The 111,935-nt window shown below is 68.4% G+C and carries 108 protein-coding genes, 3 tRNA genes and 1 riboswitch; of the genes, 42 read left to right on the forward strand and 69 right to left on the reverse strand.

Going from position 1 to position 111,935, the window contains the following annotated elements; translation table 11 throughout:
* Positions 1–597: 597 nt before the first annotated feature.
* From AAHA49_RS12285 to AAHA49_RS12295, 3 genes are all read right to left on the reverse strand, one after another.
* A tRNA-Met gene (locus AAHA49_RS12285) sits at positions 598–671 on the reverse strand.
* A gap of 35 nt (positions 672–706) precedes the next feature.
* Positions 707–779, reverse strand: a tRNA-Thr gene (locus tag AAHA49_RS12290).
* Between the two features lie 92 nt (positions 780–871).
* Positions 872–1,672, reverse strand: coding sequence for a glycerophosphodiester phosphodiesterase family protein (locus AAHA49_RS12295; protein ID WP_131248328.1), 801 nt, complete (start codon positions 1,670–1,672; stop codon positions 872–874).
* Positions 1,673–1,862: 190 nt separating this feature from the next.
* Between AAHA49_RS12295 and AAHA49_RS12300 the strand changes: the two genes are divergently transcribed.
* Together AAHA49_RS12300 and AAHA49_RS12305 are read left to right on the forward strand one after the other, a co-directional pair.
* Entirely contained in the window at positions 1,863–3,035 is a 1,173-nt protein-coding gene (locus AAHA49_RS12300) for a hypothetical protein (RefSeq protein ID WP_095376748.1), read from the forward strand.
* Positions 3,032–4,243, forward strand: coding sequence for an amidohydrolase (locus tag AAHA49_RS12305; protein ID WP_131248329.1), 1,212 nt, complete (start codon positions 3,032–3,034; stop codon positions 4,241–4,243). The genes AAHA49_RS12300 and AAHA49_RS12305 overlap by 4 nt, the downstream gene beginning before the upstream one ends.
* Before the next feature lie 28 nt (positions 4,244–4,271).
* On the opposite strand, the gene AAHA49_RS12310 is transcribed toward AAHA49_RS12305, so the two are convergent.
* Together AAHA49_RS12310 and AAHA49_RS12315 are read right to left on the reverse strand one after the other, a co-directional pair.
* Complete coding sequence (locus AAHA49_RS12310) at positions 4,272–4,796, reverse strand: DnaJ family domain-containing protein (RefSeq protein ID WP_063249204.1); 525 nt, start codon at positions 4,794–4,796, stop codon at positions 4,272–4,274.
* A gap of 117 nt (positions 4,797–4,913) precedes the next feature.
* A tRNA-Tyr gene (locus AAHA49_RS12315) sits at positions 4,914–4,995 on the reverse strand.
* A gap of 146 nt (positions 4,996–5,141) precedes the next feature.
* Here AAHA49_RS12315 and AAHA49_RS12320 point away from each other — a divergent pair.
* The 3 genes from AAHA49_RS12320 (at position 5,142) to metE (ending at position 9,291) form a co-directional block, all read left to right on the forward strand.
* Positions 5,142–5,633, forward strand: coding sequence for a YajQ family cyclic di-GMP-binding protein (locus AAHA49_RS12320; RefSeq protein WP_101623955.1), 492 nt, complete (start codon positions 5,142–5,144; stop codon positions 5,631–5,633).
* A 212-nt stretch (positions 5,634–5,845) separates the two neighbouring features.
* Complete coding sequence (locus AAHA49_RS12325) at positions 5,846–6,928, forward strand: methylenetetrahydrofolate reductase (RefSeq protein WP_009379067.1); 1,083 nt, start codon at positions 5,846–5,848, stop codon at positions 6,926–6,928.
* Positions 6,929–6,966: 38 nt separating this feature from the next.
* A complete protein-coding gene (metE, locus tag AAHA49_RS12330; protein WP_342038525.1) occupies positions 6,967–9,291 on the forward strand; it encodes a 5-methyltetrahydropteroyltriglutamate--homocysteine S-methyltransferase in 2,325 nt (774 codons plus the stop codon).
* Here metE and AAHA49_RS12335 read toward each other — a convergent pair.
* Positions 9,273–9,881 (reverse strand): TetR/AcrR family transcriptional regulator, encoded by a 609-nt coding sequence (locus AAHA49_RS12335; RefSeq protein WP_009379063.1) that lies wholly within the window; start codon positions 9,879–9,881, stop codon positions 9,273–9,275. The genes metE and AAHA49_RS12335 overlap by 19 nt on opposite strands.
* A 45-nt stretch (positions 9,882–9,926) precedes the next feature.
* On the opposite strand from AAHA49_RS12335, the gene AAHA49_RS12340 reads away from it, so the two are divergent.
* Positions 9,927–10,721, forward strand: coding sequence for an alpha/beta fold hydrolase (locus AAHA49_RS12340; RefSeq protein ID WP_227007275.1), 795 nt, complete (start codon positions 9,927–9,929; stop codon positions 10,719–10,721).
* Between the two features lie 3 nt (positions 10,722–10,724).
* On the opposite strand, the gene AAHA49_RS12345 is transcribed toward AAHA49_RS12340, so the two are convergent.
* Positions 10,725–11,672: a GTP pyrophosphokinase gene (locus AAHA49_RS12345; protein ID WP_193338737.1), complete on the reverse strand. Its 948-nt coding sequence runs from the start codon at positions 11,670–11,672 to the stop codon at positions 10,725–10,727.
* Between the two features lie 11 nt (positions 11,673–11,683).
* On the reverse strand, positions 11,684–13,096 hold the full coding sequence (locus tag AAHA49_RS12350; protein ID WP_131248330.1) for an FAD-dependent oxidoreductase: 1,413 nt from the start codon (positions 13,094–13,096) through the stop codon (positions 11,684–11,686).
* Between the two features lie 164 nt (positions 13,097–13,260).
* Between AAHA49_RS12350 and rarD the strand changes: the two genes are divergently transcribed.
* From rarD to AAHA49_RS12370, 4 genes are all read left to right on the forward strand, one after another.
* Positions 13,261–14,184 carry an EamA family transporter RarD gene (rarD, locus tag AAHA49_RS12355; RefSeq protein ID WP_144588033.1) on the forward strand — a complete coding sequence of 308 codons (924 nt, stop codon included), beginning with the start codon at positions 13,261–13,263 and terminating at the stop codon, positions 14,182–14,184.
* 69 nt (positions 14,185–14,253) lie between these two features.
* On the forward strand, positions 14,254–14,634 hold the full coding sequence (locus tag AAHA49_RS12360) for a GntR family transcriptional regulator (protein ID WP_101623960.1): 381 nt from the start codon (positions 14,254–14,256) through the stop codon (positions 14,632–14,634).
* A gap of 39 nt (positions 14,635–14,673) precedes the next feature.
* Positions 14,674–15,591 carry an ABC transporter ATP-binding protein gene (locus AAHA49_RS12365; protein WP_144588035.1) on the forward strand — a complete coding sequence of 306 codons (918 nt, stop codon included), beginning with the start codon at positions 14,674–14,676 and terminating at the stop codon, positions 15,589–15,591.
* Positions 15,588–16,328, forward strand: coding sequence for a hypothetical protein (locus AAHA49_RS12370; protein WP_101623962.1), 741 nt, complete (start codon positions 15,588–15,590; stop codon positions 16,326–16,328). The genes AAHA49_RS12365 and AAHA49_RS12370 overlap by 4 nt, the downstream gene beginning before the upstream one ends.
* An 8-nt stretch (positions 16,329–16,336) precedes the next feature.
* Here AAHA49_RS12370 and AAHA49_RS12375 read toward each other — a convergent pair whose 3' ends face one another.
* The 3 genes from AAHA49_RS12375 to AAHA49_RS12385 are packed head-to-tail and all read right to left on the reverse strand — an operon-like array spanning position 16,337 to position 19,363.
* Positions 16,337–17,347: a polyprenyl synthetase family protein gene (locus tag AAHA49_RS12375; protein ID WP_040342007.1), complete on the reverse strand. Its 1,011-nt coding sequence runs from the start codon at positions 17,345–17,347 to the stop codon at positions 16,337–16,339.
* A gap of 25 nt (positions 17,348–17,372) precedes the next feature.
* A complete protein-coding gene (locus AAHA49_RS12380) occupies positions 17,373–18,674 on the reverse strand; it encodes a geranylgeranyl reductase family protein (protein ID WP_009379053.1) in 1,302 nt (433 codons plus the stop codon).
* Positions 18,671–19,363, reverse strand: a complete 693-nt coding sequence (locus tag AAHA49_RS12385; protein ID WP_342038526.1) for a demethylmenaquinone methyltransferase — start codon at positions 19,361–19,363, stop codon at positions 18,671–18,673. Before AAHA49_RS12385 ends, AAHA49_RS12380 begins: the two co-directional genes overlap by 4 nt.
* A gap of 103 nt (positions 19,364–19,466) precedes the next feature.
* Here AAHA49_RS12385 and AAHA49_RS12390 point away from each other — a divergent pair, with 103 nt between their 5' ends.
* Together AAHA49_RS12390 and AAHA49_RS12395 are read left to right on the forward strand one after the other, a co-directional pair.
* Positions 19,467–20,831 carry an isochorismate synthase gene (locus AAHA49_RS12390; RefSeq protein ID WP_342038527.1) on the forward strand — a complete coding sequence of 455 codons (1,365 nt, stop codon included), beginning with the start codon at positions 19,467–19,469 and terminating at the stop codon, positions 20,829–20,831.
* Between the two features lie 76 nt (positions 20,832–20,907).
* Positions 20,908–22,377 (forward strand): HNH endonuclease, encoded by a 1,470-nt coding sequence (locus tag AAHA49_RS12395; protein ID WP_342038528.1) that lies wholly within the window; start codon positions 20,908–20,910, stop codon positions 22,375–22,377.
* Positions 22,378–22,394: 17 nt separating this feature from the next.
* Here the strand turns inward: AAHA49_RS12395 and menD are convergent, their stop codons facing one another.
* A complete protein-coding gene (menD, locus tag AAHA49_RS12400; protein WP_342038529.1) occupies positions 22,395–24,119 on the reverse strand; it encodes a 2-succinyl-5-enolpyruvyl-6-hydroxy-3-cyclohexene-1-carboxylic-acid synthase in 1,725 nt (574 codons plus the stop codon).
* 59 nt (positions 24,120–24,178) lie between these two features.
* Between menD and AAHA49_RS12405 the strand changes: the two genes are divergently transcribed.
* Both AAHA49_RS12405 and AAHA49_RS12410 read left to right on the forward strand, forming a co-directional pair.
* Entirely contained in the window at positions 24,179–25,684 is a 1,506-nt protein-coding gene (locus AAHA49_RS12405; RefSeq protein ID WP_342038530.1) for an alpha/beta hydrolase, read from the forward strand.
* A 90-nt stretch (positions 25,685–25,774) separates the two neighbouring features.
* The gene (locus AAHA49_RS12410; RefSeq protein WP_342038531.1) at positions 25,775–26,485 is read left to right on the forward strand and encodes a hypothetical protein; all 711 of its coding nucleotides are present in this window, start codon (positions 25,775–25,777) and stop codon (positions 26,483–26,485) included.
* Here the strand turns inward: AAHA49_RS12410 and AAHA49_RS12415 are convergent.
* The gene (locus AAHA49_RS12415) at positions 26,439–27,515 is read right to left on the reverse strand and encodes an o-succinylbenzoate synthase (RefSeq protein ID WP_342038532.1); all 1,077 of its coding nucleotides are present in this window, start codon (positions 27,513–27,515) and stop codon (positions 26,439–26,441) included. The two genes, AAHA49_RS12410 and AAHA49_RS12415, sit on opposite strands and share 47 nt — an antisense overlap.
* Before the next feature lie 67 nt (positions 27,516–27,582).
* Between AAHA49_RS12415 and AAHA49_RS12420 the strand changes: the two genes are divergently transcribed.
* The 3 genes from AAHA49_RS12420 to AAHA49_RS12430 all read left to right on the forward strand — a co-directional run bounded on the left by AAHA49_RS12420 (position 27,583) and on the right by AAHA49_RS12430 (position 30,724).
* A complete protein-coding gene (locus tag AAHA49_RS12420) occupies positions 27,583–28,500 on the forward strand; it encodes a 1,4-dihydroxy-2-naphthoyl-CoA synthase (protein ID WP_342038533.1) in 918 nt (305 codons plus the stop codon).
* 2 nt (positions 28,501–28,502) lie between these two features.
* Entirely contained in the window at positions 28,503–29,711 is a 1,209-nt protein-coding gene (locus tag AAHA49_RS12425; protein ID WP_342038534.1) for an AMP-binding protein, read from the forward strand.
* Positions 29,712–29,791: 80 nt separating this feature from the next.
* Positions 29,792–30,724 carry a 1,4-dihydroxy-2-naphthoate polyprenyltransferase gene (locus tag AAHA49_RS12430; protein WP_342038535.1) on the forward strand — a complete coding sequence of 311 codons (933 nt, stop codon included), beginning with the start codon at positions 29,792–29,794 and terminating at the stop codon, positions 30,722–30,724.
* 171 nt (positions 30,725–30,895) lie between these two features.
* Here AAHA49_RS12430 and AAHA49_RS12435 read toward each other — a convergent pair whose 3' ends face one another.
* Positions 30,896–31,309, reverse strand: a complete 414-nt coding sequence (locus AAHA49_RS12435; protein WP_342038536.1) for a DUF4229 domain-containing protein — start codon at positions 31,307–31,309, stop codon at positions 30,896–30,898.
* A 123-nt stretch (positions 31,310–31,432) separates the two neighbouring features.
* Between AAHA49_RS12435 and AAHA49_RS12440 the strand changes: the two genes are divergently transcribed.
* On the forward strand, positions 31,433–31,858 hold the full coding sequence (locus AAHA49_RS12440) for a PLDc N-terminal domain-containing protein (protein WP_342038537.1): 426 nt from the start codon (positions 31,433–31,435) through the stop codon (positions 31,856–31,858).
* A gap of 104 nt (positions 31,859–31,962) precedes the next feature.
* Here AAHA49_RS12440 and ccsB read toward each other — a convergent pair whose 3' ends face one another.
* The 14 genes from ccsB to AAHA49_RS12510 form a co-directional block, all read right to left on the reverse strand.
* Positions 31,963–32,982, reverse strand: a complete 1,020-nt coding sequence (gene ccsB / locus AAHA49_RS12445) for a c-type cytochrome biogenesis protein CcsB (protein ID WP_342038538.1) — start codon at positions 32,980–32,982, stop codon at positions 31,963–31,965.
* Between the two features lie 106 nt (positions 32,983–33,088).
* Positions 33,089–34,702 carry a cytochrome c biogenesis protein ResB gene (resB, locus tag AAHA49_RS12450; RefSeq protein ID WP_342038539.1) on the reverse strand — a complete coding sequence of 538 codons (1,614 nt, stop codon included), beginning with the start codon at positions 34,700–34,702 and terminating at the stop codon, positions 33,089–33,091.
* Complete coding sequence (locus AAHA49_RS12455) at positions 34,702–35,457, reverse strand: cytochrome c biogenesis CcdA family protein (RefSeq protein WP_342038604.1); 756 nt, start codon at positions 35,455–35,457, stop codon at positions 34,702–34,704. The genes resB and AAHA49_RS12455 overlap by 1 nt, the downstream gene beginning before the upstream one ends.
* Positions 35,458–35,462: 5 nt before the next feature.
* Positions 35,463–36,059, reverse strand: coding sequence for a TlpA family protein disulfide reductase (locus AAHA49_RS12460; RefSeq protein ID WP_342038540.1), 597 nt, complete (start codon positions 36,057–36,059; stop codon positions 35,463–35,465).
* A complete protein-coding gene (locus tag AAHA49_RS12465) occupies positions 36,056–36,697 on the reverse strand; it encodes a histidine phosphatase family protein (RefSeq protein WP_342038541.1) in 642 nt (213 codons plus the stop codon). The genes AAHA49_RS12460 and AAHA49_RS12465 overlap by 4 nt, the downstream gene beginning before the upstream one ends.
* Complete coding sequence (gene hemL, locus AAHA49_RS12470; RefSeq protein ID WP_342038542.1) at positions 36,697–38,052, reverse strand: glutamate-1-semialdehyde 2,1-aminomutase; 1,356 nt, start codon at positions 38,050–38,052, stop codon at positions 36,697–36,699. Before hemL ends, AAHA49_RS12465 begins: the two co-directional genes overlap by 1 nt.
* Positions 38,049–38,516, reverse strand: coding sequence for a MarR family winged helix-turn-helix transcriptional regulator (locus AAHA49_RS12475; RefSeq protein WP_342038543.1), 468 nt, complete (start codon positions 38,514–38,516; stop codon positions 38,049–38,051). Before AAHA49_RS12475 ends, hemL begins: the two co-directional genes overlap by 4 nt.
* Positions 38,513–39,496 (reverse strand): porphobilinogen synthase, encoded by a 984-nt coding sequence (gene hemB, locus AAHA49_RS12480; RefSeq protein WP_342038544.1) that lies wholly within the window; start codon positions 39,494–39,496, stop codon positions 38,513–38,515. The genes AAHA49_RS12475 and hemB overlap by 4 nt, the downstream gene beginning before the upstream one ends.
* 1 nt (position 39,497) lies before the next feature.
* Complete coding sequence (locus tag AAHA49_RS12485; protein WP_342038545.1) at positions 39,498–41,108, reverse strand: bifunctional uroporphyrinogen-III C-methyltransferase/uroporphyrinogen-III synthase; 1,611 nt, start codon at positions 41,106–41,108, stop codon at positions 39,498–39,500.
* Positions 41,105–43,597 (reverse strand): glutamyl-tRNA reductase, encoded by a 2,493-nt coding sequence (gene hemA / locus AAHA49_RS12490; RefSeq protein ID WP_342038546.1) that lies wholly within the window; start codon positions 43,595–43,597, stop codon positions 41,105–41,107. The genes AAHA49_RS12485 and hemA overlap by 4 nt, the downstream gene beginning before the upstream one ends.
* The gene (locus tag AAHA49_RS12495) at positions 43,594–44,283 is read right to left on the reverse strand and encodes a redox-sensing transcriptional repressor Rex (protein WP_342038547.1); all 690 of its coding nucleotides are present in this window, start codon (positions 44,281–44,283) and stop codon (positions 43,594–43,596) included. Before AAHA49_RS12495 ends, hemA begins: the two co-directional genes overlap by 4 nt.
* A 58-nt stretch (positions 44,284–44,341) precedes the next feature.
* Positions 44,342–44,587 carry a glutaredoxin family protein gene (locus AAHA49_RS12500; RefSeq protein WP_342038548.1) on the reverse strand — a complete coding sequence of 82 codons (246 nt, stop codon included), beginning with the start codon at positions 44,585–44,587 and terminating at the stop codon, positions 44,342–44,344.
* Between the two features lie 77 nt (positions 44,588–44,664).
* The gene (locus tag AAHA49_RS12505) at positions 44,665–44,763 is read right to left on the reverse strand and encodes a 30S ribosomal protein bS22 (protein ID WP_005504750.1); all 99 of its coding nucleotides are present in this window, start codon (positions 44,761–44,763) and stop codon (positions 44,665–44,667) included.
* Positions 44,764–44,902: 139 nt separating this feature from the next.
* Entirely contained in the window at positions 44,903–46,099 is a 1,197-nt protein-coding gene (locus tag AAHA49_RS12510; RefSeq protein WP_342038549.1) for an acetoin utilization protein AcuC, read from the reverse strand.
* A 57-nt stretch (positions 46,100–46,156) separates the two neighbouring features.
* Here AAHA49_RS12510 and AAHA49_RS12515 point away from each other — a divergent pair, with 57 nt between their 5' ends.
* Entirely contained in the window at positions 46,157–47,575 is a 1,419-nt protein-coding gene (locus AAHA49_RS12515) for a TrkH family potassium uptake protein (protein ID WP_342038550.1), read from the forward strand.
* On the forward strand, positions 47,568–48,230 hold the full coding sequence (locus AAHA49_RS12520; RefSeq protein WP_342038551.1) for a potassium channel family protein: 663 nt from the start codon (positions 47,568–47,570) through the stop codon (positions 48,228–48,230). The genes AAHA49_RS12515 and AAHA49_RS12520 overlap by 8 nt, the downstream gene beginning before the upstream one ends.
* A 91-nt stretch (positions 48,231–48,321) precedes the next feature.
* Here AAHA49_RS12520 and AAHA49_RS12525 read toward each other — a convergent pair whose 3' ends face one another.
* The 3 genes from AAHA49_RS12525 to AAHA49_RS12535 all read right to left on the reverse strand — a co-directional run bounded on the left by AAHA49_RS12525 (position 48,322) and on the right by AAHA49_RS12535 (position 51,730).
* Positions 48,322–49,227 carry a hypothetical protein gene (locus tag AAHA49_RS12525; protein WP_342038552.1) on the reverse strand — a complete coding sequence of 302 codons (906 nt, stop codon included), beginning with the start codon at positions 49,225–49,227 and terminating at the stop codon, positions 48,322–48,324.
* A gap of 548 nt (positions 49,228–49,775) precedes the next feature.
* A complete protein-coding gene (locus AAHA49_RS12530; protein ID WP_342038553.1) occupies positions 49,776–51,392 on the reverse strand; it encodes a solute symporter family protein in 1,617 nt (538 codons plus the stop codon).
* Positions 51,389–51,730 carry a DUF485 domain-containing protein gene (locus AAHA49_RS12535; RefSeq protein WP_342038554.1) on the reverse strand — a complete coding sequence of 114 codons (342 nt, stop codon included), beginning with the start codon at positions 51,728–51,730 and terminating at the stop codon, positions 51,389–51,391. The genes AAHA49_RS12530 and AAHA49_RS12535 overlap by 4 nt, the downstream gene beginning before the upstream one ends.
* 110 nt (positions 51,731–51,840) lie before the next feature.
* On the opposite strand from AAHA49_RS12535, the gene AAHA49_RS12540 reads away from it, so the two are divergent.
* Positions 51,841–52,728 carry a LuxR C-terminal-related transcriptional regulator gene (locus AAHA49_RS12540; RefSeq protein ID WP_342038555.1) on the forward strand — a complete coding sequence of 296 codons (888 nt, stop codon included), beginning with the start codon at positions 51,841–51,843 and terminating at the stop codon, positions 52,726–52,728.
* A 6-nt stretch (positions 52,729–52,734) separates the two neighbouring features.
* Here the strand turns inward: AAHA49_RS12540 and proC are convergent, their stop codons facing one another.
* Together proC and AAHA49_RS12550 are read right to left on the reverse strand one after the other, a co-directional pair.
* The gene (gene proC / locus AAHA49_RS12545) at positions 52,735–53,571 is read right to left on the reverse strand and encodes a pyrroline-5-carboxylate reductase (RefSeq protein WP_342038556.1); all 837 of its coding nucleotides are present in this window, start codon (positions 53,569–53,571) and stop codon (positions 52,735–52,737) included.
* Positions 53,572–53,717: 146 nt separating this feature from the next.
* Positions 53,718–54,758, reverse strand: a complete 1,041-nt coding sequence (locus AAHA49_RS12550) for a sugar phosphate isomerase/epimerase family protein (protein WP_342038557.1) — start codon at positions 54,756–54,758, stop codon at positions 53,718–53,720.
* A 102-nt stretch (positions 54,759–54,860) separates the two neighbouring features.
* Here AAHA49_RS12550 and AAHA49_RS12555 point away from each other — a divergent pair, with 102 nt between their 5' ends.
* Complete coding sequence (locus AAHA49_RS12555) at positions 54,861–55,400, forward strand: GNAT family N-acetyltransferase (RefSeq protein WP_342038558.1); 540 nt, start codon at positions 54,861–54,863, stop codon at positions 55,398–55,400.
* Positions 55,401–55,491: 91 nt separating this feature from the next.
* On the opposite strand, the gene glpK is transcribed toward AAHA49_RS12555, so the two are convergent.
* The 8 genes from glpK to AAHA49_RS12595 form a co-directional block, all read right to left on the reverse strand.
* Positions 55,492–57,024 (reverse strand): glycerol kinase GlpK, encoded by a 1,533-nt coding sequence (glpK, locus tag AAHA49_RS12560; protein WP_342038559.1) that lies wholly within the window; start codon positions 57,022–57,024, stop codon positions 55,492–55,494.
* A 57-nt stretch (positions 57,025–57,081) separates the two neighbouring features.
* Positions 57,082–57,804, reverse strand: coding sequence for an MIP/aquaporin family protein (locus AAHA49_RS12565; protein WP_342038605.1), 723 nt, complete (start codon positions 57,802–57,804; stop codon positions 57,082–57,084).
* Positions 57,805–57,851: 47 nt separating this feature from the next.
* Entirely contained in the window at positions 57,852–59,522 is a 1,671-nt protein-coding gene (locus AAHA49_RS12570) for a glycerol-3-phosphate dehydrogenase/oxidase (protein ID WP_342038560.1), read from the reverse strand.
* A 181-nt stretch (positions 59,523–59,703) separates the two neighbouring features.
* Positions 59,704–60,669, reverse strand: coding sequence for a Ppx/GppA phosphatase family protein (locus tag AAHA49_RS12575; RefSeq protein ID WP_339393614.1), 966 nt, complete (start codon positions 60,667–60,669; stop codon positions 59,704–59,706).
* A 30-nt stretch (positions 60,670–60,699) separates the two neighbouring features.
* Complete coding sequence (locus AAHA49_RS12580; RefSeq protein ID WP_342038561.1) at positions 60,700–61,503, reverse strand: enoyl-CoA hydratase/isomerase family protein; 804 nt, start codon at positions 61,501–61,503, stop codon at positions 60,700–60,702.
* A 2-nt stretch (positions 61,504–61,505) separates the two neighbouring features.
* Positions 61,506–62,627, reverse strand: a complete 1,122-nt coding sequence (locus AAHA49_RS12585) for a bifunctional 2-methylcitrate synthase/citrate synthase (protein WP_342038562.1) — start codon at positions 62,625–62,627, stop codon at positions 61,506–61,508.
* Positions 62,624–63,529: a methylisocitrate lyase gene (gene prpB, locus AAHA49_RS12590; protein WP_342038563.1), complete on the reverse strand. Its 906-nt coding sequence runs from the start codon at positions 63,527–63,529 to the stop codon at positions 62,624–62,626. Before prpB ends, AAHA49_RS12585 begins: the two co-directional genes overlap by 4 nt.
* The gene (locus tag AAHA49_RS12595) at positions 63,529–65,025 is read right to left on the reverse strand and encodes an MmgE/PrpD family protein (RefSeq protein ID WP_342038564.1); all 1,497 of its coding nucleotides are present in this window, start codon (positions 65,023–65,025) and stop codon (positions 63,529–63,531) included. Before AAHA49_RS12595 ends, prpB begins: the two co-directional genes overlap by 1 nt.
* Positions 65,026–65,240: 215 nt before the next feature.
* Between AAHA49_RS12595 and AAHA49_RS12600 the strand changes: the two genes are divergently transcribed.
* The 5 genes from AAHA49_RS12600 to AAHA49_RS12620 all read left to right on the forward strand — a co-directional run bounded on the left by AAHA49_RS12600 (position 65,241) and on the right by AAHA49_RS12620 (position 70,148).
* Positions 65,241–65,780, forward strand: coding sequence for a DUF4916 domain-containing protein (locus tag AAHA49_RS12600; RefSeq protein WP_339393619.1), 540 nt, complete (start codon positions 65,241–65,243; stop codon positions 65,778–65,780).
* A 289-nt stretch (positions 65,781–66,069) separates the two neighbouring features.
* Positions 66,070–67,047 (forward strand): universal stress protein, encoded by a 978-nt coding sequence (locus AAHA49_RS12605; RefSeq protein ID WP_339393620.1) that lies wholly within the window; start codon positions 66,070–66,072, stop codon positions 67,045–67,047.
* A 39-nt stretch (positions 67,048–67,086) separates the two neighbouring features.
* Positions 67,087–67,195: riboswitch (TPP riboswitch) on the forward strand.
* 25 nt (positions 67,196–67,220) lie between these two features.
* The gene (locus AAHA49_RS12610; RefSeq protein WP_339393621.1) at positions 67,221–67,841 is read left to right on the forward strand and encodes an ECF transporter S component; all 621 of its coding nucleotides are present in this window, start codon (positions 67,221–67,223) and stop codon (positions 67,839–67,841) included.
* Positions 67,841–69,319 carry an ABC transporter ATP-binding protein gene (locus AAHA49_RS12615; RefSeq protein WP_339393622.1) on the forward strand — a complete coding sequence of 493 codons (1,479 nt, stop codon included), beginning with the start codon at positions 67,841–67,843 and terminating at the stop codon, positions 69,317–69,319. Before AAHA49_RS12610 ends, AAHA49_RS12615 begins: the two co-directional genes overlap by 1 nt.
* The gene (locus AAHA49_RS12620; protein ID WP_339393623.1) at positions 69,303–70,148 is read left to right on the forward strand and encodes an energy-coupling factor transporter transmembrane component T family protein; all 846 of its coding nucleotides are present in this window, start codon (positions 69,303–69,305) and stop codon (positions 70,146–70,148) included. Before AAHA49_RS12615 ends, AAHA49_RS12620 begins: the two co-directional genes overlap by 17 nt.
* A gap of 3 nt (positions 70,149–70,151) precedes the next feature.
* On the opposite strand, the gene AAHA49_RS12625 is transcribed toward AAHA49_RS12620, so the two are convergent.
* The 3 genes from AAHA49_RS12625 to AAHA49_RS12635 all read right to left on the reverse strand — a co-directional run bounded on the left by AAHA49_RS12625 (position 70,152) and on the right by AAHA49_RS12635 (position 71,527).
* Positions 70,152–70,694, reverse strand: coding sequence for a hypothetical protein (locus tag AAHA49_RS12625; RefSeq protein ID WP_339393624.1), 543 nt, complete (start codon positions 70,692–70,694; stop codon positions 70,152–70,154).
* A gap of 26 nt (positions 70,695–70,720) precedes the next feature.
* Positions 70,721–71,041 carry a putative quinol monooxygenase gene (locus tag AAHA49_RS12630; RefSeq protein WP_339393625.1) on the reverse strand — a complete coding sequence of 107 codons (321 nt, stop codon included), beginning with the start codon at positions 71,039–71,041 and terminating at the stop codon, positions 70,721–70,723.
* Between the two features lie 87 nt (positions 71,042–71,128).
* Positions 71,129–71,527, reverse strand: a complete 399-nt coding sequence (locus tag AAHA49_RS12635) for a MarR family winged helix-turn-helix transcriptional regulator (protein WP_339393626.1) — start codon at positions 71,525–71,527, stop codon at positions 71,129–71,131.
* A gap of 101 nt (positions 71,528–71,628) precedes the next feature.
* Between AAHA49_RS12635 and AAHA49_RS12640 the strand changes: the two genes are divergently transcribed.
* The 4 genes from AAHA49_RS12640 to AAHA49_RS12655 all read left to right on the forward strand — a co-directional run bounded on the left by AAHA49_RS12640 (position 71,629) and on the right by AAHA49_RS12655 (position 76,137).
* Complete coding sequence (locus tag AAHA49_RS12640; protein WP_342038565.1) at positions 71,629–72,996, forward strand: MFS transporter; 1,368 nt, start codon at positions 71,629–71,631, stop codon at positions 72,994–72,996.
* 95 nt (positions 72,997–73,091) lie between these two features.
* Entirely contained in the window at positions 73,092–73,937 is an 846-nt protein-coding gene (locus tag AAHA49_RS12645; RefSeq protein ID WP_342038566.1) for a ribose-phosphate pyrophosphokinase, read from the forward strand.
* Entirely contained in the window at positions 73,934–75,436 is a 1,503-nt protein-coding gene (locus tag AAHA49_RS12650) for a nicotinate phosphoribosyltransferase (protein WP_342038567.1), read from the forward strand. Before AAHA49_RS12645 ends, AAHA49_RS12650 begins: the two co-directional genes overlap by 4 nt.
* Positions 75,437–75,489: 53 nt before the next feature.
* Positions 75,490–76,137 (forward strand): NUDIX hydrolase, encoded by a 648-nt coding sequence (locus AAHA49_RS12655; RefSeq protein WP_342038568.1) that lies wholly within the window; start codon positions 75,490–75,492, stop codon positions 76,135–76,137.
* Between the two features lie 9 nt (positions 76,138–76,146).
* Here AAHA49_RS12655 and AAHA49_RS12660 read toward each other — a convergent pair whose 3' ends face one another.
* The 3 genes from AAHA49_RS12660 to AAHA49_RS12670 are packed head-to-tail and all read right to left on the reverse strand — an operon-like array spanning position 76,147 to position 78,286.
* The gene (locus tag AAHA49_RS12660; protein WP_342038569.1) at positions 76,147–76,749 is read right to left on the reverse strand and encodes a class I SAM-dependent methyltransferase; all 603 of its coding nucleotides are present in this window, start codon (positions 76,747–76,749) and stop codon (positions 76,147–76,149) included.
* 4 nt (positions 76,750–76,753) lie between these two features.
* On the reverse strand, positions 76,754–77,380 hold the full coding sequence (locus AAHA49_RS12665) for a helix-turn-helix domain-containing protein (RefSeq protein WP_342038570.1): 627 nt from the start codon (positions 77,378–77,380) through the stop codon (positions 76,754–76,756).
* Positions 77,381–77,410: 30 nt separating this feature from the next.
* Positions 77,411–78,286, reverse strand: coding sequence for a LysR family transcriptional regulator (locus tag AAHA49_RS12670; RefSeq protein WP_342038571.1), 876 nt, complete (start codon positions 78,284–78,286; stop codon positions 77,411–77,413).
* Between the two features lie 283 nt (positions 78,287–78,569).
* On the opposite strand from AAHA49_RS12670, the gene AAHA49_RS12675 reads away from it, so the two are divergent.
* The 4 genes from AAHA49_RS12675 (at position 78,570) to AAHA49_RS12690 (ending at position 81,859) form a co-directional block, all read left to right on the forward strand.
* Complete coding sequence (locus AAHA49_RS12675; protein ID WP_342038572.1) at positions 78,570–79,721, forward strand: NAD(P)/FAD-dependent oxidoreductase; 1,152 nt, start codon at positions 78,570–78,572, stop codon at positions 79,719–79,721.
* A gap of 117 nt (positions 79,722–79,838) precedes the next feature.
* Complete coding sequence (amaB, locus tag AAHA49_RS12680; RefSeq protein WP_342038573.1) at positions 79,839–81,395, forward strand: L-piperidine-6-carboxylate dehydrogenase; 1,557 nt, start codon at positions 79,839–79,841, stop codon at positions 81,393–81,395.
* 28 nt (positions 81,396–81,423) lie between these two features.
* Positions 81,424–81,639 carry a PLDc N-terminal domain-containing protein gene (locus tag AAHA49_RS12685; RefSeq protein ID WP_342038574.1) on the forward strand — a complete coding sequence of 72 codons (216 nt, stop codon included), beginning with the start codon at positions 81,424–81,426 and terminating at the stop codon, positions 81,637–81,639.
* Between the two features lie 16 nt (positions 81,640–81,655).
* A complete protein-coding gene (locus tag AAHA49_RS12690) occupies positions 81,656–81,859 on the forward strand; it encodes a PLD nuclease N-terminal domain-containing protein (RefSeq protein WP_342038575.1) in 204 nt (67 codons plus the stop codon).
* Here AAHA49_RS12690 and AAHA49_RS12695 read toward each other — a convergent pair whose 3' ends face one another.
* Entirely contained in the window at positions 81,860–82,078 is a 219-nt protein-coding gene (locus tag AAHA49_RS12695) for a hypothetical protein (protein WP_342038576.1), read from the reverse strand. It abuts the gene before it with no gap.
* Between the two features lie 138 nt (positions 82,079–82,216).
* Here AAHA49_RS12695 and map point away from each other — a divergent pair, with 138 nt between their 5' ends.
* Genes map through AAHA49_RS12710 form a run of 3 tightly spaced genes read left to right on the forward strand, consistent with a single transcriptional unit; the run spans position 82,217 to position 84,862 of the window.
* On the forward strand, positions 82,217–82,984 hold the full coding sequence (gene map, locus AAHA49_RS12700; RefSeq protein ID WP_342038577.1) for a type I methionyl aminopeptidase: 768 nt from the start codon (positions 82,217–82,219) through the stop codon (positions 82,982–82,984).
* A 58-nt stretch (positions 82,985–83,042) separates the two neighbouring features.
* On the forward strand, positions 83,043–84,419 hold the full coding sequence (gene radA, locus AAHA49_RS12705) for a DNA repair protein RadA (RefSeq protein ID WP_342038578.1): 1,377 nt from the start codon (positions 83,043–83,045) through the stop codon (positions 84,417–84,419).
* 50 nt (positions 84,420–84,469) lie between these two features.
* Positions 84,470–84,862 (forward strand): VOC family protein, encoded by a 393-nt coding sequence (locus AAHA49_RS12710; RefSeq protein ID WP_342038579.1) that lies wholly within the window; start codon positions 84,470–84,472, stop codon positions 84,860–84,862.
* Between the two features lie 25 nt (positions 84,863–84,887).
* Here the strand turns inward: AAHA49_RS12710 and AAHA49_RS12715 are convergent, their stop codons facing one another.
* The gene (locus AAHA49_RS12715) at positions 84,888–85,670 is read right to left on the reverse strand and encodes a hypothetical protein (protein WP_342038580.1); all 783 of its coding nucleotides are present in this window, start codon (positions 85,668–85,670) and stop codon (positions 84,888–84,890) included.
* A 36-nt stretch (positions 85,671–85,706) separates the two neighbouring features.
* Between AAHA49_RS12715 and AAHA49_RS12720 the strand changes: the two genes are divergently transcribed.
* Together AAHA49_RS12720 and AAHA49_RS12725 are read left to right on the forward strand one after the other, a co-directional pair.
* Positions 85,707–86,753, forward strand: a complete 1,047-nt coding sequence (locus tag AAHA49_RS12720) for an HhH-GPD family protein (protein WP_342038581.1) — start codon at positions 85,707–85,709, stop codon at positions 86,751–86,753.
* A 107-nt stretch (positions 86,754–86,860) separates the two neighbouring features.
* Positions 86,861–87,736 carry an alpha/beta fold hydrolase gene (locus AAHA49_RS12725; RefSeq protein WP_342038582.1) on the forward strand — a complete coding sequence of 292 codons (876 nt, stop codon included), beginning with the start codon at positions 86,861–86,863 and terminating at the stop codon, positions 87,734–87,736.
* A 34-nt stretch (positions 87,737–87,770) separates the two neighbouring features.
* Here the strand turns inward: AAHA49_RS12725 and AAHA49_RS12730 are convergent, their stop codons facing one another.
* From AAHA49_RS12730 to AAHA49_RS12800, 15 genes are all read right to left on the reverse strand, one after another.
* Positions 87,771–88,349: an amino-acid N-acetyltransferase gene (locus tag AAHA49_RS12730; RefSeq protein WP_342038583.1), complete on the reverse strand. Its 579-nt coding sequence runs from the start codon at positions 88,347–88,349 to the stop codon at positions 87,771–87,773.
* Positions 88,350–88,530: 181 nt separating this feature from the next.
* Positions 88,531–91,071 carry an ATP-dependent Clp protease ATP-binding subunit gene (locus tag AAHA49_RS12735; RefSeq protein WP_339393647.1) on the reverse strand — a complete coding sequence of 847 codons (2,541 nt, stop codon included), beginning with the start codon at positions 91,069–91,071 and terminating at the stop codon, positions 88,531–88,533.
* A gap of 507 nt (positions 91,072–91,578) precedes the next feature.
* Positions 91,579–91,902 (reverse strand): histone-like nucleoid-structuring protein Lsr2, encoded by a 324-nt coding sequence (locus AAHA49_RS12740; RefSeq protein ID WP_342038584.1) that lies wholly within the window; start codon positions 91,900–91,902, stop codon positions 91,579–91,581.
* Positions 91,880–92,140 (reverse strand): hypothetical protein, encoded by a 261-nt coding sequence (locus AAHA49_RS12745; RefSeq protein WP_342038585.1) that lies wholly within the window; start codon positions 92,138–92,140, stop codon positions 91,880–91,882. The genes AAHA49_RS12740 and AAHA49_RS12745 overlap by 23 nt, the downstream gene beginning before the upstream one ends.
* A gap of 4 nt (positions 92,141–92,144) precedes the next feature.
* On the reverse strand, positions 92,145–93,704 hold the full coding sequence (gene lysS, locus AAHA49_RS12750; protein ID WP_342038586.1) for a lysine--tRNA ligase: 1,560 nt from the start codon (positions 93,702–93,704) through the stop codon (positions 92,145–92,147).
* A gap of 135 nt (positions 93,705–93,839) precedes the next feature.
* Positions 93,840–94,730 carry a Rossmann-like and DUF2520 domain-containing protein gene (locus tag AAHA49_RS12755; RefSeq protein ID WP_342038587.1) on the reverse strand — a complete coding sequence of 297 codons (891 nt, stop codon included), beginning with the start codon at positions 94,728–94,730 and terminating at the stop codon, positions 93,840–93,842.
* Entirely contained in the window at positions 94,727–96,460 is a 1,734-nt protein-coding gene (locus tag AAHA49_RS12760; protein ID WP_342038588.1) for a PH domain-containing protein, read from the reverse strand. Before AAHA49_RS12760 ends, AAHA49_RS12755 begins: the two co-directional genes overlap by 4 nt.
* 2 nt (positions 96,461–96,462) lie before the next feature.
* Complete coding sequence (locus AAHA49_RS12765) at positions 96,463–96,933, reverse strand: PH domain-containing protein (RefSeq protein WP_342038589.1); 471 nt, start codon at positions 96,931–96,933, stop codon at positions 96,463–96,465.
* Entirely contained in the window at positions 96,930–97,391 is a 462-nt protein-coding gene (locus AAHA49_RS12770; RefSeq protein ID WP_342038590.1) for a DUF3180 domain-containing protein, read from the reverse strand. Before AAHA49_RS12770 ends, AAHA49_RS12765 begins: the two co-directional genes overlap by 4 nt.
* A gap of 36 nt (positions 97,392–97,427) precedes the next feature.
* Complete coding sequence (folK, locus tag AAHA49_RS12775; RefSeq protein WP_342038591.1) at positions 97,428–98,321, reverse strand: 2-amino-4-hydroxy-6-hydroxymethyldihydropteridine diphosphokinase; 894 nt, start codon at positions 98,319–98,321, stop codon at positions 97,428–97,430.
* Positions 98,318–99,160 (reverse strand): dihydropteroate synthase, encoded by an 843-nt coding sequence (gene folP / locus AAHA49_RS12780; RefSeq protein ID WP_342038592.1) that lies wholly within the window; start codon positions 99,158–99,160, stop codon positions 98,318–98,320. Before folP ends, folK begins: the two co-directional genes overlap by 4 nt.
* Before the next feature lie 3 nt (positions 99,161–99,163).
* Entirely contained in the window at positions 99,164–99,778 is a 615-nt protein-coding gene (gene folE, locus AAHA49_RS12785) for a GTP cyclohydrolase I FolE (protein ID WP_342038593.1), read from the reverse strand.
* Positions 99,778–101,904, reverse strand: coding sequence for an ATP-dependent zinc metalloprotease FtsH (gene ftsH, locus AAHA49_RS12790; protein WP_342038594.1), 2,127 nt, complete (start codon positions 101,902–101,904; stop codon positions 99,778–99,780). The genes folE and ftsH overlap by 1 nt, the downstream gene beginning before the upstream one ends.
* Before the next feature lie 156 nt (positions 101,905–102,060).
* Positions 102,061–102,612 carry a hypoxanthine phosphoribosyltransferase gene (hpt, locus tag AAHA49_RS12795; protein ID WP_342038595.1) on the reverse strand — a complete coding sequence of 184 codons (552 nt, stop codon included), beginning with the start codon at positions 102,610–102,612 and terminating at the stop codon, positions 102,061–102,063.
* A 98-nt stretch (positions 102,613–102,710) separates the two neighbouring features.
* Positions 102,711–103,949, reverse strand: a complete 1,239-nt coding sequence (locus tag AAHA49_RS12800) for an MFS transporter (RefSeq protein ID WP_342038596.1) — start codon at positions 103,947–103,949, stop codon at positions 102,711–102,713.
* A gap of 225 nt (positions 103,950–104,174) precedes the next feature.
* Here AAHA49_RS12800 and AAHA49_RS12805 point away from each other — a divergent pair, with 225 nt between their 5' ends.
* Positions 104,175–105,452: an amidohydrolase family protein gene (locus AAHA49_RS12805; protein ID WP_342038597.1), complete on the forward strand. Its 1,278-nt coding sequence runs from the start codon at positions 104,175–104,177 to the stop codon at positions 105,450–105,452.
* Between the two features lie 568 nt (positions 105,453–106,020).
* On the opposite strand, the gene tilS is transcribed toward AAHA49_RS12805, so the two are convergent.
* Genes tilS through AAHA49_RS12820 form a run of 3 tightly spaced genes read right to left on the reverse strand, consistent with a single transcriptional unit; the run spans position 106,021 to position 109,682 of the window.
* Positions 106,021–107,145, reverse strand: a complete 1,125-nt coding sequence (gene tilS / locus AAHA49_RS12810; protein ID WP_339393330.1) for a tRNA lysidine(34) synthetase TilS — start codon at positions 107,143–107,145, stop codon at positions 106,021–106,023.
* 3 nt (positions 107,146–107,148) lie between these two features.
* Entirely contained in the window at positions 107,149–108,165 is a 1,017-nt protein-coding gene (locus AAHA49_RS12815; protein ID WP_339393329.1) for a zinc-dependent metalloprotease, read from the reverse strand.
* Positions 108,162–109,682, reverse strand: coding sequence for a D-alanyl-D-alanine carboxypeptidase/D-alanyl-D-alanine-endopeptidase (locus tag AAHA49_RS12820; protein ID WP_339393328.1), 1,521 nt, complete (start codon positions 109,680–109,682; stop codon positions 108,162–108,164). The genes AAHA49_RS12815 and AAHA49_RS12820 overlap by 4 nt, the downstream gene beginning before the upstream one ends.
* A gap of 124 nt (positions 109,683–109,806) precedes the next feature.
* Here AAHA49_RS12820 and AAHA49_RS12825 point away from each other — a divergent pair, with 124 nt between their 5' ends.
* On the forward strand, positions 109,807–110,295 hold the full coding sequence (locus AAHA49_RS12825; RefSeq protein WP_339393327.1) for an inorganic diphosphatase: 489 nt from the start codon (positions 109,807–109,809) through the stop codon (positions 110,293–110,295).
* Positions 110,296–110,323: 28 nt separating this feature from the next.
* Here AAHA49_RS12825 and AAHA49_RS12830 read toward each other — a convergent pair whose 3' ends face one another.
* On the reverse strand, positions 110,324–111,193 hold the full coding sequence (locus AAHA49_RS12830; protein WP_339393326.1) for an alpha/beta fold hydrolase: 870 nt from the start codon (positions 111,191–111,193) through the stop codon (positions 110,324–110,326).
* Entirely contained in the window at positions 111,186–111,932 is a 747-nt protein-coding gene (locus AAHA49_RS12835) for a DUF998 domain-containing protein (protein ID WP_339393325.1), read from the reverse strand. Before AAHA49_RS12835 ends, AAHA49_RS12830 begins: the two co-directional genes overlap by 8 nt.
* Positions 111,933–111,935 lie beyond the last annotated feature (3 nt).

Here is a 111,935-nt window from a genome sequence, read left to right on the forward strand (position 1 = left end):
ATCCAACGGTGTTTCTTCCATATCCGGCAGGCCGGACACCGGCACCTGACCCGGAATCCGAGCTTGCCGGCCAACCAGGAACTGTTGCGCCTGTACCAGGCGCTGCCGCGGGTTGACTCCCGCGATCAAGCAGCAGCGTGGTTGGCGGCGTTCGCGTCGTGGGAGGCGAAGTGGTCAAGGTTCCTCAAACACCGCACCAGGGCCAAAGACGCTGGTGCGAGGCCGGCGCATGTCCGTCGTGGACAGTCGTGGTGGTACACGCATCTGCGGACCCGTCGAGCGTATTTCTTCCTCTCACGGATCATCGCGAAAGGACACTTGTTCACCTGGTTGGATGCCGCTGACGAGGGTATCGAGCTCGCGCGGACGACGAACGCGTTAGAAGGCGGGATCAATGCGGGCATCAAAGGACTGCTGCGGGCACACCGCGGGTTGAGTGAGGGGCATGCCCGGCGTGGGGTGGACTGGTTCCTCTTCGAGAGGTCTCATCAGGCCGGGACGGGGTGGTCCTTGGTCGGGCCGGAGCANCTATAACCCGTGACACGCGCACGAAAAAGGCCCCTCCCTGATGGAACACCAGGTGAGGGGCCTATCGAGTAGCGCGGGGGAGGCTCGATCTCCCGACCTCACGATTATGAGTCGTGCGCTCTAACCAGCTGAGCTACCGCGCCTCGATCGCATGCGTCGCGTTTTCACGCGGCACGAGAGCCCCGAAAGGGAATCGAACCCTTGACCTTCTCCTTACCATGGAGATGCTCTGCCGACTGAGCTATCGGGGCAACAGGTAAGAATTTACACGGCTGAGCGCGACCGGGGCAAATCCGCTCCCGGTGACCTCACTCACAGACCGTCGTCCGCCGTCGCCACCGGCCTACTTCACCGGGTCGAAGCGCCCGGCGAGGAAGCCCTGGAGCCGTCCCGGATGGTTTGTGATGATGCCGTCGACCTGGGCGTCGAGGAGTTCACGCCATTCGTTCATCTCATCGACCGTCCATACGAACACGCCGAGGCCGTTGTCCCTGATCTCGGCGACGACGGACTTCCGCAGCGAGAATCCCCGGTACGACGGGTTGATCGCCACCGCGCCGAGGTTGCGCGCCGTGGCGATGTCCTCCGGCCGGGGCACCATCCGCAACAGGAACCGGGTGACCATGGGCAGCAGGTCCCGGCAGGTGGCGAGCGTGTCGGTGTTGAAGGCCTGGACGACCATGCGATCGGCCGTTCCGGTCTCGACGACGAGTTCGGAGATCCGCGCGACGGCGCCCGGCGACCACTCCCCCTTGAGCTCGAGGAGGAGCTCGCCCCCGCGATGCTGGATGTCGCGCATGACCGCGGCCAGAGTCGGCACCCGCACACCGGTGAACCCGGGCCCCATCCACGAACCCGCATCGACGAAGGAGAGCTCCTCGGCGGTGAGGCTGACGACGGGGCCCTTGCGGTTCGTCGTCCGGTCGAGGTCGGGGTCATGGATGATCACCGGCACCCCGTCGGCACTCGTCGACGCGTCGACCTCGATGAAGTCGACGCCGAGCGCTCGCGCGGCATCGACGGCCGCGAGGCTGTTCTCAGGGGCCACTGCCGAATAGCCGCGGTGGGCGATGACGAGCGGCCGGGTTCCCGACCCGGGACGCTCGGCGATGCCCCGCGCGCGCAGGAACTGGAGAAAGCTCATGCCTCCACCCTAATTCCCTGTCCGGACGAATCCGCCCAGCCCCTCAGGCGCACCCTTCGCAGGTCTCGCATCGTGGACGACTACGTCTGATGGGGCGAAACGGCGGAGTAGCCTACGGTGCAGTGAGTTGCTTCACACGCCCTGCTGTCGCCGGCGACTCGTTCCATCGCAGCCTGTCGAAAGGTCCGTCATGGAGGCTATCTTCGCCGCCACCATCCTTCTCGCCTTCATCGCTCTCGGCGAGTTGGTCTCCATCTGGTCGAAGGCGCGCATCCCGAGCCTCCTCGTCGCGATGCTCGGCGTCTTCATCTTCGCGAAGCTCGGCATCGTCCCGGAGTCCGTCGTCGACGACTCGATGCTCGTCCAGATCTACACGATCCTCGTCGCCCCGCTGCTCTTCCACATGGGCACGCTCATCCCGCTGCGGATCATGCTCAAGCAGTGGCGCTCGGTGATCATCGCGGTCTCCGGCATGCTCGTCGCCGTCCTCCTCATCCTCGCCGTTGTCGCTCCGCTCTTCGGGTTCGAGACCTTCGTCGCCGGTTCGGGACCGCTCGCCGGCGGCATCGTCGCCACCAGCCTCACCACCGAGGGACTGACCGCGGCGGGCGCCGCCTCGTCGATCATCGTCCTCCCCGCCCTCGTCCTCATGCTCCAGTCGCTGCCGTCGATGCCGCTGACAAACTTCCTCCTGCGCCGGTACGCGACGAAGCTGCGCGACAGCGGCGAACTCCACGAACTCGCCCTCGCCCACCACGAGGAGGAGGCTCAGGCGGCGACGAAGAAGAAGCTCGTCACCCTGCCGGGCTACCTCGTCGACAATCAGCTCTTCATGCTCTTCCTCGTCCTCGTCGGCGGTACGGTCGCGACCCTGCTCGCAATCCCCACCCACATCCCGTCCTCGATCCTCGCGCTCATCCTCGGCATCCTCGCCACCGCGATCGGGCTCTCCCCCGACAAGGCGATGGAGCGCTCGAATTCCTTCGGCATCGCCATGGCCGGTGTCATCGCGATCGTCATGGCCCCACTCGTCGCCGCCTCCGTCGACGACGTCATCCGCGCGTTCCTCCCGACGATCGCGATCCTCATCGTCGGCGGCGCGGGCATCGTCATCGGCGGATTCATCGCCACGAAGCTGCTCCGATGGAAGGCCCCGCTGGGCATGTCGGTGGCCCTGACCGCGATGTACGGCTTCCCCGCCGACTACCTGCTCACCAACGAGGTCGCCCGGTCGATCGCCCGTGACGACGACGAGAAGGAAGCCCTCCTCAACGTCATGCTCCCGCCGATGCTCGTCGGCGGATTCACCTCGGTGAGCGCCGGCTCCGTCGTCATCGCCAGCATCCTCGTCTCCCTGCTGTGAGCGATCTCCTCGCCGAGGCGGCCGACCTCCTCCCCGACCTCCAGACCCTGCGCCGCGACCTCCATGCCCACCCCGAGGTCGGCCTCGACCTGCCCCGCACCCAGGCGGCTGTGCTCGACGCGATCGCCGGTCTCGACGTCGAGGTGACGACGGGTGAGGGCACCACCTCGGTGGTCGCGGTGCTGCGCGGCTCCCACCCCGAGCGTCCGGCGCAGGCGCCCGCGGTCCTGCTCCGCGGTGACATGGATGCCCTGCCCGTCGCCGAGGCCACCGACGAGCCGTTCGCGGCGACGAACGGGAACATGCACGCGTGCGGGCACGACCTCCACACCGCCGGCCTCGTCGGGGCGATGCGACTGCTCGCGGCCCGACGGGCAGAGCTGGCCGGCGACGTCGTCTTCATGTTCCAGCCAGGCGAGGAGGGGTACAACGGGGCCTCGGTGATGATCGACGAGGGCGTCCTCGACGCCGCCGGATCCCGGGCCGTCGCCGCGTTCGGAGTCCACGTCCACGTCGGCGAGCGCGGGATCGTCTCGACGAGGCCAGGAACCCTGCAGGCCGGGTCGAACGTCCTGCGCATCACCGTCCGCGGGCGCGGCGGACATGGGTCACAGCCGACGAGCGCGGTCGATCCGGTGCCCGCCCTCGCTGAGATCGTCACCGCCCTGCAGACCATGGTCAGTCGCCGGATCGACGTCTTCGACCCGATCGCGTTGAGCGTGACCCAGCTGAGTGCCGGCGAGGCCGTCAACGTCATCCCCGCCGAGGCGTCGCTCGGGGCGACCGTGCGCACCCTGTCCGAGGAGTCCCTGGCCACCGTGCGGGATCGGTCGCGGCAGCTTGCCGAAGGCATCGCCGCAGCCCATGGATGCACCGCCGAGGTGGAGTTCGAGGTCCAGTACCCGGTGACGGTCAATGACGACGCTGAGACCGCGTGGGTGCTCGACGAGCTGCGGGACCTGCTTGGGCCCGAACGGGTCGAGGTGCTCGCGCATCCGATCATGCCGAGCGAGGACTTCTCCTTCGTCCTCGACCAGGTGCCGGGCACGTACATGATGATCGGGGCGAAGCGGAGCGACGTGCCCGAGGAGCGGCAGGGCGACAACCATTCGCCGTTCGTCGTCTTCGACGACTCCGTCCTCGCCGAGCAGGCCGTCGTGCTCGCCCATCTCGCGGCCCGGCGACTCGTCGCCGCTGCTCGCTCCTGACCTCGGGCGCCCCTCCCCGAGACCGGCGTCAGCGCCGTCGACGCCAGCGGTGCCACCACCGCGGCTTGGCGGCAGAGTCGGGTGCCGGCGTCGCATCACCGGGTTGCTCACCGGCTCCTTCCGCTGCCTCACGGGCGGCGACGCGGCGCGCACGCCAGGCGATCACCTCGGCGTCGATGTCACGGGGAGGGGTGAACACGGGAGGGCCGCCGCGCAGGTCCATGATCGCCTCCCGGACGCGGGCGTTGAACCCGGCGAGGTAGGCGCGGACATCAGATTCGCGAGCGAACTCATCGAGCGTGTCCTCGAGGACGGCGTTCTCCTTGCGCAGTTGGAAGGCTGCCGGAGCGACACCGCTGATGTCCTCGGAATCGAGCTTCTGCTTGATCCACCAGTCGGGATCCTCGGAGTTGTGGAGGCCGCGCAGCGGCTTGCCCATGCCGGGCAGGTCGTCGAAGTCGCCGCGCTTGATCGCGCGGTCGAGGGCGGATTCGACGATCTCGGTGCGATCGGAGAGTGAGTTGATCCGCCGAGGCGGTTCCTTCTTCTCCATGGTCCCTCCCCCCGCAGACGGTCGTCCTTCCACGGTAGGGGCTGCACAGCGGTGTGACAACGTCACAGGGCCCGACGCTCAGCGTTTCCGCTGTGCGTCGGGCCCTGTGGTTCTGCGTGGCAGATGCAGGATTCGAACCTGCGAAGGCAATGCCGGCTGATTTACAGTCAGCTCCCTTTGGCCGCTCGGGCAATCTGCCGCAGTGCGAGCTCGAAGAGCACTCAAGAAGAATACTAGGCCCGTGACGCGATTGCCAACTCGGTTGACGCAGGTCACAGCGGGATCACTCGACTAGACTTCTGCGCTGAACAGACCGGCATCGCAATCTATGACAAAGGAGCGCCCATGGCCAGCGAATCGTCATTCGATATCGTCAGCAAGGTCGATCGACAGGAGGCCGACAACGCCCTCAACCAGGCTGCGAAGGAGGTCGGCTCCCGCTACGACTTCCGCGGCACCGACGCCTCGATCGCGTGGAGCGGTGAAGCCGTGCTCATGAAGGCCAACAGCGAGGACCGCGTCAAGGCGATCCTCGACGTCTTCCAGTCCAAGCTCGTCAAGCGCGGCATCTCGCTCAAGTCCCTCGACGACGGCGACCCCTACCCCTCGGGCAAGGAGTACCGCATCGACGCCTCCCTCAAGGAGGGCATCGACAAGGACGAGGCGAAGAAGATCTCGAAGATCATTCGCGACGAGGGCCCCAAGGGCGTCAAGGCCCAGATCCAGGGGGACGAACTGCGCGTGAGCTCGAAGAAGCGCGACGACCTCCAGGAGGTCATCGCCCTCCTCAAGGGCAAGGACCTCGACGTCGACCTCCAATTCACCAACTACCGCTGAACCACCGACACCACCGACACCCCACAGCGCCCGGCTCGCCCTCGTCGAGCCGGGCGCTGCCGTATATCCGGCCCACATCGGTCGACGCGGCAGATGACGGAATCCGTCGTCCCGTGACCTTCCGCGACCGACTGCGACCGGTGTGTGTCGGACCGTGACACCGATCATCGGCTTCCCCACCGCCTCGGCGAGGGGCTTGGCACGATGACGGCATGTCAACGACACTCACCCACGCCGACCCCACACTCGATTCGACCTTCCGGGACGTCGCCCAGCGACCCCCGATCGGTCCCTCCCTCACCGGCAGGCCACGGCTGCGCACATCCGCCTCGGCGCCGGAGAACGCCCTCGAGACCGACCTCGACGCCGAGCGCCCGCGCCGGCTCGCGCTCTCCTTCGAAGTCATCCCACCCCGCTCACAGGCCCAGGCGGCGACCCTGCCCGCGCTGCTCGCCGAACTCGACACCCTCGCACCCGACTATCTCGCGGTGACGAGCTCGGCGAAGAGCGGCTGGCTGCACGGCACCGCCGACTTCATCCGCCTCGTCACCGCCACCACGCACCTGCGCCCGCTCGCCCATCTCGCCTGCACCGCGGGCACCCGCGCCGAGCTGACCACGTGGATCCACCACCTCCTCGGCGTCGGGGTGCGCGGATTCCTCGCGATCCGCGGGGACTTCCCCGACGGTGCGACCGCGGTGCCCGACGGCCATCTCCCCCACGCCGACGCCCTCGTCCACCTGCTGCGCGAGATCGAATCCGCGAACACCGCCCGGCTCGCTGCGGGACGGCTCGGGATCGGGGTCGCCGCGTACCCGTCCGGGCATCCCGAATCCTCCGGTTCCGACGAGGACCTCGACGTGCTCGCGGCCAAGCAGCGCCTCGGCGCAGATTTCGCCATCACCCAGCTCTTCTTCGACCCGCGCGCGTACGCGGACCTGCGGCGCCGGGCGGAACTCGCGGGGATCACGATCCCCCTCATCCCCGGCGTCCTCCCCGTCACCGATCCGCGACGACTGCACACGATGAGCCGCCTCTCCGGTCTGGCCGTGCCCGATGACCTGCTCCGCCGCTTCGACGGCGCGGCGGATCCCGCGACCGCTCGCCGCATCGGCCTCGAGATGACCGCCGAGCACATCGCCGCGATCCTCGCCGGCGGCGCCGACGGACTCCACATCTACACGTTCAACGACCAGGCGACCACGCTCGACCTCCTCGAGATGCTCGACCGCCTGGGCATCCGCCTCGACTCGGCACCCGCCCCGGTGCCCGCGTCCGCCCCGCAACCGTCCTGACCGCCGCACAACCACGTCACCACCACCGAAGGAGAGACATGACCACCCCGTTCCCTGCCGCCACGATCACCGGCTACCCGCGCATCGGACGCCGCCGCGAACTCAAGACCGCACTCGAATCCCTCTGGGCCGGGCGCATCGACACCGGCGAGTTCGCACAGACGACCCGCTCCCTGCGGGTGCAGACCTACCACCGGCTGCGCGAACTCGGCCTCACCGAGGACTACGCGATCCCCGCGACCCACAGCCACTACGACCACGTCCTCGACACCGCGCTCACCGTCGGGCTCATCCCCTCGGCGACGACGGGCACGGACTTCGACCTCGGTGAGTACTTCGCCCTGGCCCGTGGCACGGCCGACCGCTCCCCGCTGGAGATGACGAAGTGGTTCGACACGAACTACCACTACCTCGTGCCCGAGCTCGAGGACGCGACGACGTTCAAGGCCCACCCCCAGCACCTGCTCACCCTCGTCTCCGAGGCGCGGACCGCCGGGCATCGCGTCCGGCCCGTCCTCGTCGGCCCTCTCACCCTCCTCACCCTGGCGAAGACGGCGCCCGGGACGGCGACCTCGCCGCTCGAGCGCCTCGACGAGCTCACCGCGGTCTACCTCGACGTCCTCAGCATCCTCTCCGCCGCCGGCGTCGAGTGGATCCAGCTCGACGAACCCGCCCTCGTCACCGACTCCGGGGAGTACTCCGATGAAGAGCTCGCCGAGGCGGCCGCCCGGACCTATGCGACGCTGACCTCGGCCCTCCCCCACTCCCGGCTCCTCGTCACCGCCCCGTACGGATCGCTGCGGGCGGGCCTGCCCGCGCTGGCGGACTCCGGGATCGGGGCGCTCGGCGTCGACCTCTCCCCGGCCGTCCGAACGCTCGATCCCGGGTACGTCGATCGCCTCGCCGAGGCGGTGCCGTCGTCCGTGCGCCTCGTCGCCGGCATCGTCGACGGCCGCAACGTGTGGGCGAACGACCTCACGGCGAGCCTGGAGACCCTGCGGTCGCTGCCGCAGCCCGAGGTGAGCGTGTCGACGTCGACGTCGCTGCTCCATGTCCCCCATACCGTCGCCGACGAACCCGCGCTTCCGGTCGATGTCGCGACCTGGCTCTCATTCGCCGAGGAGAAGGTCACCGAGGTCGAGGCGCTGGCCGCGGCGCTGTCCGAGGGAAGGCAGAGCCGTGAGAGTGCGTTCGCCCGCGCCGACCGGGCGCAGCGCACGAGGGCCGAATCGACGACGGTGCACAACCCTGCGGTGGCAGACCGCACCGCGGCGCTGCGCGACCATGATGGCAGGCGCGGCGCGTACGCCGACCGGCTCGCCGCGCAGGCGAGCCTCGACCTGCCGGTGCTGCCGACGACGACGATCGGGTCGTTCCCGCAGACGCGTGAGGTCCGGCGTGCCCGCGCCGACCATCGTGCCGGACGGATCGACGACGCCGGGTACGAGGCGATCATGCGCGCCGAGATCGACCGCGTCGTCGCCCTCCAGGAGGGCATCGGCCTCGATGTCGTCGTCCACGGCGAACCCGAGCGCAACGACATGGTCCAGTACTTCGCCGAGCACCTCGACGGCTTCGCGACGACGGAGAACGGCTGGGTCCAGTCGTACGGATCCCGGTGCGTCCGGCCGCCGATCCTCTACGGCGACGTCTCGCGTCCCACCCCGATCACCGTCGGCTGGTCGACGTATGCCGCCTCGCGCACCGAACTCCCGGTCAAGGGCATGCTCACCGGCCCGGTGACGATCCTCGCGTGGTCGTTCGCCCGGGAGGACATCAGCCTCGCCGAGTCCGCCGATCAGATCGCCCTGGCACTCGCCGACGAGGTCGCCGACCTCGAGGAGGCGGGCATCGGGATCATCCAGATCGACGAACCCGCGCTGCGCGAGCTCCTCCCGCTGCGCCGCGTCGACCGGCCCGCCTACCTCGACTGGTCCGTGCGGGCGTTCCGCCTCGTCGCGGCGAATGCGGCACTGGCGACGCAGATCCACACGCACCTGTGCTATTCGGAGTTCGGAGAGATCATCGAGGCGATCGACGCCCTCGACGCCGACGTCACGAGCATCGAGGCGGCACGGTCCCGGATGGAGGTGCTCGCCGACATCTCCGAGGCGGACTTCGACCGCGGCATCGGTCCGGGCGTCTATGACATCCACTCGCCGCGGGTGCCGAGCGTCGCGGAGCTCACCGAACTCGTCGACTCGGCCCTGCAGAGCGTCGATGCGAGCCGCCTGTGGATCAATCCCGACTGCGGGCTGAAGACCCGTGGCTACGCCGAGGTCGAGGCGGCCCTGGCGAACCTCGTCACCGCCCGGGATGCGGCGCTGGCGAGGATCGGTGCGGCTCAGCCGACTGCCGTGTAGGTCTGTTTCAGGGCGTGGGTCGCGATTCCGGCAGCTGCCAGCAGCCGGTCGCGGCCCACTCCCTGGTTCGACTGGGCTGAGAGACCGTGCCAGACGGCTTGGACGGCGTCGGCCAGCGCTGTCGGGGAGGAGCCGGCGACGAGCTCTCCGGCAGCCAGCCCCCGGGCGAATCGCTCTTCGAGCAGACGCGCGCCCTCTTCCTGCATGGCGGCGATGTGTCCGGCAGCCTCGATGGTCTCGGCCGAATCCGTCATGATCGCACTGGTGACCATGCACCCCGGATGCTCCGCGGGGTCCTGGGTGAATTCGATGACCGACTCGCGCAGCAGCTCGTCGACGACCTCGCCGATGGAATCGGCAGCGACGGCGCTGCGGTAGATCTCGGCGTACCGGTCCGCGTAGACCTCCACCGCCTCGGCGAAGAGACCCGCCTTGCTGCCGAACGCCGAGTAGAGGCTCGAGCTTGAGATCCCGATCGCCGCGGTCAGGGCGCGCGTCGACGTTCCGCTGTAGCCGCGCCGCCAGAACAGGCGAGCAGCCTCGAGCAGTGCGTGCTCTCGATCGAATTCGGGGGGCCGTCCGCGGATCATCCTTGAATTCTAGAGCAGATGCTTCATAATCAATTTATGGAGCAGATGATTCAGAAAGAGATGCGGCTGCCTGACGGCGGACGCATCGTCGTCGACGTCTACGCCGATCGGCCCCACACACGGGCGTCGGCGGGGACGCTCGTCATGCTCCCCGGGGTGATGAGCGATTCCCATGCGTGGCGGAGGTTCGCCGCGGCGCTGCGGTCGTGGCCGATCGTCGCGGTGATCAATCGTCGCGGGCGGCCGCCGTCGACGCCTCTGCCCGCGCCGCATTCGATCGGCGCCGAGGTGGCCGACCTCCACGCGGTCCTCGATGAGTTCGGGGCCCGGCAGGTCTTCGCGTGGAGCTTCGGCGGACTCGTCGCCCTCCACAGCGCGAACGAGCGCAGCCTCGACCACCTCATCGCCTACGAGCCCGTGATGGCGCCGTTCGGTGCCCCTGCCCTGCCGTCGCTCGAGCGCGCCCACGCTGCCGCCGACTGGGATGCATCCGTCGAGATCGTCAACCGCGACATCTCGGGATTCGACGATGAGCACATCGCCCGGCTGCGCGCTGATCCTCGCGCATGGGAGAGACTCCGCACCCTTGCTCGCCCCCTCTACCCCGAAGTCCTCGCAATCGGCACCGCCCCAGTGCCGGAGGAATTCGCCCAGCGGGCCGAGAGGATCGATGTCATCGTCGGCGGGGACAACCTCGGCGAGGCACCCTACGGGACGACGGTGAACGATGTGCTCGCCCGCACGCCGCGTTCTCGAGTCCATGCCCTGCCCAGTCAGGGGCACATGGCCCATCTCGAGAACCCGGACGGGCTCGCAGCCCTCGTCGACCGGCTCGCCTGAGCCTCAGCCGGCCTGGGATTCTCCCGTGTCCCCGGCGAGGGCGATGGGGATGTAGTAGAGGCCCTTGGAGTCCTCTTCGACGGTGGCGCGGAGGCGATCGTCGACGGCGACGAAGTCGCTGACCTTAATCGTGCCCTTCTCACCGCTGAGCTCCCGGACGGCGAACGCGGGGATGAGTCCCTGGCGGCCGGCGGCATCGACGGCGAGGGCGTACTTCGGTCCGGTCGCGCGGACGCGGACATCGATGGCCGCACGCTCGACGACTGCGGCGATGAGGTCCGGCTCCGGTTCGGGATTCGTCAGGGCCGAGAGTTCAACGGCCAGGGTGTCAGCCATCTCGTCGACGGTGGCGAGCATATTCGCCATCGCGCGGGCGAACTCGCCGTGGAGCTCACTGGGCTTCATCGCCGCGCCGGGCTTGTACATGTCCTCATGCGTGAGCTCGCCCCACGCGTCCTGGAGTCGGGTCTTCACCTGGATCTCGGCGAAAACCGGCTCGCCGTGATCGCCGGGGATGCGCAGCGTGACATGGCAGGCCCGGTAGCCGCTGGGCTTGGGCCGGTCGACGTAGTTCTTCTCCTCGATGAGGACGAACGACCCCAGCTGCTCAGGGTCCCGCAGGGAGTCGAACATCATCTTCTGATCACGCGGGGATTTGCAGAGGACCTTGACGCCGACGATGTCCCTGATCTGGTCCTCGACGTCTTCCGCCGAGGTGACCGTGATGTCCGGTTCGGCGGCGACCTTCTCAGCGAGCTTGGCCAGGGTCCGTGCCGGATCCTTGATCCGGTGACCGTCGACGTCGAGGCGGGAGATGTCCTTGTCCTTGAGCAGGCCCCGCTGCTGCTCCTTGAGCCAGGCCTTGATCCGCGTCGCCGTCGCCTCCCACACGTCGTACCGCTGGGCGTAGGCGGCATCGACGTGTCGACGGAGGTCGGAATCGGCGGTCATGCTGGCAGGGTTCAGTGACCGGAGACCGGCGCCGAGGCGGTTGCGGCGTGGTCGCGGGCGGCGGCGAGCATCCCCTCACGGGTGGCGATCTTCACCCGTTCACGGCCCTCGAGCGCTCCGGCGGCCCGTTCGGCGGCATCGAGGCGGTGGTAGCCCTGCCAGTCGACGAACTCGACGCCCTTGGACTCCAGCAGTTCGACGATCGAGTCCTCGGCGGGAGCGACCGGCTCGGCCAGTACACCGGCGGCGCGGTCGGCGAGGATGTGAGTGATCGTCTCGAGGGCATCACCCTTCGTGTGACCGATCAGGCCGACCGGGCCCCGCTTGATCCACCCGGTGCTGTAGACGCCGGCGACGACATCGGACTCGGCCGCCTCACTCTGATCCACGGCGTCGACGACGCGACCCTCATGGTTCGGGATCACCCCGCGGCGCGGATCGAAGGGCAGCTGCGGCAGTGCGGAGCCGGCATAGCCGACGGCGCGGTAGACCGCCTGTACCGGCCAGTCCACGAACTCGCCCGTGCCGCGGACGTTGCCCGTCCCGTCGAGCTCCTGACGCTCCGTGCGCAGACCTTCGACCTTCCCATCGCCGAGGATCTCCGCGGGGGCATGGAGGAAGTGCAGATGCAGCCGACGCTTGGCTCCGGTGGGTTCGCGCATCGTGAAATCGGTCAGCGTCTTCGCCACCTGCTTGACCTGATTCGATGACTCGATCGCCTCCATCGACCCCTCATCGAACTCGAAGTCCTCCGGGTAGACGATGACATCGACGTCGGCGACATGGCCCAGCTCCCGCAGCTCGAGCGGGGTGAACTTCGCCTGCGCGGGGCCCCTGCGCCCGAAGACATGGACGTCGGTGACCTTCGAGGACTTCAGACCCTCATACACATGATCGGGGATCTCCGTGACCTGCATGTCATCGGCCTGCTTGGCAAGCACGCGCGCGACGTCGAGTGCGACGTTGCCGTTGCCGATGACCGCAACCTGCTCAGCCTCAAGCGGCCAGTCCTGGCTCACATCGGGGTGCGCGTCGTACCAGTTGACGAAGTCCGCGGCACCGTAGGAACCGGGGAGGTCGACGCCGGGGATGTCCAGCGAGGCATCGACGAAGCAGCCGGTGGAGAAGATCACGGCGTCGTAGCGATCGGTGAGCTCGTCCAGGGTGATGTCGACTCCGTAGTCGACGTTGGAGAACATCCGGATGTCTCCCCGGTCGAGGACCTTGATCAGGGCGTTGATGATGCCCTTGATCCTGGGGTGATCCGGAGCCACCCCGTAGCGGACCAGACCGAACGGGGTTGGGAGTCGCTCGAAGAGATCGATGCTGACCTCGAAATCACGCTCAGCCTTCGTCAACAGATCAGCCGCATAGATCCCAGCGGGACCGGCACCGACAATAGCCACACGGAAAGGACGGGTCATTCTCACACCTCTCTAGACAATCGAGGTCAATTCTATCGCCGATGTAGGTATCCCTAACACAGACGTGACGAAACTCGCACCGGCCCGTCAGTCCCAATGAGCGCTCTGCGTCCCGCGTGGCAGACCACTCCCACAGTTTGCTGGGAGAACCCTAGACTCTCCTTGTGAACACTGTTGCCGCCCCTGACGAGAGCGCGTTCCGTCGCCTCGGCCTCATCTACGGAACGTCCGCCTACCTGCTCTGGGGTCTCCTCCCCCTGCTCTTCGCCGCGGCGGCACCGACCGGCGCTCTCGAACTCGTCGCGCACCGCGTGATCTGGGCGCTCGTGTTCTGCACGATCCTCCTCGTATTCGCCCGCGGCTTCGCGCGCACCTGGCAGGTCGTGCGGTCAGGTCGGACGTTCTGGCTGCTCGCCCTGGCGGCCGTGCTCATCGCAATCAACTGGACGACGTTCATCTACGGCATCGACACCGGCCACCTCGTCGAGATCTCGCTCGGCTACTACCTCAACCCGCTCATCTCGATCGGCCTCGGCGTCGTCTTCCTGGGTGAGCGGCTGCGGCCCCTGCAGTGGGCTGCCGTGGGCTTCGGTCTCGTCGCCGTCATCGTCGTCGGCCTCGGGCTCGGCCGCTTCCCCTACCTCGCGTTCTCCGTGGCGCTCTCATTCGGGTTCTACGGGCTGGTGAAGAACAAGGTCGGAGCGAAGGTCGGAGCACTCGAGGGGATGACGGTCGAGACCGCGATCCTCGCGGTGCCCAGCCTCGCCTGGCTGGCTTGGCTGGGCTCGCAGGGGGCGCAGACGTTCACCGGGTTCGGTCCGCTCCACGTCATCATCGTCCTCGCGACTGGACCGGTGACGGCCATTCCGCTCATCCTCTTCGGCGCTGCCGCCAGGCGGATTCCCCTGTCGTGGATCGGGATGCTCCAGTACATCGCCCCGACGCTCCAGTTCATCATCGGCGTCACCGTCCTCGGCGAGGCGATGTCGACGACCCGGTGGATCGGGTTCCTCATCATCTGGATCGCCGTCATCCTCCTGTGCACGGACATGGTCCGCCACAGCCGAAGGCCGCTGACGTCCAAGTGAGCCCTTGACCTGCACCTCACTTCCGTGGTTAGTTAGTTAAGTAACTAACCAGTTCACAGGGAGCGTCAGGTGATGGATGAAGGCAAGCCGCTGTTCACGCAGATCGCCGAACGGGTCGAGGATTCGATCATCAACGGCAGCCTTCCCGAGCTCTCACGAGCGCCGTCGACGAACGAACTCGCCTCGTTCTACTCCATCAACCCTGCGACAGCGGCGAAGGGTGTCAACCTCCTCGTGGCGAAGAACGTCATCGAGAAGAGACGAGGGATCGGAATGTTCGTCACCGAGGGGGCTCGCGACATCCTCATCGCCGAACGTCGAGCGGCGTTCTCCGACCGGTTCATCGCCCCGCTCATCGCAGAAGCCGCCACGCTCGGGCTCAGTCCCGACGACCTCACCCAGCTCATCGTCGAACGCGCCGGTGAGCTGACCAGTCCCCACACCGGCTGAACCGCCCCCACCTCGCCACCCCGACCGAAGGGAAGGACCATGAGCACCGTCATCGAGGTCTCCGACCTCACCAAGGCCTACAGGACGACGACCGCACTCGACGACGTGAGCCTGACGATCGAGGAGGGAACGATCACCGGGCTGCTCGGCCGCAACGGGGCCGGCAAGACCACCTTGATGTCGATCCTCACCGCCCAGAACTTCCCTACCCGCGGCACCGTACGCGTCTTCGGGGCAGATCCCTGCGAGAACTCCCGTGTGCTCTCACGGATGTGCTTCATCCGCGAGAACCAGCGCTACCCCGACGATGCCACGGCCCGGCACGCGATCTCGACTGCACGCCTCTTCTTCCCCCGCTGGGATGAGGAGCTGGCAGCCGACCTCGTCGACGAGTTCCGGCTGCCGCTGAAGACCGCGATCAAGAAGCTCTCGCGAGGACAGCAGTCAGCGATCGGAGTCATCATCGGTCTCGCTTCGAGGGCGGAGGTGACGTTCTTCGACGAGCCCTACCTCGGCTTCGACGCCGTCGCCCGCCAGCTCTTCTACGACCGGCTCATCGCCGACTACGCGGAGGTTCCGCGCACCATCGTGCTCTCCAGCCACCTCATCGCCGAAGTCGCCGACCTCCTCGAGAACGTCATCGTCCTCGACCAGGGACGGATCATCATGGACGAGCCGACGGAGACCGCGCGGGCGCGAGCGTTCACCATCGTGGGACCCGCCGAGGCAGCCGACTTCCTCACCGTCGGCCGTGAGGTCATCCACCGCGAAACTCTGGGGCGGGTGGCCTCGGTGACCGTCCTCGGCACTCTCAGCCCCGAGGATCGGGAGTTCATCGTCCGTGAGGGCCTCGATCTCACCCCGGTCTCGCTGCAGCAGCTCATCGTCCGCCGTACCGCCGGCGAGGATGCCGTCCAGCCACCCCTCGACCAAGAGATCAGGAGCCGATTGCCATGACCGCCACCCTCGACAGCGCACCGAGCACCGCGTCCTCACGGGGCAGCAGACTCATCAACGCCGTCCGCCTCCAGTTCGTCAACCCCCAGACATTCGTCTGGGTGCCCCTCGTCGTCCTCGCCGGCGCGTGGGCACTGACCTTGGTCATCCACCTCATCATCGCCGGCGGCGGAGGTGAGGCCACGATGTACAGTGGGGGCTCGCAGGCGCCGCTGTGGTACTTCGCCGTCGTCGGCGTCCAGGCGATGACTCTGACCTTTTACTTCTCACAGGCGATGACGCTGACCCGCCGTGAGTTCTACCTCGGTGCGCTCATCGCCGCCGCGATGAGCGCCCTGGGCATCGCGATCGTCTTCGTCCTGCTCGGGCTCGTCGAGCAGGCGACGAACGGCTACGGACTGGGCGGCCACTTCGCTTACCTGCCGTGGCTGTGGGAAGAAGGACCCATGGCTGCGGGGCTGTCGTTCTTCGTCCTCACGATGCTCGCGTTCATCCTGGGATTCTGGTTCGCGATCGTCTTCAAACGCTTCGGGACGATGGCGCTCACCCTCATCCTCTTCGCCCTCGGCTTCGCCATCCTCGGCATCATCGCCATCATCACCGTCAATCGGGCGTGGCTGCAGGTGTGGGCGTGGTTCGCCGAGACCGGCAGCGTGGAACTCACCATGTGGGTCGCCCTATGCGGAGCTGTCTTCGCTCTCGGCTCCTACCTCACCCTTCGCCGGATGACGATCTAGGGCGCAGATCAGCGCGAGCGCGAGACCACGGAATCGGCGAACTCGAACAGGGACTCCTTGACGATGCCCTCCGGCAGCGGCGCGAGAGCCTCCTTCGCCGATTCCGCCCAGCGCACCGCCTCGGCGCGGGCGGCCTCGGTGACCGGATGCGCGGCCAGCGCGGCCCGTGCCTCTTCGAGGGCGGCATCCGAGCTGAGATCGGCGTCGAGGAGTTCGGCGACCCGAGCCGCCTCGGCGTCCCCATCGGCAGCTGCGGCACGGACGTAGAGCACGGGCAGAGTGGGCACGCGTTCGCGCAGGTCGGTGCCCGGGGTCTTCCCGGACTGGCTGCCCGTCGTCGTGAGGTCGATGATGTCATCGGCGAGCTGGAAGGCCACACCGACGCGCTCACCGAAGATCCGCACGGGATCGACGAGCGCCGGATCGGCGCCGGAGAACATCGCCCCGAACTGCGCAGAGGCGGCGATGAGCGACCCCGTCTTGTCGGCAAGGACGTCGATGTAGTGCCCGATCGGATCCTCATCGGGAGTGGGCCCGGCGAACTCGGCGAGCTGGCCGAGGACGAGGCGCTCGAACGTCTCCGACTCGATCTTCACAGCCTCCGGACCGAGGCCCGCGGTGACGAGCGAGGCCTTCGAGAAGAGGAGGTCCCCGGTGAGGATGGCCACGGAGTTGCCCCACACCTCATGAGCGGCGGGTGCGCCCCGGCGCACGGGAGCGTCGTCCATGACGTCGTCGTGGTAGAGGGAGGCGAGGTGGATGAGCTCGACGGCGACCGCTGCCTCGATGACCTCGTCGCAGTGAGGTTCGCCGAGGCGGGCGGTGAGCAGCACGAGGTTCGGACGGGCCCGTTTCCCGCCGGCGGCGAGCAGGTGCTTCGACGCGGTGTCGGGAAGCTTCCTGGTCTGATCCGTGACCTCGTAGAGGCGGCGTTCGACGGTTTCGAGCTGAGTCGAGATGTCGGCCGCGAGCTGGGCGTCGGCGCCGATGAACGTCACCGGGGAGGCTAGGTGGCTCATGTCCTCGTCATTCATAGTCACTGGGTCAGGCATTGCTCGTGGCCGGGACGATCCGGGTGAGTCCTGCGATCACCCGATCGATGAGATCGGCCTCGGACATCGTGGGGTCGCGGTAGAGGTTCGCCAGCAGTCGGACGACGAACTCCATCACAACATCAACACCCATACCGTACTTGATTCCGAAGTGCATCAGTGACGGGTGGCCGATGATCGCAGAGAATACTCGGCCCAGGGTGAAGTAACGCCCGAGCGAATCCCCGACGAGCGCAGGGTATTCGGCGAGCCTCTCCCGCATGATCGACTCCGGATACCGGGCGTAGGTGGAGATCACCTCGGCGGCCAGGCGAGCGGACTCGAGGGCGTAGTCGATGCCCTCACCGTTGAACGGGTTGACCATGCCCCCGGAGTCGCCGATGAGGAGGAGGCCGCGATGGAAGTGCGGGGTGCGGTTGAACGCCATCGGCAGTGCCGCGGACTTGATCGGACCGATCTCCGTCGACGCGTCGATCCCCCACTCCTCGCCCATGTCGGCGATCCACTCCCGCATCACGGCCCGCAGGTCGACGGAGCCGAACTGGGGTGAGGAGTCGAGGAGGCCGGCGCCGATGTTGATCGTCCCGTCGCCCATGGGGAAGAGCCAGCCGTAGCCGGGCAGGACCTCGGACTCGCCTGCCGGGTTCGTCGAGCGCATCTCGACCCAGCTCTCGATGTACTCGTCGGCATGCCTCGGCGAGGAATGGTAGGCGCGCACGGCCACCCCCATCGGGCGGTCGTCGCGCTTCTCCAGACCCATGGCCACGGCGAGACGGGAGGAGACGCCATCGGCGGCGACGACGATTGGGGCGCGGAAGTGCGCGTCGGGGCCGACCCGGCGGCCCCGGTGGTCGGTGCCGGTGGCGTGGACTCCGCGGACCCAGCCGTCCTCGCCGATGTCGGGACTCAGCGCTTTGACCTGTTCGAAGAGTCTGGCCCCGCTGCGCTGCGCATGCCGGGCGAAGGCTTCGTCCATGCCCATCCGGGGTCGGGTCAGACCATAGTTCGGGGTGCCGTCGATGTCGGGCCAGTCGATCTCGAGGCGGTGGCCGCCGCCGATGAGGCGCAGTCCCCGATTGCGATGCCAGCCCTCGGATTCGGGAGTCTCGAGACCGAGGTACCCGACCTCCTTGACCGCGCGCGGGGTGAGGGCGTCGCCGCAGATCTTGTCGCGCGGGAAACCGGACTTCTCGAGGATGACGACGTCATGGCCGGCCTGGGCGAGGTACGCTCCGAGCGCCGATCCGGCGGGACCGGCCCCGACGATGACGACGTCGGCGTCGAACTCGTTCACGGCTTGAGCGCGTGGTGGACCGCGACGATGCCGCCGGAGAGGTTCCGGTACTTCACCTGGTCGAATCCGGCGTCGAGGATCTGGTGGGCGAAGGCGTCCTGGTCGGGCCACTCACGGATCGACTCGGCGAGGTAGACGTAGGCCTCGGGATTCGAGGACACCGCGGTGGCCACGGCGGGCAGGGCCCGCATGAGGTACTCCTTGTACACGACGCTGAAGGGGCGCAGCGTCGGCGTGGAGAACTCGCAGACGATGAGGCGGCCGCCCGGCTTGAGGACGCGCAGCATCTCCGCCAGCGCCCGGTCGACATCGTGGACGTTGCGGATGCCGAACGAGATCGTCACGACGTCGAAGGTCCCGTCCTCGAAGGGCAGGTCGAGGGCATCGGCGTAGACGAAGTCGATCTTCGGGTGCCGCCGGCGGCCTTCGGCGAGCATGCCCTCGGAGATGTCGCCTGCGACCACCTCGGCGCCGTGATGGGTGAACGACATCGACGAGGTGCCGGTGCCCGCGGCGAGGTCGAGGACCTTCTCGCCGGGGCCGGCGGCCACGGCGTAGGAGACGGTGCGCCGCCACGACCGCGCCTGCCCGAGCGAAAGGATGTCGTTGGTGAGGTCGTATCGGGAGGCGACATCGTCGAACATCGAGGCGACGTCAGCGGGCTGCTTGTCCAGCTGGGCACGGTTCATGGCCTCATTGTCTCAATCGCGGCCCCCGCTCGCGAATCCGCGCGTGTGGGTCTCGACACAGCTGAAGTCCGGTCGGATGCTCCTCGGCTAGAGTGGCCGTGCCATGACTACGACGCTCACCGCCTCCGACATCGCCACCGCAGCTCCCCAGCTTCTCGTCCGCTCCCGTTTCGTCGACGACGTCGACCCCGGCCCCGGCTTCCCCTTCGCCTCCGGCCTGCCCACGACCGTCGAGCAGACCCTGGCACTGCTGCCCACCTCGGCGTTCTCCTGCTGGGTCCGCGACACCTCGGGACTCATCGGCTTCGGTCGCACCCTGCGCATCCGCGCCCGCGGACCGCAGCGCTTTCAGGAGCTCTCCCAGGCGTGGAAGGCGATCACGGCGGCCGCGCACATCGAGGACGAGGTCGACCACCTCGGATCCGGGCTCATGTGCTTCGCGACCGTCACCTATTCGCAGGACTCCGCGGTCGACTCCCTCATCCACATCCCCGAATTCGTCCTCGGCCGCCGCGGCGGTCGCGTGTGGATGACGACGATCACCGCCGCCGGCACCACCCCCGCGCCCCCGGTGCTCAGGGAGGAGGCGCTGCGACCGGTCACCTCGGCGAAGGCCTCCCCCGGCGACCTCGACGAGGGCACGTGGTCCGAGCTCGTGCGCACCGTCTCGGCCATGCTCACCCCCGTCGACGGCCCCGCCGAGGTGGATGCGGCCTCCGACGACCCGACCCTGCGCAAGATCGTCCTCGCCCGCGACGAGGTCGTCACCACCGAGGACGAGATCGACGTCCGTTCGGTCCTCGGTGCCCTCAACCGCAGCTACCCGAGCTGCTGGACCTTCGACATCGCCGGTCTCATCGGCTCGACCCCCGAACTGCTCATCGGCGTCGACAACGGCCGCGTGACCTCCCGGGTGCTCGCGGGAACCTACCGGGTCGAGGAGGACCCGACGGCGGAGATGGCGGCGGCCCGGAAGCTGCTGAGCGCACACAAGGACAGCACCGAGCACGCGTTCGCGATCGCCTCCCTCCAGCGCAGCCTCGGGTCCGTCGCCTCCGACGTCTCTGTCGACGACCGACCCCATCTGCTGCCCTTGGCCAACGTCATCCACTCCGCCTCCGATGCCACCGGGCACCTGCCCGCCAATTCGGGCCTCAACGCCCTCGACGTCGCCGCGGCTGTCCACCCGACGGCGGCGGTCGGCGGGTACCCGCAGGCGAGCGCCGTGGCCCGCGTCGACGAACTCGAACCCCTCGACCGGGGCCGGTACTCCGGTCCCGTCGGGTGGATGGACGATCGGGGCAACGGGCAGTTCGGGATCGCGCTGCGCTGCGGTCAGCTCGAGGATCGCAACCGGATCCGGCTCTACGCCGGTGCCGGGATCATGCCCGATTCCGATCCCGCCGCCGAGGTGGCCGAGACCGAGGCGAAGTTCGCTCCGATGCGTAAGGCGCTCGGGTTGGAGTAGGGGTTTCGAGCTCGGGTCAGGGCAGTGATCGGGTCGGGTCTGAGCTCGTGTCAGGGCCGGTCTGTAGCGTTGTCGTATGGACGCGAAGGAACCTTCGGACACGGCGACAGGCGACGACACCGACCTGACCGCGGCCGCGCCGCACTTCGCCGGTGACGTCCGTGATTTCTCGTCGATGCTCTTCGACCTGGCTCCCTCCGCGAACGCCGATGAAGCCCAGCAGCGCATCACCCTCCTCGAGCGCCTCACCGCGACGATCGCCGCCGTCCAAGCCAGCGAGGCCGTCGCGCTGCACGCCCATCGGGTCGCCGAGGACACCGCGAATCAGGTGCCGGCGCACAAACGCGGCACGTATGCCGGTCACGAAGTCGCCTATGCGAAGAACACGGCACCGGCCTCGGGACGGAGATTCCTCTCGACCGCCCATGCGCTCGTGGACGACCTGCCGCACACCTTCGCCGCTCTCGCCCGTGGCGACATCCCGCAGAGTCGCGCCCGCACCGTCGCCGAGCGCACCGCCGGACTCACCCACGAGCAGCGGGTGCGCATCGATGACGAACTGAAGGACCGACTCACCCACACCGGCAACCGACGTCTGAGCCGTGAGGTGCGGGCACTCGCCTACCAGGCCCGCGCCGACGACGATCCCGCCTTCGAATGGGAGAGCTCCACCGTCGCCGTGGACGACCGGCACGTGTCCTTCGCCGACCTCGAGGACGGCATGGCCCGCATCAGTGCTGTGCTGCCATTGGTCGAAGGCGTCGCCGTCGTCGATCATCTCCAGCGGTCTGCGTTGAGTCGTCTCGCCGACGGCGCGGCCGCGGGGCGCACCGAGAAGCAGCTCATGGCAGACCTGTTCGTCGAACGGCTGACCGGCCAGGGCACAGCCGACGACGTGCCGGTCGAAGTCGCCGTGGTCATCGAGGCCGAAAGTCTGTTCTCCGACGGTCGAGTGCCCGCCTGGCTGCCGGGCTTCGGTCCCCTTCCGGCGAAGACGGCGCGGGAGTTCCTCGTGGCCTCCGATGCGCAGACCTTCCTCCGGCGGGTATTCACGTCCCCGAGGACCGGGCAGCTGGTCGGCATGGACTCGAAGTCGCGGAAGTTCACCGGTCAGCTGCGGAAGATGGTGATCTTCCGGGACGACGTGTGCCGGTCGCCGGGATGCGACGCTCCGATCAAGCACGTCGACCATGCGCAACCAGTGGCCGCCGGAGGCACCACGGAGTGGGAGAACGCGTCCGGACTGTGCGCGGCCTGCAACTACGCGAAGGAGAAGGCCGGTTGGAGGCATGAGGCCACTCCGGAAACGCTCATCGTCACCACCCCGACCGGGGAGAGTTACCGGGCGGACACTCCGCCGCTCGTGACGAAGCTGCGCGCTCAAGGCAAGAGCACGCCGAGCAGGCGAGATGGCCCGCCGAGACGGCCAGGTGGTGAGGTCGTCACTTTCGAAGTGGTGCCCATCAGACCGGACAGCGACGACGCCCAGTCGCCGAGCACCGTCGAGTCGATCTATCGAGAAAGGGTGCTCCGGGACACCGGGTGAGTGCTCTGCGCGTTGCGTCAGGCGTCGTGATCGGTCGGCGGTGAGGTGAGATCGACTTCGATGATCGTCCGTCGGACGCTGTGTTCGCCGTGTCCGCCGGCAGACTGCGAGCCGGCTTGGGTGTCGGCGAAGACGGCGGAGAAATCCTCGAGCGTGGACACCTGCGCGTGGTCCCATCCGTACGCGGCGGCGAGTTCGCCGAAGCCGCGCCCGTGCGGCACGGTGAAGTAGCGCTCGAGGTAGGGCGCGACATGCGGCTGTGAATGCTCGAGTCCGGAGAAGATCGCCCCGCCGTCGTCGTTGAGGACGACGATGGTCACCGAGCCGGTCTCCTCGGACGTGGGCGTGAGCAGGCCGCCGACGTCGTGGAGCATCGCGATATCCCCGATGAGGAGCACAACGGGCTCGGCGAGTCCGAGCGAGAGTCCGGTCGCGGTCGAGACGAGGCCGTCGATGCCGGCGAGTCCCCTGGAGGCGTGGATGCGGGCGCGGACATCGACGGCCCCGCTGAGGTAGCGGATGGTGTTCGAGCTCGCGGCGAAGAGGGTGATGTCCTGGGCGGCGAGGTGTTCGGTGATCGCGCGTGCGGTCTGCGCGGACTGCTCGTCCCGGACGGCCCCGACGGCGGCGTTGCCCGCCTCGACCCAGTCGCGCGCCCACGCTCCGCCGTCGCGCTGCTCGCCGGTGACCGTGAGGACGTGCGCATCGATGTCGTCGGGGACGCGCCGCACGGACACCGAGGTGTCGGCGAGAAGCGCCGCCACGGGCCGCGTCAGGGTCGGTTTGCCGTGGACGATGACCGTGCGAATCGCGCCTGCCAGCTCCGGGTGGTCGGTGAGCACCCGGGCGTGGGCGGGGACGAAGGTCGACGAGTCCCCGGCACGGAACGTCAGCGGGCTCGAGGGTTCGGCGAGCACCGGCAGCGATCGCTCCTCGGCGAGCTCCCGCAGCGAGTCGGCAGAGTGGCCGCCGGCGTCACCGGCGACGATGACGGTGCCTTCGGTGAGGGTCACATCCACGGTCGGGCCCCCAGCCGACGAGCCCGACGGAGACAGGGCGTCCGAAGGCGCTGCGGCTGACGCCTCGCGTACGGGATCAGCATCGGCGGACTCTGCGAACTCGGCAGTCCACGCCTCGAGTTCGTCGGTGGTCGGCACGAGCGGGGTGTCGAACTGGACGTTGAGCTGGACGGGCCCCGGCAGGGACGGAGAGGACGCACCGTCGACTGCGGCGCCCATCGACCGGGCAACCGCCTCGGCGACGGTCCCCTTGACACCGTCGGTGGTGACCGCGTCACCGGCGGGAACATCGAACCGGGCACGGACATCGCTGAGCACGTGCGCCTGATCGTCGATCGTCTGATTCGCCCCGGTCCCCCGCAGTCGCGCGGGACGGTCGGCGGTGATCGCAATGAGCGGCAGGTGCCCGTACGAGGCTTCGAGCACGCCCGGGTGGAGGTTCGCGACCGCCGACCCCGAGGTCGTCACGAGCGCCACCGGTGACCCCCGCTCACCCGACTCAGCCGCCCGCACCCGCAGGCCCCGGGCCAGACCGAGGGCGAGGAAACCGGCATCACGCTCATCGAGGCGCACATGCGTGCGGATGACCCCCGCCTCGGCGAGGGGGGCGAACGCATAGACCAAGGGCGCCGACCGGGACCCGGGCGACAGGACGACCTCCCTGACTCCGGCGGACACCAGGCTTCGGGCGATCTGCTGCGCCACTGCGGAAGAATTCGACATCACCCGATATTCAACCACCTGCCCACCTCCGGTTCACGTTGACCCACTACTGTCGACCCATGCGCCGATCGATCCTCTTAGCGGTTGGAGCACGCGCCGTCCGATCGCTGACCGCCGCCCGCTCGCTGCGCGGACGCTTCCCCGCCCGTGACCAGAACAGCGCATTCCTCGGCCCCGAACCCCGCGGCAAGGACGCCCGCAAGTGGCACATCCGCGACAAACGCAAACTCTCGCCGAGGCTGAGGGAGTTCTTCCTCTACTCCCCCGCCCTCGGCCGCACCGTCGGCGTCCGCGTGCTCCTGCCCGGAATCCCCGCCGAGGTCAGCCCCGTCATCCACCTCTACCACGGCGGCGGCGACGACTTCCGCTCGTGGACCGACTTCGGCGCCGCCGAGGAGCTCACCGCCGACTCCCCCTACCTCGTCGTCATGCCCGACGGCGGAGCCGGCACCTACTCCCGCGTCGCCGTCGGCAGCGACGTCCACGACTGGCCGAGCTTCCACACCAAGGAGATCCCCGACTTCCTCGCCAAGACCTACTCGGTCGAGACCGACCGGGGCAGCCAGCTGCTCGCCGGCCTGTCCATGGGCGGCTACGGCGCCATGAAGTACGCCGCGTGGCATCCCGACCGCTTCGGCGCCGCCGCAGCCTTCTCCTCCCCGCTCGACCCGCTCTCGGCCGTCCCCGCCTTCGACATCATCGCGATGCGCGAAGGCGCCCGTTCGATGACCCTCTTCGGCGACCGCGACGCCGACCGCAGCGAATGGATCGCGAACTCCCCCTACGGCCTCGCCGAGAACCTGCGCGACATGGACCTGTGGTTCTCCGCCGGCTCCGGCAGCCTCGAGGAGACCAAGGACCGCGACCTCCTCGAGACCCTCGTCAACCAGCAGGGCGAGCGCTTCTCCGCGCGGCTGAACTCCCTCGGCATCCGCCACTCATGGTTCCCGCGCACCACCGGCCTGCACAACTGGGTGAGCTGGCAGCGCGAACTCGGCGCGTGGCTGACGACCCTGCAGCGCCACCGCGACTACTCGAGCTCCCAGGACTCGAGGCGCCGGCGCACCCACAAACACATCGCCGACGGCGGCGAATTCTCCTACCTCACCGGCCACGCGCTCTTCGACATCCACGGCTGGCGGGTCGAGATCTCCCGCCGCCGCGCCCAGATCGTGCGCTTCGGCTCCGTTTCCGCCGCCGGATTCTCCCTCACCGGCACCGGCAGCTTCCGCGTGCGCACCCCCGACCTGTTCCAACCGGGAAAGAAGTACGACATCACCGTCACCGGCCCCACCGGAACCAACGACTACCCGCAGCGTGCGGACAAGAAGGGCCGCCTGACCTTCACCGGCCGACTCGCCGCGGCCATGCACGACCCCATCATCCCCGGTCGCCGCACCCAGCACTTCACCACCCTCGGCCAGGAGGAGGTCACGACCGTGCGCATCGCCTCCGCCGAGGAGCCGGCAGGGTCCCCTGCGACCGATGTGGCGAAGACGGACGACCATGTGCCGAATCCGGCACACCCGCACGGATCCGACACCTCGGCGCTCGATTATAGTTGAGCCCAGCTTCCGCACAGCGGTCGCACAGGCAACCGCCTCCCCTCGCTCCAGCCGCACGTGCTGGCCGAACCCTGAACTGAGAGGTCGACCATGAAACGTCTCCTGCCCGTCATCGCCGTCACTGCCACCCTCGCCCTGGCCGGCTGCTCCGGCGGCGGCTCCTCCGAGTCCGCCGGATCCTCCGACTCCGGTTCGAAGCCGGCCGCCGAGGACACCCAGGCATCCACGCAGCTCGACGAGGCTGCGCTGAAGAAGATCATCGAAACCACGGACTTCGACGGCAAGACCTTCAAGCCCGTCGACACCGGAGCCATCGACTCCGGTGAGGCCGCCAAGGCCCTCGAGCAGGCCGAATTCCAGCCCGCCGAGTGCAAGGACCTCGCCATGGCCGGCCTCAACGCCGCCAAGGCTTCCAGCGGCACGATGGTCGTCGGCATCGCCTCGGACAACACCATGAGCGTGGGACTCTCGAGCTTCGCCGACGAACAGGCCACCTCCTCGCAGTTCTCGAACTCGAGCAAGATGGCCGAGACCTGCGCCGACGTGACCATGAAGATGCAGGGCATGGAGATGAAGATGTCGTCGAAGGCCTTCGACGCCACCGTCGCCGGGGCCGACGAGACCGTGGGCACGACGACCTCGATGGAGGCCGGCGGTGCCACCGCGATGTCGACCCAGACCGTCACCGCTCGCGTCGGCAACAACGTCGTCACCGCGGCGAACCTGTCGCCCAACGGCACCGAGCAGGACGCCGTCAAGGTCGCCGAGGCGGCTGTGGCAGCCGTGAAGAACGCAGGCTGACCCAGCACTCCTCGACCCGGTCGGTCCACCACCGATATCGCCCCGGATCCGCAGCCAACGCCGACAGGCGCTGCGGGTCCGGGGCGATTCGCGTCACCGGGATCCGCCCGCCCACGGGGACGAGCCCCGGGTCGACGACATCCTCGGCGAATAGCCTTGCCGTGCCGAGTCCGCACGCGGGTGCCTCCCCGAGGATCTCCCGGCTCGCCGCGGTCACCGGCAGACTCGCCGCCAGCTGCGCCCCAGCGGCCAGGCCCACCGAGGATTCGAGTGCCGAGGACACGACGGCAGGCAGACCGCTGTCCGCGATGATCCGGCGTGCCGCCGCCCCTCCCCCGAGCGGCTGCACCTTGACGATGACGACCTCGGCGGCCCCGAGCGCCGCGACCCGCAGCGGGTCCTCGGCCTTCCGGATCGACTCGTCGGCGGCCAGACGCACCGGCAGGCCACGGGCGGCAAGCTCCTCCCGCAGCCGTGCGAGATCCTCGACACCCGGCACCGGCTGTTCGAAGTACTGGAGACCGAAGCCGGCGAAGGCCTCTGAAGCCTCGAGTGCCTCGGTAAAGGTGTACTTCGCATTCGCGTCGAGGCGGAGATCGACGTCGGGGAGGAGACGGCGCAGCTCGCGCAGACGGGCGAGGTCCTCGGGCAGGGACGCGATGCCGTTCTCCGCGACCTTCGCCTTGACCGTGCTCACCGATCCGAAGCGGTCGAGGATGGACTCGACCTCGGCGACAGGACGGGCGGGAAGGGTCGCGTTGACCTCGACCGACCCTCGCGCAGCGGCGTGCCCCTCGGGCGGCTCAGCCGCCGGAAGCACGCCCGCGAACTCGAGCGCCGCCTGCAGCCACCTCGCCGACTCCGCGGGGCCGTATTCGAGGAACGGGGAGAACTCCGCCCACCCGTCAGGTCCCTCGAAGAGCATGACCTCGCGCTCGGTCACGCCACGGAACCGGGTGACCATGGGCAGGCGGAGGACATGGAAGCGGGGAACCGCCTCGGCGAAGGTGGCGGGAAGATCAACGGTCATGGCCTCACCCTATCCGCAGGGGGAACCCTGACATCAGCGACCGCGACCGAGCGTTAGGGTGGAGTCCATGAGCGTCTCCGACATCTTCGATCCGACCCGCTGGCGCGAGGTCGCAGGCTTCGACTTCACCGACATCACCTACCACCGAGCCATCGACGAGGACGGGAACGACATCGGTGCCGTGCGCATCGCCTTCGACCGCCCCGAGGTCCGCAACGCCTTCCGCCCGCACACCGTCGACGAGCTCTACCGCGCCCTCGACCACGCCCGCCAGACCTCCGACGTCGGCGCGGTCCTCCTCACCGGCAACGGCCCGAGCGCCAAGGACGGCGGCTGGGCGTTCTGCTCCGGCGGCGACCAGCGCATCCGCGGCCGCTCCGGCTACCAGTACGCGACCGGTGAGACCCGGGAGAGCGTCGACCCGGCCCGCGCCGGGCGCCTCCACATCCTCGAAGTCCAGCGCCTCATCCGCACGATGCCCAAGGTCGTCATCGCCGTCGTTCCCGGCTGGGCGGCGGGCGGCGGTCACAGCCTCCATGTCGTGGCCGATATGACGATCGCCTCCCGTGAGCACGCGAAGTTCAAGCAGACCGACGCCGATGTCGGCTCGTACGACGCCGGCTACGGTTCGGCCTACCTCGCGAAGATGGTCGGGCAGAAGAAGGCGCGGGAGATCTTCTTCCTCGGCCGGACCTACTCCGCCCAGGAGATGGCGGACATGGGCGCCGTCAACGAGGTCGTCGATCACGCCGACCTCGAGAACGCCGCCCTGCGGATGGCGCACGAGATCCTCGGCAAGTCCCCGAACGCCCAGCGCATGCTCAAGTTCGCCTTCAACTTGGTCGACGACGGTCTCATGGGCCAGCAGGTCTTCGCCGGTGAGGCGACCCGCCTGGGCTACATGACCGACGAAGCCGTCGAGGGCCGCGACGCGTTCCTCGAGAAACGCGACCCCGACTGGTCCCCCTACCCCTGGTACTACTGACCGTGCCGATCCCGCACGACCTGCCCGCCGCGATCGACCGGACCCTGATCGGGGAGTCGATCCTCCTTCTCCCTCAGGATCGGTCCGGTTCGATCGCCGAGGCGGACCCCGCCCTCTGGCTCGGCAGCGGGCCTGCCCCGGCGCTCATCCTCCACACCTCCGGGTCGACGGGGGCCGCGAAGGCGGTGGCGCTGTCCGCTGATGCCCTGACCACCTCGGCGCGGGCGACGGAGCGCTTCCTCGCCGGTCCCGGCCGCTGGTACCTCACCCTGCCCGTCAACCACATCGCCGGATTCCAGGTGGAACTGCGCGCCCGCCTCGCCGGGGCCGACCCCGTGCGCTCGAGCGCCCCGTCCTTCACCGCCGCAGCCTTCGCCGAGGAGGTCGCGCCCCTGCTCGCCCGAACCGACGGGGCCCCGACGTACACGTCCCTCGTCCCCACGCAGCTCCACCGGATCCTCGCCGACCCCGCCGCCACTAAGGCTGCGGCCGGGTTCACGGCGATCCTCCTCGGCGGGGCGGCGATCTCCCCGGCCCTGCTCACAGCTGCCGAGGCGGCAGGCCTGAGCATCGTGCGCACGTACGGGATGTCGGAGACCGCCGGCGGCTGCGTCTACGACGGCCGCCCCTTCGACGGGGTGAGCGTGACGATCACCGACGCCGGGACGATCGACCTCACCGGCCCCGTCGTCGCCGGCGCCTACGTTCGCATCGGCCCCGACGGCACGATCACTCCCGTCGACTCCCCCGCACTGACCGGATCGGGAGCGACCCGGACGATCCACACGAGCGATCTCGGCCGGATCGAGAACGGCGTGCTCAGCGTGCTCGGTCGGGTCGACGACATCATCGTCTCCGGCGGGACCAACGTCTCCCCGCACGCGCTCGAGGCGACGCTGCTGCCCCAGTGGCAGTCCCACGGCATCGCCGAGGTGCTCGTCACCTCCGTGCCCGACGACGAGTGGGGGCAGCGGATCGTCGCCCTCGTCCGCCTCGGCGCCGACCCCGACGATGCGGTGGCCCGGCTGACCCGCTCCCCGGTCGAGCTCGGCGCCCACCTGCGCGGCCTGCTGCCCGAGTCGGTGGGCGGCCTCCTCCCGCGGGAGGTCATCGTCGTCGACGAGATCCCGAATCGCTCGATCGGCAAACCCGACCGCAGACGCGCCGCCGAGACGGCCCGAAATGTGCTCTCATCAGTGACCGAGAAGTGACCGGGAGTGAATTCCCGATCATCCGATCTCTCGGTAATATGAGACGGTTCAACTACTCCCACGGAAGGTGTCCGACCCCTATGGCAACTGCCGCGCAGTGGATCTCCGGCGCGCGACTGCGGACGCTTCCGCTCGCCCTCGCCCCCGTGCTCATCGGCACCGGAGCGGCGATCGGAGCAGTCGGGGGCTTCACCTCGTTCATCATCGGCGACTACACGAGGACCGGTCACGAGCATTCGTTCTCCGGCATCATCCTCAAGGGCTTCCTCGCCCTGCTGGTCTCCCTGTTCCTGCAGATCGGGTCGAACTACGCCAACGACTACTCCGACGGCATCCGCGGCACCGACGACGTGCGAGTGGGCCCCGTACGGCTCACGGCCACGGGCCTCGCCGAACCGGCAGCGGTCAGACGCGCCGCGTTCATCTGCTTCGGCATCGCCGCGGTCATCGGCATCGCTCTCGTGCTCATCTCGCAGGCGTGGTGGTTCCTCCTCGTCGGCGCCGGCGCCGTGGCGGCGGCCTGGTTCTACACGGGAGGGAAGCGCCCCTACGGATACCTCGGGCTCGGCGAGGTCTTCGTCTTCGTCTTCTTCGGTCTCGTCGCGACCCTCGGCACGATGTGGATGCAGGTGGGAACCCTGACCCTGAGCGGCTGGGCGGGGGCGGTGTCGATCGGCCTGCTCGCCTCGGCGGTGCTCATGGTCAACAACCTCCGCGACATCCCCACCGACACCGAGGCGGGCAAGATCACGCTCGCGGTGCGTCTGGGCGACCATCGGGCCCGCATCGCCTACGCCGTCCTCGTCCTCACACCCTTCGCGCTGCTCGCCCTGGCGATCCTCGACGGGCATCCGGCGGCGGCGCTGGCGATCCTCGCCCTCGTTCCGGCGCTCTCCCCGCTGAAGACCGTGCTCGGCGGGACGACGGGACCCGGACTCATCCCACCGATCAAGTCGACGGGGCTCACGGCCCTGAGCTTCGCAGCGCTGCTCGCGCTCGGGCTCGCGCTGTAGGACTCAAGGCAGGCGCGCGCTCGCGGCAGTTATGGCCGGGGCGCAGGCGGCTTGGGCGGCTCAGGCGACGGCGGCTGAGCGGCCCTCGGGCTCGTACTCCAGGCGGGTTCGTGCTCCCGGCGGATCAGGCGCAGGCGGCTCAGGTGTCGGTCGCTCGGGTGCCTGCGGCCCTCAGGACTTCGCGTCGGGCTTGTCAGCCGTCTCGCTGGAGTCGGCCGAGTCGGCAGCATCCTTCGTCTCGGCCGCAGGCTTCGCTTCGACCGCGGACGGCTCAACAGCGTCCTTCGCCTCAGCAGATTCCTCTGCCGTCGACTGCTCAGCCGAGTTCTCGTCGACGAGGGTGTCCTCGAACGACTCGTCGGCGCCTTTGCGCTTGCGCTTGTTCGCCCGGTTGGCCAGACGGGTCTCGATGTCACCGGCGACCTTCGCCCGCATCCCGCCGAGCAGGAGGTAGCTGATGAGCGCGCCGATGAGGATCGCCGCGACCGCCATGACGAGAGTGAACCCGAGGAAGGGTTGGAGGATGAGCCCGACGGCGACGATGATGCCGAGGCGAGCGAGGGTGTAGATCCAGAAGCTGCGCATTGCACCTATTCTAGTCAGTCCACCCTGCGAGGTCTCTCAGCCTGCCCGGCACCCGCCGCGAGCGGACAACGATGCCTGTCAGAGCCTGAGTGGTTCCTCAGGTTGGTCGACTATCCTTGTCGCATGGCTCGAGTACTCATTGCCGCGATAGTCCTGGCGGCAGCGATCACCCTGTACGGACTCTTCGATTGTCTGCTGCGCGATCGGAGCCTCGTTCGAGTCCTGCCGAAGCCCGTGTGGGCGCTCATCATCCTCCTCATCCCGATCATCGGCTTCGTCCTCTGGTACGTCTTCGGACGCGGTTCCGAGGCCAAGCCCGATCCTTCGCCGAGGCGGTCGGGACCCACCGCCCCCGACGACGACGAGGACTACCTCCGTCAGGTCGACCGCGAGGTCAAGCTCGGCAAGCACCGTCCCGTCGAGGAGCCTCCTGAAGCCGATCAGACCGGTGAGGACGAGCCCTCCGGCGGAACCGATGTCATCGAACCCGAGGATCCCGAGCACGGCTCGGAGGGCACGAAGGGCGAAGGCCGCGGCCACACGAACTGAACGGCCACACGAACCGAGCACAGCAACGACGAAGGCACTGACCGAGATCGGTCAGTGCCTTCGTCGTCAGTGGGACCATCGCTGTGTGCTGAGCCCCGTACGGCTCAGCCGAGGCCCGAGTAGGAGTGCAGGCCGTTGAAGTAGACGTTGACGACGGTGAAGTTGAAGATCACCGAGGACATGCCGATGAGGTTGAGCACGGCGACCTTCGTCGGCCCCCACCCGCGGGTCGCCCGCGCGTGGAGGTACGCGGCGTAGATGACCCAGACGACGAACGTCCAGATCTCCTTCGTGTCCCAGCCCCAATAGCGGCTCCACGCGACCTCGGCCCAGATGGCGCCGGCGATGAGCGTGAACGTCCACGTGATGAAGCCGACCGCGGCGAGCATGTACGAGGTCCGCTCGAGGTCGATGCTCGAGGGCAGACGGTGCATGAAGCGCAGTGCCTTCGGGTCCTTCGTCTCGGAGACAGTCTTGAGGATCTGGAAGATCGCGAGGATCGCAGAGATCGAGAGCAGCGCGGTCGAGAGGATCGCGATCGGCACGTGGATGGCGATCCAGTACGAGTCGAGTGCGGGGATGAGCTGGGCGGCGGGCGTGTAGAACACCGTGATCGCCAGCCCCAGAGACAGCAGCACGGCACCGGAGACGAAGGTGCCGAGGTAGCGGATGTCCTTGCGGGTGAGCACGACGAGGTAGACGAGCACCGTGATCGCCGTGGCCGTCATGACGTATTCCATCATGTTGCCCCACGGCACCCGCATGACCGAGAGCGTGCGGGTGAGCACCGCTGCGACGTGGAGGATGACGGCGAGGACGAGCAGCGAGGTGCCGATGCGGGCACCGCGGTGCGCGCGGCCCTTGAGCGTCTCCTCCCCGGCGAGACCATTGGAGCCTGCGCCCGCGTCGCCGGATCCGGGCCGGTCGAGCAGGGCCGTGGCGGTCCTCCGGTTCGTCCGTCGCACGGTGCTCGCCTTCGCGCTCACCGTCGCGGTCTCGCTGCGTTTGAGTTCGCGTCCCCCGAAGAGGTCGAACGCGTAGAAGAGCATCGCGACAGCGTAGACGACCATCGCAGAGACGATGAGCTGATTCGACCACATCGCCAGATCGGTGTTGACGTCCATGATTCCTCCGCACCGTGACGGTGCTCAATTCCGTGGTTTGTCGGACTGTCCAGCGCGGCGTGCGAGCACACGCTTCGACGATTCTACTCCCTGTAGTAGGTCCGGCTCATCTGTCGTCCTCGTCGCCGCTCTCGCTGCCGAGGTCCTTCGCCAGCTCCTGCGCTGCGCGCTCGACCATCGGGTCCTCGCCGCGGGCCAGTGCGGCCACCTCGACGGCGTCGCCCTTGATCCGCACCCACACGCGGCGGCGGGGCACGAAGAGCGAGAGCGCGAGACCGATGAGGACGAGCGCGGAGCTGATGAACATCAGCGCCTGCGTCGGATCCTGCGAGATGTCGACGGCGATGAAGCGCTTGACCCCGTCGAAGGTCACCGAACCGCCGTTGGGCAGCTGCTGGGTCTCGCCGGGCACGAGCTGGATGACGAGCGGGTTGCCCGAGGCATCCGTCATCTGCGTCATCCGCGAGGCGTCGAGGGTGTAGACCGACTGCGGCACCCCGGAATCGAGTCCGAGATCACCGGTGTAGCCGCTCATGACGAGGTACGGGTTGCGCAGCTCCGCGAAGTTCGACACAAGGTCGCCCTGCTCGTTCTGCGTCGCCGTGGGCAGGAGCACCCCGACGAAGCCCATCTGCTCGCCTGCCGCATCGGGCACCTTGATCGCGCCCTCCGAGGTGTACCCGGGGTCCCCGTTGGCGGGGATGAAGACCTGCGGACCCGAGCGGACGACCTTGCCCGTGGCGTCCCGGACCGTCACCTCGGGGGCGTAGCCGTTGCCGGTGAGGTAGATGCCGGTGTCGGCGACCCGGATGGGCTCGTTGACCTTGAGCGTCTCCGTCTTCGACTTCCCGTCGACGATCGAAGTCACCTCGGCGACGAAGCTGCGGGGCTGACCGAACTGGTTGCCCGGCGCCTGATCGTCGAAGGTCGCGGAGAAGTCGTCGAGCTTGAGCCGGAACTGCGGCAGGTTGTCCGGGTTGTAGTACGTGCCCGGGTCGAACGAGTCGTAGGCGACGAGCGAGTTCGTGAACGTGTCGCCCTCGACGAGGACGCGCTGGCCCTCATAGCCGAAGAGCGAGCCGATGGAGATCGTCAGCGTCGTCATGAGCACCGCGATGTGGAAGACGAGGTTGCCCGTCTCCCGCAGGTAGCCGCGTTCGGCCGCGACATGATCGCCGTGGCGGGTGGTCCGGTAGCCGAGCTTCTTCAGCCGGGCCTGCGCGGCGTCGAGGAACTCCTCATCGCTCAGCTCCCCGTCCTTGACCTCCGCCGAGGTGAACGCCACGTATCCGGGCATCCGACCCAACCGCCTCGGCGCCTTGGGCGGGGCCGAGCGCATCGCCTTCCAGTGCTGGGCGGTGCGGGGGACGATGCAGCCGACGAGCGAGATCATCAGCAGCAGGTAGACGGCGGAGAACCAGATCGAGGAGTAGACGTCGAACATCCCGATCGCGTCGAGGAACGCACCCCACCCCCCGTTGTTGTCGAGGAACGTGTTCACCCGGCTGGGGTCCTGGATCCGCTGCGGCAGCAGGGAACCGGGGATCGAGGCGAGCGCGAGGACGAGGAGGAGGATGAGGGCCACCCGCATCGTCGTCAGCTGTCGCCACGCCCACCGGCACATACCGAGGAAGCCCAGCTGCGGCTGGCTCACCTCGGACTTGGCCGCCTTGGACCCGGTCTTGACCGTCTTCGGCTGGTCAGCAGTCTTCTCTGCCACTAGATCACCACTTCAAATCCGTAGATGAGCCCCTGCAGGGAGTTCATCCACTGGTTCCACAGTCCGATGGCCATGACGAAGCCGAGCGCGATGAGCAGGGCTCCGCCGATGCGGACGATCGTCGTCTGGTGCTCGCGCACCCAGTTCAGGCGGCCGGCACCCTTGTGGATGGCGATCGCCAGGATGATGAAGGGGATGCCGAGGCCAAGGCAGTACGTGAAGGCGAGGAACGCACCGCGCCACAGGGTGCCGTCGGAGCCGAAGCTCAGCGACATCGTGAGCACGGCCGACAGGGTCGGGCCCACGCACGGGGCCCAGCCGATCGCGAACGTCGCCCCTAGCACGGGCGCACCCCACAGGCCGGCCTTCGGCTTCGCGTGGATGCGCCTCTCCCGCTGGAGGAAGCCGAACGCACCCATGAACACGAGACCGGCGATCATCACCCCGACGCCGAGGATGCGGATGATGAGGTCCTGCCACTGGGAGAACAGCGCGCCGAGGGCGGAGAACCCGGTGCCGAGGATGACGAAGACGACCGTGAAGCCGAGGACGAAGAGCGTGATCCCCACGACCACGCGCCACGTCTCCTTGTCCTTGAGCGAGGACCCGCTCAGACCCGTGACGTAGCCGACGTAACCGGGCACGAGCGGGAGCACGCACGGGGAGACGAAGGAGACGAGCCCGGCGAGCGCGGCGGCACCGGCCGCCAGCAGCAGAGGACCGGTGAGCACCGCCTGGGCGAAGTCCGCCCCGATCCCACTCACTCCGCCAGCACGTCCTCGATGAGTCCCTTGAGGGTCGACTTGTCGACGGCGCCGACGACGCGGGCCGCAGCCCGGCCCTGCGCGTCGAGGATGACCGTCGACGGGGTGGCCTGCGGGGGCAGCACCCCGGAGAGGAGGGCGACCATGTCGCCGTTCGTGTCGAGCATGTTCGGGTAGGGGATCTGGTAGTTCGAGATGAACGCGTTCGCCTCGGCCTCCTGATCCCGGACGTTGACGCCGATGAATTGGGCGGAGTCGCCGAACTCCTCGGAGACCGCCTTGAGGTCGGGCGCCTCCACCCGGCACGGCGGGCAGGCGGCGTACCAGAGGTTGATGACCACGGGTGTGGGTCGCAGCGCCGACAGGGACATCTGCTTGCCGTCGATAGTGGTGAAGCTCAGGTCGAGCGGTTCGCCGCGGTCCTTGACGGCCACCTGGGAGACGACGCCGGAACCGGAGACGTAGCCCTGGTCCGATCCCGCCTGAGCGGCGAGGTCGTCGTTCTCACCGCATGCGCTGAGCACGAGTGCCGTGCTTGCGATGATGCCCGTGAGGACCGCCCGTCGACCGTACTTCCGTTCGCCGCCGCTCATGCTCCTGCCACCGCGTGGCCGGGCTGCAGGTCCGCGCAGAGATTCTCATAGCTCACGGACACCAGTGTGGACTGCTCGAATGTGAAACTCGTGACAGAGGCGAGCGCGCATTCGCGTTTGCGCGGGTCATGGACGAGCGGGCGGCCCTCGGCGGCGAGCCGGGCCATCCAGATCGGCAGCTGGTGGGAGACGACGACGGCTTCCGCATCGGGACCGTGGGCGGCGAGCTTCGTGCGCAGACTGGCCATGGCCGCCTGCATCCGCAGCACGATCTGCCGGTACGGCTCACCCCATGAGGGGATGAGCGGGTTGTAGAGGCGGATGAGGTTCTTCGGTTCGGTGAGCTTGCGGGCCGAGACCTTCTGCCCTTCGAACGAGTTCGCGGCCTCGATGACACGGTCATCGGTGAACACGGGCTCCCCCAGGTTCTCGGCCAGCGGCGCCATGGTCTGCTGGGCCCGCAGCAGCGGGGAGGCGACGAGGGCTGCGGGGGTCGTCTCGGCGTTCGCGAAGTGCTCGCCGACCCGGCGGGCCATCTCGTGGCCGCGGTCGGTGAGCCCGAAGCCGGGGATCCGGCCGTAGAGGATGCCCTCTGGGTTGTCGACCTCGCCGTGGCGGACCAGGTGGATCGTCGTCATCATGCCTCCTTCGTCGCGGCCTCGGGCACTGCGGCGGCGGCCTTCGCGGCGGCCGGCAGGGCGGCGATGATCCGCTGCAGGATCTCGTCGGTGTGGGCGTAGGAGAGGAACCATGCTTCGAAGGCGCTCGGGGGCATGTGGATGCCGGAGGCGAGCATCGAGTTGAAGAACGCGGAGTACCGGTCGACGTTCTGCGCCCGGGCGTCGTCGTAATTGGCGACCTCACGGTCGGTGAAGAAGACGGAGAACATCGAGTTCGCCGACTGGATGGTGTGGGCGACCCCTTCGGTCTCCAGCGCCTCGGCGACGGCGGGACGGAGGATGTCCGCGGCCCGACCGATGTGGGAGTACACGTCAAGGTCGGTGGTGAGCCGGAGCGTGGCCAGGCCCGCAGCGGTGGCCACGGGATTGCCCGAGAGGGTGCCCGCCTGGTAGACGGGTCCGGCCGGGGCGAGGTGGGCCATGACGTCGGCGCGACCGCCGAAGGCGGCGGCCGGGAAGCCTCCGCCCATGACCTTGCCGAAGGTGAAGAGGTCGGCCGGACCCTCGGGGTAGCCGAGTGCCTCGGACTCGTATCCGTACCAGCCGGCGGCGGAGACGCGGAAGCCGGTCATCACCTCGTCGCTGATCATCAGGGCGCCGTGGGCCTTCGTCAGCTCCCGGATGACGTTGGTGAAGCCGTCCTTGGGCGGGACGACGCCCATATTGCCCGGGCTCGCCTCGGTGATGACGCAGGCGATCGACTCCCCGTGTTCGGCGAAGACGGCGCGCAGAGCCTCGGCGTCGTTGTAGTCCACGACGATGGTGTCCTCGGCCTGGGCACCGGTCACCCCGGGGGTGTCGGGCAGGGAGAACGTCGCGAGCCCCGATCCGGCCTGCGCGAGCAGGGCGTCGACGTGACCGTGGTAGCAGCCGGCGAACTTCACGACCTTGGGTCGGCCGGTGAAGCCGCGGGCGAGCCGGATCGCGCTCATCGTCGCCTCGGTGCCCGAGGACACCAGCCGCACCTCGTCGACGGGGTCGACGCGGGAGACGATCTCCTCGGCGAGTTCGACCTCGCCGATCGACGGGGTGCCGAAGGAGAACCCCTTGACCGCGGCCTCCTGCACGGCGGCGAGGACCTCGGGACGCGAATGGCCCATGATCGCAGGCCCCCACGAGCCGATGAGGTCGATGTAGTCGTTGCCGTCGGCGTCGCGCAGCCACGCCCCGGTCGCCGAGGTGATGAAGCGCGGGGTGCCCCCGACCGCCCGGAACGCCCGGACGGGAGAGTTCACTCCCCCGGGGATGACGTGTTCGGCACGGGCGAACAGGGCCGCCGATTCGGTCGTCGGCTGGTTCGGGTTGGCGGTCATGAGTTCTCCTTCGCCCTGAGGTGATGGGTGACCTTGCTGAAGATGGTTCCGAGCGCCGCCATCTCCGCAGGTGAGAGAAGGTCGACGAGGTTCTCACGCACGCTCTCGACGTGGGTGGGGGCGGCGGAGACGAGGAGGTTCCACCCGGCCTCGGTCATCGCGCAGTTGACGCCGCGCCCGTCCTCGGGGATGGGGCAGCGGGCGAGCAGACCCTTCTTCTCCATCCGCGCGACGCTGTGGGTCAGCCGCGACCGGGACATCGTCGTGTCGGAGGCGAGCTGGGCCATGCGCATCGACCGGTTCTCGTGTTCGCTCAGGCGCACGAGGATCTCGTATTCGGCCAGCCCGATGCCGAAGTTCTCCCGCAGATCGGCCTCGACCTGCGTCTGCAGGAGCTGGCTGCCGGTGAGGTACTTCCGCCACGACTTCTGCTCCGGGCCGGACAGCCACCTGGGTTCGCTCATCGGACTCCCCCGTTCAGCGCGGTCGCGACCTCGGTCGCCCAGTAGGTGAGGATCGCATCCGCCCCGGCGCGCTTGAACGCGATGAGGGACTCCTCGATCGCCCGCTCCCGGTCGATGGCTCCCGCGGCGGCGGCGAACTCGATCATCGCGTACTCCCCGGAGACCTGGTAGGTCCACACGGGCACGGGTGAGGCGGTCGCCACCTCGGCGAGGACGTCGAGGTAGGGCAGGCCCGGCTTGACCATGACGATGTCGGCGCCCTCGGCGAGGTCGAGGTCGAGTTCGTGCATGGCCTCCCGGCCGTTCGCGGGATCCTGCTGGTACGTCTTGCGGTCGCCGACGAGTTCGGAGTCGACGGCCTCGCGGAAGGGACCGTAGAACGCCGAGGCGTACTTCGCGGTGTAGCCGAGGATGACGACGTCCGTGAAGCCGTGGTCGTCGAGGGCCTCCCGGCACACGCCGACCTGCCCGTCCATCATGCCTGAGAGGCCGAGGACGTGGGCGCCGGCGCGGGCCTGCGCGATCGCCATCGACGCGTACCGCTCCAGCGTCGCATCGTTGTCGACGGCGCCGGTCTCGTCGAGGACGCCGCAGTGGCCGTGCGAGGTGAATTCGTCGAGGCAGAGGTCGGCCATGATGACCGTCTCGTCGCCGAGTTCGTCCCGCAGCAGGCGCAGTGCCCGGTTGAGGATCCCGTCCGGGTCGTCGGCCTGGGATCCGCTCTCGTCGCGGATCTCGGGGATGCCGAAGAGCATGAGCCCCCCGACCCCGGCGGCCACGGCTTCGCGGGCGGCGGTGAGCAGGGAGTCGAGCGTGTGCTGGACGACGCCGGGCAAGCCCGACAGCGGGGCGGGCTGGCTCAGGGTCTCCTTGACGAACATCGGCAGGATGAGGTCGGCGGGGTCGAGGCGGACCTCGGAGACGAGCCGACGCATCGCCGGGGTCGAGCGCAGACGGCGCGGACGGATGATCGGTGCCATGTCAGGCCTTCTTTCTGCGACGCTTCTGGCTGGGGCGCGCGGGGGTGAGTCCGGCGGCGAGGTCCTCCTCGCGCATCGCGGTGGCGAACGCGACGAGACCGTCGATGAGGGAGGTGAGGTTGGCCTCCTCGGCGAGGACGTCGACCCGCAGTCCGTGTTCGGCTGCGGTGTTCGCCGTCGCCGGTCCGATGCAGCAGATCACCGAGGTGGCCGCGGGCTTCCCGGCGATCCCGACGAGGTTGCGCACGGTCGAGGACGAGGTGAAGAGGAACGCGTCGAAGTCCCCGGCCTTGATGGCCTCCCGGATGGGTGCCGGCGGCGGGGAGGCGCGCACGGTGCGGTAGGCGGTGACGTCGTCGACGTCCCAGCCCTTCTCGAGCAGGCCCGCCACGAGCACCTCGGTGGCGATGTCGGCCCGGGGCAGGAGGACGGTATTCATCGGGTCGATGTCGTCGACGAAGTCCGGCCATGAGGCGGCCAGGCCGCGGGCGGAGTGCTCGCCCTCGGGCACGAGGTCGGGGGTGATCCCCCAGTCGGTCAGGGCTGCGGCGGTGCGACCGCCGACGGCCGCGACCTTGACCCCGGACAGGGAGCGGGCGTCGAGGCCGAAGTCCTCGAGCCACATCCGCACCGCCCGCACGGCGTTGACCGAGGTGAAGCCCACCCATTCGTAGGAGCCGTCGACGAGGCCGCGGATCGCCTTCTCCATCTGCGTGGGCGTGCGCGGGGGCTGCACAGCGATCGTGGGCACGACGGTGCCGACGGCGCCGAGTTCGGCGAGCGCCTCAGCGGTCGAGGTGCCCTGCTCCTTCGTCCGCGGGATGAGCACCTGCCAGCCGAAGAGCGGCTTCGTCTCGAACCAGCTCAGCTCCCCGCGCTCCTCAACACCCTGGCCCATGATGACGACCATGCGGTCTCCGGCGGACCGGCACAGGGCGGCGGCCTGACCGAGGGTGGTCTCGACCGTCGTCTGCTCGGTCGTCGAGATGCCCCAGCCGACGAGGACCTTGGTCGCCTCGTCCCAGCCGTCGGCGAGCAGAGCCCGGAACGCCTCCTCGTGCTGGGCGGCGGTGCCGGTGAGCACGTGCGTGGTGTTGCGGTGCTTGGAGACGTCGACATGGGTCTGCGGACCGGATTCGATGAAGCGCACCGACCGGACCCGGTTCGTCGTCAGCGCGGTGCCCGTGTACGCGGCCGTCGCCGCCGACAGCCCCACCCCGGGAACGATCTCGACGTCGATTCCGGCCTTGCGGCACACGGCCGCCTCGGCGGTCGTCGTCGTGAACAGGAGCCCGTCATCGGAGCTCAGCCGCACGACGGTCCGGTCGGGGCGGGCGAGTTCGGCCAGGCGGCGTCCCCGCGTCGAGGCGGACTGGCCGAGTTCGGCGGCGTCGATGACCTCGGCGGCCTGCGGGACGTAGGCGGTGACGATCTCGGAGTGCACCTGCCCGTCGGAGACGACGAGGGAGGCGCCGGCGAGGATGTCGGCCCCGCGCGCGGTCATCAGCCCGGCCTCACCGGGACCCGAGCCGACGAAGACGACCCTGGGGCTTGCCGGCAGCAGACGGCGGGGCTGGACCTGCCCGGTCGGCTGATTCTCCGGGGTGCTCATGAGCGCCCCTCGGACGAGGAGCGGGCGGCGGCCTTGACCGGGGTGAGGTGGTTCGCCGACTGGGCGGGGTCGATGTCGAGGCGCTGGAGCAGGTCCTCGGCGGCGGCGGTGCCGAGCTCGTCGGCGACCCGGGCGATCTCCTTGCCCGCGATCTGCAGGGCCCGATCGTCGCGGTCGCTGACATCCCCGTCGACGACGGGCAGGGGTGCGCTCATGCGGGTGCGCGCGATCCTGCCCGCGTCGTCGGCCATCATCGCCTCGACGACGACCTCGTCGCCCTCGATCCGGGCCAGCGCCCCGATCGGGGCCGAGCAGCCGGCCTCGGCGCGGGAGAGGATCGCACGTTCGCAGGTCACGGCGAGGTCGGTGGCCTCATCGTGGAGGCGGCGCAGGGCCGCCCGGATCGCGACGTCGCCGGCCATGAGCTCCTCGTCCTGGGCGAACGGGCTGTCGGCCCCGCGGGTCTCGATGGCCAGGGCCCCCTGGCCGGGAGCGGGAAGCATCGTGTCGAAGCCGAGGAGGTCGGTCGCCTCGGCGAGGCGCCCGATGCGACGGACGCCGGCGGCGGCGAGGACGACGGCGTCGAGTCGGCCCTCGCGGACATGGGCGATGCGGGTGTCGACGTTGCCGCGCACCCCGCGCACCTCGATGTCGGGGCGGGCGGCCCGCAGCTGCACGGCGCGCCGCGGCGAACCCGTGCCGACGACGCTGCCGGACGGCAGTTCGGCGAGGCTGAGGCCGTCACGGCCGATGAGCACGTCGGCGGGATCGACGCGCGGCGGGATCGCAGCGAGCTGGATGCCCGGCTCCGGGGTCGTGGGCAGGTCCTTGAGCGAATGGACGGCGACGTCGATCTGGCCCTGGTGCAGGGCCTGGCGCACCGCGGAGACGAAGACGCCGGTGCCGCCGAAGCCGGCGAGCGGGGACATGTTGACATCGCCTTCGGTGACGACCTCGACGATCTCGACCCGCCACCCGGTCAGGGCCGCGATCTGGTGGGCGATCGCCGTCGACTGGGAGCGGGCGAGCTGGGAGCGGCGGGTGCCCAGGCGGATCGTCCGGCCGCTCGGATGCTCGGGTTCGACGACGTCGAGGGTGTGGTCGGCGACGGGACGCAGACCGTCGGCCTCGATGTGCTCGGAGCTCTTGGCCTTCGCGACCTTCGTCTCCGGGGTCGTCTTCGCATGGGCGACCTTGATGGTCGGCAGATCGAAGAGCTGGATGAGGGCCTGGGCGTAGTCGACGTCGGTTTCTGAGACGGCGAGCTCCTTGACCTTGACCGTCGGGGTGTGGATGAGCTTCTCCGCGACCCGGTGGAGCGACTTGCGCACCTCGGCGAAGACCTTCTCGTCGACGCTCTCGCCGATCTTCTTCTCCAGGCGCTCGGTCTCAGCGGCGATGACATCGTTCGCGTGCGTGCGCAGGGCGGTGACCATGGGCGCCACGGCGCGTTCCTTGGCCCCGGATTCGAGCTTCTCGGTCTCCTCGGCGATGATCGCCCGCACCGCTTCGACGGTCTCGACGACGGCGGCGTCGCGTTCGTTCGCGGAGTTCGTCAGCAGCTTCCGGATCTCCCCGAGGCCGAAGAGCGCGACGTGCTCGAACTCGCGGACGCTGGGGTCGATGTCGTGCGGCAGGGCGAGGTCGACGAACGCCTTGTTCGCCGCGCTCTTCGAGCTCTGCGACAGGCCCGCGACGATGTCGTCACGGGTGACGACGACCCCGCGGGCACCGGTGGAGGAGATGATGAGATCGGCGTCGGCGATCTCCTCGGCGAGCGAGCGGGGGGTGAGCTCACGGGCCCGTCCGCCCACCTCGGCGACGAGGCGTTCGGCCTTCTCGATCGTACGGTTGAGCACCGTGATGCGGTTGACGCCCTCGCGGTGGAGGCCGGCGACGACGAGTCCCGACATCGCGCCGGCACCGATGACCAGGGCGTTCGCGGCGCGCAGGGAGCCGATGTGGGACGCCGAGGCGTCGAGGGCGGCACCGAAGAGGGACCGGGCCACCTCGTCGAGGCCCGTCTCCGAATGGGCGCGCTTGCCCACGCGCAGGCTCTGCTGCAGAGCATGCGAGAGGTCGGAGGTCAGCGCCCCGGCGGCGGTGGAGTCGGTGAATGTCGAGCGCAGCTGGCCGAGGATCTGGGCTTCGCCGATCGCCATCGAGTCGAGTCCGCACGCGACCTTGAGCAGATGCCCCAGCGCTTGGGAGTCGTAGTGGGCGTAGAAGTGCCCGGCGATGTCCTGCCATTCCTTGTCGATCGAGGACACCAGGGCGTTGCCGAGGTCGGCGAGCCCCCCGTGGAAGGCGGAGACATCGGCGATGAGTTCGAGGCGGTTGCACGTCGAGAGCACGGCGAGGCCGTCGACGTTCGACCCGGTGAGCGCGTCGGCGCGGAGCCGGTCGACGTCATCGGCGCCGAAGGCGAGGGCGTCGAGCATGTCGATCGGCGCCGACTGGTGGGAGATGCCGAGAACCAAGAGAGTCAATTGCTGTGCTCCTCCGATGTGCCGGCGTGCGAATCGAGCGCCGAGTAGTACGCGAGTACCTGCAGCTCACTGGCCAGATCGACCTGCCGGACGCGCACGGTGTCCGGTGTCTCCAGCACGGTGGGTGCGAAGTTGAGGATGCCGCGCACACCGGCGTCGGCGGCGATGGCCGCCGCTGCCGGTGCCGCGGAGGCGGGGACGGCCATGACGACCAGGTCGATGTCCTCGTCCCAGGCGGCGAGTTCGGCAAGATCGGTCACGGTCAGCGACCCGATGGTCGTGCCGATCTTCGCCGCGTCGATGTCGAAGATCGCGCTCAGCCGCAGTCCGCGTCCCCGGAAGCCGGCATAGTCGGCGAGCGCCGAGCCGAGACGGCCGGCGCCGATGATGGCGACGTTCTGGGCGCGGTCGAGGCCGAGGAAGGACCGCAGGGTCGCGGCGAGGTCCTGGCACGAGTACCCCACCCCGCGGCGGCCGGGCCGGCCGAGCTGGGAGAGGTCCTTGCGCAGGATCGACGGCGAGACCCCGCTGCGGGTGGCCAGGGTTTCCGAGGAGACGGTGGTCTGGCCGGTCGCGGCGATGGTCTCGACCGTCTGGAGGTAGATCGGGAGTCGGGAGATGACGCGTTCGGGGACGTCCTTGCGGACGACGCCCTCGATGCTGCCCGCGGAGAGAATCTCGCCCACTGGACCGTGTCACTCCTTCACTCTGATCGTGCGTTCCGGGCCGTGGAGGCAGGGCGCGCTAAGCGCCCAGGGCCTCGAGAGCCCGGGTCAGCCTGTCCCGGTCGACCCGGTGGAAGCTGTGCTGTCGCCCGTTCAGGAGCACGACGGGAACGTCCCAGCCGAAACGGCCGGCCAGGTCCTCGTCGGTGTCGATGTCGATCTCGGTCACGGTGACGTCCCTGCCGGACACCACCTCGGCGACCGTATCCTTCGCGGTCTGACACAGGTGACACCCGGCACGGGTGAGGAAGGTCAGCTCGACCACGGCACTCTCCTGGAAGACGGTGACAACAAACCCCGCCGAAATGGGATTCGAGCGGGGGCGTAGGACCGTACCCGGTCTTACTTCTTGTTGCGGCGCTGGTGGCGGGTCTTGCGAAGCAGCTTGCGGTGCTTCTTCTTCGACATACGCTTCCGGCGCTTCTTGATGACTGAGCCCACGCGGGTACCCCTTGTGATCGTCGGTGAAGGTGAACAGCAGACGCCCACCCTTTGAACTAACCGTGCAATTCTATCGCCCCGGTCCGTTCTTTCCCAAAACTGTGTCGAGATCCACAGCGGGCACCGAGGCTGCCCGCGTTCAGTCGAAGTACGGGTCGAGTCCGAAGAAGGGGAAGAGGTTCTTCCGGGTGCCCATGACCGCGCGGTCGAGTTCGGATTCCGGGTCGTAGCCGCCCGACCATGGGGTGAAGGAGCCGTCGAATCCGTCGGTCATCGACAGGGGCGCCTCCCTGCCGGTCTTGGTCTGCGCATAGTGCGCCCAGCGGCCGGGGATGCGGGTCGCCGGGTCGATGTCGGCTCCCGCGGCGATCGCGATGAGGTTCGTCCACGCGCGGGGGACGACGTCGATGATCGCGTAGCCCCCTCCCCCGGTCGAGAGCCACCGGCCCTCGGCGTGGTCCTCGGCGAGCTGCCGCACCCGCTCGGTCGCGACCCGCATCCCGTCGACGCTCAAGCGCATGTGGGTCAGCGGGTCCATCCGGTGCCCGTCGCAGCCGTGCTGGGAGACGATGACCTGCGGGGAGAACGCGTCGATGAGGGCGGGCACGGTGGCGTCGAAGGCCCGCAGCCAGTCCGCGTCGACCGTACGCGGGGGCAGGGCGATGTTCGCCGCCGAGGCGGCCGCCGACATTCCGCCGATGTCGGCCGGGTACCCGGTGCCCGGGAAGAGGTACTTGCCGGATTCGTGGATCGAGATCGTCAGCACCCGGGGGTCATCCCAGAACAGCCGCTCCACACCGTCGCCGTGGTGGGCGTCGAGGTCGATGTAGGCGATGCGGTCGAAGCCGGCGTCGAGGAACTCGTTGATCGCCCCCGCGATGTCGTTGTACACGCAGAAGCCGCTGGCCTTCTCCGCCATCGCATGGTGCATGCCCCCGGAGAAGTTAACGGCCCGCCGGTAGTCACCGGACACGATGGCCCGGGCGGCGTCGACCGAACCCTGGAAGAGCATCGCCGAGGCGGCGTGCATGTTCTCGAACACCGGCACGTCGTCGGTGCCCAGTCCGAAGCGCTCCGCGGTCTCGGCGTCGAGGCCCTCGGGGCTGCCGGCCTGCGTGACGGCGGCGATGTAGTCGTCGGTGTGGACGCGGGCCAGGGCCGCCTCGTCGAGGGCGGAGACGGGCCTGACCGTGACGTTGTCTTCGTCGAAGAGTCCGAAGTCCATCGCGAGCTTCGCCGTGAGGTCGAGCCTGAGGGGGTGCATCGGGTGACTGGGTCCGAAGTTGTACCCGGTGACCAAGTCGTCCCAGACGACGTAGACATCGCTGACTGCCATGGGGCAATGCTATATGGCGCGGCTCACTTCCGAGCATTCGCCCTTCCTCCGCCTACCATGGAGTCTGTGTCCACCAATTCCCCGAGGAGTCTCGACCGTTTCCTGCGCCCCGGGCGCTGGGTCCGCGACTTCGTCGACGACCTCGCCGTCGCCTCCCCCGCGAGGCTCGCGATCGTCTCCTTCGTCGCGGTCGTCGCGGTCTTCGCCGTCATCCTCATGCTGCCGGCGAGCATGCGCGACCCCGGTTCGGTGCCCCTGTCCGAGCACATCGCCAATGCCGTCTTCGTCGCCGTCTCCGCGGTCTGCGTCACCGGCCTGACACCGGTCGTCACCGAGGACTACTGGTCGGACTTCGGGATCTCCGTCATCACCGCGGGCATCCAGGTCGGCGGTCTCGGCATCCTCACCCTGGCCTCGCTGCTGGGCATGGCGGTGTCCAGGCGGCTGGGAGTCCGGCAGCGCCTCATCGCCCAGCAGGCCACCTCGGCGCTCAATCTGGGTCAGGTCGGCACCCTGCTCAAGACGGTCTTCATCACGATCCTCACCGCCGAGGCGATCCTGGCGATCCTCCTCTTCCCCCGCTTCCTCATGCGCGGGGACACGGTGGGCGATTCGCTGTGGTACTCCGTGTTCTACGCGATCTCCTCGTTCAACAACGCCGGCTTCACGATCCACCCGGGCGGGGCGGCGTACTTCGCCGAGGACCCGTGGATCCTCTCGCTCATCATGATCGGCGTCTTCGTCGGCTCGCTCGGGTTCCCCGTCGTGCTCATGATCGCGATGAACTGGAACCGGCCGAAGAAGTGGGACCTGCACACGAAGCTCACCCTGACCACGACGACTATCGTCCTCGCCCTCGGCTTCGTCTTCCTCCTCCTCTTCGAGTCGGGGAACCCGAAGACGCTCGGGGACAAGAACGCCGGGCACACCCTCATGGAGGTCCTCTTCATGGCGGTGATGCCGCGTTCGGGCGGGTTCTCGACAATGGATGTGGCCGACATGAGCCAGTCGACGCACCTGCTCATGGACGTGATGATGTTCATCGGCGGCGGGTCGTCGTCGACGGCGGGCGGGATCAAGGTGACCACGGTCGCCGTCCTCGTCCTCGCCGCCTTCGCCGAGGCGCGCGGTCTCTCCGACGTCAACGTGTTCAACAAGCGGCTGACCGCCTCGACGATCAAGCTCTCGATCTCGATCCTGCTCACCGGTGCCACGATCGTCTTCGTCGGCACCCTCGTCATGCTCCAGATCAGCGACGAATCGCTCGACCGCGTGCTCTTCGAGGTGATCTCGGCGTTCGGCACCGTCGGGCTCAGCGCCGGAGTCTCGGCCTCGGTGGCGGAGCCCGGGCTGTACACGCTCTCGGTCCTCATGCTCATCGGGCGTCTGGGAACGATTACACTGGCGGCAGCCTTGTCCATGCAGGACTCCGTGCGTCTCTACCGCTACCCCGAAGAAAGGCCGGTCGTTGGCTAACGAGAACTCCTCCATCCTCGTCATCGGGTTGGGCCGCTTCGGTTCGGCGACCGCGGTGACGCTGACCCGTCTGGGACGTGAGGTCATGGCGATCGAGCACAGTCCCGAACTCGTCAAGGACTGGAGCGGCAAGCTCACGCACGTCGTCGAGGCCGATTCGACGAACATCGACGCGCTGCGCCAGGTCGGCGCCGGTGACTTCCAGACCGCGGTCGTGGGCATCGGCACCTCGATCGAGGCGAGCGTGCTGACGACGGCGAACCTCGTCGACCTGGGCGTCTCGCAGGTGTGGGCGAAGGCGATCTCACCGGCGCACGGCAAGATCCTCCACCGCATCGGCGCCCACCACGTCCTCTACCCCGAATCCGATGCCGGCATCCGCGTGGCCCACCTCGTGAGTTCCCGGATGATGGAGTACATCGAGTTCGACGAGGGCCACTTCGCGGTCGTCAAGATGCGCCCGCCGCGCGAGATCCAGGGGTTCACCCTCGGCGAGGCGAAGGTCCGCGACAAGTACGGTGTGACGATCGTCGGCATCAAGAGCCCCGGCCGCGACTTCACGTACGCCGAACCGACCACGCGGGTCGGCAAGCAGGACCTCCTCATCGTCGCCGGCAACGTCGAACTCCTCAGCCGCTTCGCCGGCCGCCCGTAGGGGTGGGTGCGGAGGGGGCGGAGCGCGCCGTCCCACAGCCAATCGCTCGTTTCTGATCCGCATGGTATGGATACGCACACGCCATATGCACTCAAACCGAGCGGTTGCGCCGCACACGTCCGCGCAGCCATGGCGCCTGACCGAACAGTTTCGTCGCGAACGCCTCGAGGTCCATCACTTCAGCGAAGGTGAACCGCACGATCCGATACCCCAGGGCGACGAGCCTGTTGAATTGTGTGGCTTCCTTCTGCAGTACCTTCCCGCCTGTCTCGGTGTACTTGCCGGCGCCGTCAACGAAGAGAATGGTCTTGGAGGCACGGTCCATGAAGTCGACTCTCGCGATGCTGCGGCCCTTCTCGAGCACCTGCACCTGCTGTTCGAAGTCGCGTATACCCAAGACGATGAGGTTGTAGGAGCACCGACTCTCCGCGTAGCTCTCGGACAGCGCCCCGATCGATCCGACGAGTCGCGACGCGCGCTGCTGGCCGGTGGGCAGCCGCTCGAGCACCGGGACGAACAGGGATTCGACCGCCTGCCGCGCAAGCTCGCAGGTGTCCGGCGGGTAGCCGAACCGGCCTGCCGTGTGCTCGTCCTCTCCGAAGACCGATCTCCGCAGGACCGCTTCCATCGCGACGAATGCTCCTGGCTCACCGATCTGCGGAATGAGTTCGAGACTCGTCCTCGCAGGTGAGGTCAGCTGCATCTTGCCGATTCGCACCCTGTCGGTCTCCGGTACATCGCGAGTCGTCCGATTCACAACGGCGGTTCTCAGCCTGTGCGAAGGCGAAGCGATATGGATGCGCTTCGCGCCCACGCGATAGAGCGGCAGATCGTGGATGCGTGCGGCGGAGATCCCGCAGACCACATCATCCTCTCGGTACCGCGGATACGATGCGATCTTGAGCTTCTCCACCACCTCGTCGAATCCGTAGTCACGCTGCTGTGCATCCGCGCGTTGCGCCGCGACTCGACGGATCCACTCCTCGTCGGTGATCATTCCCGCGATACAGGCGTGGCGCGGATCCTGGCATCTGCCGATGATGCTGTACATCCCGGGCGTGAGCCTGAGCAGACAGCAGTCCACGGCCCCGCGGACGATCCTGCTGTGGACGCCGTGTGCCAGAAGCTCCTGGGCTCGGACGATGTTGTACATGCGCCGACACTGACCTCAGCAGCGATTCCGAGTCAACGGTCATCACCGCCCCTGTGGACATCGCTCGCCCGTCCCCAGCCGATCCGAACATGAGTGCCTTGGGAATCCACAGGAATCCGCACGGAAGTGGCCGACACGTGCGGCCTCATACGATCACGGCAGCGTTGCTATCGCGCTCGTTCACGCCGCGGTACCCCAGTCGCAGCGCCCTGACGCTCTGTTGCTCACGCACAGTGCGCGGCAGACTCCCATGAGTATCGTGCACAGCCGTTCGAGCACAAGTCGGCTGCACCGCAATCGCTCGGTTCCGATCCCTATGGCATGGATCGATGTCCTACCTGGGGATCAGAACCGAGCGGTTACAGTGTTGCCCTGCGGCCCCGCGCGGACCCCTAGTGCTCGACGGCCGCCTCGGCGCCGAAACCGGTGTGGGCGCGGACATCCATCTCGGCTGCGAGCTCCGGACTCTCCACGGTCCTGTCCGTGATCGACCCGAGCCACCCGAGGATGAAGCCGAGCGGGATCGAGATGATGCCGGGGTTCGACAGCGGGAAGATCGCGAAGTCGGCGCCCGGGATCATCGCGGTCTCCGAACCGGAGACGACCGGGGAGAACGCGATGAGCAGGATCGCCGAGCCGAGTCCGCCGTAGATCGACCACACCGCACCGCGGGTGGTGAACCGGCGCCAGAACAGCGAGTAGATGATCGTCGGCAGGTTCGCACTCGCCGCCACCGCGAAGGCCAGGGCCACGAGGAACGCGATGTTCTGCCCCTGCACCCCGATCCCGCCGAGGATGGCGACCGCGCCGATGACGACGACGGTGCGGCGGGCGATCTTCACTTCGGCGTCGGGGTCCTCGACCTTGCCCTTCTTGATGACGCTCGCGTAGATGTCATGGGCGAAGGACGCGGCCGCGGTGATCGCGAGACCGGCGACGACGGCGAGGATCGTGGCGAACGCGACCGCGGAGATGAAGCCCATGAGCAGCGGGCCGCCGAGCTGGAGCGCGAGCAGCGGTGCCGCGGAGTTCACCCCGCCGGGAGCGTTCTTGATCGCATCGGCGCCGACGAGGGCCGCCGCCCCGTACCCGAGGACGAGGGTGAAGAGGTAGAAGGCGCCGATGAGCCAGATCGCCCACACCACCGAACGACGCGCCTCCTTGGCCGTGGGCACCGTGTAGAAGCGCATGAGCACGTGCGGCAGACCCGCGGTGCCGAGCACGAGGGCCAGTGCCAGGGAGATGAAGTCGAGCGGATTCGCCCCGTACTGCAGGCCCGGGTTGAGGATCCCCTCCCCCACTCCCTCGGCGGCGTTGTCGACGGCGTTGGCGAGCAGGGTCGAGAGGTTGAAGCCGTTGAGGGCGAGCACCCAGATCGTCATCGCCCCGGCACCGGCGATGAGGAGGATCGCCTTGACGATCTGCACCCACGTCGTGCCCTTCATGCCGCCGACGAGGACGTAGAGGATCATCAGCGCACCGACGACGGCGATGACGAGCGACTGCCCGACCTTGCCGTCGATGCCCATGAGCAGCGACACCAGGCCGCCGGCGCCGGCCATCTGCGCGAGCAGGTAGAAGAAGCACACGGCGAGCGTCGAGATCGCCGCGGCCATGCGCACGGGCCGCTGCCTGAGCCGGAACGAGAGCACATCGGCCATCGTGAACTTGCCGGTGTTGCGCATGAGCTCGGCGACGAGGAGGAGGGCGACGAGCCACGCGACGAGGAAGCCGATCGAGTAGAGGAACCCGTCGTAGCCGTTGACGGCGATCGCCCCGCAGATGCCGAGGAACGAGGCCGCGGAGAGGTAGTCGCCGGAGATCGCGAACCCGTTCTGGGGGCCGCTGAACGAGCGTCCGCCCGCATAGTAGTCCGAGGCCGTCTTGTTGTTGCGGCTGGCCCGAAGCACGATGAAGAGGGTGACCGCGACGAACGCGGCGAAGATCGTGATGTTGAGGACGGGGTTGTTCTCGACCTCGGTGGTCGCCTGGGTGAGGACGTCGATCATCGGGTCGCTCCTTCCGATTCCTGCTCGAGGCGCTCGCGGATCGCGGCGGCCGGCGGGTCGAGCTTGTTGTTGGCGAATGAGACGTAGAACATCGTGATCGCGAAGGTCGTCACGAACTGCAGCAGACCGAGCACCAGGCCGATGTTGATCTCACCCACCACCTTCGTCGACATGAAGTCGTGCGCGTAGGTGCTGAGGATGACGTAGAGGAAGTACCAGGCGAGGAACGCGATCGACAGTGGGATGACCACTGAGAATCGCTTGCGCTTGAGTGCCTTGAACTCGGGGTTCTCCTCTTCGGCGAGGAAGTCCACCCTGTTCGGCGTCGGATCGGACATGGTTTCTCCATTCGAATGTGGTTCGAGCGTCAGTGATCAGAATCACACATTGTCAACCTATCGCCCGTTCAATCCTGGGGAATACCACCGAAAGTTGGTAGCGTACTCTCATGAACGTCATGGCCAAGGAAGCTCGGGCGCTGAAATCCGAATCCCGCCGTCTCTTCGCCGAGGCGGTGTCCTCCCTCCACGCCAACGGCACAGGCGACGTTGTCTTCGGCGGGATGGTCGAAGAGGGGTCGGTCGCCGTCGAAGCGGTGGCCGGAGCGAGCAAGGACCGGTTGGCCTCGCTCATCGTCAGCACCGGTCGCGGCCTCGGCGGGCGCGCCCTGACCGAGGGCACCCCGCAGCTGACCCGCGACTACGAACTCGACCCGTTCATCACCCACCACTACGACGAGGAGGTCCTCGGCGAGGGCATCCAAGTGCTCATCGCCGTGCCCACCCTCCTCGGCGGCGAGGTGACCGGGATGGTCTACTGCGGACATCGGAAGGCCTACGCCGAGGCGGCCCCGCAGACCGGGGACCTCGTCCGTCGCGTGCGCCAGCTCTCCGTCGACCTCGGTCGCCTCGGTGCGGGTCTGCGCCTCCCGGACACGACCGCAGTCCAGGCGCCCGAGCCCTTCGCCGACCTCGACGCCTCGAGCCGGGAGGCGCTGCGCCACACGTTCGCCGAGCTGCGGGCGATCCGCTCCGAGGTCGCCGATGAGGCGACGCGAGAGCGGCTGACGACGATCGAGGCCCGCCTGTCCGACATCCTCTCCGGGCACAGTCCCGAATCCGCACCTGCCCCGGTCACCTCGGTGGCCCTCTCACCACGGGAGACGGACATCCTCTCGCATGTGGCGCTGGGCTGGTCGAATGCCAGGATCGCCGAGGCGCTCGGCCTGCGGGAGTCGACCGTGAAGTCCTATCTCAACACGGCCATGGTCAAGCTCACCGCCCGGACCCGGCACGAGGCGGTCTCGATCGCCCGCTCGGCCGGGGTCCTGCCGTAGGCCCGGTCAGCCGTCGATCGCGGCGGAGTTCTCCTGCTCCATGTCCACGGAACGGTCGGCAGCTGCGGTGACGGCCGCCTCGGTGAGGTCGAAGATCCCGCCGTCGATGAAGGTGCTCAGCGCGGCGAGGGTCGTCCCGCCCTTGCTGCTCACGGCCTGTCGCAGGGCGGCGGGGTCGGGGTTCTCGGCGAGCAGGCGGCCGGCGCCGTCGGCGGTGGCGACGACCATCGCCTTCGCGGTCTCCTCGGTCAGGCCGAGCGTGACGCCGGCTGCGATCATCGCCTCGGCGAGGAGGAAGAAGTAGGCGACCCCGGACCCGGAGATCCCGGTCATCGCGGGGATCTCGGATTCGGCCAGGGGCACGACGAGGCCGGCGCCGGAGAGCAGTCCGCGCAGGGTCGCCGTGGCCGTGGGGTCGACGCCCGGCGCCGGGGCGAGCGCGATGACGCCGTGGCCGATCGAGCTCGGGGTGTTCGGCATGATCCGCACGATCGGGCTGCCGGGAGCCAACCGGGCGAGGTCGGCTGCGGAGACCCCGGCGGCCATCGACACGAGCACTGTCTCGGGTGAGAGGGCGGGGGCGAGTTCGCGCAGGGTCTCGGCCATCATCCACGGTTTGACGCCGAGGAAGACGAAGTCGGCGGAGGCGACCGCATCCCGGTTGGCCTCAGGGTTGTCCTCCACCGAGGTGACGGTCGCGGTGGGCAGGGCTGCGGCGAGACGCTGCGCCGAGGAGGCGGAATACGTCGTCGCCCGCACCTCGATGCTCGGTTCCGCGTCGAGGATGCCCTTGATGAGTGCGGTGCCCATATTGCCGGTGCCGATGGAGGCGATCGTGGTCATGGAGGTCTGCCTTTCTGAAGTCGTCCCTTGAGAATGGTGTCAGAGGAGCCGGTGACCGCGAAATCGGCACCCGGACCTCGGTGTGCGAGTGCGTGGGCTGCCAGGCGAGGGCACGTCGGTTCGGCGGCACGCCTCGGTGCGTGCGGTCAGTTCGCGTCGGCGGAGGCGCGCTTCGGGGCCGATGATCTCCGAGGTTCGGACTCCCCCGAGGTCGACGACCCCGGCTCCGGCGTCGTCGGCGAGGACCCCTCCCCCGGCGCCCCGCCGAGCCCGAGGTGGCGGCGGGCGAAGGCGAGGGAGTCGGCGAGCATCTGCTCGCGGGTGGCCTTCTTGCCGACGAAGCGGGTGTTGACCTCGACGACGACGTCGCCGGACCAGTTGTGCTTCGCGAGGTACTGGAGGGTCTCGGCCACGGGCATGGTGCCGGCGCCGGGCACGAGGTGCTCGTCCTTGAGGGAGCCCGCCCCGTCGGTGAGGTGGACGTGGCGCAGGCGCGGGAAGATCTCGGCGACGGTGTCGAGTGCGTTCATGCCCGCCGTCGAGGCGTGGGAGAAGTCGAAGGTCAGCGCGTCGTAGTCCTCGTCGAGGGGGTTCCAGTCGGGGTAGTAGACGAGGATCTCGCGCACGCCTGCCCGCCAGGGGTACATGTTCTCCACGGCGAGGACGACGCCGGTCTCCTCGGAGACCTCCCGCACCCCGTCGACGAAGCCGCGCGCGTACGCGCCCTGCCAGCGGAAGGGAGGGTGGAGGACGACGGTGGTGGCCCCGACCTCGCGGGCGAGGTTCGCGGTGATCCGCAGCTTCTCCCAGTGGTCCTTGTGGAGGACGCGGGGCAGGAAGAGCAGGGTGGGTGCGTGCAGCGACATGACCTCGAGCCCGGTGTCGGCCGCGAGCCCGGTGATGAGGTCGACGTCCCTGGTCTCGGCGTTGTGGGTGACCATGATCTCGACGCCGTCGTAGCCGATGGCCGCGGCCTGTGCGAAGGTCTCCTCGACGGTCATCGGGGAGACCGAGGACGAGGAGAGACCGACCCGGATGGGGTGGTCGGAGACGTGATGGGTGTCGTGGTCGTAGACCTGGTTCGTCGCGAAGAACTCACGGTGGCGCCGGGAGTTCGACCGCGCCGAGTTCTTCGTGGTCAGGACCTTGCGCCCCGACTTCGACTTCTTCGCCTTGCTCATCTCCATCAGTCTAGTCCTCCTCACGGGTCCTGAGTCTCCGGTTTCCCTCCCAAACGCCCAACGCCGGTGACCATGACTCCCGCCGAGGCGACCGGATAGTCTGTGCCCATGATCCCTGCCAGCGTCCGTCCCGCCCACCTCGACGACGTCCCCCGCCTCGCCGAGATCCACCTCTCCGCATGGCAGGCCGCCTACCGCGGCATCATGGCCGACGAGTTCCTCGACGGATTGGACGAGGATCGCTTCGCCGCGAACTGGACCCGGGCGCTCAGTGACCCGGACAACCAGGTCCGCAACTTCGTCGTCGTCTCCGCGGACCGGGTCCTCGGCTTCGGCGGGGTGAGCGCTCCCCGTGACCCCGCCGAGGTGCTCGATCGTCTGCCCACCACCGCCGGGCTCGGGCAGTTGGCCCACATCAACCTCGCCCCCGAGGCGTTCGGCACCGGTGTCGCCCAGGTCCTCTTCGCAGCGCTCGAGGACGAGCTCCGCCGCGACGGATACGCGCGCGCCTACCTCATGGTCGCCGAGGGCAACGACCGGGCGATGCGCTTCTACGAGAAGCAGGGGTGGCAGCGCACGGACATCACCTATGTCTGCGATGCCTCACAGCCCCCGATCCCCGAGCGGATCTACACCGCCGAACTCTGAGCCCGACCGCCTCGGCGGACACAAATTCGACCCGACGTCGCAAATGTCATGCGGCGCCGGGTCGAATTTGGGACGTCGGGTGAAGTCAGGGTCAGCCGTAGAGCTCCTCGACGTCCTCGTCGACCCAGCCCTTCGACTTGTCCACGGCCTTGTTCCACAGGCGGTAGACGCGGGCGACGGTCTCGTCGTCCATCTCCGGCACCCAGCGCTTGTCCTCGTGCCAGTTGTTCTTCACGTCCTCCTCGCCGTTCCAGAACTTCACGGCGATGCCCGCCGCGTAGGCGGCACCGAGCGCCGTGGTCTCGATGACCTCGGGTCGGATGACGGGCACGCCGAGGAGGTCGGCCTGGAACTGCATGAGCGTCTCGTTGGCGACCATGCCGCCGTCGACCTTGAGCTCGGTGAGCTCGACGCCGGAGTCGAGGTTCATCGCGTCGAGGACCTCACGGGACTGGAAGGCCACCGATTCGAGGGCGGCCCGGGCGATGTGGTTCTTGTTCACATACCGGGTCAGCCCCACGATGACGCCGCGGGCGTCGGATTCCCAGTGCGGGGCGAAGAGACCGGAGAACGCGGGCACGATGTAGCAGCCGCCGTTGTCCTCGACCTGCTTGGCGAGCACCTCGACCTCGGGTGCGTCCTTGATGAGTCCGAGGTTGTCACGGATCCACTGGACGAGCGACCCGGTGACGGCCACCGAACCCTCGAGCGCGTAGACCGCGTCGTCCTCGCCGATCTTGTACGCCACGGTCGTGAGCAGGCCGTTCTTGCTCGCCACCGGCTCGGTGCCGGTGTTGATGAGCATGAAGTTGCCCGTGCCGTAGGTGTTCTTCGCCTGTCCCTTCTCGAAGCACGCCTGCCCGAAGGTCGCGGCCTGCTGGTCGCCGAGGATGCCGCAGATCGGAGTGTCGATGAGCAGGGTGTTCTTCGCCCCGTACCCGTAGACCTCCGAACACGACTTGATCTCCGGCAGCATCGACAGCGGGATCGTCATGTCCGCGGCGATGTCGGCGTTCCAGTCGAGGGTGTCGATGTTCATGAGCATCGTCCGCGAGGCGTTGGTGACATCGGTGACGTGGACGCCGCCGTTGACCCCGCCCGTGAGGTTCCACAGCACCCACGAGTCCATGGTGCCGAAGAGGAGGTCGCCCGCCTCGGCGGCCTCTCGTGCACCGTCGACGTTGTCGAGGATCCACTTGGCCTTGGGGCCGGCGAAGTAGGTCGCGAGCGGCAGCCCCACACGGTCCTTGTACTTGTCGGCTCCCTCCTCGCCGCCGAGTTCGTCGGCGATCTTCTGGGTCCGGGTGTCCTGCCACACGATCGCGTTGTAGACGGGTTCACCGGTGTTCTTGTTCCACACCACCGTCGTCTCGCGCTGGTTGGTGATGCCCACGCCCTCGAGCTGGTGGCGGTTGATGTTCGCCCGCGACAGCGCCTGGCCGATGGCCTCGTTCGTGTTGCGGATGATCTCCTTCGGGTCGTGTTCGACCCAGCCGGCGCGGGGGAAGATCTGCTCGTGTTCGAGCTGACCGCTCGAGACGATCTGGCCGTCGTGGTCGAAGACGATCGCCCGCGAGGAGGTGGTGCCCTGATCGATTGCGAGGATGTACTTGTCCTGGCTCATGAAGACTCCTGTGTCCGATCGGCACGGGCTGCGCCGATCTCGTTGAGTGGGTGCAGGTCAGATGAAGGCGTTGGAGACGAGGCCGGCGAGCACACCGCCGAGGATGGGGCCGACGATCGGCACCCACGCGTAGCTCCAGTCGGAGCTGCCCTTGTTCGGGATCGGCAGGATCGTGTGCGCGATGCGCGGACCGAGGTCGCGGGCCGGGTTGATCGCGTAGCCGGTCGGCCCGCCGAGGGAGGCGCCGATGACGACGACGACGAGGGCGACCGCCAAGGGCCCGAGCCCGCTGGGGGTGCCGCCGAAGAGGAGGATGATGAAGACGAGGACGAAGGTGCCGATCACCTCGGCGAGGATGTTCCACCCGTAGCTGCGGACCTCGGGCCCGGTGGAGAACGTGCCGAGGATGTTGCCCGGTTCGCCCTCAGCGTCGTAGTGCTTCTTGTAGACCAGCCACGCGAGGATCGCACCGATCGTCGCACCGAGGAGCTGCGCGAAGAGGTAGGCGAACGTCGTGCCCACCGTGATGGGGATCCCGGGGGCGTATTCGGTGGCGCCGCTGGAGAGGATGCCCAGCGTCACCGCCGGGTTGAGGTGCGCGCCGGACTTGTAGGCGACGTAGACGCCGGCGAAGACCGCGAGGCCCCAGCCGAACGAGATCATCAGCCAGCCGCCGCCGTTGCCCTTGGTCTTCGCGAGGATCGCGTTCGCGACCACGCCGACGCCGAGCAGCAGCAGCATCGCTGTGCCCGCCGTCTCATGGAGGAGGATCGTGCCGATCGGACCCATGATGTGTGAACTCCTTTGTTGAGATGGGTGGGGAAAACCTAGGGTGTCCAGCTGTCGACGACCAGCGCTGCCGCGTCCGCGTCGTCATGGGTCGACTCCGCGGCGATCTGCGCGTCGACGTGGGCGTTGAAGTCCGCGATCTCCTGCGCGACCCGGGCCGCGTCCCAGCCGAGGACGGGGGCGATGATCTCGGCGACCGCCTCGGCGGCGTCCCGTCCCCTGTCCCTGACCTCGTAGTTGAGCCGCATCCGGCGCTCGAGGACGTCGGCGAGGCGGACGACGCCTTCCGAGGTGGCCGCATAGTGGGCTTCGACGCCGAGGTAGCGTTCGGCTCCCGGCAGCGGCTGACCGAGTTCGGGGTTGTCGTCGATGAGGTCGAGGAGGTCCTCGAGCAGGGTGCCGTAGCGGCGGATGAGCCGCTTGACCCGGGCCTCGTCCCAGCCGTAGCGCTCCGCGATGCCCGCCTGGCCGCGACGGACGGCGCCCACCCCCTGCGCGCCGAGCAGCGGCACGGATTCGGTCAGGGAGGTGCGGTCGGCGGCCTCCTCGCCGAGGGCGAAGTCGACGGCGTCCTCGGCCATGACGCGGTAGGTGGTGAACTTGCCGCCGGCGATCGCCGAGAGGCCGGGTTCGACCTCCATGACGGTGTGCTCACGCGAGACCTTCGTCGAGGCCTCCCCGTCCTTCTCCACCGGCTGGAGCAGGGGGCGCAGGCCCGAGTAGACGCCGATGACGTCGTCGCGGCTGAGCTTGTTCTCGAGGATCGCGTTGGCGTGTTCGATGAGGTAGTCGATGTCGTCGGAGGTCGCGACGGGGGCGGCGACGTCCTCCTTCCACGGGGTGTCCGTGGTGCCGATGACCCAGTACCCGTCCCAGGGGATGACGAAGAGGACGGACTTCTCGGTCTTGGAGATGATGCCGGTGTCGGGGTCGGCCTTGATCTTATCCTGGTCGACGGTGATGTGGATGCCCTTCGAGGCGAGCACCTTGAGCCCGGCGTCGGCCTTCGCGAGGTCCTGCTGCTGTTCGGTCCACACGCCGCCGGCGAGGATCGTCCGGCGCGCGTAGACGTCGAACTCGCGGCCGGAGACCTCGTCGCGCACCCGCACGCCGTTGACCCGGTCGCCGTCGTGGAGGTAGTCGATGACGGAGACGTGGTTGGCCGCAGACGCCCCGAAGGCGACCGCGGAGCGCACGAGGGTCATGACGAAGCGGGCGTCGTCGACCTTCGCATCGTAGTATTCGAGCGCCCCGACCGCGGCGTCGTCGGCGAGCCCCGGGAAGTGCGCATTCAGCGCCTTCTTGCCGAGGTGGCGGTGCATGGGCACGGCGCGTTTGCGGCCGGGCCGGGTCGCCATCGTGTCGTAGAGGAGGACGCCGGAGCCGATGAAGGCCCGGTCGATGAGGCGGTGTTCGAACGGGAAGACGAACGCCACGGGTTCGACGAGGTGGGGGGCGGTGTGCGTGAGGAGCAGGTCGCGTTCCTTCAGCGCCTCGGCGACGAGTTTGAAGTCGAGCATCTCGAGGTAGCGCAGACCGCCGTGCATGAGCTTCGAGGAGCGTGAGGAGGTGCCCGAGGCCCAGTCGTGGGCGTCGACGACGCCGACCTTGAGCCCGCGGGTGGCGGCGTCGAACGCGGAGCCGGCTCCCGTCACCCCTCCCCCGACGACGAAGACGTCGAGCGGATCGCTCGGAGTCGTCGCCTCCATGGTGCGCAAGGATTCTTCACGGAACGAGGGGGACAGCTCGCCGTTTCGCATTGTCGTCGTGCCTCCAGAGATCGGGGAATCTGCCCCGTCGCAACCGACCTAGGTGACTGGCCGGTAATCACAGGCTATCGGGTGCGGAGAGCAAATGGGAACAGATCCCACTGTGAGGCGGGCCATCGTTTCAGTCCGCGGACCGACCCATCGCCGAGGTGGTCTCCGCGGAGTCGAGCAGGTCGAGTCTGCGCATGATGATGCCCTCCCGCAGCGCCCACGGGGAGATGTTCATCACCGCGATGTCGAAGATCGTGAAGGCCGCCTCGGCGACGATGGCCCCGGCGAGCACCTGACCGGCGCGGGCCTCGGAGACTCCGGGCAGGGTCGCCCGCTCCTCAGGGGTGCGGGCGGCTAGCGTGTCGATGATGCCGGGCAGGTCGCGGCGGAAGAGCTTGCGGGGAACGTAGATGCCGTCGCCGCTGGGTGCGGCCCCGGCGATGCGGGCCAGGGACCGGAAGGTCTTCGAGGAGCCGACGACGTGGTCGGGGGCGCCCACCCGGTTGATCTTGCCGGCGATGCGCCCGATCTGGGCGCGGGCGTGTTTGCGCAGCCGGTGGATGTCCTCGGCGCTCGGTCTCTCCCCGGGCAGGAAGTCGGCGTAGGTGCGTCCGGCCCCGAGCGGGACGGAGACCGCGGCCTGCGGGTACTCGTCCTGGCCGGCGGCGATCTCGAGCGAGCCCCCGCCGATGTCGAGGAGGAGGATCTTGCCCGCCGACCAACCGAACCAGCGGCGGGCGGCGAGGAACGTCACCCGGGCTTCGTCCTTGCCGGACATCACGGTCAGCGTCACGCCCAGCTGCGTGCTGATCGAGTCGATGAGCGCCTGACCGTTGGGGGCGTCGCGCACCGCCGAGGTGGCGAAGGCGAGGATCTGCTCCGCCCCCTGGTCTTCGGCGATCTCCACGGCTTCGGCGACGAAGTCCCGCAGGCGCTGCTGCCCGGCGTCGTCGATCGCGCCGTCGGGACCGAGGAACTCGGCGAGGCGGAGGATCTCCTTGTGCGAGGTCGCCGGCAGCGGCGGTGCCCCGACGTGGGCATCGACGACGAGGAGGTGGACGCTGTTGGATCCGATATCGAGGACGGCGAGGCGCATTCGCTCAGTGTATCCCGCACCAGGGCCCTCTCAGGCCCGCCAGTCCCCTGTCCTGAAGCCGAATTCGGGGGTCTTCTTGGCGAAGAACGCCTCCTGCCCGCGGGCGATCTCCGCCCGGTAGGCCTCATCGAGCCAGGCGGGTGGGGTCTCGCCCCCGTCGAAGTCTCCGTCGAGGACGGCTTTGGCCCCGATCTGACTGAGCTGTGACAGGGAGGCGATGCGCTCCCCCAGCGCCCGGGCGCGGGTGAGTGGGTCATCGGCGGTCTCGTGGATGAAGCCGATGCCCCGCATCGTCTCGAAGTCGACGATCGAGGCCGTGAGCAGCAGATACCGTGCCCACGCGTCGCCGAGCACACGGGCCAGGCTCTTCGTGGGCCCCGGCGGGTAGACGAGACCGAGCTTCGCGGCCGTGACCCCGAAGATCGACCCGGGGGCGGCGATGCGGATGTCGCAGGCGGCGGCGATCTCCGTGCCCCCGCCCACGCAGTTGCCCTCGATCGCGGCGATGGTCACGGTGCGCGCCGAGGCCACGGCCGCCTCGGCGGAGGAGTTGAGCTCCCAGAAGTCGGCGATGGGGACGTCGAGGTCGGCGATGTCGGACCCGGCGGAGAAGTGCCCGCCGGCGCCGGTGATGATCAGCGCCCCGATCGTGTCATCGGCGTCGACGCCGGCCACGATCTCCGGCAGGGTCCGCCACATCGCCCGGGACAGGGCGTTGCGTTTGTCGGTCCGATCGAGAACGAGGGTTCCGACCCCACCGGTGACGGTGAAGTCGAAACCCTCGAGATCGACCGGACGGTACCGGCCCTGTGCGGGCCGACCGTCGGTGCTCATGCTCAGCCCCGGGTGTCCGGGACTTCGCGCTGAGGCTGCCCGTCGTAGGCGCTGAGCGGGCGGATGAGCGCGTTCGACGCCTGCTGTTCGAGGATGTGCGCCGTCCACCCGGTGATGCGGGCCATGACGAAGATCGGCGTGAACTGCTCGGTGTCGAAGCCCATGAGGTGGTACGCCGGACCTGACGGGTAGTCGAGGTTCGGGTAGATGCCCTTGCGGGAGACGAAGTCCTCTTCGAAGGTGTTGTAGAGGTCGAGGAGCTCGGTCGCGCCCTTGACCTCGGCCATCTCCTCGAACGCCTTGCGCATGGTGGGCACGCGCGAGTCGCCGTTCTTGTACACGCGGTGTCCGAAGCCCATGATCTTCGCCTTGCGCGCCAGGGCGTCGTCGATCCACGCAGACGCCTTGTCGGCGGTGCCGACCTCCTCGAGCATCTCCATGACCGCTTCGTTCGCCCCGCCGTGCAGGGGTCCCTTGAGCGCGCCGACGGCACCGGCGACCGCCGAGTACAGGTCGGAGGTCGTCGAGGTGATGACGCGGGCGGTGAACGTCGAGGCGTTGAACGAGTGCTCGGCGTAGAGGATCATCGAGATGTCGAAGCTGCGCACGACCTCCTCGGCGGGCACCTCGTCGAAGACCATCTTGAAGAAGTTCGCCGCATAGTCCAGGTCGGTCGTCGGAGCCACGGGGTCGAGTCCGTGCCGGCGACGGTGGTCGATCGCGACGATCGTCGGCAGCTGCGCGTAGAGGCGCTCGGCCTTGGCGAGGTTGGCCTCGGGACCTTCCGCATCCGCCTCGGGATCGACGGCGCCGAGGTAGGCGACCGCGGTCTGCACGACGTGCATGGGGTGGGCGTCGGTGGGCAGGGCGAGGATGATGTCGATGAGTTCGGGCGAGATCTCACGCTGGGCGTGCTCACGGGCCTTGAACTCCGCCAGCTGTTCCTCGGTGGGCAGTTCGCCGTTCCAGATGAGGTAGGCGACGTCCTCGAAGCTGCGTTTGGCGGCGAGCTCCTGGACGGGGTACCCGCGGTAGGTCAGCGAGTTGGTTTCCTGGACTACCTTCGAGATGGCCGTGGTGTCGACGACGACGCCGGCGAGGCCCTTCCTGATTTCTTCGGTCACTGGTGACCCTCCTGTGAGAAGTTGAATACGGCCGCGTCGAAGTCGTTGTACGCGGCGTAGTCGATGGTGTCGTAGAGGTCCGCCCGGGTCTGCATCCCCTCGAGCAGGTCCACCTGAGTGCCCTTGTCCCGAATCGTCTGCAGGCCCGATTTGATCGCACCCATGGCGATGCGCAGGGTCGTGACCGGGTAGATCACGAGTTTGACCCCGACATTCGCCAACTGCTCTGTGGTGAACAGTTCGCTCTTTCCGAATTCCGTCATGTTCGCCAGGATCGGCACGTCGACGCTGGCGGCGAATCGCTCGAATTCGCCGAGGTCCCGCATCGCCTCGGGGAAGATCATGTCGGCTCCCGCATCGACGTAGGCCTTCGCCCGGTCGATCGCGGCGTTAAGACCCTCACCGGCACGGGAGTCGGTGCGGGCGCAGATGACGAAGTTCTCGTCCCGGCGGCCCTTGACGGCGGCGGCGATGCGCTTGTTCATCTCCACCGTCGTCACCACCTCCTTGCCGTCGAGGTGGCCGCAGCGCTTCGGGTTGACCTGGTCCTCGAGGTGCATCCCGGAGATCCCGGCGTCCTCGAACTCCTGGACGGTGCGGGCGACGTTCATCGCCTCACCCCAGCCGGTGTCGGCGTCGATGAAGGTCGGCAGGTTCGTCACCCGGGCGATCGCACGACCGTGGTCGGCCACCTCGGTGAGGGTGGTCAGACCGATGTCGGGCACACCCATGGCCGCGGAGAACGCGCCGCCGGAGATGTAGACGCCCTCGAAGCCGATCTGCTCGATGATCTGTGCGTTGATCGGGTTGATCGCCCCGGGGAACTGGACGATCTCGTCACCTGCCAGCAGCTCCCGGAAGCGGACCCGGCGTTCGGCCGGTGTCGTCGTGGCCCCGAGCATCAGAAGATGCCCTTCGAACCGCTGTGCTTCAGTCCCTCGACTGCGAAGCTGAGCTGGCCGACGCCGGCGGCGTCGAGGCTCTCGAGGTTCTCGGCGAGGTCGAGGAAGCGGTTGGCCTCCGCCTCGGTGAGGATGCCCTCGGACAGGGTGCGGAACTTCTCGACGTAGTTCGCACGGACGAACGGGCGGGCGCCGAGCGGGTGGGCGTCGGCGACGGCGATCTCGTCGGTCAGCGTCGACCCGTCCTCGAACTCGATCTCCACGCGACCGCCGAAGGCCTTCTCGTTCGGATCGGTCGAGTGGTAGCGGCGGGTCCACTCAGGGTCCTCGGTCGTCTCGATCTTGTGCCACAGGGCCACGGTCTCGGGACGTCCCGCGCGTTCGGGCGAGTACGAGTCCTCGTGGTGCCAGCCGCGGTCCTCGAGCGCCACGGCGAAGATGTACATGATCGAGTGGTCGAGGGTCTCCCGGCTGGCCTTAGGGTCCATCTTCTGCGGGTCGTTCGCACCGGTGCCGATGACGTTGTGGGTGTGGTGCGAGGTGTGGATGACGATGCGCTTGATCGTCGACAGGTCCTCGATCTCCCCGCCGAGCTTGCGGGCGAGGTCGATGAGCGCCTGCGCCTGGTATTCGGCGGAGTGCTCCTTGGTGTAGGTGTCGAGGATCGCGCGCTTGGCTTCGCCCTTGGCCGGCAGCGGGATCGTGTAGCGGGCGTCGGGGCCCGAGAGGATCCAGGCGATGACACCGTCCTCGCCTTCGTAGATCGGGTTCGGCGCGCCTTCGCCGCGCATCGCACGGTCGACGGCTTCGACGGCCATCTTGCCCGCGAACGCGGGAGCGTGGGCCTTCCACGAGGAGATCTCGCCCTTGCGGGACTGACGGGTCGCCGTGGTCACGTGCAGGGCCTGCTGGATCGCCTGGAAGGTGACCTCGGTGGGCAGGTGGAGCATCGCGCCGATGCCGGCGGCGGCCGAGGGCCCGAGGTGGGCGACGTGGTCGATCTTGTGCTCGTGCAGGCTCATGCCCTTGACGAGGTCGACCTGGATCTCATAGCCGGTGGCGATGCCGTTGATGAGGTCGGGTCCGGCGATGCCCATGTGCTGGGCGACGGCGAGGACGGGCGGGATGTTGTCGCCGGGGTGGGAGTACTCGGCGGCGAGGAAGGTGTCGTGGAAGTCGAGTTCGCGCACGGCCACGCCGTTGGCCCAGGCCGCCCACTCCGGGGAGAAGCGGTCGGCAAGCGGCAGGCCGAAGATCGTCGCGCCGGGCGTGTAGGGGTGAGCCTGTGCCTGCTCACGGGCGTGGGTGGGGGCCGAGCGGTTGACCGAGGCGGCAGCGACCGCGGCGTTGTCGATGACGCGGTTGATCACCATCTCGGTGACCTCCGGCTCCACGGGCGTCGGGTCGGAGGCGACCTCGGCGATCTTCCAGGCGAGCTGGTCTTCGCGTGCGAGGTTCTCTGAGCTCTTGTGGGTACGGACCTCATGATCAATCATGGATAATCCCTTCAATCGTCCTTGACCGCGGCGGAACCGCTGCAGGCCTGCGAGTGGTTGACTCAACTGTAGGCCACGTCACTTCGGGGATGCGGCCCGGCCGGAGTTTTATCTTGACGTCAAGATACTTTACCCGACGGGTGTTCCCGGCCACCACCCCCGGGTGGGGCGGGACCGTGCCGATCGGGCAGGGTGAACTGTGACACAATCTGGGTATGACCCGCACTGCCCTCGACTTCGACGAGAACTGGTTCGACGACAACGAGTTCGCCCAGGTCCGCCGCCGTCTCCCCATCCCCTATGTCAATGCCGTTCCGGTCCGCGTGGGCGAGGCCGGCAACGTCGAACGGATCGGCCTGCTCCTGCGCAGCCTCGACGACGGCGTCCTCGGCCGGGAGGTCATCGGCGGACGGATCCGCTACCACGAGTCCATCCGCCAGGCGCTGCTGCGGCATGCGGAGAACGACCTCGGCCCACTCGCCCTGCCCGTCGTCCCGCCGGCCATCACACCCTTCCAGATCGCCGAGTACTTCCCCACCGAGGGCACCTCGTTGCTCCACGACCCCCGCCAGCATGCGATCTCGATGTGCTTCATCATGGAGGTCCGCGGCGAATGCACGCCAAGGGCCGACGCACTCAGCCTCGACTGGCTCACCCCCGAGGAAGCACTGCGCGAGGACATCGTCGCCGAACTCCGCCACGGACAGGAGCACATCCTGCGCACCGCGCTCACCTACCTCGGCTTCCCCACCTGAGGCAGCGCCCTCCGCCGAGAGCGCACTGTGCGATTCGCGCGCGGCGCCCACGACTCCTGGACGCTGAGTGTCGATTTCCGCGACCAGAATCGACACCGAGGGTCCAGAACTCGACACCCCGACACACCCACAGCAACCCGGCGGTCGCACGGCAACCCCCGCGGCCGCCTCGGCGACTTTTCTACACGCTGTAGAAACGCCCTGATAGACTGAAGTCGACGAGGACGGATGTGGTTTTCGGGGCCGTCGTCATCGTCAGGGTTGGTCAGGCCCCGTCGAGAGGACTGCCATGAACGCCGACTCCCATCGGATCCCCACCCGCCAGGCCGCCGCGAACCCGACCGACGACCGGGCCGCCGATCCCCGACCCGACGAATCCGGGCTCAACCGCGAACTCGGCGTCCTCGTCGGCTTCGACGGCTCGGAGCTCGCAGCCCTGGCCCTGCGCTACGGCGCCGCCGAGGCACTCCACCGCGGCGTTCAGCTCACGGTGGTCACCGCGTTCACGATGCCGCTGATGATCTACCCGAACATGGCCTCGATCCCCTCCGAACCCGAGGACGAGGCCGCGATGCGCGGAGCGGAGAAGCTGCTCGCCGAGGCGGCCGACCTCCTGCGCGACCATCCCGGACAGGTCACTTACGCCGCCGAGTCCGGCGACGCCGCAGGCGTGCTCGTGCGACTGAGCTCGAACGCCGAGGTCCTCATCGTCGGCGCCCGCGGTCGCGGCGGCTTCATCGGCCGCATGCTCGGCTCGGTCTCGACAGCCCTGCCGCCCCATTCGCACTGCCCGACGATCGTCGTGCCCAAGCACTCCGCCCGCCGTGAGGACTCGAGCGGATCGGTCGTCGTCGCCGTCGACGGCTCCGAGGCCGCCCGGATCGCGATGTTCACCGCCGCCGAGGTGGCCTCCTCCAGGCAGACGGGCCTCGAGATCGTCTCGGTGCTGCCGGCCGGTGAGGAATGGCTCTACTGGTACCCCGATCTCGAGGTCGGCGGGGATGTCGCAGACCGTCGGCAGAAGCAGCTCGAGACCGCCCTCTCGACGGAGGCCGATGCCCTCGGCGAGCAGTTCCCTGGTCTGCCGATCTCCACCTCGGTGGTCGTCGGGGATGCGGTCTCGATGCTCTCGGAGGCCACGAAGCGGGCCCAGCTCACGGTGCTCGGCACCCGGGGCCGCGGCGCGGTGAAGTCCGCGCTCCTCGGTTCGGTCTCCCGCGGAGTCCTCCACCATGCCGAAGGCCCGGTGATGATCGTCCCCAGCTGAGACGGGCCTGCGGGCCGGTGGTCGTGTTGTACAGTGGTGCCCACACGACAGGGGAGCGCCAGCAGGGGCGCTGAGAGTGCAGATGATGCTGCAGACCCTCGAACCTGATGCGGTTAGCACCGCCGAAGGAAGTCGAGACTCTTCTACCCCTCCTTGAGATACGAGGAGGCACAATGCCGAACACCACCGCGCCCGCGACATCCGCACCCGCGTACACCCAGGCCCCGCCGACGAAGAAGTGGCGGGTCGTCGACTACGTCGTCACCGCCGTCCTCGGCATCGCCGTGGGCCTGATCTTCTGGGTGCTCGCGGCGAGCTGGAAGGTCATCGAACTCGGCTTCCAAGCCTTCCCGCCCTCGATCGGGCTCATCGCCGGCCTGTGGGTGCTCGCCGGTCCCTTGGCCGGGGCGATCATCCGCAAACCGGGTGCCGCGCTCCTGTGCGAGGTCCTCGCCGCCCTCGTCGAAGGCGTCCTCGGCTCCCACTTCGGCTCGACCGTGCTGCTCTCGGGCTTCATCCAGGGCCTCGGCGCCGAACTCGTCTTCGCGGCCTTCGGCTACCGGAAGTTCACCCTGTGGGTGACGACGCTGTCCGGTCTCGTCGCAGCGGCCTTCATGGCGGTGAGCGAGAACATCCTCTACAACGCCGAATGGCAGCTGACCTACCAGTTCGCCTACGCCGCATGTGCGATCGTCTCCGGCATCGTCATCTCCGGCATCGGCGCCTGGTATGCCTACCGCGCGATCGCGAAGACCGGGGCGCTGAGCTCGTTCGCCTCCGGCCGCATGCGCTGATGGGTCTGCCGGTCCGCGCCCGCGGCTTCTCGTGGCGGCACGCCGATCGGGACGCTGCCGCGATCGGTCCCCTCGACCTCGACATCGCCGCCGGAGAGAAGGTCCTCCTCCTCGGCCCGTCAGGGGCGGGGAAGTCGACGCTGCTCCATGCGATCGCCGGGGTCCTGCCCGTCGAGGCCGGAGAGTCCACCGGTGAGATCCTCATCGGCGACGATGCCCCTGACCCCCGCCGAGGTGTCACCGGGCTCGTCCTCCAGGACCCCGATTCGCAGGTGATCTTCTCTCGCGTCGGCGACGACGTCGCCTTCGGCATGGAGAACCTCGGCCTGCCGGTCGAGGTCATCGACGAGCGCATCGGGTCGTCGCTGGCCGCGATGGGCCTCGACCTGCCCACCGACCATCCCACGGCGGCGCTCTCAGGGGGCCAGAAGCAACGTCTTGCGCTTGCCGGCATCCACGCGATGGCGCCCGAGGTCATCGTCCTCGACGAACCGACGGCCAACATCGACCCCGCCTCGGCGGCATCGGTGCGCGATGCCGTGCTCACGGCGGCCGCGGTCACCTCGGCGACGATGATCGTCGTCGAGCATCGGGTGAGCCTGTGGGCCGAGTTCGTCGACACCGTCATCGTCCTCGGCCGGGACGGACTGCTCGCCCAGGGCAGTCCGGTCGCGGTGTTCGGTGATCCCGAACTCGCCGAGGCGCTGCGGGCCTCGGGCATCTGGCTGCCCTCCGCGCAGTCACCGGTCGCACCGGATCGGGCACCGGCCGCCTCGGCGCCCGTGCTGCTGACGGCCTCCGGACTCAGCGTCGCCCGACCGCGCGCCCACGCACCTGCGGCCACGGACCTCAGCCTCGAGGTCTCAGCCGGTGAGGCGGTCGGCATCGTCGGACCCAACGGGGCGGGCAAGTCGACGACGGCACTGACCCTGGCCGGACTCGTCGAGGAGTTCTCCGGTGAGGTGCGCGCGCACGGCCCGCTGGCCGAGGGCGCGAAGCACGGCCGCCCGTTCCGCTGGCCGTCTGCGTTCCTCGCCCCGCGCATCGGCATGGTCTTCCAGGAGCCCGAGCACCAGTTCCTCAAAGGCAGCGTGCACGACGAGCTCGCGCTCGGTCCGCGCCTGGCCGGATGGCCGGCCGCCGAGGTCGAGGCGCGGGTGGAGAGCCTGCTCGGGACGCTCGGGCTGGGCGCTGTCGCCCACGCGCACCCGCAGGGGCTCTCCGGTGGGGAGAAGCGGCGACTGTCGGTGGCGGCGATGATCGCCCCGCGGCCGCAGATCCTCATCGTCGACGAACCGACGTTCGGGCAGGATGCGCTGACCTGGGCGGGCCTCGTCGAGCTCTTCCGCGACGTCCTCGATCATGGCAGCGCCGTCATCGCCGTCAGCCACGACGATGACTTCCTCACCGCGATCGGGGGGCGGCGCATCGTCCTCGGGTCGGCGGAGCGGTCCCTGGAGGGTGAGCGCGTTGAGTGAGACCGTGACTGCCCGTGAGAGGGTCGCCGTCGAGGATCCCGGTCAGCTCATCCCCGTTGTGCGCAGCACCGCGCTGGTCCGGTGCAATCCGCTGTCGAAGATCGCCGTCGCCCTCATCCTCATGGTCGGTGCCCTGCTGAGCATCGACCTCGTCTCCGCCGGCGTCGTCCTCGCCTTCTCGCTTCTCGCCCTGCCCCTGACCGGGCTCGATCTGTGGGCGGCGCTCAAGCGCCTGTGGTTCCTGCCTCTGGGCGCACTCCTCGCGGCCTGGGGCACGGCGATACTGGCGGAGAAGACCGGTGCCGTGGTCGTCGATGTCGGCCCGATCCTCATGACGACGGGGTCGCTGGAGTCCGCCGCGGCGATCTTCGTCCGCGCGCTCGCGCTCGCCGTCCCACTCGTCGTCCTCGCCTCGACGATCGATCCCCGGGATCTCTCGGATGCCCTCGTCCAGCGTCTGCGGCTCCCGGAGACGGTCGTCGTCTCCGTGCTCGCGGCCTCCCGCCTGCTCGGCCTCCTCGTCACCGAATGGCAGACCCTGTCGATGGCGCGACGCGCCCGCGGGCTGGCCGGCGGGTCGATCGTGCGGCGCACCGGCTCTCTCTTCGCCGGCATCTTCGTCCTCCTCATCCAGTCGATCCGGCGCGGGACGACGCTGGCGATGGCGATGGAGGGCCGTGCCTTCGGGCGCCGAGGCAGGACCTGGCGGAGGCGGTCGCACTTCGGTCTCGCCGACCTCGTCATCGTCGTGCTCGCCCTCGCGGTCACGGTGACGGCGATCGTCGCAGCTCACGTGCTGGGGACGTGGAATCCGATCATTCCCGGATAAGGCTCACACCTGTGCGATGAGGTCCTTGAGCTGGGCCCGCCGCTCCTCGAGCGCCTCGGCGCTGGGCAGTTTCGATGCGGTGAGCGCAAGCACTGTGCGGTCGTCGCCCTTCGGTTCGGCGGCGGCTTCGATCTTCGTGCCGTCGACGAGGTTCGCCCTCCAGAAGGAGCGCTTGGGTGTCGTCGACACGCGCGGCTGCCCATCGAGGTCGACCCCGCCGAGGCTGCCGTCAATGAGAGCTGCGAAGCGGTCGATGACCTCGCCCCGCTCCCCCGGCACGGTTCGGGAGACGGCGACGTCGAAGGTGCCGTCGGCGCGCTGGCCGGGCACCCGGCGGCCGATCTCCTGCTCGTAGGCGACGACGGCGCCCTGGACCCACCAGCCGTGGTTGGCCACGACTCCGTCGAACTGCGGGTAGAGGGCGTCGGCGAGCTCCTTGTGGCTCGCGTCCTTCCCTCCGGCCTTCTCGAGGCGCTCCCGGGTCTGGGCCCAGGGCTCGCCGAGGGCCTTCTCGATGGACTCGATGTTCTGCGGTTTCGTCGCCATGGAAGCAGTCTAGGCCGGAGCAGTTCTCAGTCGATGACGAGTTCGCCCATCTCGTCCCAGCCCTCGCCGTCGATCCGGCGGGAGATGATCTTCGGGGTCGAGGCGAGCAGCGGCCGCATCGACTCGAGGCCGGCGGCGAAGTGGTCGCTGTTGACGTGCGGCTCGGCGCCCTCATCGGTGAACGCCTCGATGAGCACGTATTCGTTGGGCGCCTCCAGGCTGCGCGACCACTCGAACCAGAGATTGCCCGGCTCCGCGCGGGTGCCCTTCGTGAAGTCCTCGACCACGGCGGGGAAGGACTCGGCGTTCTCGGGCTTGACGTCGAATTTCGCGACGATGAAGATCATGGCTCTCCTCTGTGTCTGGGACCGGCTGTGGGCCTGTCCGGTCGGCTTCGTCCAGCCAATCACGAACAAGCCGCTTTGACGAGTCCCTCAGGCCGTGGCCCGGCGCAGAAGCGCGACGAGGGAGTCTCTCTCCTCGGCACTGAGCGCCTCGACGGGGGCCTGCTCGGACAGCGCCTGCAGCACGTTCCCGCGGCACCGCAGCCCCGCCTCGGTGAGTGAGAGGAGTTTGGCACGACGGTCCCCGGGGTCGGGAAGACGTTCGACGAGGCCCTGGTCCTCCATCCGGTCGACGACGTAACCGGCGTTCGACGTCTCGCAGCTCATGTGTTCGGCGAGCGCTGTCAGACGCATCGGCTCCCCCAGCTCGCGCAGAGCGATCGCCTGGGACGCTGTGATGCCGAGTCGGTCGGCAACCCTTCGGACATGCGAATCCAATCGCTGGTTGAGGCGCGCGACGAGACCGCAGAGTTCGACATCCGTGCTCATACCTCGACCCTAGCAGAATTCATCCGAATTCATATAGTCACAGTTCGGATTATATGTTTAGACTTCGTATTATCCTAACTCGGACTATTTGGAGGATGACGATGCCGGCAACTCCCACCCGCTCGAAGCTCGGTCTGCTGGCAGCCCTCGGGCTCGCCCAACTGCTCATCGGCCTCGACTACAACATCGTGTTCGTGGCCCTGCCCGACATCGCCGGCCTGGGGTTCTCCCCGCAGACTCTGCAATGGGTCGTCAGCGCCTACGCGATCGCCTTCGGCGGCTTCCTCCTCCTCTTCGGCAGGCTCACGGACGCCCTTGGGCGCAGACGCATGTTCGCCGTCGGTCTGAGCCTCTTCGCCCTCGGATCCGCGTTCGGCACGATCGCCGTGGGCGAATGGATGCTCATCGCCGGTCGCGGCATTCAGGGGCTCGGCGGAGCAGCGCTGGCGCCGTCGACGCTAGCGCTCCTCAGCGTCGGCTTCCGCGAGGGCGCCGAACGGAACCGGGCGCTCGGCGTCTGGGGTGCGGCCGGTTCGGCGGGCATGGTGCTCGGTTCCATCCTCGGCGGAGTGCTCACCGACGCCTGGGGATGGAGGGCGATCTTCGCCGTCAATATCCCGCTCATCGCACTCATCGCCGCACTCACGGCCATCGCCGTCCCCGCCGATGACGGCCACCCCCGACTGCGCGGACTCGACGCTCCCGGGGCGATACTCACGACCGCCTCGGCGATCCTCCTCGTCACAGGCCTGACGCTGTCCGCCGAATCCGGATGGACAGCACCGGCGACCCTGCTCTGCTTGGGGCTCGGCCTCGCCGCGATCGTCGTCATGCTCTTCGTCGAGTCGCGGACCGGCAACCCGCTGCTCGATCTCGGGATGTTCCGCAACCGCCATCTGGCCACCGGAACTGCGTCGACCTTCCTCTTCATGGCAGGATTCGGCGCGACGGCCTACTTCCTCACGCTCTATCTCCAGGACACACGGGGACTCGGCCCGGCGGTCACCGGCCTCGCCTTCGTCATCCCCTGCCTCGGCGTGCTGCTCGGCACCACGGCGGGGGCGCGACTGGCGACACGGTACGGACTGCGCACCGCTCTCGTCAGCGGTCAGATCATCGGCCTCCTCGGCGTGACCGGATTCGCTCGGTTCGTCCGGGCGGACACCGAGTGGGTCACCCTCGTCGCGCTCACGCTGGTCTTCAGCCTCGGGCAGGGCATCGTCTTCACGACGATGTTCGCCACCGCCACGACGGGAGTCGACGAATCGGCCCAGGGCTACGCGGGAGGGCTGGCGACAGCGGGGCAGCAGATCGGCGGCGCGATCGGCCTGGCCCTGCTCATCGCTCTCACCTCGGCCGTCTCGTCTCCGCAGCTGACTACGGCGATGATGGGAATCGCCGTCATCATCGCCCTCGGCCTCGGAGTCGCACTGCTCGTTCCACGGACAGCCGCCGTCGCTCCTCAGTGACGAGCCTCACCCTCCTAGTTTGACTCACGGCGAGTCTTTGTTGCTATGCTCGAGCCATTAGGTTTTACTCATAGCGACTTTAACCAGGAGGGGCAATGATCGAACTCATCGGGATCACACCGGCCGGGACGACGAACCGCCTCGGCGAGGCTCTCACGCAGTTCCCCGGCGGGGAATGGCACGTCCGCGACTTCGACCTCGGGGCCGGAGCGACTCTGCTCATCGTCGTCCGCGGCGCGAACGCCGACGATCTCGCCGCCGCCGCGATCGCCGCGGACCGGGCACGGTCGGAAGCGGCCACAGTGGTCCTCGCCCTTCCCTACCTGCCCGGGGCACGCGCGGATCGGGGTCGGCCGCTCGGGGCCCGCGTCTACGCGGAGATCGCCAACGCCGTCCACGCCGACCGCGTCCTCACGATCGACCCCCACTCCCCCGTCATGCCCTCGCTCCTCGAACGCATCGAGGACTACCCGCTCGGCCGGTTCGTGCGCTCTGAGCTCAGCCGCCTCGTCGCCGGTGAGCACGAACACCCCTACGTCGGGGTGATCGCCCCCGACGAGGGCGCGGCGGCCCGCGCATCCTCGGTGGCACACGCCCTCCACGTCCCCGTCTTCCACGCCCGCAAGCACCGGGACTTCACGACGGGGAAGCTCTCGGGCTTCTCATGCCAGCCGCTGCCGGTCTCCGGCAGGCTCCTCGTCGTCGACGACATCGCCGACGGCGGCGGCACCCTCACCGGCCTCGCCGAGGTCACCGGGCTCGGCCCCGACCGCCTCGACCTGTGGATCACCCACGGCGTCCTCTCCCGCGGATCCGAACGCCTGCGGGCGCACTTCGGCACGATCCACACCACCGATTCCCACCCCGGCCACACCAACCCGGCCGTGGGTGCCACGATCCATCCGCTCACCCCGCTCTTCATCCAGGAGGCCCAGTCATGACCGCTCTCGACGCCATCCGCCCACTGCTGCTCACCGACGGCTACAAGACCGGCCACCGCAGGCAGTACCCGACAGGCACCACCCGCGTCCTGTCGAACTTCACGAACCGGGGCAGCCGCCTGCCCGGCGTCGACCACGTCATCCACTTCGGACTCCAGGCCGCGGTCAGGGAGCTCCTCGTCGACGCCTTCGCCCCGTTCTTCTCCGCCGACGAGGACGAGGTCGCAGACGCCTACCAGCAGGCCATGGACGCCTACCTCGGCCCGGGAGCCGTCGACGTCGACCACATCCGCGAACTCCACCGGCTCGGACACCTGCCGCTGCGCATCTGCGCCCTGCCGGAAGGATCCCGCGTGCCGCTGCGGGTGCCCGTGTTCACGATCGAGAACACCGACGACCGATTCGCGTGGCTGACGAACTACGTCGAATCCGCGCTCTCGGCCGCCTACTGGCACCCTTCGACCACCGCGACGATCGCCGACCGGTTCCGCACCGTCCTCGAGGCCGCGGCCCTGCGCACCACCGAGTCGACGGCCGGGGTCGAGTTCCAAGGCCACGACTTCTCATTCCGCGGCCAGACCTCGATCGCTTCGGCGGAGGCCTCGGGCGCCGGACACCTCACGGCATTCCTCGGCACGGACTCGCTGCCGGCGCTGTGGTGGATCGAGAGGTACTACCCGGGTTCGAGCGAACCGATCGCCGCCTCGGTGCCGGCCACCGAGCACAGTGTGATGATGGCCGGTGGACGCGACCACGAGGACGAGACCTACGCACGGCTGCTGCGTGACTACCCTGCAGGCATCCTCTCCGTCGTCTCGGACACGTGGGATCTGTGGCGCGTGATCACCGAGACCCTGTCCGGGCTCAAGGGCGAGATCATGGCCCGAGACGGCAGGCTCGTCATCCGTCCCGACTCGGGCAACCCGGCCGACATCCTCTGCGGCACCGGCGACGTCGGGGGCGCCGACGGACCGGCAGCCGACGACGCAGCCGACGACCCGGCCGCGAAGGGCATCATCGAACTCCTCTGGGAGATCTTCGGCGGCACGCTCACCCCGCAGGGCTTCAAGGTCCTCGACCCCCACATCGGCGCGATCTACGGCGATTCGATCACCCTCGAGCGCATGACAGACATCATCGCGCGTCTCGAGGCCAAGGGATTCGCGTCGACGAACGTCGTCTTCGGGATCGGCAGCTTCACCTACCAGTACCAGACCAGGGACACGTTCGCCTCGGCGATCAAGGCGACGTGGGCACAGATCGACGGCGAAGGACGCGACCTCATCAAGGACCCGGTGACCGACAACGGGACGAAGAAGTCGGCGACCGGGCGTCTGGCCGTGACCCGCGACGAGGCCGGGGAGTTCGCCCTCATCGAACGGGCCACACCCGAAGAGGAGGCGGCGAGCGCATTGGTGCCGATCTTCGTCGACGGCCGCCTCACCGTCGTCGACTCCTTCGATGCGGTGCGGCAGCGCATTGCCGCCGGACGGCCGTGAGCGCTCTCAGCGGGTGCGATGCGGCGGCCGGCGTCGATGCGATGATGGTGGGCATGACCGAGACCTGGACACAGCCGCTCATCTCCGTCGATGTCGTGCCGTTGCGCTACCGCCCGGAGATCGTCGAGGTCGTCCTCGGTCGGCGCGCCTTCGAGCCGTTCGCCGGTGAGCTCGCCCTCCCGGGCGTGCTCATGCAGCGGGAGCGGTCGATCGACGCCGCCGACCGCGCACTGGGGTCGAAGGTGGGCATCGACGACGCTCACGTCGTCATCCGCGATGTCGGCATCGAGGATGCCCCGGAGCGGGATCCGCGTGGTCCCACGCTCTCGATCGTCAAGGTCGCCGCGGTCGCACCGGGGGCGACGCCCGAATCCGGTGAGGGTGTGCCTCTCGCCGAGGCGGTCGGGCTTCCGTTCGACCACGACGCCCTCGTCCGGTTGGCGGCTCGCCGCCTGCTCGAGCTGCTGTGGAGCGACCGGGAGGTCACCGAGGCGTTCTTCGGGGAGGCCTTCACCTCCAGGGACGCGTTCCTCGCCCAGGAGCAGCTGGCCGCTGCCGCCGGGGTGGAGGGGACACCGCCGCTGCGGAATCTGCGGCGGCGGATCGAGGAGCTCGGGTGGGCGGCACCGACCGGGGAGACCCGCCAGTCCACTGCGCGCGGCGGGCGGCCGACGCTCGTGTGGGCGTGGACCCGGGACTGAGAGCTCCGCTCAGATGCGTTCGGCGATGAGGACGAGGAAGCCGCTGTCGGGTTCGAACGGGTGGATCTCCCAGGTGGCGAGCTTGAGGCTGACGAGCATGCCGCTGGCCTTGACGTCGTCGACGAAGTCGTCGAACTCGTAGCCGCGTCCGGCTCCGAAGCCGGCGACGAAACGGCCGCCGTGCTTGAGCGTCGACTTGATGTTCTCCAGGGTCTGCCGTCTCGAGGCGGGGTCGAGGAAGGCGAGGACGTTGCCCGCGCACACGGCGACGTCGATGTCGGTGATCCCGGCGCCGGCGAAGTCGAAGTCGGCGAGGTCGCCGGTGTGCCATTCGCCGGAGGGGAAGTCCTCCTCGGCGACGGCGATGAGGAATTCGTCGAGGTCGACGCCGTAGACGGTGTGGCCGGCCCCGATGAGCAGCCCTCCGACGCGTCCCGTGCCGCAGCCGGCGTCGAGGATGCGGCCTCCCCGCGGGGCCATCGCATCGACGAAGCGAGCCTCTCCCCCGATGTCGTGTCCGGCGTCGACGAGGCTGCGCCAGCGTTTCGCATAGTTCGCCGAGTGTTCGGGGTTGTTCGCGCGGATCCGGTTCCACTGGTGGTCGAAGCTCATGGCCTCAGTGTAGGCCCACGTGGATCCGCTCGCCCTCCGCGCTGAAGAGCGCGAGGACCTCCGCCGCCGAGGTGGTGGCGCTGACCATTCCGTGGGGTTCCCGGGTGTCGAATTCGGCGGCCTCACCGGTCTCGAGACGGGTGATCGTGGGTCCGAGTTTGAGGTCGACGGTTCCGCTGAGCACGTACAGCCATTCGTAGCCGCCGTGTGCCCGCTGGGTGATCGGGTCGCCCGGCCGATGTCCCGGCAGGACGATCTTGACCGCCTCGACCGGCGCGTTCCGGCTCGTCAGCGGCAGGAAGACCATGCCGTTGACGCGCACGGGTGTCGGACGGATCCGCGGGTCACCCGTCGCCGGTGCCCCGACGAGGTCGTCGAGGGCGACCCGGTAGATGCGGGCGAGTCCGATGAGCAGGTCGAGGGTCGCGCGCCGGCGTCTCGACTCGAGGCGCGAGAGCGTGCTCACCGAGACCCCGAGGCGCTCGGCGACCTCGCTCAAGGTGAGACCGCGAGCCGTCCGGGTCTCACGCAGGCGCGGGCCGATGCTCTCGATGACCGGTTCGAGGGCATCAGGATCGACCCTGCCGTGGGGATCGGTCTTCCCGTGCGGGTCGGGCGCAGAGGTGTCCATGGCTCCCGACTCTAGCGAGCGGTCAGGGCGTCACGCGAAGACCTCGGCGACCACCTCGGCGACGGCAGCGACCGGAGCGGAGGGTGCGGGGGCGGTGAGGACGATGATCTCGCGTCCGCCGGCTCCTGTGATCGGGTGGAGGTCGATGTCGCCGCCGCCGAGGGACATCATGATCGGGGTGGCGAGTGTGAGTCCGAGTCCCGTGCCGGCCAGGGCCAGGGCCACCGCGGTGTCGGTGACGATGTGGGTCTCCTTCGCCTGGATCCCCATCGCCGAGGTGGCCAACCGCATCGCGCGACCGAAGAGGTCAGGGGCCGGCGGGAGGATCCAGTCCGCCTCCGCGAGGTCGTCCGGGCCGGGCAGCGCGGCACCCTTGGGGGTGACGACCCCGAAGTCCTCGGCAGCGACCGTCTGCCAGTGCAGGCCGCGCATCGGCGGCAGGGGCACTGCGGGGTAGTCGATGCCGATGCCTAAGTCGATGGCGCCGTCGATGACGGCGGCGGACATCGTCTCGACGTTGACCTCGCGGGCGCGCACGGCGATGTCGGGGTGACGCTGAGCGAGGCGGCGGACGATCGCGGGCAGGGCGAACGTCGACGTCGACCCGAACACGCCGAGGGTGACGATCGCCTCGTGGCCGAAGTCGCGGCCGAGCATCGCCGTCTCCGCCTGCTGCTGGGCGGCGAGGATGGCCTTGGCCCGCGGAAGCAGGGTGCGCCCGGCTTCGGTGAGGACGAGGGAGCGGCCGCGTCGGTGGACGAGTTCGGAACCGATCGTCCGACGCAGGGCGCTCATGTGCTGGGAGACGGCACCGATGCTGTAGCCGAGCGCTTCGGCGGCTCGGGTCATCGATCCGCGTTCGGCCACCGAGACGAAGGTCTGCAGCTGCCCCAAGGTCCACGCCACGTTTCGCTCCTTTCCACTCGTTCTCTGCGACCAGCGCTCGTGTGTCGTCGACCCTTGTCGGCGTTCGGCGCCAGCCTGCCGTCGGCGCTCGTCGCTCGTCGCTCGTCGCTCGTCGCTCGTCGAAGGATGATGCTCCTCCACCGGACTTGGCCGGCGGCAAACTTCGATTTTTAGAAATCATGAAAACAGTGTTCACGAACTCTGCCTTGTCCTTAAGTGTGAGGGACAGCACAATGGTTGACAAGCCGACGACGAGGTCGGCGGCAGCGAAGCGAGGTGCGGTGTGGACGCAGATGTGGTCATCATCGGCGGCGGTGTCATGGGGGCGTCGATCGCCTTCAACCTCGCCGAGCGCGGAGCGGGCAGGATCGTCCTCGTCGAACGCGACGTCCCGGGTTCGGGTTCGACGTCGAAGGCCGCGGGCGGGGTGCGCTGCCAGTTCTCCGACGAGGTCAACATCGCCCTGTCCGTGCGCAGCCTCGAGATCCTCCGCAGCTTCGAGTCGACGTTCGGCACCGACATCGATCTCGTCTCCAACGGCTACCTCTTCCTCCTCGACTCCCCCGAATCGGTGGAGATGTTCGCGGCCAATGTCGCACTCCAGCAGGGTCTGGGCCTCGATTCGCTGATGCTCACCGTCGACGAGGTGGCCGCGCTCGCCCCGTACGTCGACACCACGGGTCTTCTGGCCGGGGCCTTCAATCCCGGCGACGGCCACTGCACGCCTGAGGCCGTCGTCGCCGGTTACATCACCGCGGCCAGGGACCGCGGGGTCACGGTGCTCAAGTGCTGCGAGGTCACCGGCATCGTCACCCGCGGTGAGAACGGGAGGCGGAGGATCACCTCGGTGGAGACGACGCAGGGGACGATCACGTGTTCACAGGTCGTGTGCGCGGCAGGTGCCTGGTCGGGACTCATCGGTGAGATGGCCGGCGTCGATCTGCCCGTGACCCCGTTGCGGCGGGAGATCATGGTGAGCGAACCCGTGGGCTTCGACACCTCGGCGATGCCGTTCACGATCGACTTCTCGTCCAGCTACTACGTCCACCCCGAGGGCCGAGGACTGCTCTTCGGCTGTCCCGACGCCGAGGACCGGTGGGGGTTCGACGAACGCCGCGACCCCGACTGGCTGTTCACCCTCTCCGAGCACATCGGTGCCCGCACCCCGGACCTCGCCGATGTCGAGGTCAAACGCGGCTGGGCCGGACTCTATGAGATGACTCCCGACCACAATGCGCTCATCGGGCAGGCTCGAGAGCTCGACGGGTTCACCTACGCGTGCGGGTTCTCCGGCCATGGCTTCCTCATGGGACCGGCCGTCGGGGAGGTCGTCGCCGACCTCATGACCGGACGCACCCCGCTGACCGATGTGGCCCCGCTGGATAAGGACCGGTTCTGCCTCACCGGACTGCGCAAGGAGCTCAACATCGTGTGAGCATACGGCTCCCTCCTCTCGACGAATCAGCCATCCCGACCCCGGTTCCCGCACCCTAGTCCTCGCTACTGACACAGACACAGACACGATGCTCACACCGACACAGATTGGACCGCCATGACCGCGACCACCACGCCGACCGCTCTGCCCACCGATGAGACCATCGCCGGCCTGCTCGATGACGGGTTTCGGGCCTGCGGCGTCGACGCATCCGTCCTCGCCCCGGACGCGGCGACCGGGGTGACACTGACGGCCCGATCTCCCATCACCGGTCAGGTCCTCGCAACGCTCGCCGCGGATTCCCCGGCGACCGCCTCGGCGAAGATCGGGCACGCCGCCGTGGCCTTCGAGTCCTGGCGGGACGTGCCGGCACCGGTGCGCGGTCAGCTCGTGGCCCGCTGGGGTCAGCTGCTGGCCGAGCATAAGGAGGAGCTTGCGAAGATCGTCACCGTCGAGGCCGGGAAGACCCCGTCGGAGGCCGCCGGCGAGGTGCAGGAGATGATCGACATCTGCGAATTCGCGCTCGGTCAGTCCCGGCAGCTGTGGGGCAAGACGATGCCGAGCGAACGCCCCGGCCACAGGCTCATGGAGACGTGGCATCCCTTGGGTGTCGTCGGGGTCATCTCGGCCTTCAACTTCCCCGTGGCCGTGTATTCGTGGAACACCGCGCTTGCGCTCGTAGCCGGCGATGCCGTCGTGTGGAAGCCCTCGGAGAACGCTGTGCTCGCCGCCCTCGGGGCACAGTCTCTGCTCGCCCGGGCCGCCGCCGAGGTGGGAGCGCCCGACGGGCTCGTGCCTGTCCTCATCGGCGGGCGGGACATCGGCGATGCGATGGTCCGCGACGACCGCGTCGCGTTGGTCTCGGCGACGGGGTCGGTGCGGATGGGACGTGAGGTCGGTCCCGTCGTCGCCGAGCGCTTCGGTCGGGTGCTGCTCGAACTCGGCGGGAACAATGGTGCGATCGTCGCCCCGAGCGCCGATATCGACCTGGCCCTGCGCGGGGTCGTCTTCGCCGCGGCCGGAACGGCTGGGCAGCGGTGCACGACCCTGCGGCGCCTCATCGTCCACGAGTCGATCGCCGAGGCGTTCGTCGAGCGGATCGTCGCAGCGTACCGAACGCTGAGCATCGGCTCACCCACCGAGGACGGCGTCCTCGTCGGCCCGCTCATCAGCGAAGCCGCGTATGAGGCGATGCAGGAGGCGCTGAGGCAAGCCGAGGACGAGGGTGGCGAGGTCCTCGTCGGCGGTGGTCGCGTGCTCGCCGAGGAGCGCCCGGACGCCCACTACGTCGAACCGGCGGTCGTGCAGATGCCGGCGCAGACTCCGGTCATGGAGTCCGAGACCTTCGCCCCGATCCTCTACGTCGTCACGTATTCCGACCTCGACGAGGCGATCGCGATCCACAATGCGGTCCCGCAGGGTCTGTCCTCGGCGATCTTCACCTCCGACCTCGCCGAGGCGGAGACCTTCCTCTCCCGCTCCGACTGCGGGATCGCCAACGTCAACATCGGCACCTCGGGGGCGGAGATCGGCGGGGCCTTCGGCGGGGAGAAGGAGACCGGTGGAGGACGGGAGTCGGGATCGGATTCGTGGAAGGCCTACATGCGCCAGGCCACGAACACAATCAACTACTCCGGTGAGCTGCCGCTCGCCCAAGGCGTCGAATTCCTGTGACACACCACGGCTGAAGTAGGCTGGAGGGATGGCAGACACCCCTCTCATTCCCTCCGCCTACGACATCGCGTGGTCTGGCTTCGTCGTGGCGATCGTTCTCGTCATGTGGTCGATGGTGAGCATCTGCCGTTCGGACTTCGACCCGCGCGCACGCCTGGTGTGGGCTCTCATCGCCCTGCTCCTGCCGGTGCTGGGTTCCCTGCTGTGGTTCTACTACCGCCGACTTCCCCGCGCCGGGGCGTGAGGAGCGAGGGACTCCGATGATTCCAGGAACAGTCGAACTGGTCCTGGTGGGAATCATCGTTGCGGGATTCGCGCTCTTCGTCTGGTCGCTGGTCAGCATTCTGCAATCACGACTGGAGTCGGCCGCAAAGCTCGCGTGGGCGTTCGTCGTCTTCCTCGTCCCGGTCGCCGGCCCCATCGTGTGGCTGGTCTACCGTGCTGCGACGTCACCGTCGCGCTGATCAGCGCGACGCACTCTGCCCCTCGTCGCCGTCGCTGCGACGTTTCCCCTTCTTCCAGTGCTCAAGCAGCAGTGCGAGCAGGCCTCCCAAGGAGACGAGTGGGAACACGATGAGCCACAGCGGCCACGCCTGGTCCCCGTTGCGTAGCGCTTCCTCCCCGGTGAACAGCGACATCGCAAGCGACGACCCGAGGATGAAGGCGACGATGAGGTTCCTCATAGTTCCGAACCTACCGATCCTGGCTTCCCGATTCAACAACCTCTATTGTCGCTTTCGCAGCTGATCCACCCGCCAGACATCCTGGGGCCGTGAGAGAACTAGAATTGCCGGTGAGCACTGACGACAAGGAGCACACCCGTGATTGAGCTGAAGACCCCCGCCGAGATCGACAAGATGGCGGTGACCGGTCGCTTCGTGGCGAAGACGTTGACCGAACTCTCCGAGACGGCCGAACCGGGCATGAACCTCATGCACCTGGAGAAGCGGGCCCGGAAGCTCATCGAGGACGCCGGAGCGAAGTCCTGCTACTGGGACTACGCACCGTCCTTCGGCTCAGGCCCCTTCCGCAACGTCATCTGCCTCTCGGTCAACGACGGCGTCCTCCACGGCAAGCCGCACGACTACGTCATGCAGAACGGCGACCTCCTCACCCTCGACTTCGCCGTCTCGATCGACGGCTGGGTCGCCGACGCCGCCCGCTCCGTCGTCGTCGGCGAAGGCACCGATGAGGACCAGCGCCTCATCGACTCGACGTGGGCCGGGCTGGAAGCCGGCATCAGCGCCGCCCAGGCGGGAGGCCGCCTCGGCGACATCTCCCAGGCGATCGGCGACGTCGCCGACGAACAGCGCATCCCGGTCAACCTCGACTTCGGCGGCCACGGACTCGGACACACGATGCACGAGGACCCACACGTCGCCAACCGCGGCAAGGGCGGTCGCGGCATGGTCCTCAAACCGGGCCTGACTCTGGCCATCGAACCGTGGTGGTCGTTCACCTCGAAGAAGCTCAAGGTCGACCAGGACGGGTGGACGCTGCGGCTGGCCGACGGGTCGAACGGGGCGCATTCGGAGAACACGATCGCCATCACCGAGGACGGACCTCGGGTGCTCACCATCGTCGACTGAAGGCTGCGGCTGTCAATGACGGTCGGTCTGTGTCAGTGCCCCGTGGCAGGATGATCCCATGTCCTACACCTGCACCGAATGCGGCTACTCATGCGTCAAATGGCTCGGGCGCTGCCCCGAATGCCAAGCCTGGGGCACGCTCGAGGAGAAGGGCGCGACCGCCTCGAGCGTGAAGACGAAGGTGAAGAAGTCCGCCGGCGCGAAGTCGATCACCCAGGTCGACTCCACCCTCGCGGTGGCACGCAAGACCTACGTCGACGAATTCGACCGCGTGCTCGGCGGCGGCATCGTGCCCGGCGGAGTCATCCTCCTCTCCGGCGAACCCGGCGTCGGCAAGTCGACGCTCCTCCTCGACGTCGCCGCCCGGGCCGCGAAGTTCGAGAACACCGTCCTCTACGTCACCGGTGAGGAATCGGCCGGACAGGTCAGACTGCGTGCGGACAGGACCAACGCCCTCGAGGAGAACCTCCTGCTGGCCGCGGAGACCGACCTCGGATCCGTGCTCGGCATGATCGAAGCCGAGAACCCCGATCTGCTCATCGTCGACTCCATCCAGACTCTGGCCTCCTCCGAGGTCGACGGCGTGCCCGGCGGCGTCACCCAGGTCCGTGAGGTCGCCGCCGCCCTCATCCGCGAAGCGAAGTCCCGGTCGCTGTCGACCGTCCTCGTCGGCCACATCACGAAGGACGGCACGATCGCCGGCCCCCGCCTCCTCGAACACCTCGTCGACGTCGTGTGCACGTTCGAAGGCGAGAAGCACTCCCGTCTGCGGATGCTCCGGGCGATCAAGAACCGGTTCGGTCCCACCGACGAAGTCGGCTGCTTCGACATGGCGGAGAACGGGATCACGAGCCTCGAGGACCCCTCGGGCCTGTTCCTCTCCCGCTCTTCCGGTTCCACTCCCCCGGGCACGTGCCTGACCGTGACGCAGGAGGGCAAACGGCCGCTGCTCGTCGAAGTGCAGTCACTGGTCACCGAGTCCGCGGCAGGACAGTCGCGTCGGTCGGTCTCCGGAGTCGACTCCTCACGGGTCGCGATGATGCTCGCCGTGCTCAGTCAGAACATCAGCGCGGTCAACTTCGCGAAGTCCGATGTCTTCACCGCCACCGTCGGCGGCGCCAAACTGTCCGAACCGGCCAGCGACCTGGCGATCTGCCTGTCCCTGGCCTCGGCGGCCCTCGGCAGTCCGCTGTACGCGAAGTTCGTCGCAATCGGCGAGATCAGCCTCTCCGGGGAGATCCGCAATGTGCCCAACCTCGGCCAGCGTCTCTCGGAGGCGGCCAGACTGGGGATGACGCGGGCGATCGTCGCCCGTGGAGCGCTGCGCAATGTCGCCGTCCCCGATGGGATGGTCGTCAGGGAATGCGAGCATATCGCCCAGGCGGTCGCGACTGTGGTCAAGGAGAAGGCGAAGGATCCCGCCGCAGGCCAGTGACGTCGGAGAAAGTCCGGGACATCGGAGGCGAAACAGGGCATGCTTGATAGATGACGACCACAGTGTTTCCGACGCTGAGGACAACCGATGTGGAGGCCACGACCACCATACTCGTCACCCTCGGCTTCACCGAGCGGCTCACGGTTCTCGATGACGACGACCCGAGTCTCGTCCTCCACGCCGAATATGCGCTCGGCGAGACCGGTGGCATCATGATCGGGTCCGTGCGCCACGACGGTTCAGCCCTCGACAGCGTCGGCGGTGCCTCGATCTACGTCGTTGTGCCCACCGAGCGGGAGGTCGACCGCCTGTATCGGGAGATCCGCGAACTCGGACATGCGATCGTGCGGCCCGTGGCCACACAACCCCATGGCGGCCGCGAATTCGACTTCCGCGACCACGACGGGAACTCGTGGGGTGTGGGCTCCTACCGCGGAGCCTGAGCGGAACGCGGTCGCACAGCGGCGATCAGGGAGAGTTCGAGTCCTTCTCCCCGGAAGAGGATTCCGCGGTCTTCTTCTCCTCGGACTTCTTCTTCTCCTCTTCCTTCGCCTTCTTCTCCTCCGCGGCCTTCTTCTCCTTGGCCTTCGTCGCTTCGTCCTTCTCGAGTTCGAAGGCCGCGGGCTTGCTCTCCTTGTCCCCGAGCTTGACGACGAGGTCGTACTTGCCGGGGGCGAAGCCCTTGTCGGTCTTGTTGCAGTTCTTGTCGACCCGGATGCGGTTCCACTCGAACTGGGCCGTCTTCTGAGACGCCGGAGCGAACTCCGTCGGGGCCTCCGCGTTCTCGTCCTTGTCGGCAGCGCAGTAGCGTGAGGACCACACGACGTCAGAGCCCTGCTTGACGATGAATTCCTGCTGCTTGGTGCCGACCTCGATGAGGCACGTGGCGTTGTGGTTGTTCGCCACGGTCATCTCGAACTTCGGTTTCGTGTTCTCGTCGTAGCTCTTCTTGTCGGCCTTCGCGCTCACGGCGACGGCGTTGCCCGGGCAGGCGCCGCTTGCGGCCTGCTTGTCGGGGACAGGGGCCTGCGGTGTGGGCGAGGCCGAGGTGGCGACGGGCTCCGCGACCGGTTCCGTCCCGCCGCCGGTGAGAGCCTTCGTGATTCCGACGATGCCGAGCACGAGAAGACCGATGACGACGAGGCTGAGCACAGCCAGCGTGATCCGGCGTCGACGATAGACGTGTGCCGGCAGCTTCCCGCTAGACTGGCGGGGCTGCTTCGGCTGCGAACCACGATCGGAAGGAGTCATCGCAATGAGCCTAGGCAATTGCGATTGAGCATCCAAATGACACACCGCACCACGTCTGAAACTGGGATCGCCCCCACAGCTGCGCCCTTCCCGACGGTCTCCCCCGACGAGGTCGAGTTCGTGCAGTCGACGATCATCGACTGGTTCGCCACCGCCGAACGCCCTCTGCCGTGGCGGGACCCGGCGACCACCGCGTGGGCGGTGCTCGTCAGCGAGATCATGTCCCAGCAGACCCCCGTCTCCCGCGTCGAACCCCGCTGGCGGGCATGGATGGCGAAATGGCCGACCCCTGCCGATCTTGCCGCCGCCCCCACCGCCGAGGTGCTCCACAGTTGGGATCGCCTCGGCTACCCCCGCCGCGCGCTGAGACTCCAGGAAGCCGCTCGGGTCATCGCCGAGGACCTGGACAACCGCGTGCCCACCACCGCCGCCGAGCTCGAGGCGCTGCCCGGCATCGGCTCCTACACCGCAGCCGCGGTCGCCTCCTTCGCCCATGGCCAGCGCACGACCGTGCTCGACACGAATGTCCGCCGCGTGCTCGTGCGCGTCTTCGCCGGCCGGGACCGGCCCACGACCTCCCCGAGCCGCCGGGAGACGCAGTGGGCTGAGCAGTTCGTTCCTGCAGTCGGACATGTGCGCTGGAACGCCGGAGTCATGGAGTTCGGTGCCCTGGTGTGCACCGCCCGCAACCCGAACTGCGACGGGTGCCCGCTCGCCGAGGTGTGCGCCTGGAACCGCTCAGGCCGTCCCGCCTCGGCGGTGAGACCGAAGACCCAGAAGTGGGCGGGCACTGACCGGCAGCTGCGCGGGGCGATCATGGACGTCCTCAAGGCCCGGCACGAAGAGACCCTCGACGAGGCAGAGAGCGATCGACTCGACGGCGTTCCCTTCGATCTCCTCACCGCCTCGACGACCGACCTCGATGAGGACATGGTCGAATCCCTCGGAACGGTCACCTCGGCGAAGCTGAGGACGATGCGCGACCTCAGCGCCGATGCCGAGCGGATCTCGCGGCTGGCAGCCGATCTCGTCGCAGACGGCCTGGCCGCACGGCACGGGGACCGGCTCAGCCTGCCGCGGTGACGGAACGGCCGCTGACAGGGATGCGGACGGGGTGCTGACGTCCGAACACCTCACAATTCCCTCAATGCACCTTGCCTCGTGCGCGGATCCTGTTGTTAGATGAGACCATGGACGCGCGCTTCATCACCGTCGACGACAACTCGTTCCACTGCCTGTTCGGCGAACCCGCTGACGACAGCGCCGAAGCCGTGGTTCTGCTCCACGGGTGGCCGCAGACGGCAGGCTGCTGGCGAGATGTCATTCCCGGGTTGCACGGGCCGGACGCGGAGACCCAGTACCATCTCGTCGCGCCTGACCTGCGCGGCTACGGGCTCAGCGACAAGCCGACGGACGGATATGACAAACGGAGGATGGCCCGGGACATCCTCGGCATCATGGACTCCCTCGGCATCGACCGGGCCCATTTCGTCGGCCACGACCGCGGCGGACGCGTCGCCCATCGACTCGCCCTCGACTCACCCGAGCGGGTCACCACTCTCACCGTCCTCGACATCGCCCCCACTCATGCGATGTTCACCAACGGGCGGATGCGGACCGCCGAGGGCTACTTCCACTGGCTCCTCCACATGCAGAAGGACCTGCCGGAGGCGCTCACCGCAGGCAGGACCGCTGAGTACCTGCGCTACTTCTTCGAACGCTGGACGGTGCGCCGAGAGCGTCTCGATCCGCACATCGACGACTACGTCCGCGCCTTCGAACAGCCTGGCGCCATGCGGGCATCCTTCGACGACTACCGTGCCACCCACGAGGATGTCGCCGTCGACGAAGAGGACTTCCGCGCGCAGCGGAAGCTGAGAATGCCGGTGCTCGCGCTGTGGGGCGCGGGCGGTCTGGCCGCGAACACGGACATCGCCACCGTATGGGAGTCCTACACGGAGAACGTGGACGGACGCCCCATCCCCGACTGCGGACACTTCATCCCCGAGGAGGCACCGGAGACTCTGCTCTCCGAGCTGCGGGAGTTCTGGTCGCACGCCGCCTGAGGAGACCCCGGCCTTCGCCGGGATCGGCACCTGCCTAGAGGTACTTGATCATCCGGGTGTTGCCCAAAGTGTTCGGCTTGACGCGGGCGAGATCGAGGAACTCGGCGACGCCTTCGTCGGCGGAGTGGAGGAGTTCGACGTAGACCTCGGGTGAGACGGGGATGCCCTTGATGGGTTCGAACCCGAGTGAACCGAAGAACCCGGTCTCGAAGGTAAGGCAGAAGACCCGATTCACCCCGATCTCGACGGCGTCGGCGAGCAGCTGGCGGATGAGCGCCTTGCCCACTCCCCTGCCCCGGTAGTCCGGTGAGGTCGCCACGGTCCGCGCCTCGGCGAGGTCGGCCCAGATGATGTGGAGCGCCGCGCAGCCGGCGAGGATCTCCGAACCGTCGGGCTGCACGTCGACGACGAGCCAGAACTCCTGGAGTGACTCGAAGTAGGTCACGGTGTCCTTGGCGAGCAGGATCCGCTCGTCGGCCAAGGGTGCGACGAGGGCCTCGATGCCCTTGACGTCTGAGGTCCGCGCCCGGCGCAGACGCAGACCGCTGGGCAGACCGTGCGTCTGGTGGTGGTCGGAGGCGACGAGACCGTGGTCGAAGGCGGCTGAGCTCATCCCCTCATTCAACACCATCCCCGCCGAGGTGATCGTCCGGGTCCGCGTCCGCACTCCTACCGTCCAGACCGGTCCCCGCGCGGGTGCGTGGGCGCAGACAGCGAAGCGGCCCCGGGCCGAGGACCGAAGTCCTCAGGCCAGGGGCCGCTTCACCGTCTGCCCGTTGAGCGGACCGTGTGGATCAGGAGGCCGAACCCGAGGGGCTCGAACCGGCACCGGCGAGCTCCCCACCGGACTCCTGGTCATCGGAGCTCGACGTCGGGAACGTCTCGGTCTCGACGCCGTCGAAGGTGAACGTCGCGTCCTTGCCTTCGCCCTTGACGTCGACCTTGATCGTCTGCCCGCGGCCGATCTCCTTGAACAGGATCTTCTCCGAGAGCTGATCCTCGATCTCGAGCTGGATCGTCCGACGCAGCGGACGGGCACCGAGCACGGGGTCGTAGCCGCGATCGGCCAAGAGGTTCTTGGCCGCATCGGTGAGCTCGACCTTCATGCCCTGATCCGCCAGACGCGTGTCGAGGCGCTCGAGGAAGAGGTCGACGATCTCGATGATCTCCTCCTTGTTCAGCTGCGGGAACACGATGGTGTCGTCGACGCGGTTGAGGAACTCGGGACGGAAGTGCTGCTTGAGCTCTTCGTTGACCCGCTGCTTCATCCGGTCGTAGTTGGTCTTGGTGTCACCCTCGACCTGGAATCCCATCTGCAGACCGCTGGAGACGTCGCGCGTGCCCAGGTTGGTCGTCATGATGATGATCGTGTTCTTGAAGTCGACCTCACGACCCTGCGAGTCGGTGAGTCGGCCGTCTTCGAGGATCTGCAGCAGCGAGTTGAAGATGTCCGAATGGGCCTTCTCCACCTCGTCGAAGAGCACGACCGAGAACGGCTTGCGGCGCACCTTCTCGGTGAGCTGGCCGCCCTCTTCGTAGCCGACGTAGCCGGGAGGCGAACCGAAGAGACGCGAGACCGTGTGCTTCTCCGAGTATTCCGACATGTCGAGGCTGATGAGCGAATCCTCATCCCCGAAGAGGAACTCGGCGAGCGCCTTGGCAAGCTCGGTCTTTCCCACGCCGGTGGGACCAGCGAAGATGAACGAACCGGAGGGTCGCTTCGGATCCTTCAGGCCCGCCCGCGTGCGACGGATCGCCCGCGAGATCGACTTCACCGCGTCGTTCTGGCCGATGATGCGCTTGTGCAGCTCGTCCTCCATCCGCAGCAGACGCGAGGACTCCTCCTCGGTGAGCTTGAAGATCGGGATGCCCGTGGCGGAGGCGAGCACCTCGGCGATGAGATCGGCGTCGACGGTGGCGGAGGTGTCCTTGCCGCCCTTGCGCCAGGCCTCGGTCTGCTCCTCCTTCTCGTGCTGGAGCTTCATCTCCGTGTCGCGCTCGGATGCGGCGAGCTCGAAGTCCTGAGCATCGATCGCAGCTTCCTTGCGGTGACGGGCCTCGAGGATCTTCTCCTCGAGATCGCGGATCTCCTGCGGCACCGACAGACGCGAGATGCGCAGCTTCGCACCGGCTTCGTCGATGAGGTCGATCGCCTTGTCCGGCAGGTACCGATCGTTGATGTAGCGGTCGGACATGTTCACCGCGGCCGCCAGGGCGCCCTCGGTGATCGTCACCTTGTGGTGCGCTTCGTACTTGTCGCGCAGGCCCTTGAGAATCTCGATCGAGTGCGCGAGCGAGGGCTCGGGCACCTGGATCGGCTGGAAGCGGCGCTCGAGGGCCGCGTCCTTCTCGATGTGCTTGCGGTACTCATCCAGCGTCGTCGCACCGATGGTCTGCAGCTCACCGCGGGCGAGCATCGGCTTGAGGATCGACGCGGCGTCGATCGCGCCTTCGGCGGCGCCCGCACCCACGAGGGTGTGGATCTCGTCGATGAAGAGGATGATGTCACCGCGCGTGCGGATCTCCTTGAGCACTTTCTTCAGGCGTTCCTCGAAGTCACCGCGGTAGCGGGAACCGGCGACGAGGGAGCCGAGATCGAGCGTGTAGAGCTGCTTGTCGGTGAGGATCTCCGGGACCTCGCCGTTGACGATGGCCTGTGCGAGACCTTCGACGACGGCGGTCTTGCCGACGCCGGGCTCACCGATGAGGACCGGGTTGTTCTTCGTCCGACGCGAGAGGATCTGCATGACCCGCTGCATCTGCTCGTGCCGACCGATGACCGGGTCGAGCTTGCCCTCACGCGCGGCAGCGGTGAGGTTGCGACCGAACTGGTCGAGGACGAGCGAACCCGACGGGGTGCCCTCTTCGCGTCCCCCGGCAGCCACGGGCTCCTTGCCCTGGTAGCCGGAGAGGAGCTTGATGACTTCCTGGCGCACCCGGCCGAGGTCCGCACCGAGCTTGACGAGGACCTGAGCGGCCACGCCTTCGCCTTCGCGGATGAGTCCGAGCAGGATGTGCTCGGTGCCGATGTAGCTGTGGCCCAGCTGGAGTGCCTCACGGAGGCTGAGCTCGAGGACCTTCTTCGCACGCGGAGTGAACGGGATGTGCCCGCTCGGCGCCTGCTGTCCCTGCCCGATGATCTCCTGCACCTGGTCGCGCACCTGCTCGAGGGAGATGTCCATCCCCTCGAGTGCCTTGGCTGCCAGGCCCTCTCCCTCGTGGATGAGTCCGAGCAGGATGTGCTCGGTTCCGATGTAGTTATGCTTGAGGAGTTTGGCCTCTTCCTGGGCGAGCACCACCACTCGGCGGGCTCGGTCAGTGAACCGCTCGAACATATTCACCCTCCTGGAGTCTTCGTATTCTGTAGAGCGTAACGACCCTCTCCCCGGATCTATTGCACGTTTCGCCCTCAGCCGAAACCGTTCGGCTCAGGGCGAAATCGGGGCGCCGCCCGAGTTGGGTGCCCGAACCGCACCGCGTACCGGGATTCATTCACGATTCGGAACCGGACGGGTGCCCGGATGGCGGCCCCGTCGTATCGGCACATCCGGCGACCGGTGCGAGACGGACAACCGCTCTTGCGGACAAGGATTCACCCGGCGGTAATGCCACACGACAGGCTTTGTTTGGGCTACGGGACTCAGCCTTCTCACAAGAACTGTTTGACTGACTCGGATATTCCCCAATTCGTCGATCCTGAATAGCGGGACGGACCGAATCGGGCATTTGTGTCGCAAACAGCACACCGCGGGGCCGACGATCACATCGTCGACCCCGCGGTGGTCTCTTTCGGTCCGTGCGCGCTGCGCCGCCTGCTCAGCGACGTCGGCTCACGTTCCCTTTCAGTTGCCGGCGGCTTCGTATGCCTGCACGATCTCCTGCGGAATGCGTCCACGGTCACCGAGCTGGTAACCGTTCTCCTGTGCCCATTCGCGAATCTTGGCGGTATCGCGCTTGGGTCCGGAATTCGACGCTCCTCCGCGGCGTCCGCGCGAGCCCGGGTTGGCTACGCGGCGTGCCTTGGCGATGTACGGGGCAAAGGTCTCACGCAGCTCTTCGGCATTCTTCGTCGAGAGCTCGAGTTCATATGTGCCCTGGTCGAGGCTGAAGCGAACGGTTTCCGCTGCTTCCGAGCCGTCGAAATCATCCGTGAGGACGAGTCGCATCTCCCGTGCCATGTTCACCCTTTTCGTGTTCAGAAGTCTTTACGGGTGTAAGCATAACATCTGATTCGGCTTTATCGTCCAATTCCGTGTTATCTCTCTCGGAGATTTCGTGCTCGGAATAGAATTTCTCGATCTGCTCACGTTCCCGACGATCCGCGCGGACAATGTTGCGCATCACGTACCAGAACAGCAATCCCACGCATATCGAGGGAAGCAGGGCTTTGATGAGGTCGAGCACGGGCTCAGCCTTCCTCTCGGGATTCCGAATTCGCCTGAGCGATCGGTTTGGTGAAGGGGAAGAGAATCGTTTCTCGAATGCCCAACCCGGTCAGGGCCATGAGCAACCGGTCCAGGCCCATTCCCATTCCGCCCGTCGGAGGCATTCCGTGCTCCATCGCGGTGAGGAACTCCTCGTCGAGGCCCATCGCCTCATCGTCGCCGCGGGCCGCGTCGGCGGCCTGGGCTTCGAAGCGCTCCCTCTGGATGACGGGGTCGACGAGCTCCGAATAGCCGGTGGCGAGTTCGAAGCCGCGCACGTAGAGGTCCCACTTCTCGACGACGCCGGGCTTGTCGCGGTGTTCGCGCACGAGCGGTGAGGTGTCGACGGGGAAGTCGGTGACGAAGGTCGGGGCCCAGAGCTTGTCCTTGTAGAAGTGCTCCCACAGCTCTTCGACGTATTTGCCGTGCGAGCGGAAGACTCCGCCGAGGTCGACATCGTTGTCCGCGGCGATCTGCTCGAGTTCGGCGATCCCGGTCAGTGGGGTGACCTCGACGCCGGATTCGGCCGAGAGCGTCTCGTACATGCTCACGACCGGCCAGTCTCCGCCGAAGTCGTATTCGCTGCCGTCGTCGAGGGTGACGAGCAGAGAACCGGTCGCATCCTGGGCGGCGTTCTGGACGAGCGTCTTCGTCAGCTCCGCGATCGAATGGTAGTCGCCGTAGGACTGGTAGGCCTCGAGCATCGCGAACTCCGGCGAATGCGTCGAGTCCGCGCCTTCGTTGCGGAAGTTGCGGTTGATCTCGAAGACGTTCTCGATGCCGCCGACGATCGCGCGCTTGAGGAAGAGCTCGGGTGCGATGCGCAGGTACATGTCGATGTCGTAGGCGTTCATGTGGGTCTTGAACGGACGGGCCGCCGCTCCCCCGTGCATGACCTGGAGCATCGGGGTCTCGATCTCGATGAAGTCCTGTGCGGCGAAGGTGCGGCGCAGTGAGGCCATCACCTCGGCGCGGGTGCGCATGGTCTCCCGCGCGGATTCGCGGGTGATGAGGTCGAGATAGCGCTGGCGCACACGGGTGTCCTCGGCGAGTTCGGTGTGCAGGCCCGGCAGGGGGCGCAGCGCCTTCGAGGCCATCTCCCATGCGTCGGCGAGCACGGAGAGCTCACCGCGCTTGGACTTGATGACCCGGCCGTGGAGGAAGATGAAGTCGCCGAGGTCGACGTCGGACTTGAAGTCCGCGAGTCGGTCTTCGCCGACCTCGCGCAGCGAGAGCATGCCCTGCAGGCGGGTGCCGTCACCGGACTGGAGGGTGACGAAGGCGAGCTTGCCGGTGGTGCGGACGAAGACGACGCGGCCGACGACGCCGACGACCTCGTCGGTCTCGTCTCCGGCTTCGAGATCGGGGTGGGCTGCGTGCACCTGCGCGAGAGTGTGGGTGCGGGGCACGGAGACGGGGTAGGCCTCGGTGTCGGCGTCCAGCATCCGCTGCCGCTTGTCCTTCCGGATCCGGATCTGCTCCGGATCGAGGTGCTCCGGGGAGTTCTCAGCGGTTTCGGGGACGATCGACTCAGTTTCTGCCATGGGATCAAGGCTACCGCCAGCCGGGCCTGCGGGGGAATTCGCGCACCCGGGACGAGACCCCCGTCTCAGTCGGTCGCGGCCCGTCTCAGCCGGTCGCGGCCCACCTCGGTCGGTCTCGGCCAGTCTCAGTCGCTCTCAGTCGAGCAGGGCGAGGATCTCCTGGGCCTGGGCTTCGGTGATCCGGCCCAGGGCCAGCGCCTTCGCCGTCGTCGACCGGGCGAGCGCGATGTAGCTGTTGCGCGTGGCCGGGCTGGACACGCTGAGGCTGTATTCGCTCAGGGCGGCCAGGTGGGCGGCCAGCGTCCCGACGTCACCGCGGCTGACGGGACCGGTGAGCGCCTTCGCCCCGTTCTGCAGGGTGTTGGCGACACTCGCGTCGACGAGCGCGGTGAGCACGCGGGACGGGTCGTCGACGCCGGCCTCGGTGAGCATGTCGAGGGCTTCGGAGATGATCGTGATCGAGTGGTTCGAGGCGTGCGTGATCGCGGCATGGTAGAGCGGCCGGTCGGCTTCGGCGATCTCGAGCGGTTCGGCGCCCATCTCGACGACCAGTGCCTCCCCGACCGGGCGGATCGGTCCGGGTGCGGTGACGGCGACCGTGGCCTGTCGCAGGCGCGGCAGGTCGAGGGCGGTGCCGGTGAACGACAGGGACGGGTGCAGGGCGATGGGCAGGGCGCCGAGGCCGGTGGCCGGTTCGAGGATGTCAGTGCCGTAGCGTCCGGCCAGGTGGATGACGATCTGACCGGGGTGGATGCGCCCTAAGGCTGCGAGTCCGGCCACGAGGGAGCCGATCTCGTCGTCGGGAACGGCGATGAGGAGGAGTTCGGCGCGTTCGGCGATCGTCTCCGGTGGCAGGATCGGCACCCCGGGCAGCATCTCCTCGGCCCTCGCCAGGCTCGCCGCCGAGGTGGCGCTGACTCCGATGATCGCGTGCCCGGCCGCACGCCAGGCGGCACCGATGACGGCACCGGCCTTGCCTGCGCCGATGATGCCGATCCCCAGACGGGGTGCCTCGGGTGTGCTCATGACTCGATCCCCGTTCCCGCGCGACGCTGTTCGTCGTAGCGCTGCCGGGCGATGCGGGTGCGCTCGGCGTGCTCGTCGAAGAAGCGGCGGGCCGCCTCGGCGTCCTGATGGGTGACCTGGGGCCGGATCGGTCCCGCAGTGGAGTGCACGGCGACGGAGGCGAGTCCGAGGGCGCGCTGCACGGGCCCCTGCCGGTACTCCATCGACTGCACGCGTTCGTGCGGGACGAAGTCGACGCGGCGTTCGATCCGGCCCAGGCGCAGGACGAGGAGGGACTCGGTCAGGGCATAGGCGCGGCGCTTCCACACGAGCGGGTCGATGATGCGGGAGGACCGCGGCTGCGGATGGAACTCGGCCTCCGCGCGGGCCGCCTCGGGGTCGGGTGAGTCGGAGGCGTACATCGCGGAGAGGATGAGGCTGCGGGCGCTCACCCCGTCCTCGAGCGCCGGCTGCGGCAGGGCGAGGCCGATCATCGTCAGCGCCTGGTCGATGTCCCCGACGGGCAGGAGCAGGTTCGACTCCCCCGCGTCGCCGGCGCTGGCGATGTTGAACTCCGCGGTCCACCATCCGGGACGACGCCACAGCAGCGGCTGGTGGAGGCACACGGCCTGCACCCGGTCGAGCGGGATGACCTTGCGGGAGGTCGAGACGAGGCCGTGGCTGACGGCGAGGCCCGAGTCGGTGAGGCGGACGACGAAGTTCGCGTTCTCGAGGTTCTTGCGCACCGCGGCGAACGAGGCGATGCCCGCGGGCAGGACGCCGAAGAGCATCGGCACCGCCGCCTCGCGCAGCCCGGAGACGAAGAGGACGATCGCTGCGATGATGACGGCGATGAAGACGAGGACGCCGATGAGGAAGTCGGTCTTGAGCATCGAGGCGATGATGACCCGGTGGACGGGCACGCGGATGATCTCGCCCTCCTGACTCAGCTTCGGGGCGACCCCGTAGGGCGCGAGCATGTCCGTCAGGCTCTCCTCCGCCTCGCCGAGAGCGTCCCCGGCAAGTGTGCTCAGCCTCTTGCTCAGACGCACCCCGATGCTGTCACCGGCGCGTTCGGGCGCGGAGAGGTCGAGGGTCTGCTCCTCGACGGTCGTCTCCGCCTCCGGTTGTGGTGCCACCTCGCCGAGGCTGTCTCCGGCTGCCGGGGCACCGGGAGCCGGTCTGCCGGTTCCCTGCTTGACCTCGCGCACGGCGGCGAGGAGTTCGTCGCGCAGGGCGTCGGCCTTCTTCCGGCTCAGGTACTTCAGCGACACGTTCGAGCCCTTGCCGCCGGCGACGTCGAAGACGAGTTCGGCGAGGCCGAGGAGCCTCGGCAGCAGCTTCTGCTGGAGGTCGATGGACTGGACGCGGTCGAGGCGGGCCTTGCGCATCTTCTTCGCCAGCAGCCCGGAGCGGGCGTAGATCGCCTCGGCGTCGACGCGGTAGCCCATGACCCGCCACGCGAGCCAGCTGTAGAGGGCGCCGAGGGCGATGATGAGGAGGAGTCCGCCGATGACGGCGAGGACGACGAGCCGGTGGGAGCCGAGCCATGCGGCGAACGAGAGGTCGACGCTGTCGCCGGTGGCGAGGTCGCTGATGGCCTGTTGGATGAAGTTCTGCGCCACGTAGCCGCCGCCGACGATGATGACGACGATGATGCCGAAGCTGTCGAGGACGGGCGTGAGCGGGTTGACGCGGTGCCAGTCATCGGCGGCGGTCGCCTCGGCGGGGATCTGAGGATCGGCGGACACGGTCACAGACCTGCCAGGTTCGCCTGCCCGAGACCGGCGAGGCTGTCGCGAAGGCGGTCGGCATCGGCGCGGGGCAGGCCCGGGATGGTGGCATCGGTGGCCGCCGAGGCGGTATGGAGTTTGACGGTGGCCAGGCCGAACATGCGGTCGATGGGGCCGGAGTCGACGTCGACGAACTGGAGGCGGCCGTAGGGGACGACGGTGGTGCGGCGGAAGAGGATGCCGCGACGGATGAGGAGGTCGTCGTCGCGTTCGGCATAGCCGATGACCTTCGCCTGCCGGTAGAGGATGACGAGGTAGACGACCGCCCAGGCGAGGATCGCAGCCCAGGCCACGTGCAGCCACCATTGGGAGGGGAAGAGCACGGCGAGGACGATGCCTGCGGCGATGAGCGGGAGGAAGAAGAGCAGGGAGGCGACGGTCTCCTTGCGCCAGTACTTCGGGCTGACGCGGGTGTAGACGATGTCGTTCATGCGGCTTCGGCTCCTGAAGGGTCGTCGGGTGGGAGCATGCAGAATCCTTCGACGATGATGCCGACGATCATCAGGGCCGCCGCCGCGGCTGCCGCGAGCAGCATGCCCGCGGCGAGGTCGTCGCGGATGCCGGGGGCGGAGAGGAAGTAGTACCCGGCGTTGCCGAGGTACCAGCCGGCCAGTCCCGCGCCGGTCAGGGCGCTGGCCTTGGCCATCACGGCGACACGGGCGGCCTGTAGGGGGTCGATCTCCCTGGTCCGGTCGCCGTCGTTCCACCGTTTGATCGGGTAGCCGAGGACGAGGAGGACGACTGCGAGGATGAGCATGCCGATGATCGCGAACCACGGCTGGCCGGGCAGGGCGAAGCCCTGGGACTCCAGCAGCACGTCGACGAGCACGCCGAGCAGGGTGCCGGCCACCGCCCAGATGACGAGTGTGCCCGAGGTGGTTCTCTGCATGCTCCCAGTCTTGCAGATCGGGGGCGCTCGTGCAGGTCAGACGCGGTCGATGGCCTGATCGGCCACTGCCGCGAGAGCCTCGGCGATCGGGCGCGGGCCCTCCGCGGTGGTGACGACGGTGTCCGGGGCGATCTCGGCCCACGGGGCGAGGACGAAGGCCCTCTCGTGGGCGCGCGGGTGCGGCAGGGTGAGCTCCGGGGTGTCGCTGACCTGTTCGACGCCGTCTGCCGTAAAGGCGATGAGGTCGATGTCGAGGGTCCGGGGTCCCCACCGCAGCTCCCGGGTGCGTCCGCACGCGACCTCGATGCCCTGGCACACGGCGAGCAGCTGGGCCGGCGGCAGGGTGGTCTCGACGAGGACGCCGAGGTTGAGGAAGTCGTCCTGGTCGACCCCGCCCCACGGTGCGGTGCGGTAGAGGGAGGAGCGGGCGCGCACGCTGATGCGCGGATGCCGCTCGAGGGCGGCGACCGCCTCGTCGAGAGTGGCCGCGGCATCGCCGAGGTTCGCCCCGAGGCTGAGGTAGGCCACCGCGGGCTCCCCCGGCCCGGTCGCTGCGGGTGCCGGGGTGCTGCGGGTGCGTTCGACGGTGACCGAGACGTCGGAGAACGTGCGGGCGATGGGGGCGCTGGGTTTGTGGACGACGACCTCGACATGGTCGGTCAGGCTCAGGCAGTGGTCGGCGATCGCCTCGGCGAGCGTTTCGATGAGGTCGAAGGTGGTGCCCTCGATGATGGCCGCGACGTCCTCGGCGAGCTCCCCGTAGTGGATGGTCTGGGCGATGTCGTCGGTCGCGGCGGCTCTCGCCGTCGAGGTGTGGAGGACGACATCGACGACGAAGTCCTGGCCCTCGCGCTTCTCGAACTCGAAGACCCCGTGGTTGCCGCGCACCCGCAGTCCGCGCAGTTCGATCCGGTCCGGGTGCCCGGTCATCGCAGGCTCCACGGTGAGGGGCCGGGACCTGAGTGGTCGGCGATGGATTCGGCGACCCGGCAGGCCAGCGCCGAGGCGGCCGGATCGTGGACGCGCACCGCCCATGCTCCCGCCTGCGCGGCGAACGCGGAGATCACTGCCGTGGCTTCGTCCTTCTCGTGCTCTCCGGCCTGACCGGGATCCTCCGGAGAGACGAGGGAGGCGATGAAGCGCTTGCGGCTCGCGGCGACGAGGAGGCGCTGCGGGAACACGGTGAACGCGTGGAGGCCGGCGAGGAGCTGCCAGTTGTGCTCGGCGTTCTTCGAGAACCCCAGGCCCGGGTCGACGATGATGTCGGCGGGGTCGACGCCGGCGGACACGGCGACGTCGATGCGATCACCCAACTCGGCGATCACCTCGGCGACGACATCGTCGTAGTGGAACGTCGCATCGGCCCGGTCGAGGTAGCCGCGCCAGTGCATGAGGACGATCGGGACGCGCGTCTCGGCGGCGACGGAGAGCATGCCGGGATCCGAGAGTCCCGCGGAGACGTCGTTGATGATGTGGGCACCCGCGTCGATGGCGGCGGCGGCGACCCTTGCCCGCATCGTGTCGACGCTGATGAGGGCGCCTGCGCCGGCGAGCTCACGGACGACGGGGACGACGCGGCGCAGCTCCTCGGCTTCGTCGACCCTGACCGCTCCCGGTCGGGTCGATTCGCCGCCGATGTCGATGATGTCGGCGCCGGCGGCACGCAGCTCGAGGCCGTGGGCTATGGCGGCGGACTGGTCGAACCAGCGGCCGCCGTCGGAGAAGGAGTCGGGCGTGACGTTGAGGACGCCCATGATCTGCGTGGGCACGGTTCAGCCTCGGAGGATGAGGCTCATCGCTTCGGCCCGGGACGCGGGTTCGCGCAGCTGGCCGCGCACCGCCGAGGTGATCGTCGAGGCACCGGGCTTGCGGACTCCGCGCATCGTCATGCACAGGTGCTCGGCCTCGACGACGACGATCGCGCCCTGCGGTTCGAGGTAGCGGACGAGGGCATCGGCGATCTGGCTGGTCAGCCGCTCCTGCACCTGCGGGCGCCGGGCGTAGATCTCGACGAGGCGGGCGAGCTTCGACAGGCCCGTGACCTTGCCGTTCTTCGACGGGATGTAGCCGACGTGGGCGACGCCGTGGAAGGGCACGAGGTGGTGTTCGCACATCGAGTAGAGGTCGATGTCGCGGACGAGGACCATCTCCTCGTGGCTGATGTCGAAGGTCACGGAGAGGATCTCGGCCGGGTCGTGGTGGAGTCCGGCGAAGATCTCCTCATACGCCCGGGCGACCCGGGCCGGGGTCTCCTGCAGGCCTTCGCGGTCGGGGTCCTCGCCGACGGCGAAGAGGATCTCACGCACGGCGGCGGCGATGCGACCATGGTCGATCGTGGGCTTCTCCTCAGCGTCTTCGCCGAGGTCGCTGAACACGTAGTCGGTCATCAGCGGCTCCCTGGGTCATCGGTGGGCAGTCCGGAGCTGGGTCCCGACGGACCGGTCGGGCCGTTCGGGTCGACCGGTCCCGGCGGGTTGTGCGGCACGTCGGGACCGTGGGTGCCCGAGGGACCGGAGCCGGGAATGTCCGTCGTGTCCGGACCGGAGCCGCCCATATGGCCGCCGTCGCCGCGGTTGCCGACGGGGGCGGGCGGGACGATGGGTCCGCGGTCGGAGACGGGACGCTCGTCGTTGGCCAGCCACACCTCGCGGCGGGGACGCTTGACGACGGCGGCGAAGATCGCCTCGAGCGCCGCCTGGTCGAGGGTCTCGCGCTCGAGGAGCTGGTAGGCCAGGGAGTCGAGGACGTCGCGGTTGTGGGTGAGCACCCAGTAGGCGTCGGCGTGGGCGGTGTCGATGAGTTCGCGCACCTCGGCGTCGATCGCCGAGAGCGTCGAGTCCCCGTATTCGTCGCCGGCACCGTAGCCGCGGCCGGCGAACGGCTCGGACTGGTCGTCGCCGATCTTGACCATGCCGAGCTTCTCGCTCATCCCGTACTGGGTCACCATCTTCCGGGCGATGTTCGTCGCCTTCTCGATGTCGTTGCTCGCCCCCGTGGTCGGGTCGTGGAAGACGACCTCCTCGGCGACGCGCCCGCCCATCGCGTAGGCGAGCTGGTCGAGGAGTTCGTTGCGGGTGGTCGAGTACTTGTCCTCACTGGGCAGGACCATCGTGTATCCCAGGGCGCGGCCGCGCGGGAGGATCGTCACCTTCGTCACCGGGTCGGTGTCGTTCATCGCGGCCGCCACGAGCGCGTGACCGCCCTCATGGTAGGCGGTGACGAGGCGTTCCTTGTCGTTCATCAGGCGGGTCCGCTTCTGGGGGCCTGCGATGACGCGGTCGATCGCCTCGTCGAGGATGCGGTTGTCGATGACCTTCGCGTTCTCACGGGCCGTGAGCAGGGCCGCCTCGTTGAGGACGTTGGCGAGGTCGGCACCCGAGAAGCCGGGAGTGCGCTTGGCGATCTGGCCGAGGTCGACGTCGGGCGCGAGCGGTTTGCCCTCGGCATGGACTTCGAGGATCTTCTTCCGGCCCTTCATGTCCGGTGCCTCGACGGGGATCTGCCGGTCGAAGCGGCCCGGACGCAGCAGTGCGGGGTCGAGGACGTCGGGACGGTTGGTCGCGGCGATGAGGATGACGTTGGTCTTGACGTCGAAGCCGTCCATCTCGACGAGCAGCTGGTTGAGCGTCTGCTCGCGCTCGTCGTGGCCGCCGCCCATGCCGGCGCCGCGCTGGCGGCCGACGGCGTCGATCTCGTCGATGAAGATGATGCAGGGCGCGTTCGCCTTGGCCTGTTCGAAGAGATCACGCACACGGGAGGCGCCGACGCCGACGTACATCTCGACGAAGTCGGAGCCGGAGATCGAGTAGAAGGGCACTCCCGCTTCGCCGGCCACGGCCTTCGCGAGCAGGGTCTTTCCCGTGCCGGGCTGACCGTAGAGGAGCACGCCCTTGGGGATCTTCGCGCCCACGGCCTTGAACTTCTCCGGTTCGGCGAGGAACTCCTTGATCTCCTCGAGTTCCTCGAGGGCCTCGTCGACCCCGGCGACGTCCTTGAACGTGACGTCGGGGTTCTCCTTGTTGACGAGCTTCGCCTTCGACTTGCCGAAGTTCATCATCTTCCCGCCGCTCATCTGCGAGATGAGGAACCAGAAGACGACGAAGATGATGACGAACGGGATGAGGGTGCCCAGCAGCGACATCAGCCAGCTCTGCTGCGGCACCTCGTCGGTGTAGCCCTGCGTCGGGTTCGACTCGGCGACGGCCTTGACGACCTCGTCGCCGCGCGGTTCGACGTAGTAGAACTGGACCTTCTTGCCGAAGTCCTGGCCGTCGATCGACAGGTCGTCCTTGAGGGTGAGATCGACCCGCTGGTCGCGGTCGACGATCTTGACCTGCTCGACCTTGTCGTCGGCGAGGAGTTTGAGTCCCTGCTCCGTGTCGATCTGGCTGAAGCCGGCACGGCTGAAGAGCAGCGCTCCGATCGACACCACGAGCAGCGCCATGACGATCCAGATCAGGGGACCCTTCGTCGCCTTGTTGAGCAGGGGTCGTCGCTTGTTGGACTCGGCCATAGGTCCTCTCAGGAGTTCAGTCTCGACAGCCCGTTGAGGCCGCCGCAGCGGCCTGGGAGCATCCCCCACAGCCTAGTACGTACCGATGACATAGCGGGAATCCGCACGCTTTTGTTCCCCGCCCGGCTCTTCTCTGAGCGAACGTCCGGCCAGCGCTCAGCTGTAGACGTGCTGGGCCAGGGTCGCGACGAACGGGACGTTGCGGTACTTCTCCGCATAGTCGAGGCCGTAGCCGATGACGAACTCGTTGGGCACGTCGAAGCCGACGTACTTGACGTCGATGTCGACCTTGACCGCTTCGGGCTTGCGCAGCATCGTGCAGATCTCGACGTCGGCGGCCCCGCGCGAGCGGAGATTCTGGACAAGCCAGGACAGGGTGAGCCCGGAGTCGATGATGTCTTCGACGATGAGCACGTGGCGTCCGGTGAGGTCGGTGTCGAGGTCCTTGAGGATGCGCACGACGCCCGAGGACTTCGTGCCCGAACCGTACGAGGACACGGCCATCCAGTCCATCGTCACCGGGGAGTGCAGGGCGCGGGCGAGGTCGGCCATGACCATGACCGCTCCCTTGAGGACGCCGACGAGGAGGATGTCCTTGTCGTTGTAGTCCTCATCGATGGCGGCTGCCAGTTCAACGAGTCGGGCGGCAATCTGTTCTTCTGAGACGAGCACTTCTTCGATGTCTGTGCCGAGATCGTTGATGTCCACTGCGGTCGATTCTCCTCAAATGGGGCGGGTGTGTCTCCATTATGGGTGACGGACCTCCCACCGAGCCACCCGCGCTCCCCCAGTGAGGATCTCAGCGCTCACCCCGCCTCGGCGAGTTCGTCGTCGACGGTGCCGGGTGCGGCCGAGAGGTACCCGGTGAGCCCCATGAGCGCGGAGACGACGATGAGGAGGATGAGCGGCGGCGTCCATGATCCGCTCACCCCGAGCAGGGCACCGACGGCGAGCGGACCGAGGGCGGCGAGGATGTAGCCGGTGGACTGGACGAACGCGGAGGTCCGCGCCGTGATCGAGACTGCGCGGGTGCGGCTGGTGATGAGGGCGAGCGCGGCGGGGAAGGCGAAGCCGCCGTAGGAGAGCAGGACCGCCCAGAGCACGGGGGCGCTCGCGGGGGCGAGCAGCAGTCCGAGGTAGCCGGCGACGGCGCTGACGGAGAAGGAGACGAGGAAGAAGCGGGGGGCGAGGCCGCGCATGATGATCTGCGGGGCGAGGAAGCCGCCGGGCAGGCCGCCGAGGGTGACGATCGTGAGCATGACGCCCGCGGCGACGGGGTCGAGTCCGGCGTCGCGGTAGATCTGCGGCAGCCACCCGAACTGGACGTAGGCGTTGACGGACTGGAGGCCGAAGAACATCGCCATGTACCTCGCCTTCGCCGTCGAATGGATGTGCCGCCTCGGCGCGGGTGCCTGCTGCGGGTCACGGGACGGACGTGGGAGCACGGGCACGGAACCCGCGGCGCGCAGCACGATCCACGAGGCCAGAGCCGCGAGGGGAACGAGGACCCACGCGCCCAGCCCGACCCGCCAGTCGTCGAAATGCTCGGCGAGCGGAGCGGTGAGGAAGGCGGGGAACATCGCGCCGAGGCCGAGGGAGACGGTGAAGGTCGTCGCGCCGAGGTGGGTGCGGTGCGGGAAGCGGGTCTTGACGAAGACGGGGAGGATGACGTTGCCGAGCGACATGCCGGCCAGGGCGGTGACCGTGAGGACGGAGAAGGCCAGGGAGGAGTCGACGAGGACACGGGCGCCGATGCCCACGGCGATGAGCGCGCAGGAGAGGGCGAGTGAGGCGAAGAGGCCGGCCCGGCGCAGCAGGGGCACGGCGAGGAAGCCGCAGCCGGCGAAGATCAGTCCGGGCAGGGCGGTGAGCAGGCCCGTCTGCCATTCGGCGAGGCCGAAGGCGGCCTGCACCTCGGCGAGCACGGGACCCAGGGAGGAGGCCGCGGGGCGCAGGGACGAGGCAATGAAGATGAGGCAGACGAGCGCGAGGACGTCGAGCCCAGGACCTGTGCGGGGATTCTCGGTCCCAGGGGTGGTGGTCATGCGCTCATCCTCTCAGTCGTCTCTCGGCTGCCGCTTCGCCGTCCACGGCGGGGTCCGCGGCAGGTTCCGGGGCGGTGCCTGGCGTGGTGTCCGGCGCGGTGTCCACGGCCGGGCCCGGCGACCCGTTCCGGTCGACCGAACAATGGTATACCATCAGGAACGGGGCGGTGACCATCCGCGCCCGTCCCTTTGACCACCGTTGCCCACAGGAAGCGCAGATCGACGATGACGACCACCTTTGCCGATGTCCGGATCTTCCCCCGCCGCCCCGACGAGGCGGCCGTCGACGTCGTCGTCGATAACGGCCGCATCACCGCGATCACACTGGCAGGAGCCGATCGTTCGGGTGGTGCGGGGTCTGGCGAGGCGGGGTCGGGCACTGCCCCTGCCGGCGAGGTCGTCGAGGGACGAGGGCGAGTCCTCATGCCCGGCCTCGGCGACGTCCACGCCCACCTCGATTCGAACCGACTGGGCCAGACCTTCCGTCCGCACACCGCCGACGGCACCCTGCACGGCTACATCATGAATGACCGGGCGAACTGGCGCAGCGGGGAGCGTTCGGTGCGCGACCAGGCGAGCTTCGCGATCGCCGCGATCATCGCCTCGGGCGGGGTGCGGATCCGCTCGCATGCCCAGGTCGACGCCGACACGGGCCTCGAACGGTTCGCAGGCGTCCGGGATGCCCTGGCCGCCCACAACGACGTCCTCGACTCGCAGATCGTCGCGTTCCCGCAGGCGGGGATCGTGCGCGAGCGGGGTGTCAAGGACCTCCTCGATGCGGCCCTGAGCGAAGGTGCCGATCTCGTCGGCGGCCTCGACCCGCTCCAGTACGACCGGGACCCGAAGACCCACCTCGACATCGTCTTCGACCTCGCCGAGAAGCACGGCGCCGGGGTCGACATCCACCTCCACGAAGGCGGGACTGCGGGGGTGTATTCGTTCGAGGAGATCGCGCACCGGACCACGGCGCTCGGCCTGCAGGGGAAGGTGACGATCTCCCATGCTTTCGCCCTGAACACGAACCCCGAACCGGTGGTTCGAGGCCTAGCGGAGCTCCTCGCCGAGGCGGGCATCTCCGTGACGACGGTGGCCCCGCAGAAGGGGTGCCTGCCGCAGGACATCCTCGGCGAGCAGCGGGTGGCGATCGGCCTCGGCGAGGACGGACAGCGGGACTACTGGAGTCCGTACGGCGACGGCGATCTGCTGCGCCGGACCTGGCAGTTGGCGTTCACCAACGGCTTCCGCCGTGACGAAGACATCGAGCACTGTCTCGACATCGCCTCGCGCGGAGGCGCGCAGGTCATGGCCGGAGCCCGCCCCGAGCACACCGCGCTGGTCGAGGATGCGAGGTTCGGCCTCGGTGTCGGCGCACCGGCGGACTTCATGCTCCTCGATGCCGACACCGTCACCTCGGCGATCATGGACTGCCCCGTCGACCGGGACGTGTTCAAGGCCGGTCGCCTCGTCGCCTCCGGCGGAAAGCTGCTCGGCGGAGTGCGGTAAGCGCGGTCACAGCGCTGCGGTGCGGGCCGGGAGCGGCATTGCGGCGTTGCGGGCTCGGCGTTGCGGGCTGGGCGTTGCGGCCGCACAGGGGCGGAGTTGCGGGCATCTGCGGCGGACACCGGGTTACTCCTGCCGGAGGCGCCGAATCCGAACGGCACCTTGAGCCGCTCAAACCACCCGTGGAAGGGTAGGAATTGCTGCTCGATGTAGGCGCTGCCGAGCTGCGGGTGGTGGGTGGAGCTGCGGGTGATTTGTGAAGCCCAGGGTGGTGTGTGCCGCCCAGGGTGGTGTGTGAGCCGCCGGGGTGCTTCGGCTGGAGGCGCCGAATCCGAACGGCACCTTCAGCCGCTCAAACCACCCGTAGAAGGGTAGGACGTGCTGCTCGATGTAGGCAGTGCAGAGCTGAGGGTGGTGTGTGGCGCGGCGGGTGGTGTGTGGCGCGGCGGGTGGTGTGTGCCGCCCAAGGTGGCGTGTGAGCCTCCGGGTTGTTGAGAGACTTGCGCCTCCGCAGAGTTGCCGTGGAGCCACCGGGTTGCGCTGGGCGTCTGGGCACCCGAGCGTTCGGGGCTCAGGGGCGCCGGGACTTGGCGGCGGGGCCGAAGCGGACGCTGCCGTGTGAGACGGCGACCTCGGTGTCGCCGGGAAGCGAGAGCCGACCGTTCACGTTCGCCCTGATGAGGGCCGTGAGTTCGGCGATCCGCGCGGCACCGAACGCCTGCGCGGGCACGTCCAGCGAGACGAGCCATACTCGCAGCACCCTGGTGAGGATCGCATCCTCCAGCTCGCCGAGGCGCTCGACCGGAATCTCGGACCGACCGCTGACCTCGGCGACGGCTGCAGCGGCGGACTCGTCGAGGAAGTCCGCATCGGCGCGGCAGAGCTGGGCGGTGCGCGCGAGGTTGTCGGTCACCGGCTGGCCGAGATCAGTCTCGAGGGAGGTGAGCAGCGACCGGACCCGCACCCTGGCATACGCCCGATCGGCATTCATCGGGTCATCCCAGACCGTGATGCGCTGTGCCGTACACGATGCCTCGGTCGTGGCCCGATCGATGTCGAGCAGCGGTCGCAGCACCGAGCCCGTGCGCACCGCCATCCCTGCCAGCGACCGCGTCCCCGAACCGCGCAGCAGCCCGAGCAGCACGGTCTCGGCCTGGTCGCTGCGCGTGTGCGCGGTGACGATCCACTCGGCGTCGACCCGTGCCCGCACCGCCTCGAGGGCCGAATACCTGGCGTCCCGCGCTCCCGCTTCGAGGCCTTCAGGACCGGCGGCGACGTCGACCCGCACCGCCTCTGCGGGCACACCCCACGACTCCGCGGTCGCCACCACCTCGGCGGCCACCTCGGCGGATCCAGGTTGGAGACCATGATCGACGGTCACGGCGAACGCTTCGACCTCGCCGCGTCGGTGGAGGAAGGCGCACGCGTGGAGCAGAGCCATCGAATCCGCTCCCCCGGAGACGGCGACGACGATGCGCGAAACGGCGCGAGCCGCGCCGCCAGCACCGGTGCCGCCCTTCCCCAGTCCGGCGCGCACGGCATTGCGGATCGCCCCGCTCGCCGGATCGAGCGTCGGCCGCCGACCGGACCGCGCGGATCCAGCCGGCCCAGCAGACCCGACAGACCCGGCCGCCTCAGCGGCCTCTGCCGACCCAGCGGTCTGTGCCGCCTCGGCGGACTGTGCGGACTCAGCCACGACTCACCCGTGGACGCGGTCGAGCCAGAGTCGCGGCGCGTGGATCTCCGCACTCGTCGGCAGGTTCTCCGGGCGGTCCCAGACGGCGCCGAAGCCGGTCTGTCCCACCTCACGGCGGATCTCGCGGACGAACTTCGCCCCGTCCCGGTACTGTGCGAGCTTGAGGTCCATGCCGAGCAGGTTCGAGAGGAACCCGCCCTGACCGGCGTCGCGACGAGCCTCGAACCGACGGCGCAGCTTGCCCACACTCGGGATGACGCCGAGGCCCACTTCGTCCATGACGACATCGGCGTGGCCCTCGAGGAGGCTGAGGATCGCCGAGGCGTCGGTGAGCGCCGCCCGCATCCCCTCGTTGCGGATGAGGTCGACCATGCTCGCCTGCCCGCGGATAATCCGTCCGAGCACGGCGAAGACCTCCGCGATCGTCGAGAGCCCGGGCGCCTGGAGCGGAGTGGCGACGACCTGCGAGAGGAGGCTGCGCATGTGCTCGCGCAGCCACGGGGCGGTCGCGAACTGGACCTGGTGCGTGGCCTCATGCAGCGCCACCCACATGCGGAAGTCCTTGGGGGTGACCTTCATGGCCTCCTCGGCGATGAGGATCGAGGGGGCGACGAACATCAGCCGACCGGTCTCTCGGGCGAAGGGATCGAACTGCCCGAGCACGCGTGTCGAGAGGAGGGAGAGGACGCCTGCGACCTCGGCGGCAGCTGCCCGACGCGAGGCCGGTCCCGGTTCGGCGGGCAGGGCCGAGACATCGACCATGCCGTTGAGGGATTCGGCGTTGGCCTTGATCCAGCCCACCTGGTCGAGGACGAGCACCGAGCCCGCGGCCAGCCGAGCACGGACCTCGTCGGATCGGTCCTGGTCGAGGAGGAACGCGTCGACGACGAGGTCCTGCGCGGTGAGCGCGTCCTCCTTCATCTCGTGGACGAGCGCCTCGAGCTCACCGGCGGGCGGCGGCTTCGCGGCGGAGACGACTTCCCTGGCCGTGCGGACGGCGAACCTCTCGTCGACGATCATCGGCAGCCGCAGTCGGAGAGGGCGGAGACGACGTCGTCGACGGTCTTGCGGGCTTCGAGGATCTTGCCCTTGTCGACGCCGTCGATCTGGACGCTGAAGACGAGGTAGCGGCCGTCGGCGTCGAGGACTCCCCCGGCCAGCGAGGTCACCGTCGACAGCGTCCCCGTCTTCGCATGGACGACGCCGGCGGCGTTGGGGTCGGCCGCGAACCGGTCGGTGAGCGTGCCTGTGAGTCCGCCGACGGGGAAGTAGGAGATGAGGCTCGAGAGCGAATCCTTCGCAACGACCGAGGCCTGGAGGACCGTGGTGAGGTCGTGCGGGCTGATCCGGTTGCCGTAGTCGAGTCCGGAGGTGTCGTTGAGCTTCGTCTGTCCGAGGTCGACCGAGTCCTCGAGGGCGGCGATGACGCCCTTCGGGCCGTTCTCGAGGCTGCCGGGCATGCCCTGCGCGATCGCGACCTCGTTGCCGAGCACCTCGGCGACGACGTTGTCGCTGTGGACGAGGGCGTATTCGACGATCTCGGAGATCGTCGCGGACTCGACAGAGGCCAAGGGCTGCGCGACCCGATCGGACCCGGCCGTCTCCGAAGGCCCGGCGGTACCGGAAGGCTGCGCCGTCCCCGAGGGCTGCGCGGACGCGGTGGGTTTCACGGCCTGCTCGGGTGCCGCGGTGACCGTGATCCCGGCGGCTTCGAGTTCGGTCCGGAAGGCGGTCAGCGCCACCTCGGCGGGTCTGTCGCTGCGTCCCCGCCATGCGTTCTTCGGGTCTCCGACGTACCCGCTGTCGATCATCAACGGCTGGATCGGGGAGATGATGCCCTTGGCGATGTCCGCGCGCTCCCAGCCGGGGTTGAAGTCGCTGCCCGGGTAGCGGCTCGTGTCGAGGCCCACCGCGACCTCGGTCGTCCCCCGCTCCTTGAGTGCGTCCGCCGTGTCCTGGGCCAGGGTCTTCAGCCCTGCATGGCCGTTGACGGCGCCCGGTTGGGACTCCCCGGCACCGAGCAGGGAGTCGCCGCCGCCGACGAGGGTGACCGTCTGCGTGCCCGGGTCGAACCGGGTCGTCGTCGACAGCCGCTGCTCTCCCCCGATCGCCAGCAACGCCGCCGAGGCGGTGAGCACCTTCGTCACCGAGGCGGGGGTGCGCGCCCGGTTCTCGTCCGTGGCGAAGAGCTTCTTGTCGGTCAGCCCGTCTCGGACTTCGACCCCGAAGCCCTTGACCTTCGATTCGCCGAGGATGCGTTCGATCTCCGTACCCGCGGCCGCCGGGATCGGGGCGGAGGCATCGAGCGCCGAGGCGGGGGCGGGCACGTCCTTGCCCCCAGCCTGCGGTGAGGGGACGGGATCGACGGGGATCTGCGGTTCGGTCGTGAGGAACCCCGGGACGACGTCGGCGGCGTCGGCGACGCCGTAGCCGAGAGCACCGGCGACGAGGACTCCCGCGGTGATGCCGGCGGCGATCCGACCGCGTCGGCGTCTGCTCCCGGGCTCGCGTGTGCGCGTGTCTGGGGTGGGGTTCAAACGCGGGCTCCCGTTCGTCTCGGAGGTGGGCCGTGCGCGGCCGAGCGGAGGAGGGCTGAGGATGTCTCGGCGGGCACTTGTAGGCTCTATCCTAGTGATGCCACCCTAACGCTTAAGGAGCACTATGGAACTCTTGGCCACCATCGAGATCCCCCGCGGTTCGCGCAACAAGTACGAAGTCGATCACGAGACCGGCCGGGTCAAGCTCGACCGCTACCTCTTCACCTCGATGCAGTACCCCGCGGACTACGGGTTCATCGAGGACACCCTCGGCAACGACGGCGACCCCCTCGATGTGCTCGTCCTGCTCACCGAGCCCCTGTTCCCGGGTGTGCTCGTCGACGTCCGCCCCATCGGCATGTTCCAGATGGAGGACGAAGCAGGCGGCGACGACAAGGTGCTCGCGGTTCCCGCCGGCGACCCGCGCTGGGAGAGCTACCAGGACATCGACGACGTCGACAAGTTCACCCTCGACGCGATCGAGCACTTCTTCACCCGCTACAAGGATCTCGAGCCGGGCAAGTTCGTCAAGGGTTCGAACTGGGTCGGCCGCGAAGCCGCCGAAGCCGAGGTCACCGCCTCGATCGACCGCTTCAAGGCCGAAGGACACTGATCAGCCGACACTGATCTGCACGCACCGCTCAGCGCCCGGCGCTGACCTCATCGACCGCCTCGACGATCATGTCGGGGCGGTCGATCATCATCAGGTGCCGCGAGTCGCGGATCTCGTGCCGCACGAGATCGGCGAAGGAATCGGCGAGGATGGCCGAGCGCCGAGTTCCCGGCAGGGGCGGGGCGAGCAGCGCCGAGGTGCGGGCGCGGACCGGATCGGTGCGCCGCCGCAGGGACTGCAGGTCCGCGGCCTGACTGCGGTAGCTCAGCCACTCCGCGATCGAGGCCTTGAGCGTGTCGGGGTCGGTGTACGGGTCCTTGAACGCTTCGGGGTCGAGCACCCGCCCCGACCCCGTCTGACGGAGGAAGCCCTGGTGGGAGAGCCAGGAGACGAATTCGCCGATCTCCTCCCGACTGACCAATGCCCCGATGATCGGCAGCCAGGTCGCCAGTGAGAACCTCCCGGCCGGCCCCCGGAACCGGTAGTCCTCGATCGAAGGGTCGACGAGGACGATTCCTGCGACCCTGCCCGGGTGGAGCCTCGCGAACGCCTCCGCCCGGAACGAGGCCATCGAATGCGCGACGATGACGACCCGCGGGTGACCCTCGATCGCGCGCTCCATCGCGGCGAGCTCCCCGGCGAGGTCCGGCAGCGTGCCCGGCCAGGGTGTGTCGGCGAAGCCGGGTCGGTCGATCGCGATGACGTCACGGTCGGGCATCTGCTCGATGACGGGAAGCCAGCCGGCGGCGGCCAGCGCGCAGCCGTTGAGGAAGAGGACGGGATCCGGGCTGTGACCGGGAACCGTGTCCTTCTCCCCCGCCGAGGCGGTCGCCGGCCTCCGATAGACGGTGAAGCCGTCGACGGTCGACCGAGACCAGCGGGCGAGCGAGTCAGGCATCCGCGCTCCCCCGGTCGACAGCGGCACCGCGGTCCGCCTCGGCGCCCCGATCGTCGGCGCCCCGGTCGACTGCGCCCCGGTCGACGGCGGCACCTCTGTCCATGACGGCGATGAAGCCCAGGTGCGCGGCCCAGGCTGCCAGCACGAGCACCCCGAGGGCCTGGATGTAGCCCTGCCCGGCCCGCCACGTCATCTCGATGATCACCGAGCCGATGTTGGCGACGATGAGGACGCCGAGCACGGCGAGGACGCCGCGGCCGTACGCGGTGCCCAGGCTGCCGCGGCGTCGCAGCGCGATGACCGCGATGACGAGGCTCGCCATGGCGCCGATGGCGACGATCGAGGAGGCGATCGCGTGGAGGAGGAAATCGGGTCGCAGCGGATTCGCCGTGTACTCCGCGTAGCACACCGGGTCGAAGGTCTGCGTGCACGGCAGGGCCGCGATGGAGTCCCCGATCGTCGCGAGCCCCGCCACCCCGATCGCCACGGCCAGCGGCATCGCCGCGCGCCCGAAGCGGGGCCGCCATCCCCGCACCCCGAGGATCGCGATGAGCACCATGAGGCTGCCGGCGAGCGCATCACCCGAACGGAAGAGCCACGAGTACGGCTGATCGGCGGCAGCGAGCTCCGAGACGTAGCCGGTGAGCGGGAACGGGTAGGGGCTGAGGAAGAGGAGCACCCACGAGTCGTAGGAGAGGAGCACTCCGGCAGCGAGCAGGATTGCGAAGGTGCGGCGCATCTG

Source organism: Brevibacterium ammoniilyticum (assembly GCF_038429965.1).
Classification (GTDB): Bacteria; Actinomycetota; Actinomycetes; order Actinomycetales; family Brevibacteriaceae; genus Brevibacterium; species Brevibacterium ammoniilyticum.

Excerpts from the sequence above, each read along its gene's own strand:
- AAHA49_RS12295 (WP_131248328.1), bottom strand. The coding sequence starts at position 1,672 with ATGAGCTTTCTCCAGTTCCTGCGCGCGCGGGGCATCGCCGAGCGTCCC.
- AAHA49_RS12300 (WP_095376748.1), top strand. The coding sequence starts at position 1,863 with ATGGAGGCTATCTTCGCCGCCACCATCCTTCTCGCCTTCATCGCTCTC.
- AAHA49_RS12310 (WP_063249204.1), bottom strand. The coding sequence starts at position 4,796 with ATGGAGAAGAAGGAACCGCCTCGGCGGATCAACTCACTCTCCGATCGC.
- AAHA49_RS12320 (WP_101623955.1), top strand. The coding sequence starts at position 5,142 with ATGGCCAGCGAATCGTCATTCGATATCGTCAGCAAGGTCGATCGACAG.
- AAHA49_RS12325 (WP_009379067.1), top strand. The coding sequence starts at position 5,846 with ATGTCAACGACACTCACCCACGCCGACCCCACACTCGATTCGACCTTC.
- metE (WP_342038525.1), top strand. The coding sequence starts at position 6,967 with ATGACCACCCCGTTCCCTGCCGCCACGATCACCGGCTACCCGCGCATC.
- AAHA49_RS12335 (WP_009379063.1), bottom strand. The coding sequence starts at position 9,881 with ATGATCCGCGGACGGCCCCCCGAATTCGATCGAGAGCACGCACTGCTC.
- AAHA49_RS12340 (WP_227007275.1), top strand. The coding sequence starts at position 9,927 with ATGATTCAGAAAGAGATGCGGCTGCCTGACGGCGGACGCATCGTCGTC.
- AAHA49_RS12345 (WP_193338737.1), bottom strand. The coding sequence starts at position 11,672 with ATGACCGCCGATTCCGACCTCCGTCGACACGTCGATGCCGCCTACGCC.
- AAHA49_RS12350 (WP_131248330.1), bottom strand. The coding sequence starts at position 13,096 with ATGACCCGTCCTTTCCGTGTGGCTATTGTCGGTGCCGGTCCCGCTGGG.
- AAHA49_RS12365 (WP_144588035.1), top strand. The coding sequence starts at position 14,674 with ATGAGCACCGTCATCGAGGTCTCCGACCTCACCAAGGCCTACAGGACG.
- AAHA49_RS12370 (WP_101623962.1), top strand. The coding sequence starts at position 15,588 with ATGACCGCCACCCTCGACAGCGCACCGAGCACCGCGTCCTCACGGGGC.
- AAHA49_RS12375 (WP_040342007.1), bottom strand. The coding sequence starts at position 17,347 with ATGAGCCACCTAGCCTCCCCGGTGACGTTCATCGGCGCCGACGCCCAG.
- AAHA49_RS12385 (WP_342038526.1), bottom strand. The coding sequence starts at position 19,363 with ATGAACCGTGCCCAGCTGGACAAGCAGCCCGCTGACGTCGCCTCGATG.
- AAHA49_RS12390 (WP_342038527.1), top strand. The coding sequence starts at position 19,467 with ATGACTACGACGCTCACCGCCTCCGACATCGCCACCGCAGCTCCCCAG.
- AAHA49_RS12395 (WP_342038528.1), top strand. The coding sequence starts at position 20,908 with ATGGACGCGAAGGAACCTTCGGACACGGCGACAGGCGACGACACCGAC.
- menD (WP_342038529.1), bottom strand. The coding sequence starts at position 24,119 with ATGTCGAATTCTTCCGCAGTGGCGCAGCAGATCGCCCGAAGCCTGGTG.
- AAHA49_RS12405 (WP_342038530.1), top strand. The coding sequence starts at position 24,179 with ATGCGCCGATCGATCCTCTTAGCGGTTGGAGCACGCGCCGTCCGATCG.
- AAHA49_RS12410 (WP_342038531.1), top strand. The coding sequence starts at position 25,775 with ATGAAACGTCTCCTGCCCGTCATCGCCGTCACTGCCACCCTCGCCCTG.
- AAHA49_RS12415 (WP_342038532.1), bottom strand. The coding sequence starts at position 27,515 with ATGACCGTTGATCTTCCCGCCACCTTCGCCGAGGCGGTTCCCCGCTTC.
- AAHA49_RS12420 (WP_342038533.1), top strand. The coding sequence starts at position 27,583 with ATGAGCGTCTCCGACATCTTCGATCCGACCCGCTGGCGCGAGGTCGCA.
- AAHA49_RS12430 (WP_342038535.1), top strand. The coding sequence starts at position 29,792 with ATGGCAACTGCCGCGCAGTGGATCTCCGGCGCGCGACTGCGGACGCTT.
- AAHA49_RS12435 (WP_342038536.1), bottom strand. The coding sequence starts at position 31,309 with ATGCGCAGCTTCTGGATCTACACCCTCGCTCGCCTCGGCATCATCGTC.
- AAHA49_RS12440 (WP_342038537.1), top strand. The coding sequence starts at position 31,433 with ATGGCTCGAGTACTCATTGCCGCGATAGTCCTGGCGGCAGCGATCACC.
- ccsB (WP_342038538.1), bottom strand. The coding sequence starts at position 32,982 with ATGGACGTCAACACCGATCTGGCGATGTGGTCGAATCAGCTCATCGTC.
- AAHA49_RS12460 (WP_342038540.1), bottom strand. The coding sequence starts at position 36,059 with ATGAGCGGCGGCGAACGGAAGTACGGTCGACGGGCGGTCCTCACGGGC.
- AAHA49_RS12465 (WP_342038541.1), bottom strand. The coding sequence starts at position 36,697 with ATGACGACGATCCACCTGGTCCGCCACGGCGAGGTCGACAACCCAGAG.
- hemL (WP_342038542.1), bottom strand. The coding sequence starts at position 38,052 with ATGACCGCCAACCCGAACCAGCCGACGACCGAATCGGCGGCCCTGTTC.
- AAHA49_RS12475 (WP_342038543.1), bottom strand. The coding sequence starts at position 38,516 with ATGAGCGAACCCAGGTGGCTGTCCGGCCCGGAGCAGAAGTCGTGGCGG.
- hemB (WP_342038544.1), bottom strand. The coding sequence starts at position 39,496 with ATGGCACCGATCATCCGTCCGCGCCGTCTGCGCTCGACCCCGGCGATG.
- AAHA49_RS12485 (WP_342038545.1), bottom strand. The coding sequence starts at position 41,108 with ATGAGCACCCCGGAGAATCAGCCGACCGGGCAGGTCCAGCCCCGCCGT.
- AAHA49_RS12510 (WP_342038549.1), bottom strand. The coding sequence starts at position 46,099 with ATGGCAGTCAGCGATGTCTACGTCGTCTGGGACGACTTGGTCACCGGG.
- AAHA49_RS12515 (WP_342038550.1), top strand. The coding sequence starts at position 46,157 with ATGGAGTCTGTGTCCACCAATTCCCCGAGGAGTCTCGACCGTTTCCTG.
- AAHA49_RS12525 (WP_342038552.1), bottom strand. The coding sequence starts at position 49,227 with ATGATCACCGACGAGGAGTGGATCCGTCGAGTCGCGGCGCAACGCGCG.
- AAHA49_RS12530 (WP_342038553.1), bottom strand. The coding sequence starts at position 51,392 with ATGATCGACGTCCTCACCCAGGCGACCACCGAGGTCGAGAACAACCCC.
- AAHA49_RS12535 (WP_342038554.1), bottom strand. The coding sequence starts at position 51,730 with ATGTCCGATCCGACGCCGAACAGGGTGGACTTCCTCGCCGAAGAGGAG.
- AAHA49_RS12540 (WP_342038555.1), top strand. The coding sequence starts at position 51,841 with ATGAACGTCATGGCCAAGGAAGCTCGGGCGCTGAAATCCGAATCCCGC.
- proC (WP_342038556.1), bottom strand. The coding sequence starts at position 53,571 with ATGACCACGATCGCCTCCATCGGCACCGGCAATATGGGCACCGCACTC.
- AAHA49_RS12550 (WP_342038557.1), bottom strand. The coding sequence starts at position 54,758 with ATGGAGATGAGCAAGGCGAAGAAGTCGAAGTCGGGGCGCAAGGTCCTG.
- AAHA49_RS12555 (WP_342038558.1), top strand. The coding sequence starts at position 54,861 with ATGATCCCTGCCAGCGTCCGTCCCGCCCACCTCGACGACGTCCCCCGC.
- glpK (WP_342038559.1), bottom strand. The coding sequence starts at position 57,024 with ATGAGCCAGGACAAGTACATCCTCGCAATCGATCAGGGCACCACCTCC.
- AAHA49_RS12570 (WP_342038560.1), bottom strand. The coding sequence starts at position 59,522 with ATGGAGGCGACGACTCCGAGCGATCCGCTCGACGTCTTCGTCGTCGGG.
- AAHA49_RS12575 (WP_339393614.1), bottom strand. The coding sequence starts at position 60,669 with ATGCGCCTCGCCGTCCTCGATATCGGATCCAACAGCGTCCACCTCCTC.
- AAHA49_RS12580 (WP_342038561.1), bottom strand. The coding sequence starts at position 61,503 with ATGAGCACCGACGGTCGGCCCGCACAGGGCCGGTACCGTCCGGTCGAT.
- prpB (WP_342038563.1), bottom strand. The coding sequence starts at position 63,529 with ATGCTCGGGGCCACGACGACACCGGCCGAACGCCGGGTCCGCTTCCGG.
- AAHA49_RS12595 (WP_342038564.1), bottom strand. The coding sequence starts at position 65,025 with ATGATTGATCATGAGGTCCGTACCCACAAGAGCTCAGAGAACCTCGCA.
- AAHA49_RS12600 (WP_339393619.1), top strand. The coding sequence starts at position 65,241 with ATGACCCGCACTGCCCTCGACTTCGACGAGAACTGGTTCGACGACAAC.
- AAHA49_RS12605 (WP_339393620.1), top strand. The coding sequence starts at position 66,070 with ATGAACGCCGACTCCCATCGGATCCCCACCCGCCAGGCCGCCGCGAAC.
- AAHA49_RS12610 (WP_339393621.1), top strand. The coding sequence starts at position 67,221 with ATGCCGAACACCACCGCGCCCGCGACATCCGCACCCGCGTACACCCAG.
- AAHA49_RS12615 (WP_339393622.1), top strand. The coding sequence starts at position 67,841 with ATGGGTCTGCCGGTCCGCGCCCGCGGCTTCTCGTGGCGGCACGCCGAT.
- AAHA49_RS12625 (WP_339393624.1), bottom strand. The coding sequence starts at position 70,694 with ATGGCGACGAAACCGCAGAACATCGAGTCCATCGAGAAGGCCCTCGGC.
- AAHA49_RS12630 (WP_339393625.1), bottom strand. The coding sequence starts at position 71,041 with ATGATCTTCATCGTCGCGAAATTCGACGTCAAGCCCGAGAACGCCGAG.
- AAHA49_RS12635 (WP_339393626.1), bottom strand. The coding sequence starts at position 71,527 with ATGAGCACGGATGTCGAACTCTGCGGTCTCGTCGCGCGCCTCAACCAG.
- AAHA49_RS12640 (WP_342038565.1), top strand. The coding sequence starts at position 71,629 with ATGCCGGCAACTCCCACCCGCTCGAAGCTCGGTCTGCTGGCAGCCCTC.
- AAHA49_RS12645 (WP_342038566.1), top strand. The coding sequence starts at position 73,092 with ATGATCGAACTCATCGGGATCACACCGGCCGGGACGACGAACCGCCTC.
- AAHA49_RS12650 (WP_342038567.1), top strand. The coding sequence starts at position 73,934 with ATGACCGCTCTCGACGCCATCCGCCCACTGCTGCTCACCGACGGCTAC.
- AAHA49_RS12655 (WP_342038568.1), top strand. The coding sequence starts at position 75,490 with ATGACCGAGACCTGGACACAGCCGCTCATCTCCGTCGATGTCGTGCCG.
- AAHA49_RS12660 (WP_342038569.1), bottom strand. The coding sequence starts at position 76,749 with ATGAGCTTCGACCACCAGTGGAACCGGATCCGCGCGAACAACCCCGAA.
- AAHA49_RS12665 (WP_342038570.1), bottom strand. The coding sequence starts at position 77,380 with ATGGACACCTCTGCGCCCGACCCGCACGGGAAGACCGATCCCCACGGC.
- amaB (WP_342038573.1), top strand. The coding sequence starts at position 79,839 with ATGACCGCGACCACCACGCCGACCGCTCTGCCCACCGATGAGACCATC.
- AAHA49_RS12685 (WP_342038574.1), top strand. The coding sequence starts at position 81,424 with ATGGCAGACACCCCTCTCATTCCCTCCGCCTACGACATCGCGTGGTCT.
- AAHA49_RS12690 (WP_342038575.1), top strand. The coding sequence starts at position 81,656 with ATGATTCCAGGAACAGTCGAACTGGTCCTGGTGGGAATCATCGTTGCG.
- AAHA49_RS12695 (WP_342038576.1), bottom strand. The coding sequence starts at position 82,078 with ATGAGGAACCTCATCGTCGCCTTCATCCTCGGGTCGTCGCTTGCGATG.
- radA (WP_342038578.1), top strand. The coding sequence starts at position 83,043 with ATGTCCTACACCTGCACCGAATGCGGCTACTCATGCGTCAAATGGCTC.
- AAHA49_RS12710 (WP_342038579.1), top strand. The coding sequence starts at position 84,470 with ATGACGACCACAGTGTTTCCGACGCTGAGGACAACCGATGTGGAGGCC.
- AAHA49_RS12715 (WP_342038580.1), bottom strand. The coding sequence starts at position 85,670 with ATGACTCCTTCCGATCGTGGTTCGCAGCCGAAGCAGCCCCGCCAGTCT.
- AAHA49_RS12720 (WP_342038581.1), top strand. The coding sequence starts at position 85,707 with ATGACACACCGCACCACGTCTGAAACTGGGATCGCCCCCACAGCTGCG.
- AAHA49_RS12725 (WP_342038582.1), top strand. The coding sequence starts at position 86,861 with ATGGACGCGCGCTTCATCACCGTCGACGACAACTCGTTCCACTGCCTG.
- AAHA49_RS12730 (WP_342038583.1), bottom strand. The coding sequence starts at position 88,349 with ATGAGCTCAGCCGCCTTCGACCACGGTCTCGTCGCCTCCGACCACCAC.
- AAHA49_RS12735 (WP_339393647.1), bottom strand. The coding sequence starts at position 91,071 with ATGTTCGAGCGGTTCACTGACCGAGCCCGCCGAGTGGTGGTGCTCGCC.
- AAHA49_RS12740 (WP_342038584.1), bottom strand. The coding sequence starts at position 91,902 with ATGCGACTCGTCCTCACGGATGATTTCGACGGCTCGGAAGCAGCGGAA.
- lysS (WP_342038586.1), bottom strand. The coding sequence starts at position 93,704 with ATGGCAGAAACTGAGTCGATCGTCCCCGAAACCGCTGAGAACTCCCCG.
- AAHA49_RS12755 (WP_342038587.1), bottom strand. The coding sequence starts at position 94,730 with ATGAGCACACCCGAGGCACCCCGTCTGGGGATCGGCATCATCGGCGCA.
- AAHA49_RS12765 (WP_342038589.1), bottom strand. The coding sequence starts at position 96,933 with ATGAACGACATCGTCTACACCCGCGTCAGCCCGAAGTACTGGCGCAAG.
- AAHA49_RS12770 (WP_342038590.1), bottom strand. The coding sequence starts at position 97,391 with ATGCAGAGAACCACCTCGGGCACACTCGTCATCTGGGCGGTGGCCGGC.
- folK (WP_342038591.1), bottom strand. The coding sequence starts at position 98,321 with ATGACCGGGCACCCGGACCGGATCGAACTGCGCGGACTGCGGGTGCGC.
- folE (WP_342038593.1), bottom strand. The coding sequence starts at position 99,778 with ATGACCGACTACGTGTTCAGCGACCTCGGCGAAGACGCTGAGGAGAAG.
- ftsH (WP_342038594.1), bottom strand. The coding sequence starts at position 101,904 with ATGGCCGAGTCCAACAAGCGACGACCCCTGCTCAACAAGGCGACGAAG.
- AAHA49_RS12800 (WP_342038596.1), bottom strand. The coding sequence starts at position 103,949 with ATGACCACCACCCCTGGGACCGAGAATCCCCGCACAGGTCCTGGGCTC.
- AAHA49_RS12805 (WP_342038597.1), top strand. The coding sequence starts at position 104,175 with ATGACGACCACCTTTGCCGATGTCCGGATCTTCCCCCGCCGCCCCGAC.
- AAHA49_RS12815 (WP_339393329.1), bottom strand. The coding sequence starts at position 108,165 with ATGATCGTCGACGAGAGGTTCGCCGTCCGCACGGCCAGGGAAGTCGTC.
- AAHA49_RS12825 (WP_339393327.1), top strand. The coding sequence starts at position 109,807 with ATGGAACTCTTGGCCACCATCGAGATCCCCCGCGGTTCGCGCAACAAG.
- AAHA49_RS12830 (WP_339393326.1), bottom strand. The coding sequence starts at position 111,193 with ATGCCTGACTCGCTCGCCCGCTGGTCTCGGTCGACCGTCGACGGCTTC.
- AAHA49_RS12835 (WP_339393325.1), bottom strand. The coding sequence starts at position 111,932 with ATGCGCCGCACCTTCGCAATCCTGCTCGCTGCCGGAGTGCTCCTCTCC.